General features: G+C 62.7%; 100 protein-coding genes and 2 pseudogenes (2 of these 102 only partly in view). 62 read left to right on the top strand and 40 right to left on the bottom strand.

Going from position 1 to position 114656, the window contains the following annotated elements; all coding sequences use genetic code 11:
• Positions 1 to 323, bottom strand: partial view of an FAD/NAD(P)-binding protein gene (locus LNV28_RS22330; protein WP_263520353.1) — the beginning only. The gene continues 1051 nt to the left of window position 1, outside the view; the window shows 323 of its 1374 coding nt (coding positions 1-323); the start codon lies at positions 321 to 323; its stop codon lies off the left edge, out of view.
• 468 nt (positions 324 to 791) lie between these two features.
• On the opposite strand from LNV28_RS22330, the gene LNV28_RS22325 reads away from it, so the two are divergent.
• From LNV28_RS22325 to LNV28_RS22280, 12 genes and pseudogenes are all read left to right on the top strand, one after another.
• Entirely contained in the window at positions 792 to 2219 is a 1428-nt protein-coding gene (locus LNV28_RS22325) for a hypothetical protein (protein ID WP_263520352.1), read from the top strand.
• 146 nt (positions 2220 to 2365) lie between these two features.
• A complete protein-coding gene (gene gspG, locus LNV28_RS22320; RefSeq protein ID WP_263520351.1) occupies positions 2366 to 2821 on the top strand; it encodes a type II secretion system major pseudopilin GspG in 456 nt (151 codons plus the stop codon).
• Positions 2821 to 3219: a prepilin-type N-terminal cleavage/methylation domain-containing protein gene (locus tag LNV28_RS25245; protein ID WP_411970013.1), complete on the top strand. Its 399-nt coding sequence runs from the start codon at positions 2821 to 2823 to the stop codon at positions 3217 to 3219. The genes gspG and LNV28_RS25245 overlap by 1 nt, the downstream gene beginning before the upstream one ends.
• 342 nt (positions 3220 to 3561) lie before the next feature.
• Positions 3562 to 4371, top strand: a complete 810-nt coding sequence (locus LNV28_RS22315) for a PulJ/GspJ family protein (RefSeq protein WP_318013891.1) — start codon at positions 3562 to 3564, stop codon at positions 4369 to 4371.
• Between the two features lie 65 nt (positions 4372 to 4436).
• A complete protein-coding gene (locus LNV28_RS22310; RefSeq protein WP_263520350.1) occupies positions 4437 to 5402 on the top strand; it encodes a general secretion pathway protein GspK in 966 nt (321 codons plus the stop codon).
• 112 nt (positions 5403 to 5514) lie between these two features.
• Positions 5515 to 6501: a hypothetical protein gene (locus tag LNV28_RS22305; RefSeq protein WP_263520349.1), complete on the top strand. Its 987-nt coding sequence runs from the start codon at positions 5515 to 5517 to the stop codon at positions 6499 to 6501.
• Positions 6498 to 7148, top strand: coding sequence for a hypothetical protein (locus tag LNV28_RS22300; protein ID WP_263520348.1), 651 nt, complete (start codon positions 6498 to 6500; stop codon positions 7146 to 7148). Before LNV28_RS22305 ends, LNV28_RS22300 begins: the two co-directional genes overlap by 4 nt.
• Entirely contained in the window at positions 7145 to 7588 is a 444-nt protein-coding gene (locus LNV28_RS22295) for a hypothetical protein (protein WP_263520347.1), read from the top strand. The genes LNV28_RS22300 and LNV28_RS22295 overlap by 4 nt, the downstream gene beginning before the upstream one ends.
• Before the next feature lie 115 nt (positions 7589 to 7703).
• Positions 7704 to 9788, top strand: a complete 2085-nt coding sequence (locus LNV28_RS22290) for a secretin GspD/PilQ domain-containing protein (protein WP_263520346.1) — start codon at positions 7704 to 7706, stop codon at positions 9786 to 9788.
• Positions 9789 to 9838: 50 nt separating this feature from the next.
• Positions 9839 to 11506 (top strand): GspE/PulE family protein, encoded by a 1668-nt coding sequence (locus tag LNV28_RS22285; protein ID WP_263520345.1) that lies wholly within the window; start codon positions 9839 to 9841, stop codon positions 11504 to 11506.
• 8 nt (positions 11507 to 11514) lie between these two features.
• A pseudogene (locus LNV28_RS25265) lies at positions 11515 to 11625 on the top strand (hypothetical protein); the annotation flags it as partial.
• Positions 11626 to 11628: 3 nt separating this feature from the next.
• Complete coding sequence (locus tag LNV28_RS22280; RefSeq protein ID WP_263520344.1) at positions 11629 to 12720, top strand: type II secretion system F family protein; 1092 nt, start codon at positions 11629 to 11631, stop codon at positions 12718 to 12720.
• A 33-nt stretch (positions 12721 to 12753) separates the two neighbouring features.
• On the opposite strand, the gene LNV28_RS22275 is transcribed toward LNV28_RS22280, so the two are convergent.
• Positions 12754 to 13815 (bottom strand): alginate O-acetyltransferase AlgX-related protein, encoded by a 1062-nt coding sequence (locus LNV28_RS22275; protein WP_263520343.1) that lies wholly within the window; start codon positions 13813 to 13815, stop codon positions 12754 to 12756.
• Positions 13816 to 13877: 62 nt separating this feature from the next.
• On the bottom strand, positions 13878 to 15008 hold the full coding sequence (locus LNV28_RS22270; RefSeq protein WP_263520342.1) for a class I SAM-dependent methyltransferase: 1131 nt from the start codon (positions 15006 to 15008) through the stop codon (positions 13878 to 13880).
• A 1-nt stretch (position 15009) separates the two neighbouring features.
• Between LNV28_RS22270 and LNV28_RS22265 the strand changes: the two genes are divergently transcribed.
• The 3 genes from LNV28_RS22265 to LNV28_RS22255 are packed head-to-tail and all read left to right on the top strand — an operon-like array spanning position 15010 to position 17439.
• Complete coding sequence (locus LNV28_RS22265; RefSeq protein WP_263520341.1) at positions 15010 to 15429, top strand: SxtJ family membrane protein; 420 nt, start codon at positions 15010 to 15012, stop codon at positions 15427 to 15429.
• Positions 15430 to 15438: 9 nt separating this feature from the next.
• A complete protein-coding gene (locus LNV28_RS22260) occupies positions 15439 to 15588 on the top strand; it encodes a DUF5989 family protein (RefSeq protein WP_263520340.1) in 150 nt (49 codons plus the stop codon).
• A 12-nt stretch (positions 15589 to 15600) separates the two neighbouring features.
• On the top strand, positions 15601 to 17439 hold the full coding sequence (locus LNV28_RS22255; protein ID WP_263520339.1) for a carbamoyltransferase family protein: 1839 nt from the start codon (positions 15601 to 15603) through the stop codon (positions 17437 to 17439).
• 34 nt (positions 17440 to 17473) lie between these two features.
• Here the strand turns inward: LNV28_RS22255 and LNV28_RS22250 are convergent, their stop codons facing one another.
• From LNV28_RS22250 to LNV28_RS22185, 14 genes and pseudogenes are all read right to left on the bottom strand, one after another.
• Positions 17474 to 18556 (bottom strand): sulfotransferase family protein, encoded by a 1083-nt coding sequence (locus LNV28_RS22250; protein WP_263520338.1) that lies wholly within the window; start codon positions 18554 to 18556, stop codon positions 17474 to 17476.
• Positions 18553 to 20604 carry a sulfatase family protein gene (locus tag LNV28_RS22245; RefSeq protein ID WP_263520337.1) on the bottom strand — a complete coding sequence of 684 codons (2052 nt, stop codon included), beginning with the start codon at positions 20602 to 20604 and terminating at the stop codon, positions 18553 to 18555. Before LNV28_RS22245 ends, LNV28_RS22250 begins: the two co-directional genes overlap by 4 nt.
• Positions 20605 to 20771: 167 nt before the next feature.
• The gene (gene wecB / locus LNV28_RS22240) at positions 20772 to 21899 is read right to left on the bottom strand and encodes a non-hydrolyzing UDP-N-acetylglucosamine 2-epimerase (protein ID WP_263520335.1); all 1128 of its coding nucleotides are present in this window, start codon (positions 21897 to 21899) and stop codon (positions 20772 to 20774) included.
• A complete protein-coding gene (locus LNV28_RS22235) occupies positions 21892 to 22902 on the bottom strand; it encodes a polysaccharide biosynthesis protein (RefSeq protein WP_263520334.1) in 1011 nt (336 codons plus the stop codon). The genes wecB and LNV28_RS22235 overlap by 8 nt, the downstream gene beginning before the upstream one ends.
• Positions 22903 to 22936: 34 nt before the next feature.
• Positions 22937 to 23812, bottom strand: a complete 876-nt coding sequence (locus LNV28_RS22230) for a dTDP-4-dehydrorhamnose reductase family protein (protein ID WP_263520333.1) — start codon at positions 23810 to 23812, stop codon at positions 22937 to 22939.
• Between the two features lie 26 nt (positions 23813 to 23838).
• On the bottom strand, positions 23839 to 25140 hold the full coding sequence (locus tag LNV28_RS22225; protein ID WP_263520332.1) for a glycosyltransferase family 4 protein: 1302 nt from the start codon (positions 25138 to 25140) through the stop codon (positions 23839 to 23841).
• Positions 25127 to 26215, bottom strand: coding sequence for a glycosyltransferase (locus LNV28_RS22220; protein WP_263520331.1), 1089 nt, complete (start codon positions 26213 to 26215; stop codon positions 25127 to 25129). The genes LNV28_RS22225 and LNV28_RS22220 overlap by 14 nt, the downstream gene beginning before the upstream one ends.
• Before the next feature lie 165 nt (positions 26216 to 26380).
• Positions 26381 to 27451, bottom strand: a complete 1071-nt coding sequence (locus LNV28_RS22215; RefSeq protein WP_263520330.1) for an acyltransferase — start codon at positions 27449 to 27451, stop codon at positions 26381 to 26383.
• Between the two features lie 42 nt (positions 27452 to 27493).
• Positions 27494 to 28816 (bottom strand): hypothetical protein, encoded by a 1323-nt coding sequence (locus tag LNV28_RS22210; protein ID WP_263520329.1) that lies wholly within the window; start codon positions 28814 to 28816, stop codon positions 27494 to 27496.
• 7 nt (positions 28817 to 28823) lie between these two features.
• A complete protein-coding gene (locus LNV28_RS22205; protein ID WP_263520328.1) occupies positions 28824 to 29753 on the bottom strand; it encodes a glycosyltransferase family 2 protein in 930 nt (309 codons plus the stop codon).
• Positions 29750 to 31216, bottom strand: a complete 1467-nt coding sequence (locus LNV28_RS22200) for a flippase (protein WP_263520327.1) — start codon at positions 31214 to 31216, stop codon at positions 29750 to 29752. The genes LNV28_RS22205 and LNV28_RS22200 overlap by 4 nt, the downstream gene beginning before the upstream one ends.
• Positions 31217 to 31305: 89 nt before the next feature.
• On the bottom strand, positions 31306 to 32514 hold the full coding sequence (locus LNV28_RS22195) for a GNVR domain-containing protein (RefSeq protein ID WP_263520326.1): 1209 nt from the start codon (positions 32512 to 32514) through the stop codon (positions 31306 to 31308).
• A complete protein-coding gene (locus LNV28_RS22190) occupies positions 32451 to 34424 on the bottom strand; it encodes an SLBB domain-containing protein (RefSeq protein ID WP_263520325.1) in 1974 nt (657 codons plus the stop codon). Before LNV28_RS22190 ends, LNV28_RS22195 begins: the two co-directional genes overlap by 64 nt.
• Before the next feature lie 287 nt (positions 34425 to 34711).
• Positions 34712 to 34856: pseudogene (locus LNV28_RS22185) on the bottom strand (IS5/IS1182 family transposase); the annotation flags it as partial.
• Between the two features lie 81 nt (positions 34857 to 34937).
• On the opposite strand from LNV28_RS22185, the gene LNV28_RS22180 reads away from it, so the two are divergent.
• Positions 34938 to 35252: a transposase gene (locus LNV28_RS22180; RefSeq protein WP_263520324.1), complete on the top strand. Its 315-nt coding sequence runs from the start codon at positions 34938 to 34940 to the stop codon at positions 35250 to 35252.
• Here LNV28_RS22180 and LNV28_RS22175 read toward each other — a convergent pair.
• A protein-coding gene (locus LNV28_RS22175; RefSeq protein ID WP_263520323.1) for an IS3 family transposase occupies positions 35249 to 36351 on the bottom strand; the annotation gives its coding sequence in 2 pieces (ribosomal slippage) (positions 35249 to 36135 and positions 36135 to 36351; 1104 coding nt in all). The genes LNV28_RS22180 and LNV28_RS22175 overlap by 4 nt on opposite strands.
• A 256-nt stretch (positions 36352 to 36607) precedes the next feature.
• On the opposite strand from LNV28_RS22175, the gene LNV28_RS22170 reads away from it, so the two are divergent.
• Both LNV28_RS22170 and LNV28_RS22165 read left to right on the top strand, forming a co-directional pair.
• Positions 36608 to 37747 carry an MraY family glycosyltransferase gene (locus LNV28_RS22170; RefSeq protein WP_263520322.1) on the top strand — a complete coding sequence of 380 codons (1140 nt, stop codon included), beginning with the start codon at positions 36608 to 36610 and terminating at the stop codon, positions 37745 to 37747.
• A 27-nt stretch (positions 37748 to 37774) separates the two neighbouring features.
• Entirely contained in the window at positions 37775 to 39277 is a 1503-nt protein-coding gene (locus LNV28_RS22165) for a DEAD/DEAH box helicase (RefSeq protein ID WP_263520321.1), read from the top strand.
• A 64-nt stretch (positions 39278 to 39341) separates the two neighbouring features.
• On the opposite strand, the gene LNV28_RS22160 is transcribed toward LNV28_RS22165, so the two are convergent.
• Complete coding sequence (locus tag LNV28_RS22160) at positions 39342 to 40109, bottom strand: SAM-dependent methyltransferase (RefSeq protein ID WP_263520320.1); 768 nt, start codon at positions 40107 to 40109, stop codon at positions 39342 to 39344.
• Entirely contained in the window at positions 40106 to 40744 is a 639-nt protein-coding gene (locus tag LNV28_RS22155; protein ID WP_263520319.1) for a Maf family nucleotide pyrophosphatase, read from the bottom strand. Before LNV28_RS22155 ends, LNV28_RS22160 begins: the two co-directional genes overlap by 4 nt.
• A gap of 79 nt (positions 40745 to 40823) precedes the next feature.
• On the opposite strand from LNV28_RS22155, the gene LNV28_RS22150 reads away from it, so the two are divergent.
• From LNV28_RS22150 to fabF, 8 genes are all read left to right on the top strand, one after another.
• On the top strand, positions 40824 to 41384 hold the full coding sequence (locus LNV28_RS22150; RefSeq protein ID WP_263520318.1) for a YceD family protein: 561 nt from the start codon (positions 40824 to 40826) through the stop codon (positions 41382 to 41384).
• A gap of 297 nt (positions 41385 to 41681) precedes the next feature.
• Positions 41682 to 41864, top strand: a complete 183-nt coding sequence (gene rpmF / locus LNV28_RS22145) for a 50S ribosomal protein L32 (RefSeq protein ID WP_009552540.1) — start codon at positions 41682 to 41684, stop codon at positions 41862 to 41864.
• A 330-nt stretch (positions 41865 to 42194) separates the two neighbouring features.
• Positions 42195 to 43295: a phosphate acyltransferase PlsX gene (gene plsX / locus LNV28_RS22140; RefSeq protein ID WP_411970014.1), complete on the top strand. Its 1101-nt coding sequence runs from the start codon at positions 42195 to 42197 to the stop codon at positions 43293 to 43295.
• Positions 43292 to 44329, top strand: coding sequence for a beta-ketoacyl-ACP synthase III (locus LNV28_RS22135; protein ID WP_263520316.1), 1038 nt, complete (start codon positions 43292 to 43294; stop codon positions 44327 to 44329). The genes plsX and LNV28_RS22135 overlap by 4 nt, the downstream gene beginning before the upstream one ends.
• A gap of 71 nt (positions 44330 to 44400) precedes the next feature.
• Positions 44401 to 45342, top strand: a complete 942-nt coding sequence (fabD, locus tag LNV28_RS22130) for an ACP S-malonyltransferase (protein ID WP_263520315.1) — start codon at positions 44401 to 44403, stop codon at positions 45340 to 45342.
• Between the two features lie 43 nt (positions 45343 to 45385).
• Positions 45386 to 46138 carry a 3-oxoacyl-ACP reductase FabG gene (fabG, locus tag LNV28_RS22125; RefSeq protein WP_263520314.1) on the top strand — a complete coding sequence of 251 codons (753 nt, stop codon included), beginning with the start codon at positions 45386 to 45388 and terminating at the stop codon, positions 46136 to 46138.
• A 153-nt stretch (positions 46139 to 46291) separates the two neighbouring features.
• Entirely contained in the window at positions 46292 to 46531 is a 240-nt protein-coding gene (gene acpP / locus LNV28_RS22120) for an acyl carrier protein (protein ID WP_102767677.1), read from the top strand.
• Positions 46532 to 46574: 43 nt separating this feature from the next.
• Entirely contained in the window at positions 46575 to 47819 is a 1245-nt protein-coding gene (fabF, locus tag LNV28_RS22115; RefSeq protein WP_263520313.1) for a beta-ketoacyl-ACP synthase II, read from the top strand.
• Between the two features lie 20 nt (positions 47820 to 47839).
• Here the strand turns inward: fabF and LNV28_RS22110 are convergent, their stop codons facing one another.
• A complete protein-coding gene (locus LNV28_RS22110) occupies positions 47840 to 48175 on the bottom strand; it encodes a hypothetical protein (RefSeq protein ID WP_263520312.1) in 336 nt (111 codons plus the stop codon).
• Between LNV28_RS22110 and LNV28_RS22105 the strand changes: the two genes are divergently transcribed.
• From LNV28_RS22105 to LNV28_RS22045, 13 genes are all read left to right on the top strand, one after another.
• Positions 48176 to 48376, top strand: coding sequence for a hypothetical protein (locus LNV28_RS22105; RefSeq protein WP_263520311.1), 201 nt, complete (start codon positions 48176 to 48178; stop codon positions 48374 to 48376).
• Between the two features lie 274 nt (positions 48377 to 48650).
• Complete coding sequence (locus tag LNV28_RS22100) at positions 48651 to 50132, top strand: DegQ family serine endoprotease (RefSeq protein WP_263520310.1); 1482 nt, start codon at positions 48651 to 48653, stop codon at positions 50130 to 50132.
• Between the two features lie 514 nt (positions 50133 to 50646).
• Positions 50647 to 52455, top strand: a complete 1809-nt coding sequence (lepA, locus tag LNV28_RS22095; protein ID WP_263520309.1) for a translation elongation factor 4 — start codon at positions 50647 to 50649, stop codon at positions 52453 to 52455.
• Positions 52456 to 52483: 28 nt separating this feature from the next.
• Positions 52484 to 53458 carry a signal peptidase I gene (gene lepB, locus LNV28_RS22090; protein ID WP_263520308.1) on the top strand — a complete coding sequence of 325 codons (975 nt, stop codon included), beginning with the start codon at positions 52484 to 52486 and terminating at the stop codon, positions 53456 to 53458.
• Positions 53459 to 53526: 68 nt separating this feature from the next.
• Positions 53527 to 53928, top strand: a complete 402-nt coding sequence (locus LNV28_RS22085) for a DUF4845 domain-containing protein (protein WP_263520307.1) — start codon at positions 53527 to 53529, stop codon at positions 53926 to 53928.
• A gap of 67 nt (positions 53929 to 53995) precedes the next feature.
• The gene (rnc, locus tag LNV28_RS22080; protein WP_263520306.1) at positions 53996 to 54727 is read left to right on the top strand and encodes a ribonuclease III; all 732 of its coding nucleotides are present in this window, start codon (positions 53996 to 53998) and stop codon (positions 54725 to 54727) included.
• Positions 54724 to 55803 carry a GTPase Era gene (gene era / locus LNV28_RS22075; protein ID WP_411970012.1) on the top strand — a complete coding sequence of 360 codons (1080 nt, stop codon included), beginning with the start codon at positions 54724 to 54726 and terminating at the stop codon, positions 55801 to 55803. The genes rnc and era overlap by 4 nt, the downstream gene beginning before the upstream one ends.
• 25 nt (positions 55804 to 55828) lie before the next feature.
• Positions 55829 to 56608, top strand: a complete 780-nt coding sequence (gene recO, locus LNV28_RS22070; RefSeq protein ID WP_263520305.1) for a DNA repair protein RecO — start codon at positions 55829 to 55831, stop codon at positions 56606 to 56608.
• Between the two features lie 45 nt (positions 56609 to 56653).
• Positions 56654 to 57448 carry a pyridoxine 5'-phosphate synthase gene (locus LNV28_RS22065; protein ID WP_263520304.1) on the top strand — a complete coding sequence of 265 codons (795 nt, stop codon included), beginning with the start codon at positions 56654 to 56656 and terminating at the stop codon, positions 57446 to 57448.
• Positions 57449 to 57470: 22 nt separating this feature from the next.
• On the top strand, positions 57471 to 58004 hold the full coding sequence (locus tag LNV28_RS22060; protein ID WP_263520303.1) for a GNAT family N-acetyltransferase: 534 nt from the start codon (positions 57471 to 57473) through the stop codon (positions 58002 to 58004).
• Complete coding sequence (gene acpS, locus LNV28_RS22055; RefSeq protein ID WP_263520302.1) at positions 58001 to 58396, top strand: holo-ACP synthase; 396 nt, start codon at positions 58001 to 58003, stop codon at positions 58394 to 58396. Before LNV28_RS22060 ends, acpS begins: the two co-directional genes overlap by 4 nt.
• A gap of 26 nt (positions 58397 to 58422) precedes the next feature.
• Positions 58423 to 59490, top strand: coding sequence for a beta-N-acetylhexosaminidase (gene nagZ, locus LNV28_RS22050; RefSeq protein ID WP_263520301.1), 1068 nt, complete (start codon positions 58423 to 58425; stop codon positions 59488 to 59490).
• A gap of 21 nt (positions 59491 to 59511) precedes the next feature.
• Positions 59512 to 59685, top strand: a complete 174-nt coding sequence (locus tag LNV28_RS22045; protein ID WP_263520300.1) for an oxidoreductase-like domain-containing protein — start codon at positions 59512 to 59514, stop codon at positions 59683 to 59685.
• Positions 59686 to 59715: 30 nt separating this feature from the next.
• Here the strand turns inward: LNV28_RS22045 and LNV28_RS22040 are convergent, their stop codons facing one another.
• Both LNV28_RS22040 and LNV28_RS22035 read right to left on the bottom strand, forming a co-directional pair.
• Positions 59716 to 60780, bottom strand: coding sequence for a hypothetical protein (locus tag LNV28_RS22040; RefSeq protein ID WP_263520299.1), 1065 nt, complete (start codon positions 60778 to 60780; stop codon positions 59716 to 59718).
• 224 nt (positions 60781 to 61004) lie between these two features.
• Positions 61005 to 64100: an Rne/Rng family ribonuclease gene (locus LNV28_RS22035; protein ID WP_263520298.1), complete on the bottom strand. Its 3096-nt coding sequence runs from the start codon at positions 64098 to 64100 to the stop codon at positions 61005 to 61007.
• 976 nt (positions 64101 to 65076) lie between these two features.
• Between LNV28_RS22035 and LNV28_RS22030 the strand changes: the two genes are divergently transcribed.
• Genes LNV28_RS22030 through LNV28_RS22015 form a run of 4 tightly spaced genes read left to right on the top strand, consistent with a single transcriptional unit; the run spans position 65077 to position 68305 of the window.
• Positions 65077 to 66102, top strand: coding sequence for an RluA family pseudouridine synthase (locus LNV28_RS22030; RefSeq protein WP_411970011.1), 1026 nt, complete (start codon positions 65077 to 65079; stop codon positions 66100 to 66102).
• Positions 66099 to 66761 carry an HAD family hydrolase gene (locus tag LNV28_RS22025; protein ID WP_263520297.1) on the top strand — a complete coding sequence of 221 codons (663 nt, stop codon included), beginning with the start codon at positions 66099 to 66101 and terminating at the stop codon, positions 66759 to 66761. The genes LNV28_RS22030 and LNV28_RS22025 overlap by 4 nt, the downstream gene beginning before the upstream one ends.
• 20 nt (positions 66762 to 66781) lie before the next feature.
• Positions 66782 to 67183: a Rieske (2Fe-2S) protein gene (locus tag LNV28_RS22020; RefSeq protein WP_263520296.1), complete on the top strand. Its 402-nt coding sequence runs from the start codon at positions 66782 to 66784 to the stop codon at positions 67181 to 67183.
• 57 nt (positions 67184 to 67240) lie between these two features.
• Positions 67241 to 68305, top strand: coding sequence for a S49 family peptidase (locus tag LNV28_RS22015; protein ID WP_411970010.1), 1065 nt, complete (start codon positions 67241 to 67243; stop codon positions 68303 to 68305).
• 164 nt (positions 68306 to 68469) lie between these two features.
• Here the strand turns inward: LNV28_RS22015 and rbp are convergent, their stop codons facing one another.
• Both rbp and LNV28_RS22005 read right to left on the bottom strand, forming a co-directional pair.
• A complete protein-coding gene (gene rbp, locus LNV28_RS22010) occupies positions 68470 to 68820 on the bottom strand; it encodes an RNA-binding regulator (RefSeq protein WP_263520295.1) in 351 nt (116 codons plus the stop codon).
• Positions 68821 to 68929: 109 nt separating this feature from the next.
• The gene (locus LNV28_RS22005; RefSeq protein ID WP_263520294.1) at positions 68930 to 69139 is read right to left on the bottom strand and encodes a hypothetical protein; all 210 of its coding nucleotides are present in this window, start codon (positions 69137 to 69139) and stop codon (positions 68930 to 68932) included.
• Positions 69140 to 69729: 590 nt separating this feature from the next.
• Between LNV28_RS22005 and kdpF the strand changes: the two genes are divergently transcribed.
• The 6 genes from kdpF (at position 69730) to kdpE (ending at position 77978) form a co-directional block, all read left to right on the top strand.
• Positions 69730 to 69819: a K(+)-transporting ATPase subunit F gene (gene kdpF / locus LNV28_RS22000; protein WP_263520293.1), complete on the top strand. Its 90-nt coding sequence runs from the start codon at positions 69730 to 69732 to the stop codon at positions 69817 to 69819.
• A gap of 1 nt (position 69820) precedes the next feature.
• Positions 69821 to 71617 carry a potassium-transporting ATPase subunit KdpA gene (gene kdpA / locus LNV28_RS21995; RefSeq protein ID WP_263520292.1) on the top strand — a complete coding sequence of 599 codons (1797 nt, stop codon included), beginning with the start codon at positions 69821 to 69823 and terminating at the stop codon, positions 71615 to 71617.
• A gap of 10 nt (positions 71618 to 71627) precedes the next feature.
• Complete coding sequence (kdpB, locus tag LNV28_RS21990; protein WP_263520291.1) at positions 71628 to 73805, top strand: potassium-transporting ATPase subunit KdpB; 2178 nt, start codon at positions 71628 to 71630, stop codon at positions 73803 to 73805.
• Positions 73806 to 73832: 27 nt separating this feature from the next.
• The gene (gene kdpC / locus LNV28_RS21985) at positions 73833 to 74414 is read left to right on the top strand and encodes a potassium-transporting ATPase subunit KdpC (protein ID WP_411970009.1); all 582 of its coding nucleotides are present in this window, start codon (positions 73833 to 73835) and stop codon (positions 74412 to 74414) included.
• Between the two features lie 72 nt (positions 74415 to 74486).
• Positions 74487 to 77222, top strand: coding sequence for a DUF4118 domain-containing protein (locus LNV28_RS21980; RefSeq protein WP_263520290.1), 2736 nt, complete (start codon positions 74487 to 74489; stop codon positions 77220 to 77222).
• Between the two features lie 48 nt (positions 77223 to 77270).
• Positions 77271 to 77978: a two-component system response regulator KdpE gene (kdpE, locus tag LNV28_RS21975; RefSeq protein WP_263520289.1), complete on the top strand. Its 708-nt coding sequence runs from the start codon at positions 77271 to 77273 to the stop codon at positions 77976 to 77978.
• 233 nt (positions 77979 to 78211) lie between these two features.
• Here kdpE and LNV28_RS21970 read toward each other — a convergent pair whose 3' ends face one another.
• On the bottom strand, positions 78212 to 78952 hold the full coding sequence (locus LNV28_RS21970; RefSeq protein ID WP_263520288.1) for a type 1 glutamine amidotransferase: 741 nt from the start codon (positions 78950 to 78952) through the stop codon (positions 78212 to 78214).
• Between the two features lie 170 nt (positions 78953 to 79122).
• On the opposite strand from LNV28_RS21970, the gene argJ reads away from it, so the two are divergent.
• On the top strand, positions 79123 to 80361 hold the full coding sequence (gene argJ, locus LNV28_RS21965) for a bifunctional glutamate N-acetyltransferase/amino-acid acetyltransferase ArgJ (RefSeq protein ID WP_263520287.1): 1239 nt from the start codon (positions 79123 to 79125) through the stop codon (positions 80359 to 80361).
• A gap of 212 nt (positions 80362 to 80573) precedes the next feature.
• Here argJ and LNV28_RS21960 read toward each other — a convergent pair whose 3' ends face one another.
• A complete protein-coding gene (locus tag LNV28_RS21960) occupies positions 80574 to 81011 on the bottom strand; it encodes an urease accessory protein UreE (RefSeq protein ID WP_263520286.1) in 438 nt (145 codons plus the stop codon).
• A 130-nt stretch (positions 81012 to 81141) separates the two neighbouring features.
• On the opposite strand from LNV28_RS21960, the gene LNV28_RS21955 reads away from it, so the two are divergent.
• Complete coding sequence (locus tag LNV28_RS21955) at positions 81142 to 81606, top strand: GNAT family N-acetyltransferase (protein ID WP_263520285.1); 465 nt, start codon at positions 81142 to 81144, stop codon at positions 81604 to 81606.
• 22 nt (positions 81607 to 81628) lie between these two features.
• Here LNV28_RS21955 and LNV28_RS21950 read toward each other — a convergent pair whose 3' ends face one another.
• From LNV28_RS21950 to LNV28_RS21940, 3 genes are all read right to left on the bottom strand, one after another.
• Entirely contained in the window at positions 81629 to 83392 is a 1764-nt protein-coding gene (locus LNV28_RS21950; RefSeq protein WP_263520284.1) for a hypothetical protein, read from the bottom strand.
• A 199-nt stretch (positions 83393 to 83591) separates the two neighbouring features.
• The gene (locus LNV28_RS21945) at positions 83592 to 84254 is read right to left on the bottom strand and encodes an alpha/beta hydrolase (RefSeq protein ID WP_263520283.1); all 663 of its coding nucleotides are present in this window, start codon (positions 84252 to 84254) and stop codon (positions 83592 to 83594) included.
• Between the two features lie 58 nt (positions 84255 to 84312).
• The gene (locus tag LNV28_RS21940) at positions 84313 to 85317 is read right to left on the bottom strand and encodes a formylglycine-generating enzyme family protein (protein ID WP_263520282.1); all 1005 of its coding nucleotides are present in this window, start codon (positions 85315 to 85317) and stop codon (positions 84313 to 84315) included.
• Between the two features lie 59 nt (positions 85318 to 85376).
• On the opposite strand from LNV28_RS21940, the gene LNV28_RS21935 reads away from it, so the two are divergent.
• Complete coding sequence (locus tag LNV28_RS21935; protein ID WP_263520281.1) at positions 85377 to 86612, top strand: class I SAM-dependent methyltransferase; 1236 nt, start codon at positions 85377 to 85379, stop codon at positions 86610 to 86612.
• Positions 86613 to 87011: 399 nt separating this feature from the next.
• On the opposite strand, the gene LNV28_RS21930 is transcribed toward LNV28_RS21935, so the two are convergent.
• From LNV28_RS21930 to LNV28_RS21885, 10 genes are all read right to left on the bottom strand, one after another.
• On the bottom strand, positions 87012 to 88769 hold the full coding sequence (locus LNV28_RS21930; protein WP_318013890.1) for a methyl-accepting chemotaxis protein: 1758 nt from the start codon (positions 88767 to 88769) through the stop codon (positions 87012 to 87014).
• Between the two features lie 167 nt (positions 88770 to 88936).
• The gene (locus LNV28_RS21925) at positions 88937 to 89503 is read right to left on the bottom strand and encodes a YcnI family copper-binding membrane protein (RefSeq protein WP_263520280.1); all 567 of its coding nucleotides are present in this window, start codon (positions 89501 to 89503) and stop codon (positions 88937 to 88939) included.
• Positions 89504 to 89529: 26 nt separating this feature from the next.
• Positions 89530 to 91959: a TonB-dependent receptor gene (locus LNV28_RS21920; RefSeq protein WP_263520279.1), complete on the bottom strand. Its 2430-nt coding sequence runs from the start codon at positions 91957 to 91959 to the stop codon at positions 89530 to 89532.
• 179 nt (positions 91960 to 92138) lie between these two features.
• Positions 92139 to 92558: a DUF2946 family protein gene (locus tag LNV28_RS21915; protein ID WP_263520278.1), complete on the bottom strand. Its 420-nt coding sequence runs from the start codon at positions 92556 to 92558 to the stop codon at positions 92139 to 92141.
• 52 nt (positions 92559 to 92610) lie between these two features.
• Positions 92611 to 93090, bottom strand: a complete 480-nt coding sequence (locus LNV28_RS21910; protein ID WP_263520277.1) for a copper chaperone PCu(A)C — start codon at positions 93088 to 93090, stop codon at positions 92611 to 92613.
• An 80-nt stretch (positions 93091 to 93170) separates the two neighbouring features.
• The gene (locus tag LNV28_RS21905; protein ID WP_263520276.1) at positions 93171 to 94013 is read right to left on the bottom strand and encodes a substrate-binding periplasmic protein; all 843 of its coding nucleotides are present in this window, start codon (positions 94011 to 94013) and stop codon (positions 93171 to 93173) included.
• Between the two features lie 65 nt (positions 94014 to 94078).
• On the bottom strand, positions 94079 to 95344 hold the full coding sequence (locus LNV28_RS21900) for a M20/M25/M40 family metallo-hydrolase (RefSeq protein ID WP_263520275.1): 1266 nt from the start codon (positions 95342 to 95344) through the stop codon (positions 94079 to 94081).
• Positions 95341 to 97137: a 2-oxo-4-hydroxy-4-carboxy-5-ureidoimidazoline decarboxylase gene (uraD, locus tag LNV28_RS21895; protein ID WP_263520274.1), complete on the bottom strand. Its 1797-nt coding sequence runs from the start codon at positions 97135 to 97137 to the stop codon at positions 95341 to 95343. The genes LNV28_RS21900 and uraD overlap by 4 nt, the downstream gene beginning before the upstream one ends.
• A gap of 3 nt (positions 97138 to 97140) precedes the next feature.
• On the bottom strand, positions 97141 to 98082 hold the full coding sequence (puuE, locus tag LNV28_RS21890) for an allantoinase PuuE (protein WP_263520273.1): 942 nt from the start codon (positions 98080 to 98082) through the stop codon (positions 97141 to 97143).
• A 286-nt stretch (positions 98083 to 98368) separates the two neighbouring features.
• Positions 98369 to 99094: a GntR family transcriptional regulator gene (locus LNV28_RS21885; RefSeq protein WP_411970008.1), complete on the bottom strand. Its 726-nt coding sequence runs from the start codon at positions 99092 to 99094 to the stop codon at positions 98369 to 98371.
• A 62-nt stretch (positions 99095 to 99156) separates the two neighbouring features.
• Between LNV28_RS21885 and uraH the strand changes: the two genes are divergently transcribed.
• The 10 genes from uraH to LNV28_RS21835 all read left to right on the top strand — a co-directional run.
• Positions 99157 to 99513: a hydroxyisourate hydrolase gene (gene uraH, locus LNV28_RS21880; protein ID WP_263520271.1), complete on the top strand. Its 357-nt coding sequence runs from the start codon at positions 99157 to 99159 to the stop codon at positions 99511 to 99513.
• Between the two features lie 21 nt (positions 99514 to 99534).
• On the top strand, positions 99535 to 100371 hold the full coding sequence (gene xdhC, locus LNV28_RS21875; RefSeq protein WP_263520270.1) for a xanthine dehydrogenase accessory protein XdhC: 837 nt from the start codon (positions 99535 to 99537) through the stop codon (positions 100369 to 100371).
• Positions 100372 to 100676: 305 nt separating this feature from the next.
• Positions 100677 to 101909 (top strand): glycerophosphodiester phosphodiesterase, encoded by a 1233-nt coding sequence (locus LNV28_RS21870; RefSeq protein ID WP_263520269.1) that lies wholly within the window; start codon positions 100677 to 100679, stop codon positions 101907 to 101909.
• Between the two features lie 217 nt (positions 101910 to 102126).
• Complete coding sequence (locus tag LNV28_RS21865; RefSeq protein ID WP_263520268.1) at positions 102127 to 103068, top strand: caspase family protein; 942 nt, start codon at positions 102127 to 102129, stop codon at positions 103066 to 103068.
• Between the two features lie 18 nt (positions 103069 to 103086).
• A complete protein-coding gene (locus tag LNV28_RS21860) occupies positions 103087 to 109176 on the top strand; it encodes a DUF7379 domain-containing protein (protein ID WP_263520267.1) in 6090 nt (2029 codons plus the stop codon).
• Positions 109177 to 109381: 205 nt separating this feature from the next.
• Positions 109382 to 110593, top strand: a complete 1212-nt coding sequence (locus tag LNV28_RS21855; RefSeq protein WP_263520266.1) for a urate hydroxylase PuuD — start codon at positions 109382 to 109384, stop codon at positions 110591 to 110593.
• A 13-nt stretch (positions 110594 to 110606) separates the two neighbouring features.
• Complete coding sequence (locus LNV28_RS21850; RefSeq protein ID WP_263520265.1) at positions 110607 to 111935, top strand: glycerate kinase type-2 family protein; 1329 nt, start codon at positions 110607 to 110609, stop codon at positions 111933 to 111935.
• A 90-nt stretch (positions 111936 to 112025) separates the two neighbouring features.
• Positions 112026 to 112769, top strand: a complete 744-nt coding sequence (locus LNV28_RS21845; protein ID WP_263520264.1) for a Crp/Fnr family transcriptional regulator — start codon at positions 112026 to 112028, stop codon at positions 112767 to 112769.
• 146 nt (positions 112770 to 112915) lie between these two features.
• Entirely contained in the window at positions 112916 to 113758 is an 843-nt protein-coding gene (locus tag LNV28_RS21840; protein ID WP_263520263.1) for an HDOD domain-containing protein, read from the top strand.
• Between the two features lie 412 nt (positions 113759 to 114170).
• On the top strand, positions 114171 to 114656 hold the 5' portion of the coding sequence (locus LNV28_RS21835) for a DUF47 domain-containing protein (protein WP_263520262.1). 153 nt of this gene lie beyond the right edge of the window; only the first 486 of its 639 coding nucleotides appear in the window; its start codon is at positions 114171 to 114173; the stop codon falls past the right edge of the window.

Below are 114656 nucleotides of genomic sequence, written 5' to 3'. Positions count from 1 at the left end.
GAGCGATGCTGCAGATGCGCGTTGAGCGTGTCATTGAGGTAGTCGCCGTAGTAGCTGCGCCGCACGAAGTCATGGCCGTGGAAAGTCTGGCCTTGGTTTTGTAACCAGTTGAAAAAGTCGTTAGGTTGCTCGGCAGTCCAGCTCATCCGCGCAACTGGAACATTCAGTAGATGGTTTGGTGAGCGTGTGCCATAGGCAAGGCCGCGAGCGATCGCACCTCCTGAGTTCAGCATTGTCAATTCAGTGCCGCTCTCCGCATTGCGAAGTAAATGGCAGGCGACCGCAGTCCCCACAAACCCGCCGCCGACGATCACGATTCGCATTCTTAATTTGGCGTTTCCGTAGTGCGCCTTCCTCCATTGGCTATTTTCTATGCTGGGTGCAGACGGGCAATGTCGAAGGCTGATAAAAAGTCGAGCATGCTTGCGTGCGGCCCATTACAGGGCGTTCGTCTAGGGGAAAACCTCCGCTTTCAACTTTTTTTGGGCTTTTGGCAAGCTGTTGCGTTCCTTTTTTGCAACAGCCATCTTGAATGCGTGCAATTTCAGGTTCAGCTCTTGCAAAAGGCCGTATTTGCCTCTGCTATGCTCCAGTCCAACCTATTTAGACATGCGCCGGGAAAGGGAGCATGGCGAAGTGGGGATAGCGCAAGGAACAAGTGTTTCCAATGGGCTTGGGTGAAGCGAGACTGGCGACTGACTCGGCAACCTCGGTTACATTGACGCCCTGAAATGCAGTTGCATAGAATGGGTGAGCGCTGATCGTGCGCTGATTCGCAAATCAATGCGTTCATGTTCCAACAATTTGTGGAGAATCCTTTAATGAAAAAGTTCACTGTCAAGGCAATCGCCGTAGCGCTGGCATCGGTTTGCGGATCGGCTGCTTTCGCTGGTGCAATCACTTCTCCGGCTGCTTCTTCGGAAACGAAGTACGCTGTTGAAAGCCTGATCAACACGACGGACATCACGGCTCCCGCCATCGTTTACACGATGGGCGTTTCCCGTACGACTGCTCAAGACTTCACTGTCATCCTGACACCGTCGGCTGGTGCTACGTTCACTTCTGGTAGCTGCGCAACGGCACTGCCGGTTATCGGCGGTGCAGGTGCTGCTACCGTGTCCCAGAAGCGCTCGAGCTCCACTGAGTGCGCCTATGAAGTGGACGTGACGACTGCTTTCACGACCGCGACAACCCTGACCTTCACTGGTCTGGTGTATGACACTCACACCCTGGCCACTGCTGGCAACACTGCTGGCGTGACGATCGCTTTGAAGGATCTGGGTGAGACCGCCTTCATCGACAACACCGGTTCGCTGTCGCGCAATGTGGCAATCTCCGGCAACGCCCTTCGCTTGGTTGCTACCGCTGACACAGCCACCAAGGCTGACGTCAATGACGAAAACGGCCCGTTGTTCGGTTTCGTGACCGTTGGTGACGACGTTAATGCCGTCGCCAAGGCCTCTTTTAGCATCCTCAACAACGTGACCAGTGGCCCGTGGTTGAAGCCGGATGGCACGACGTCGTGGGACTTCGTCAATGATGGCACCGACATCGATGTGACGGTTGCCGGTAACTTCCAGGGCCTGTTGGCCAATGGCTTCTTGGCAACGACCGGCAACGGTACTGACCCGGTTGTTACCGCGACTGCGGCTGGCACTACTGCCACTTTCACGATCGTTCCGTCGAACGTGACAGGTGTTAACACAACGACGACCGTTACTACAACGTTCACAAGCGCACGCAACGCGTCGCTGGGTACTTCGCGTACCTTTGGCGTGTCTGCTGTTGGTGATGTGGTGACTGGCGCTGACGTGGCTCTGTCGGGCAGCTCGGGCTGGTGGGTGTGGGGCGCTAACGCATCGCAGCTGATGACGCCGTACTTCACGACGAACAATCTGTATCTGTCGCGCTTCTTCTTCCTGAACACCAGCGGCGCCGCAGTGAGCTACAGCGCTGCTTGCTACGGTGAGACCGGCAATGTCGTGACGATCAATTCGAATGCTCTGCCGAACGGTGGTCTGCTGAGCAACGGCCAGACTGCACTGAATGCAGGCGACATCTGCTCCTTCTCTGGTAACACCCGCGGCGCGATCATCTTCACGGTGAACGCTCCGATCAACACCGTGAAGGGCACTTACCAGGCTGTGAACCCGGGCACCGGCGACAACATCGTCACCCCGCTGACCCGTCCGTACAACCAAGCCAACACGACCGAGTAATCGGAAGTCAGGCTGGTATGAAAGGGCGCCTTCGGGCGCCCTTTTTTCGTTTGCGCATCTTGCGGGTGTGCCGGGTGTGTAGCATGGCTCGCAGCTCATGGATAATGTGAGTTGTTGCTGGTGCCTCGATCTCATTGTGTTTTGTCATGACGAATAGAAAACTCTGCTCCCCCGTCGCTCGTCCCCGTGGCTTTACGCTGCTGGAAATGTTGGTGGTTCTGGTCATCATTGGCTTGCTTGCTGGTTTGGTAGGCCCCCGGCTTTTCAGCAAGGTGGATCAGTCCAAGATCACAACGGCGACGACTCAAATAAAGCTGCTGCGCGGAGCGATTGAGAACATCCGAATGGATATTGGTCGATATCCCACGGTTGAGGAGGGGTTGAGCTTGCTCACCAAGGCTCCGAGCGACGCGGCTTTGGCTGCGCGTTGGCGCGGCCCGTATTTGGACGATGTCGTGCCGCTGGATCCCTGGGCGAAGCCGTATCAGTACGGCATCCCTGGGCGTGACAACCAGGGTTTTGCCCTGTATTCATTTGGTGCGGATGGGCAGTTGGGCGGTGAGGGCGACGCCAAGGAGATTGGCGTGTTGCCTGCTCAGTGATGGCGGCTGTTGCGCGCTCGAAGGGCTTCACGCTATTGGAGCTATTGGTCGTGCTTGTACTGGTGGCTGCAGTAACAGGGCTTGTGGCGCCTCGTGCCAGCAACTGGTTGGATGCGACTCAAGCTCGAGGCTGGCGTTCCGACCTCAGGGCTCATATCGCCGCTTTGCCTGTCAAGGCTTTTTTGGCCGGTGAATCTTTGCGTGTGGACGCTGCCGAACTACAAGCGAGGCTGCCTGCGCCGGTGGAATGGGGGGTGCTCCATTTGGATGCCCCCCTTCAGTACAGTGCCATGGGTGTCGCAACGGGTGGGCGTGTGGAGTTGCGAAGAGGATCTACCCGAGAGGTTTGGGTGGTTCAGCCTGTCACGGGTGAGTTGGTGGATGTGGATGGCCAGTAGCCTTGATGTGCGGGGGGCAGTCTTTGCTCGACGCTCGCCTCGAGTGGCCGCCATTCGGGGCTTTGGTCTCCTGGAGGCCATTGTCGCCGTGGTCATTCTTGGGACATCGGGTTTGATGCTTTTCTCCTGGCTTGGTCAGAATCTGGCTACAGCGTCGCGTGTCAAGGACGCTGAGGATCGAGCTCGGTTGCAGCTGGAGGCAGTCGCTTGGCTCTCTAGCCTAAATCCTGCGATGGAGTCCGATGGTGAGCGACTTGTCGGTGGGATTCGCGTGCGCTGGCGCAGCACACTGGTGGAGCCGATGCGCAATGAAGCTGGTTTTGGTGGGGAGTTCTTGCCCCAATGGCAGCTCGGGCTATACCGTGTCGATGTTCAGGCGGGCCGTTCGGAAGGGGTGGCAGAAGTTTCATGGCAGCAAACGATTGTCGGATGGAGGCAGCTTGGTGCAGCTGCAAGCGCAACCGAAGCGTCCCTGCTCCGACAATGAGTCGGCGGCGGCCTGCCGTGGCTCTTGGTTCGGTGTGTGGCAGGCGTGGCGGTGGCTTCACCCTGATCGAAATGCTGGTCACCCTGTTGATCGTCTCGATGATCTCGACCCTGCTTTGGCAAGCCATGCAGCAAGTATTTCGGGTCGAGCGGATTCTTCAGAGCTCAGGTGCCGAGGCGCAGGTGAAAATTGTGCACCGCGAATGGCTGCGCAGCCTTATTGAGTCGACTTTGCCGGGCCCGTTGAATGCTCCATCATTTCGTGGGAACGCTTCCGAGGTGTGGTTGATCAGTGCTGAATCACCTGAAATTCCTGGTCTCGGCTCAGGGCAGTTGCATCTGACCATGCGTCAGGATCCGCGTACCCAAATTCAAAGTCTAGTTGTGCAAGTCGCTGAGGATTCGTCTGCGCGAAGCGACGCCTTCCAATCCCGCGGGCAGAAGATCACGTTGATGAGTTGGGTGGGGCCGGCAGCTAGCTTCAAGTATCTCAATGAGAAGCGCCAATGGCTTGATGAGTGGCGACCGTCCGAGGCGGGGTTGCCCAATCGCCTGCCGAGGGCTGTGCGAATCGACTTTGGCTCGGATGTTGGTGGCCCCTTGATTGCTGCGATTGCGAATACCGAACTGCCTCGCTTGAGGCGCGCCGACTGGGAGAGGCAATGAATTTGCGGAGGGCGGGGCGTAGCTGCAAAGTGTCGCCAGGAGGCGAGCAAGGCTATGTCCTCCTGATGGTGATCGCCTCGTTGGCTGTTATAGCCTTTGTGGCGCTTCGATTTGCAGAGCGAATAGACCAGTTGCGGAGCAATGCGGTGGCATTCACCAGCTACGCAACAGCCAAGTCTCAGGCTGCGAGTGCGCAAGCAGCAGCTTTGTATTGGCTGGCAACGCGGCCTGTGTTGCCCTCGGGTAGGGGTGAAGGCGCGGCTTACTTGCGCGCAGACGGTCGCTGGTATGCCATGCCGACAGGGGCGCGTATCAGTGTTCAAGATCAGCGTGGATTGTTGTCGCTGAACGCGCCCAATCGCCAGGTACTGCTTTCACTGTTGATCCAGGATGGGCTGGATGTTGAGCTTGCGCAGGCTCATTTGGATGTGCTTGAGGACTACATCGATACCGATGATCTTCGGCGCCTGAATGGGGCTGAACAGAGCGACTATGCCGCCAAGGGTTTGAATCCTCCGCGAAATGACTGGATGTTGTCGGTGCATGAACTTGAAAGCATGCCTTTGTGGCGGGACGATAGAGATCGCTTGCGGCGGTTAGTTCCAGTTTTTACCGTCGCGGTTTCGAAGATTTTCAATCCGAATACAGCCTCACCTGAAGCGTTGAGGGCGGTTTTTGGCGGCAACTCACAGCAGCAACTTGAGTTGCTGCTCGAACTGCGAAAAGCTGATTTGCTGCGAAACGGAGCGGAGGCCGCTCGTGCCACAGGCCTTCCGCTGGACCGCGACGACAATCTGTTGTTCTTCCCAGGGCGGGATTTCCGCTTGACCACATGGGCGCCAGGTATGCCGAGATCGCTTGAGTACAATGTCCGGCTGAGTCCCAGTGCAGCGTCTGGGCCCTGGATCATCACCGAGCAGCACTCAGCAAGCAGACCCAGTCAACACAATGAACCTTTCGCTGCGCCTCCTTTTCCTCTTTCCCTGGCTGCAGGCGAATCACCATTCTCGCCGAGCCCATTTGCTCCGTGATCAATTCCGGCCGGCAGCGACTCGCTCGTTGGGATCACAGTCGGTGGTTTTGGCACGAAGTCGTTGCCGCTTGAAGTGGTTCAGGTTAAGCGGGGTCCCAGAGAGCGAGCGCTTGGCCGCGTTGCGCATGCAAGCGCAGGGGTGGCAGCCGTTTGAATCGACTTCCTATTGGTGCTGCCTTGAGGGTGAATCGGGCTTGGTTCTGGCTTGGGATCGAGATCAGGCGTACAGGGATGTTTCGCCTTTCATGGAGGATCCCGCCCGGGTTCGGTTCTTGCCTGAGCCCATGTTGCGTTCACCTGGGCAGGATGGCATTCGTCTGCTGCGCTGTCTCGAAGGGGTTGAGGCGCAGGTTTGGCACAAGGGTTGGCTGGTGGCCAGTCGTTGGTGGGTTGAGCTGCCGACGGATCAAGAGTGGCGCTTGTTTCTGCATGCAGGGGGAGGGGGGCTGCTTACTGAGGCTGACACGCACTCACCGCAGCTCGGGGATGTTGAATGGGTCGACCGGCCTTGGTCCACACTTCGAAGTCCGGACAGAGAGTCGCATCAGAATTTAGGTTTAGAGCGACGAGTCGTTTCGATTGCAGCTTTGGCGCTTACTGTAGGAATTGCAGCGGTCGGCCGGCAGCTTTGGGATTTAAACCAATCCATTGTCCAGCGAGAGGAATCGTTGGCTTCGTTGCGCGACTCGGCGGCAGAAGTGCTTTCGAGTCGCGATCGTGCACTCAAGAGTGCATCCCAGGCTCAGCAACTCGCAACTTGGCTGGGTGAGCCCCTTCCCATCGAGGTCATCGGGCATTTGCATGACACTCTGAGCAAGTCTGGTGTTCAGATCAAAGAAATGGACCTGACTGGCAGTAAGTTGCGCATAGGGCTCCAACTGTCTTCTCAGGCAACACGGGCAGCAGTTGTTCGCGACCTTCAGGCTGGTGGATGGTTCAAGGGGGTTTCGGAGACCACTGGCAATAGCGGCGGTACCGGGTTGATGGTGCTTGACATGACCATTGATGGACTGCGGCCACCGCCGCAGGGCCCTAAGGCCATGACAGTTGCTGCGGACTCGCCATCCCCGGCGCGGGTTTCGGGAAGCACAAAATGACTCAAGGGTCTGGGGTGTCAATGGTTTTGCGGGAGCTGAAAAGCCAATGGCAAGCGTCAGTGCGTTTGCGGATTGGCGGGTGGCTGGTCCTTCTGATTCTTGCTCTTTACGGCATGCAGGAGGGCCTTGATCTCATCGAAAGAAGGCGCGACCAGCTTAGCGCCTTGGATGCAGAAGTGAGCCGACTTCGCTCCTTGACCAAGGAGCGTGAATGGCCGGAGCGCGCTGGCGAAGCTGCCAAGCGGCAAGTCGCGATGGCCAGTATGGCTTGGTCGGAGTCCGACCTCAGTTTGTCCGAGGCGGCCTTTCAAGATTGGTTGCGCACCGTGCCAGCAAAGTTGGGGTTGATTACCCGGAGCTTGGTCATGGCGCGAATGGACGGCAGTAAAGCGGGGTCCGACATCCCGCAGTTGGCTGCCAATGCCAACTTGGCATCTGGGACGAATCCGCCTCCAGGGTTTGTTGTTCTGAAGGCCAGGGTGAATTTCGAGCTTCAGCGCGCGCCATTGATGGTTTTTTTGGCTGAGTGCGCGCGCAGTGAGCGATCGGTTGTGGTGGAAAGAATGGCTGTTCGAACCCAGAGTCAGCCGCCCACAGTGGAGCTGGATTTGAGAGTTCTGGCGCGGAAGAGCGAGGTCAAGCCGTGAGCCGAACGAAGCTGAAAACAGGCGCTGCACTTCTAGCCGCCGCTTCGCTGGGTTGGTTCTTGGCGCCTGGCGGGGATCAGGCAAGCGCTCTTGTTCAAGCTAGGCGTGACCCATGGGTTTTGGCTGAACTCCCCCGAAAGCCTGACCTGGTGGGTGTTGGCTTGGCGATGGTAACCTCGCCGATTTTTGGCCAGGAACTGCAGGCCACTGGTGCTGTTTCGGCACCAGAAAATTTGCGTTGGCGGATTTCGGGGGTCTTCCAGCGCGGGACAGAAAAAAGTGTACTGGTCAGTTTTCTTGCGCCCGGAAAGCAAGACATAAAGCTTCGCGTGGGCGAGTCCCTCCCCAGTGGTCACAAGATTGTCAAGATTGAAGACAGCGAGGTCTGTGTGCAGATAGGCAAGAAGGCTTACCGTTTGGGAGTTGAGTACCGTGAGTAAGTGCGAGAGAAGAAGGGGCTTTCTAGGCGCCGCACATGAGTTTTGGCGCTTCAGCCCTCGTGTGCGACCGATAGCACTTGTTTCTAGTGTGTGGATGCTAAGTGCCTGCGCAGCCGTGAGTCCGAAGATTCCGGCTCCATTGTTGCCGCCACCGGTTCTCGGTGTGGCTTCCGTGGAAGATGCTGCAGATCGCGTTCCGCGAGAAATAAAGGTGACGACGGCGCCGTCCGCGCCTTCCGCTCTGGCTCCCAAATCAACAGAAGCGTTGGTACCCACGAGCAAGCCGGGTGAGGATGTAGTTGCAGCGGTCAATCTGCAGCAAGTGGCGCTCCCTGCGTTTATTCAAATTCTTTATGCGGAAGTATTGAAAAAAACGGTGAATTTGCACCCTGCCGTGACTTCAAGGCAAGATTTGGTGACATTTCGCACGGGCGGCGGGCAGTCAGCGGAGCAACTGGAACTTGCTGTTCGGCTGCTTCTAAAAAGCTATGGATTGTCGGCAATTGAGGTCGGCGGCTTGGTCCGAGTGCTTCCAGACAACGCGGCGCTAGGCGACCTCCCGAGCATTCGTTACGGCGCTGCGCGGCCTGATACTCCTTTGCCATTGCGCCCGGTGTTCCACCTTGTTCAGTTGGAATCAGTGCGTCAGACCGATGTCACCAATTGGTTGCGGACCATGTTTGGCGAGCGGGTCAAAGTGCAGGAAGACGCTGGCCGCAATGCCGTCCTGATCAGTGGCAATCCAGACAATGTGAAGGCAGCTCTGGAAGCAATCAATGCCTTAGACCAACCGGCCATGAAGGGCCGGGCTAGCATGGCCTTGGCCCCTGCCTATTGGTCGTCGGATGAGCTTGCTCGGAGGCTTGCTGATTTGCTGGGGGCAGAGGGATATGCAGTGCAGCCGGTGGGGCAGCCCATCACACCGGGTGCGTCACGATTTCCTGTGATCTTGCTGCCAATCTCGGCCTTGAACTCTGTTTACGTTTTCGCCTCCAGTGATGCAGTGCTCGAACATGTGGCGAACTGGGCGAGGACTTTGGATAAGCCCAATGAGCGAGGCATCGGGAAGAACTTTTTTTCGTATACCGTCAAGCACAAAGATGCTGAATTGCTTGCGCAAACACTGGACCGAGTTTTGTCTGGCACCCGCGGCACGGCGAATTCCGGCACAGTTCAAACGCCTGCGAGCGGGCAAGCACAGACTCCAGCTACGACCAAGTTGGCTTCCGTTGTGGTCGATAAGTCGACCAATATGTTGATATTCCAGGCGAATCCGGATGAGTATGGGCAAATCATTTCCTTGCTGCAGACTCTTGACCGACCCACCAAAGCCGCTTTGATTGAAGTGACAGTTGCTGAATTGGCTTTGAACGACAGCAGTCAACTCGGCGTTGAGTGGTTGGCGACACACGCCATGAACAGCGGTGCTCAAATCATTGGAGGTACCAGCGGAGGCTTGGCTATCGGCTCGGCAGGAGCGACTTTTCGTGTGTTGGATACCGTTGGCGGTGTGCGAGCTGTGCTGAACGCATTGGCTTCAAACAACCGGGCTACTATTTTGTCCAGCCCGCGTGTCATGGCTCGTAACGGAGAGACTGCCACGATTCAGGTTGGGCAGGAGGTACCAATCATCACCAGTCAGCAGTCGACCGGAGTTGCACCTGGTACCAACAATTCTGGCTTGTTGCAGACTGTGCAGTACAGAAGCACGGGTGTTATTTTGAAGGTTAAGCCGGTAATACATTCCGGCGACCAGGTCGATCTCGATGTCACGCAAGAGGTGAGTCAGGCGCTCGCAACTGAGACTGGCGTTTCGAGCTCGCCTACCTTTACGACGCGCAAGGTGGATACCAAGTTGACACTCAAGAACGGCACCACGGTGTTGCTGGGCGGACTGATTTCCGAGGACTCCTCACAGGGGTCAGCTGGCATTCCTTTCCTCAAAGATATTCCAGTCATTGGCGGCTTGTTCAGTAAGCAAACTGGCAGTGGTGGGCGTCGTGAGTTGATCGTCCTGATCACGCCGTACATCGCCAATGATTCACACGATGCCGAGAGCATTACCGAGGCCTTCCGCAAGTCCTTGGGTTCCTGGGCAGGCAAAGCTGCCCCGGGTGAGAAGATCGGCAGCCCGTATAGCAGCACAGTTATGCCTGCGCCGCCTGCATCGGCGCCGGGCAACGAAGGGGTTGCTCGCTGATGCAGGGGCAAGCGCAATCTCCAGCGAGCAGTATCCAGTTGCTCGGGCAAATGCTGCTCGAGCGCAATTTGCTTCGTCCCGCCGATTTGCAAGCCGGCCTTAGCTATCAAACGGTGCATGGTGGCCTGCTGGGTGCGGTGTTGATGCGCATGGGGGCGATCACATCAGACAGCCTTTATCCAGTGCTCGCGGAGCAGCTGGGCTTGAGTTTGGTGCGAACAGGTGATTTGGATGAGTTGGCACTTCGTGCTGCGTTGCTTGCGCTAGGCCCCATCGCTCACCGCATCTTGGACCAAGCGGTTTTGCCTTGGCAGGATGAGGCGGGACATTGGCATTTGGCCAGTGCAGATCCGTTGCAGGCGGATCTTTGTGAGAGCATGGCCGAACTGGACATTGGCCGAGAAGTGTTCTGGCACCTGATACCGGAGGCAGATTTCGCACAGTGGCAGCAACGCCTCATGCATGCCGAACTCGTGTCGCAGGCGCTGGATGTGCGAGCCCTGCGCGAGTTGGCAGAAGATGCGCCGGTAATCGCGTTGGTCAACAATCTCGTCGCGCAGGCGGTGGAGGCACGGGCGTCTGACATTCATTTGGAGCCAGGTGAACGAGAGTTTGAGGTTCGCTTGCGTATCGACGGTGTGCTGCATCTGCGCCAGACCCTGGGCATGGATCGCTACCCGGCTGTGGCTTCGCGCATCAAACTGATTGCCGGCATCGACATTGCTGAGCGCCGACTGCCGCAAGACGGTCGAATTTCGATGCGCGCTGCCGGTACCGAAATCGATGTGCGGGTCTCCTCCATTCCGGCCGTGTTTGGTGAATCTATCGTGATGCGCCTGCTGCCCAAGCGCCGGAGTGACCTGTCGCTTGACCGACTGGGCATGCGCCCGGTGCAACTGGCCACCTTTAAGCGATGGCTTGGAATGCCAAACGGCCTGGTGTTGGTGACGGGCCCTACCGGTTCCGGCAAAAGCACAACGCTCTATTCCGCGCTGGCGGCGACCAACGATTTCACTCGCAAGATCGTGACCGTAGAGGATCCGGTCGAGTTCCGCCTGCCGCATGTGATCCAGGTGCAGACCCAGGCTGACATCGGCTACACCTTTGCAAAGGCGCTGCGGGCCTTTCTGCGCCATGATCCCGACGTCATCATGATCGGTGAAATCCGTGATCGTGAAACGGCTGAAATTGCCATTCAGTCCGCATTGACTGGCCATTTGGTGCTGGCTACTTTGCACACCAACGATGCGTTGTCGGCCATCACCCGCCTTGTGGACATGGGTGTCGAGCCGTTTTTGGTGGCGGCTGCCTTGCGTGCTGTGATAGCTCAGCGCCTGGTCCGCCGCCTGTGTGAGAGCTGTTCCGAGGCAAGTGACGCGCCGGCCGCCCTTACCGAGGCTGCCCTGCAATTAGCACTTGACGACGCGGCCTCCGACGGCATTCGCAGCGACGACCTGCCACGCTGGCGGCGCCCGATCGGCTGCTCGGCCTGCGAGCAGACCGGCTTCCGCGGGCGCGTTGGAATCTATGAAATGCTCACCCTCGGACCTGAATTGCAGCACGCGGTTGCCCAGGGCGAATCAATGGAGACGATTGGAGTCTTGGCCCATCAGCAGGGACGACGTAGCCTTGAGCAAGAGGGTGTGCTGAAGACAGCGACAGGTGTCAGCACCCTCGATGAAGTGCTGCGCGCAACCGGCGGGACGATCGGCGACTGAGCGACCAGATGCAATTCGAGTATGTATCCCGAGATATAGCCGGCCAAGAGCGCAGAGGGGTGGTCGTTGCTGATGATGAAGGTGCGGCTGTTCGGCAGCTGGGCAGCGAAGGACTGACCCCGGTGAAACTGACACTCGTAGGCGCGCAACAGCAGCGTTCTGCTTCAGTTGCTCGAAAGCGCGTCAATGCTGGCGACCAGACCTTGTTGCTGCGTGAGCTTGCCACGCTACTCGGCGCTGGCGTGTCGCTGGGCGACGCCTTGCCCAGCTTGGCACAGGCCTATGTGGGCCAGTCACTCGGACCGGTGCTAGAAGATTTGCATGCCCATGTGCGCGGTGGCGGGCGGCTCTCTGAAGCGCTTGGTGATCCGCGTTTGCGCTTGCCAGCGTTTGCTGTAGCACTGGCGCTGGCCGGAGAGGCCAGCGGACAACTGGCGCGAGCCTTGTCCGAAGCGGCCGACCAGCTGGAGTTGGACCGCAAAGTGGCAGAGGATCTGCGCAGCGCCTTGATTTACCCGAGCGTGCTGGTTACTGCAGGCTCCTTGGCCGTTTTCATTATCTTTGTCGGCGTGGTGCCGCGCTTTGCATCACTGATCCGAGGTTCGCGGGCCAATGTGCCGGAGTTGTCGCGGTGGGTCATCGAGTCTGGTCTCTACGTGAGGGGGCATTTGCTGGAGTTTGGTATCGGCTTTGCGGCACTTTCCGCGCTGATCGCCTATGGACTCAGCCAGGATGCTTTGCGCCACCGGTTGCTGCAATTGCTGATGAAGACGCCTGGCATTGGCCCTTGGTTGGTGCAGAGTGAGATCGGTCGCTGGGCGACGGTGTTGGGTACTTTGCTGTCCAACCGTGTACCTATCATTGATGCACTCGGGATTTCGGCCGGTGTACTGAAGTTGGATCAGCTCCGCTCCGGGTTGGAGCGTGCATCGCGGGGGCTCCAGCAGGGCCTGACCTTGACTGCGGCGCTAGAGTCGCAAGCTTGGTTTCCTCCATCGCGTTTGAATTTGATCCGGGTGGGCGAACGCTCAGGTGAATTGCCTAAGATGCTGCTTGCGTTGGGACACAGTCAGACCGATACCGCACGGTTGATGCAGCGCCGCCTACTGACTTTGATTGAACCCGTGGCGATCCTGCTGATTGGCGCTGTCATCGGTGTGGTGATGGTGGCTGTGATGATGGCGATCACCAGCTTGAATACGGTGGCGGTCTAGAACCCTTGGTACGAGGGGTTGCCCGACAACGCCTTAGTTCAGTAAAGCTGCGATGCTTTGCGCGGCAATGTCGTTCCCTCGCGGAGAGACATGCGCGAAATCGATGTAGAGCAAATCGCTGCCGTCGAACGCCATTGTTAGGTCCGTGTAGGCGATGCCCGCCTGCTGAAGTTGGCGCTTGATTTCCGGGTAGACAGCGTCGTATTGCGCGCGTAGGGCCTTGTTTGCCAGCACGTCGGGCATGTGATCAAGCTTTGGCGAGCCGGTAAAGGCGATCGGCTGGAGGACGGCAACAAAGTGCCCTCCGCGACTTTCGACAAGATGGCGTGCGAGCATCCAGTCCATCACCAGCGATGAAGCAATAAGCTTGCGTTTGGCCTCGTTGTTAACACAGTCATAGCCGCTGTCTTGTTGGTCACTCGCTGACAGCGATCGATAGCCGCGACCAAGTATTTCCTGAATAGGCTCAATGAGTTGCGCGCTCAAGCGGGTGCTGCGCATACGCTCGCGGATGGTCGCTTCATGAAAGGTGGAATAAAAATTCAATTCGGTGCGGCACTTGATCACCACCTCATTGGCACCGTCATAGAAAACAACATGCTTTGGGCGGCCGCCGAGCAGATAACTCTTTGCTAACAAGTTGTAGCTTTGGTGCGCGGTGTAGGCAGATTCACCAAAATTGAATACTGAGCGCTGGGTGTGCGCTTGAAGACGCGCAGGGATTGTGTGCGCATCGCTAGCTCCCGGCCCCCAAATCGTTGAACCTCCAAATACCCAGATATCCGCCAACTGACGTTTGGGTGCGCCGGGGTGCTGTCGATACCCCTCGCTGTCGATATTGATCGTCTCGCCAGCAAATGGCGCCCGCCGCCAGCCAATATAGTCCTGATACAGGCTCGACAAACCGCTGAACTCGCGGAAATGTTGGGCCGCCCAATCGATTCCCTGGTAATTGGGCAACTCGGCGCGTCGGTCCCGCACCAAGCCAAGCGCGCGACTGGTGAGCTGGTAGCCATCAAACACCAACGGGGGAATCAGCACCAAGGCCACCAGCAGCAGCACAAGAACCCAAAGATTGATGAGAAACGTTCGCATGGGAGATTTGTTTTGTGAGCGAAGCCCAGCGTCGGTGCCCGTACATTTCGACGGCGGCAGCATCAACGCTTGCGCCCGATCATGATGAACAGGCCGCCATCGGCCCCACCGCTGGCCAGCATGTTGAATTCGGTCATGAATCGACTCAACTTTGATCCTGCCGAGCGCTTGGCAAATAGGCCTTCATTGGTGGAAAAATTGGAGCCATCCAGGTGCGGAATGCCGTTCACGAAGTCGACACCGTAGCGCTCAAACCAGCCCAGTACCTCGTCCATCGAGTGCTTCGTTTCATGGGGGTGCCGGTATTGATCCATGAACCAGGCTTTGACCCGCTCTGGCTGGCTGCCCCAATCTCTCAGGCGTGGGTCAAGAAAATAGAGCTTGGGGCCGAGCGCGCGAAACAAGGCTCGCTTCCAGAGTGTCGGCAATCGACCCTGTGAGTTGTACAGCCCAATGATGATGTGCCCACCGGGTTTTAGCTTGGCCAGGATAGACCTGAACCCGCCTTCGCAATCTCCGGTGTGGTGAAGTACGCCATTGGAAATGACGAGATCGAAGCTGTTGTCTTGAAACGGCGGCCTGAACAGATTGAACTGCAGGAAGGCCACGTTGCGGATTTCGTGTTGATCAGCGAATCCTTTGGCCAGTCGCAGAGAGTTCAGGCACATGTCGCCGGCAATAACCCGACGGCGCCAGGACATTCCGAGAAAGTTGCTCAGCTGCCCTGTGCCGCAACCCGCCTCCAGAACCAGCGAGCCCTCCGGAAGTTGTTCATCAAGCAGGGCGGCAAACACGCCACGTCTGGCCTTGTTTGACAGGCTTGTGCGCGAATCAAAGCCGTCGTAATTGGGGAATGGCGTCTCTTCGTAGAATGACTTCACCAGCTCCGTTACGTCACCCTGGAATGAGGCATCATTGGGTGCAAAAAGGCTGGGAATGCCATCAGTCATTGGCACCGCTCGTCCTGAATCGGCAAGTACGAAGCCGCCCTCGTGCGCCAGCACACGCTCTCCTGACACGGGGTCACGGAGCAGCGCGGCCAACTCTTCAAGCAAGGCCCCAGCTTGAGGTCGAGGCTCCCTCATGGCCACGGCGAGTGCAGCATTTTCAACTTGCAAGGCAAAATCCTTTATTTTTTCATGTCCAATCACACCTTCGTCGGCAACGTTGCGGACAAGGTTAGGAGCAATCATAGTGACCCACGAACAGACCCGTGATGAAGACGGCAGCGCCAGTGCGTCTGATCGCGCTTTTGGACTGGTGATGGCAGCCGTTTTCCTGATCATTGCTTCCGCCCCGCTGTGGTTTGGGGGGGCTTGGCGCATCTGGGCACTGTTCGTGGTCGCGATCTTGGTGGGCGCTGCAGCAGTCGCTCCGTCCTTGCTGGCGCCGTTGAACCGGCTTTGGTCAGCGTTCGGTGAGGTACTGCGCAAACTGACGACGCCGCTGATCTTGGCATTTATCTTTTTTGTGGTGCTCACGCCGATCGGCCTGTTGATGCGCCTCTTGGGCAAAGACCTGTTGCGGCTGCGCTTCGATCGGGCTGCACCAAGTTATTGGCTTAGCCGCACACCACCTGGCCCGCCGCCCGAATCTTTCAAAGACCAGTTCTAAGTTCTCAGCATGAACCTTTTGATCCAGTTGTGGCGCTATATGCGTGCCCGTCGTAAGTATTGGCTGCTCCCGGTATTCATCGTGATGCTGTTGCTCGGCGCCTTATTGGTGCTGGCCAAGGGTTCGGCGGTTGCGCCGTTCATTTACACCATTTTCTGAATTGAGTACCCTTTGAAGATACTTGGTCTGTCGGCCTTTTACCATGACAGCGCCGCCGCCCTGATTATTGATGGCGAGATAGTTGCTGCGGCCCAGGAAGAACGTTTCACGCGACGTAAGCATGACGCGGCCTTTCCGTCTCACGCCATTAAATATTGCCTCGAGACGGCCGGCATCGGGCTCGATGACGTCGACCATATTGCCTTCTATGACAAGCCGCTGCTCAAGTTTGAGCGCTTGCTGGAAACCTATCTTGCGTTTGCTCCGCGGGGCTTCAAATCCTTTAGCCAAGCTATTCCGATATGGCTGCGCGAGAAACTGTTTCTTGGCGATTTGCTGCGCAAGGAACTGCAGCCGCTTGGTACCCGTAAGATCAGCGCCGACAGGGTCTTGTTCATCGAGCATCATCTCAGCCATGCGGCTAGTGCGTTCTATGCCTCTCCGTTCGAGGAGGCTGCTGTCTTGACCATAGATGGCGTCGGTGAATGGGCGACCACCACCCTGGCCCATGGCCGCGGCCGTGATTTGCAAGTGATTCGCGAGATTCACTTTCCGCATTCGGTGGGCCTGCTCTATGCTGCATTCACCTACTACCTCGGATTCAAGGTGAATTCAGGGGAGTACAAACTCATGGGGCTGGCGCCGTATGGCGAGCCGAAGTTCGCTGCGCTGATCCGCCAGCACCTGATCGACATCAAAGCGGACGGCACCTTTCGGCTCGACATGCAGTACTTCGACTACTGCACCGGCCTGACCATGACCAACAATCGCTTCGATGCGTTGTTTGGTGGCCCGCCAAGGGCCGCAGAGTCGCCGTTGACACAGCATCACATGGACTTGGCGGCGTCCATCCAACAAGTGATCGAAGAAGTGGTCGTGAAGCTGGCGCGTTCGGTGGCCGAAACCACGGGGCTGAAGAATCTGTGCCTTGCCGGCGGCGTGGCCCTGAACTGCGTGGCCAACGGCAAGATCCTTCGGGATGGTGCTTTTGATGGCTTGTGGGTCCAGCCTGCTGCTGGCGACGCTGGTGGTTCACTCGGTGCGGCCCTGGCGGGTTACCACTTCTACAAGGGGCAACCGCGCTTGCAGCCGGCCGATGGCGTCGACCACATGAAGGGGGCGTTACTCGGTCCTAGCTATAGCCTGCACGAGTGCGAAGAGCGCCTCAGGGCTGCCGGTGCTAGGTTCACGGTGCTGGACGATGACGCGATCCTTGATGCCTGCGCCCAGGCGCTGGCCGAGGGGAAGGCTGTCGGTTGGTTCCAGGGGCGCATGGAGTTTGGGCCTCGTGCGCTCGGTGGCCGCTCCATCTTGGGTGACCCGCGTTCACCAGCCATGCAGTCGGCGCTCAACCTGAAGATCAAGTATCGGGAGTCGTTCCGCCCGTTCGCGCCCTCCGTGCTGTGCGAGCGCGCTAAAGACTGGTTCGAGCTCGAGCACGAGAGCCCTTACATGCTTCTTGTCGCGGACGTTGCACCGAGCCGGCTCCGCGATCTTGCGAGCACCGAAGCCGGTTTGACTGGACTCGACAAGCTGCAGGCCAACCGCTCGCAGATCCCTGCCGTCACTCATGTCGACAACTCGGCGCGTGTGCAGACGGTGGATGCCGGCACGAGTCCGCGCTATCACGCGCTGATCAGCCGGTTCGAGGCCCTGACGGGCTGCCCGGTGCTGGTCAACACGAGTTTCAATGTGCGCGGCGAACCCCTGGTCTGCACGCCGGAGGACGCTTTCAGGTGCTTTATGGGCACTGAACTGGACGTGTTATTTGTGGAGAACTGCGTGTTGATGCGTGACGACCAGAGCCCGGCGCTGCGCGTCAGGTATTCCGGCGATCTCGCGCCCGATTGACGGTAGACGGGCGTTGACGCTATCTGGACAGGGCTCAAGCTTTGAGCTGGAACTGGTCCATGATGGCGCGTTGGGCTGACTCGAGCCGTGCAACGGCCGCCTGTGCCGCCGCAGGGAGGTGCCCCGCATAGCGATCAACGCGGCCCTCGCGTGTGCGTGCGATGGCCTGATCCAGCGCTGGTGTTTGAATCGCAGTCGTAAACCTCAGTCTTGCCCACAGCGCAGTGATCGTTTCTGCGGGCGAGTCCAGCAACTGCTGGCTATCAACCACCGCCCATTGCTGTGCCGGCAGCGTCTCTGAGCACCAGTCCAGGGCTTGTGCGGCCTGGTCAAAGGCCGCGGCCAGGAAGTGATCCAGATCCCCCATAGCCATTTGGCTGAGCCCGTAGCTGGCGCACATCTGCGACCACATTTTGCGATTGGAGTGAAACACGTCCTGCGGCTTGCGCGCCATCCAGATGACACGTGCCCCGGGAAAGTGTCTGAGCAAGGCGGGCAAACGGAAGCTGTGGTTAGGCGATTTCAGGATGAGGGGTAGGCCGGCCCGGTTGCCGTTGGCTGCAGTGGCGCGCAGAAAGTCCTCCCAATCGGCCATCCAGGCGTAGTTACTCAGCCAGTAAGCCGGATCGAGCGTGTGCGCCAGTGCCGGAAAGCGGTGAGGCATCCAGAACGCGCGGTAGGCGGAGTCGTGCCCCATGCCGAGCAGGGCGAACTCGTCCTCCTGTGGCGAGTCGCGGTGGATGGGGAGGCCGTCCATCGGACGGCTCAAGGCCGCGTTCTTCTTCCCGGACATGCCGGTCAGTCGAAATGCGCAGGGGTCCATGCATTGCCAGGTCCGTGGAGTGGGGTACGCTGAGGCGGCGGTCAGCAACTCATGCATCACCGTGGTACCACTGCGCCAGGGACCGACGATAAAGATGGGGTCGGGCAGTGGTACCTGACCGGAAGCATCAACCACTTCAAGGTGCCTGCTCAGTCGATGGTTGACGCCACCCCAGTGAGCTTGCCAGGATAATTTGGCCCGGGTGGTCAGCGGCAGGGTTTGCCAGCTTGGGTCCTCACGCAGCCAGTGCAGCAGAGCTGGCGAAATCGTCAGCTTGCCAGAGCTTCCGTTCATGGTCTGGTCACCATGCCGGGCCTGCGCGCTTCTGCTGCTTTGACGCGCTCTTGCAGCAGGCTTTTCATCTGGGCAGCAAGTTCGGGCTGCTGGGCCGCGAGATTGGTCTTCTCGCCGGGGTCCACATCCAGGTCGAAAAGCTGCAGTTCACCCGATGCAAGGTTCCAAATTAGCTTGCTGCTGCCTTTGATCACGGCATAGTGTCCGTTGGTGATAGCCTGGAATCGGCTTTGCCGTTCCATCGTCATTGAGAACACGGCTTGATCCGAAATCGCCTCGCCGTTGAGCATGGGGCGCAATGATCGCCCTTCGGCATGCGGTAGGGCTGGTGCGCCTACGATATCGAGGATGGTGGGCGCCAGATCAGCCATGCTTACTGGCTGAGCAATATGTCGTGTGGTGTTCTGGCCAGGCAGCTTGAACACCAGCGGAACTTTGATCAACGCGTTGTGCAGCAGTGGGCCCGCATGACCAAGGAACCCATGCTCGAAAGACTCACCGTGATCCGAGCTCACGATGATCACGGCATTGTCCAAACGACCGCGAGCCTCGAGGTCCCGTAGAAAGAGGCCTAGCTCGGCGTCCGCTGCCATGATGGCTTCCCGGTAGCGCAGGCGGTGCTTGTCCACAAGCGGTTGCAGCGGCGCCGGGTAGGCAATATTGTCGGGTAACAGGTCCTGCCAGCGTTCAAGCTCGCCTTTCGGCAGCAGTCGGTACTTGGTGCTAGCGGGTGGCAAATATGGGGAGTGGGGTGGCAAGGTGTGCACCCAGACAAACAAGGGCTGCCCGGCTTTTGCCTCATCAATCAGGTTCAGCGCTGCGGCATAACTGCGGTGTGATTCGTAGGGACTTTGTTGTCCGTGAGTCTGTACATCCAGCGCCCCCAAAAAAGACGCCGTTGCAGCCACTAGTTTGGGTAAGGCCGTGTCCGGAAACATGGTCACAGCATCACGAACCACGTTGCCCACCAATGTGGTGTGCACCAGCACGTTACTGTCGTAAGCCGTGTGAGTGCCGCGATGCAGCGGGCTGGCGAGCAGGTTGTCCGTCACCATGTGGGTGCCATAGCCGGCTTGCTGCAGGATCTTCGCCATTGACTGCGAGCGCAAGCCATGCGCCATCTTTGCATCTGGTTGTGTTGCAAAATGTGACCAGGGAAGGGCGGCAGTTTCTATCGTCGAGATGGTGGGGGTGGTGAAGTTGGAGCTGGCGTAAAGGTTGCCAAAGCAGCTGCCGCGTTTTGCGAAACGACGCAGCTCCGGCATGTAGGTGGGCCCATCGCCACAAACGTTGGCATCACTGGCGGCGAGGGTGTCAAGGGTGATGAGGAAAATGTCGGGGCGGTCCCGCTGCTGGCTTGGACCCGCGCCTCCTGCCTGCTCGCCCCGCCAATACACCACCGGCGGGAATGCAGTAGTCAGTAGTATGGCTGTCAACACCAGTAGCGCCGTGGCATGTCGCAGCGCCCAGAGTCGATCGGCTGCGGCGTTCAGCAGGCGTACAGCGCCGACCCGGCGCATCAGTAGACTCACACCCAAGGCCAGCAATCCGACCGCAAGTAAACGCAATTCGGGCGTGACTACATAGGTGATTTGAGTGATGGCGCGGATCCACAGCCACACCGTGCGCCCGAATTGCCAAGCGCACATCCAGCCCACAGTCAGCAGCAAAACACCCCAGGTCGTTGTCGACTGATGGCGCTTGGGCAGCACGCATGCGACCAAGCGGCCGACCAGTAGCGCGAAGGACGTTAGCGCTGCGGCAGGTAGGATCGCGAGCAGACAGAGCAGAGCCAGATCTTGCGCGACCTCAAGCCCGCTTGCAACAAACACCAGTCCATCGATCAGTTGGATCACTGACAAAGGCAGCGCCAGGGTAGCGATGGCGGTGAGCGCGCAAACGAAAAGAGCCCATGCAGTGGGCTCCCTGAGTACAGGCGTTCCTGCTTGCGCTCGATATCTGTCTCTCATCATTCGAACGGGCGACCGGTTAACCGGCACCAAAAGCGCCGAACCTGGTGACCAATCCAGCGACGAAGAAACATCCATGCGCCAATCGCAGCGGCAAAGACGGGTGCCAGCAGCTGAAACAACATACCACCGGCGTTCGGGTCAATATAGGCCCATGCGACTGCGGGTTGCAGCAGAACCAGCAGTAGGCAGGACTTGGCGACGGAAAGAAAAGAATGCTTCGTCATGATGTTGGTGCCGGTGCCTCAGCGCCGCCAGACCTTGCGATTCACGAAATCGGTGTAGCTCATGATGATGCGCAGTACTTTGTCGGCGACATTGGCCGGCGCGTAGTCATTTACCAGTCGCAGCAGTCTCGCGTCACCGCGCGGCTGCGCCTCGACAATAGGTATGGCCTGTTTGATTCGTTCTAGGCTAAGGCCAACAAACATCACAGCACCCTCTTCAAATCCCTCGGGACGCTCATGGACCTCGCGGAGATTGAGTGCCGGAAAATTGAGTATGGACGATTCTTCGGTAATGGTTCCGCTGTCAGAAAGCACGACTTTGGCGCCTAGTTGCAGCTTTACATAGTCTAGAAAACCGAAGGGCTTGTGGAACTGCACCAACGGTGACACCTCAGCGCCGAGGGCGTCCATGCGCTTGCGAGTGCGCGGGTGGGTGGACATGATGACGGGCAAACCATATTGCGCGGCAAGACCGTTGAGGACGTCTATCAGCAACTGCAGGCGTGCCGGGTCATCGACGTTCTCCTCCCGGTGCGAGCTGACGACGAAATACTGGCGATCTTGCAAGCCCAGATTCTGCAATACCGATGAGGCTTCGATCCCGATTCGGTAGTGCTCAAGGACCTCCCGCATAGGGCTGCCGGTGCAGATGATCTGATCGGCAGGCAAACCCTCGCGAAGCAGGTACTCTCGTGCGATCTGGCTGTAGGTGAGATTGATGTCGGCAGTGTGATCGACGATGCGTCGATTGATTTCTTCCGGCACGCGGAAATCGAAGCAGCGGTTGCCGGCTTCCATGTGGAAGATGGGCACCTTCCGCCGCTTTGCCGAGATGGCTGCCAGGCAACTGTTGGTGTCGCCGAGGATCAATAACGCTTCAGGGCAATGCTGCTCAAGCGCTTGATCGGCGGACATGATGACTTTACCGATAGTTTCGGCCGCATTGGCGCCGGCTGCCTCCAGGAACTGGTCGGGCTTGCGGATACCTAGATCACTGAAGAAGACTTCATTGAGTTCGTAGTCATAGTTCTGACCTGTGTGCACCAGCACATGCTCGCAATGTCTATCCAGCAAGTCGATGACGCGCGAGAGTCGGATGATTTCCGGACGCGTGCCAACGATTGTCATGACCTTCAGCTTAGCCATTTGCAGCCTCACGCACGATGTCCAATTGCATCAGAACTTCCTTGACCTCGGGTACGGTCAATCTATGAGTGCTGTGTGAGGTGTAGTCTTCAATCTTGGAGATCTCAGTCTCACCTTCGACGAAAAACTTGTCGTAATTCAGGTCGCGCGAGTCAGCAGGGATGCGGTAGTAGCCACCAAGGTCCTCTGAGCGAGCCATTTCTTCTCTCGACACCAGCGATTCGTACAGCTTCTCTCCGTGGCGTGTGCCGATGATCTTGACGTCGCGAATATGCCCGGTGATCTCCATCAATGCCTGCGCCAAATCTCCAACCGTAGATGCAGGGGCCTTTTGAACGAAGATATCCCCGGGACGGGCGTTTTCAAACGCATAGAGAACCAAGTCCACCGACTCTTCAAGCGACATCAAGAAGCGAGTCATGTTGGGATCGGTCACGGTGAGGGCCTTGCCAGTCGCCAATTGGCCGAGGAACAGCGGGATGACCGACCCTCGTGACGCCATGACGTTGCCGTAGCGTGTGGCCGAAAGCACTGTCTTGGCAGGGTCGCAAAGTCGACTCTTTGCCACCATCAGCTTTTCCATCATGGCTTTGCTGAGGCCCATGGCATTGATTGGGTAGACAGCCTTATCCGTGCTCAACACGACGCAGCGGCTGACGCCCTGAGCAATGGCGGCGCGCATGACGTTCTCTGCTCCCAACACATTCGTGCGGACAGCTTCCATCGGATAAAACTCGCACGACGGCACTTGCTTCAGCGCAGCAGCATGGAACACATAGTCAACGCCGCTCAGTGCGTCGTGGATGCTGTCGTAGTTGCGCACATCGCCGATGTAAAACTTAACCTTGTCGTTGTTCAATGCGATGCGCATGTCCTCCTGTTTCTTCTCGTCGCGGCTAAACACGCGAATCTCTGCGAAGTCTGAGTTCAGGAAGCGGTTGAGCACGGCATTACCGAATGAGCCGGTGCCGCCTGTGATGAGTAGTACTTTGTCTTTAAACATTGCAAATGAAGATTGAAGTAGAGGGAGCGCGGCGTCAACCGAAGGCATGCATGCGGCGAACCAATTCCGACCACGCCGGCGGCTGGTACCCCGTTGCCATTCGGAAGGGGGTCGAGAGCAGAGACCGGTCAATAACGACGCTATCATCTGGGGCGATGTCGATCGTGTGCCTGTACTCGCTTGCCACCAACCTAAGCAACTCAAGCTTGCTGATCGGATCTGCAGAGACTTGATAGAGACCAGTTAGTTCTGGCCGTGGCAAAACACAGTCACGCACTATGCGAGCCAATTCAACAGTCGGGAAGCCGGAAAACACCGCTCTACTAAAACCGCGCACACTACCCTGCTGAGAAAGAAACCATCCGACCAAACCATGTGCGCTTGCAAGCTCGTGACCAATGATTGAAGTGCGCAGCGTCACGGCATGTGCTTCATCGACGACTTCACCAAGCAACTTGGACCTGCCGTATAAGTCTTGCGCGTCTGGTGCATCCGTTTCCGCGTAGAGACCGACCCGACCGGAAAAGACGCAATCCGTGCTGATGTGAACGAGTCGGGCGCCGACCAACCTACAGAGCCTAGCAAGGCGGTGAGGCAACATCGCATTGATTGGCAAAGCCATCAGCGGGTCGTCGGCATCGGCCAACTGCTTTACGAGGCCTATGCAGTTAATCACCACGTCAGGCCGCACGTCGCCGAAGAGCTTTGCCAGGGAATCTGGATTCTCGACGTCAACCCCAACGTGCACGCGTGGGCGTAGATCTTCGCGAAGCAGACGTACGCCCGCCGGGCTGCGAGCCGAACCGGTGACATGGTACCCGGGGCTGTCTGCGAACAGCCGGAGCATGGCGTTACCCAGCATTCCCGTGGCACCCAAGACCAGCACACTGCATGCGTTTGTGTCATTCATCAAAATTCAACTCCTTGAGCTTCGCATTATTGCAGCTGTGCCATACGAGCATCGATTGCCAGCTGGAGATGTGCGATCAGGGATTGGGTTAGGCGTTGCGGCGCAAAGTGCTGTTGGTAGTAGGCGCGTCCTGCAAAGCCCATTGCATTCCGGACAGCTTGCGTGCGAGCTTGCAGTTCACGGAGTGCCACTGCGAGGGCTGCCCCATCGCCTGCAGCGCAACTTACGCCGGCACCAGCCTCAAGGACGATGCGAGCACCCTCTCCATTGAGCGCAGCTACGATGGGGCGGCCGGCGGCCAGATAACTTTGAAGCTTGCTAGGAATGGTCAAGTTCATGGCGGAGTCGTTAACCAAACTCACCAATAGCGCTGAAGCTTGGGCAAATATTGCCGGCATTTGTGAGGATTCAAACCGCCCTGGGAGCCTAACGTTTGTGAGGCCTCGGCGTTCAACCTCCTCTTCCAGCCATTTGCTACGTTGACCACTTCCAATCAGCCAAACACGGATGTCTGGTAAGTCTCGCAAATGCTCCGCTGCGTCCAGGACAGAATCGAGTGACTGTGCGGTGCCCAAGTTTCCGGCGAACACTAAGTTGAAAGCGCCATCTAGAAGCAATGCCGGTGGAGTGGGCGAATCGCCAACGCAGTTCAGGGCATTGCCCGCTTCCCCGGGATTCGGGTGGTAGCGGATGGGCGTTTCAGCGCTCAATTGCCGGACAGAAGCTTCGAACGCTTTGGACTGGACCAACAATAGATCGCATCGAGCGTAAATCCAGGAGACTACTTTGGCCACGGCAGCCAAGGCTCGAGGGCTCTTGACGTAGCCAGTCGCCTCAAGGCTTTGCGGCCAGAGATCTTGTATCCAAGTAACAAGAGCGCAACGCTTAAGCTTTGCCAGCCAAACAGCAGCGATTGCCTGCAGGATGGGCGACGTACCATAAACCAGAATGGCGTCGAATTTTTGATGTCGAAGGCGCCACACGCCAATTGTTGACGCGCTAACTATGAATGATAGGTAGTTTGAAACCAGACGTAGCGCCCCGCCACGCCCACGCGGCACTAGTGGTACTCGAAAAACTCGCAGGTCTTGGTAATGTTCGACAGTTGTAGCATAAGAGCGATATCCTTCGAATATGAGGCCGCCCGGATAATTTGGCTGACCAGTAAGAATGGATACTTCGCAGCCGGCTTCACTTAAGTCGCGGGCAACATCATTGATTCGAAAACTCTCTGGCCAGAAATGCTGACTCAATATTAAAACGCGCAGCCCAGAATTGGTCGCCGAATTGTCGCTGATCGCAGCGATTGGGCTACTAGGGCTGGCCATGTGGTTCACCAGTATGCAAAGGTGCAACGGAATTCCATAGATCCAAGGGCGTGCTGAGTTGGATTGGTGGGTCGGTTTTCAAAAGAAAACGCTTCACGGCGCGCATGATGGATACTTCAGACATAGGGTCAAAAGTCTGCACAGGTTCACAAACGTCACGAACATAGTCGGACTCTGGCGCAAGTATTGGAAGCCCGTATTGGCTCGCTTCGATAAGCGGCAATCCAAATGATTCCGTAATGGAGGGGAAAATTAGAGCGTGTGTATGACGATATAAGCTCAAAATCTGATCGCGTGGCATTTGTCCAAGGTTGTGAATCTCTACGCTGCTTTCGCTACTAAGTTTATCGAGTTCGGCAATCAATAAATGATCGCGCTCGCCAAGTGTGACTGCAAGGCGTGGCTTCAAACCTTGGCTTGCGAGTAGCTTCCACGCCGCAAAAAGCCTCCTATGGTTCTTGTGCGCTACGCCATCTGACACATAAACAAAGTCCCAGAATTGACTTTTAGAAGTCTCATTTGGCGTGTCCGCCCGGGGCTGAATATCAAACTGGTCAATGAAAGGGCATACATGGATCAATTTGTCCGAGCAGCCACGCGTATGACTGTCGAGCCAAGTGGAAAGGTCACGAGCCATGCTCGGAGTTTGCACGATGTATTGATGAACCCGATGGCTGAAGGTTCGGCTTATCCAGCGCTCAATGCCTATTCTTAGTGCCACCCGTGAGCTTAATTGCGGTAGGGACCTTGAATCTATGTAGATTCTGTTCTGCTGGAAAACCACAATCCGAGCTGCATTCGAAAGGATTGGGGGTAGGCCATGGAAACACAACACTGTATCTCCTGCACGACTGATAGATTGGAGCAGACGCTCTGCTTGGGCGCGCGAAAAAAACTTAGGCTTTACCCAATAAACCCGAACATGTGACGGTAGCGAAAAGCTACCCTTGGCGCGCTCATCAAGAAATGCAATATGGCCCTTGCCGGCTGGCCAAACTTCGACCAACGCGCGAAGGAGTACATGTCCGCCACCAGTATGAATGTTCGGTGCATAGAGTATTAGGGATTTGTTCATCCCCGCTCACCTCGGCAATCAAGATTGGCAGCCCTGGAAAAGGCCCAACAAGCCTCGATGCAGTGCCAGCAAAAAACATTCATTTCACTGAATTTCCGTTAAAAATCTCTGATGCGAAAAATAAGGCTTTGCGGTCGTCAAATTGAAAGCGTTGCTGAAGAAAACTTACCTGCCGGAAAGTATGCCTTCGAGCCCTTTTGCATGAGATTTAAGAAAAGTGTGGGCCGACAGACAAACAAGAAGAGTAACGAGTACCGACAAAAAATAGACCAACAGTACTCCCATTGAGTGACCTGTAACCAATGGCGTACAGAGTTTGCGAACGAGGGTCAGTAGCGGTTCGTGCATGGCAAAAACAAAAAAGCTGCTTGAGCCCAGTGCAATAAAGACGCGCTCGAGCAAAGTATGACTGCTTGCAAATCGAGAGAAGCGCATGATGCAAACAACTCCGATAAGTATGCCTATTTTGTGAGCCGGGGACTCAAGATCAGCGTTCTGTATGAAAGCTAGGGCCGAGCAAAGCAGTAGGTACGCTATGCCGACAATCGGGCCGCCGAAACGATCTAGCACAAAGAAGTCTCGGCCGGCCGCGGCAATGAACGCGCCGGCGGAAAAAAAGAACAAGCCTCCAATGGAAACTGGCAGCGCACTGTCTGGCAAGACTATCCACGCAAGCAGTAGTACTGTCAAATAAGCGACACCACCATTCTTCAAAAGTAGTCGAATGATCGGAGTCAATACAACAATAAAAATTAAGTCACGTACAAACCAAAATTGATACGCGGCCGGCGGACGACCTATTCCGAGCAATGCACTGAAAAACTCCCGCACACCATAGTCGGAAATGGGCTTATTGCCGCCGGAAAAGAATCGAGCTGTGTACGGAAGAAGCTCGGCCCCCCAAAACAGGCCAAGCGTAAGCAAATTCCAAATCAAGAATGGGATAAGCAGACTTCGCGATCTCGCCTTTAGCTTGCTCAGGTATTGGATTGTAGTTCCACTAAAGTTCAAGAAAAAAAGGTAGCCGGATATTGCAAAAAACAGCGGGACAGCAGTCCTGGCAAACTCGTGCGAAAGTAGGTGAATAATAAACTTCGCTAACTCAAACGCCCACAGGGGTTTGTCACCTGCCGGGGGTAAAGCGGTAGTTGCACCGCTTGCATGAATGAGCACAACGCCAACGATGAGCGGAAAGCGCAGGGCGTCAATGCGCTTGGAACTCAGCTGCGAGAGCATATGGTCTGATGCCTGTTATTTGTGTGGGCACTTGATAGTAGTTCAGCGCTTCATGCCTTTGCGCTCAATCATTTGCTTTGAGATAAAGAAAAGAATGATGAAGAATGCCAGGCAAGTTTCGCCGGACTGAAAAACTTGATTGTTGGCCGGTATGTAATAAAAAAGCACGAGCAATAGATAGAAGAAGGTGATCCATTGTGGTGCGGCCGTTCGCATCGCCATTCCCCAGCTGAGGGCAAAGAGGTAGGCAAGTAAAGCCATCACCACTAGAGTACCCAAAACACCGAAGTCAGATGCCAGCCAGGGGTAAATGGAATGCCACAGCAGAAACATTGGCCAAGAATGGTCTCGCTCCAAAATTCCGGGCAATGACGAGTTTACAAAAAAATCACCGCCCATAAGCGCATCTGCATTCCGAGCCAGAAACATTGAATGACCAAATCCCATGGTTGACGGTGAATCGATCTCAAGAGCCAGTGACAATGCAAAATAACCTTGCACTACGTAGCGGCTCAATGATTCAAAAATTATCCTGCCGCTCTCCGGGAGTAGGTTTGAAATAAAGTGATCACCAGAGGCCTGTAATACTGCCAGCCCAGTAAAGAAGCTTGAATATTCGGTGCCGCTACCTTCCCGCTGCTGCTGTCCTTCACCGAAGAAAAAGAGAAATCCCGTAAACATCGCGATAAATGCTATAGGTGCTACAAATTTAATTCTGGGTATTCTTAATGTGCCACAAGAGAAGGCGAGGGCTATGAGCCAGGGCAGCGTTACTACAAAGTCTGCGATTCCCTTGTTGGTACCTGTTGAGATATAGAGGCTCAGATTGAAGGCAATCGCTAGGGAGCTAATAGTCCTTTCAGCAATCGTCATTTTTCCCCAATACACCACTGCGAGTGGGAATACAGCCGTCAGGAAGTATGACAATAGCATTCTTAGGTATTCGACAACAACGAAGGCGTTTCCTGTGTCTAGTCGTTCGAAGTTCTCGTTGTATGCGACCCCGGCACTTTCTACGCCACGGAAAATATCTGGGTACCAGTTGCCGGTTCTGGATAGCGACGATGGTATGGCCATAACAATGGTTATGATCGTGGCTACCTTCAGAAAACTGATTCCAGACTTTACTCCGGCCGCGATGTCCTGAGGCGACTGCGTCGCGCGGTCAACTGTGTTCCATGCAAGCATATAGCCTGCGGCAATTGCGATTTGTGCCGTGGCTAAGAATGTCCAGAGCTTGGCTGGGTGTTCAACCTCCCAAGGCCATGGTCCGTAGAAAAACAGAAAGACTGTCAGGCTCAAATAGAGCTGAAAGAAAATAAGGGGGGCAAGCCAGCGCCGCCGAAATTGCTGTGCAGACAACATACCTATGTTAGCTCACCAAGCTCTTTGCTTTTGCGGCAAAGGCATGCAGAGGTTTGCTGACTATGTTGCGAAGCAGTAGTGCTTTTGTGCTCAGCTTCGAAAGCGGCGGGTGTAGTTCGCACGCCAACCGGTATCGGCTCAGTCCTTTTCGAATTTTTCCTGCCCGCAGTAAGTTTCGGGTGATTAGAAGGTTTGCGTAGGCGTATGCTTCGGATTTTCTGCTCAGCAGACCGCTGGGAAGGTTGTCGGCAGAGTAGTAACCATCAAGCACTGTGATGTATTCTTCGCTGACCCTTTCAGAGATCTCCTTGTAAGAAATAGAGGCGCTGTGCAGTCGATACTCGGCTAGAGCTTCATTGATGAATTCAAATTTCCCCGTGCTAGCGAGCCTCATCCAGAATTCTCGATCGGGAGCAAGGCGCAACTCCGATTTCCATCCGCCTATCTTTCTGAATGCTTCGGTTCGAAAAATGGCGCCGGGTCCAATATGGCATTCTTGTTGAATTACCAGCTTCTCCAAATCAAAAGGCAGGCATACATTCTTCTTGATGGTCTCCGAATTTTCATTGATTAAATTCGAATTTGGATAGACGCAGGCTATGCTGGGGTCTCGCTCGAGAACCGCGATCAATCTGGAAAAGGCTTGCGGATGTAGTTTGTCATCTGAGCTTAGATAGCTCAAGTATTCACCGTTGGCGGCACCCCAGCCGCGATTGAGTGTGGTTGCCTGGCCCGCATTTTTTTGATTAATTACCGTGATTCGATGGGCGTACTTTTCGAGTAATTTCTCTGTGCCGTCAGTTGAGCCATCGTTGATTACGATATATTCTACGGATGTGTAGTCTTGGCTCAGGACGCTTTCTATTGTTTCCTCAAGATAGTTGGCCTGATTGTAGGTGGGGGTGACTATCGTGAGTAGAGGGTTTGTCTTGTTCATTTAAAACTCTGATGTTTTGTGGTTTCGGAGTTTTTGGTGCTTGCCAGGTGGGCTTGGGCTAGTGTTGCTATGCCGATCGTTACAAGCACAGTGGCTAATGCATATTTGTTGAAGACCATGTCGGTTGCGAGCAGCGAAAACCCAATGGCTTCAATCGCTAACACTGCGATTGTTTGTCGTGTGAAGAAGAGTTCTGGGCCGAAGTCTAATTTTTGTTGGCAGAAATAGAACATTAATGCGGTGTCCACTGTCGCTCTCACCAGCCATGCGGCAGCTGCACCATAAATCCCAAAGTAATGTGTCAAAACAGCCAGTAGTATCAGGAATGGGAGAACTTCTGCAACGTGTATGAGGGCTGTTGTCCGTGCTTGGCCTCGCCCTTGAAGCACTGTGTGTGGAATGTGAGCCAGGGCATTGATGAAAACGCCAAGGCAAAACAACTGCATTAGGCCTGCGCTAGCCTTCGCAAAGTCCGTGCTTATCCATGCTTGAAGTATTTCAAATGAAAAGTAGGCGATTGATAGCGTCGGAACCAGCATGGCTACGCTCAGTAGATGGAGTGTCTTGCTGAGTAGTACGAGCTCGCTGCTTGTGTCTTTTGAAGACTTGCTAGCAAAGATTGGGAACAGGGTCGCTGTCAGGGCACCCGGGATAATCCAGAGCTTCGTTACAAGTTCGTGTGGCGTGACATAGTAGGTTAGTGCTGCGGCAGAAATCATTGCGCCGACTGTGAATCGGTCGGCATACCCCATTAGCGGGCTGACGATATTACTGACGGTCATCCAGCCGCCAGTCGTGCACAGTGGCCGGAGTAGCTTTCTGTCCCATTCCATAGTCCCCCGCGCGCCGTCGAAAATGGCGCGAGCGTACACAGCGTGTACAGCGCATGCCAAAATCCTACCTAGGCATAGAAAGGCACAAATTGCGTCAAGACGTGGGCCAAACCAAGAAAGTGACAACAGCGGGCCGACAAAGGTAAATACGCCCATAGGCACGCGTATCAGGTTGATTACGCCGAATCTATGATTGGCCTCTAATGCGCCGCGAAACCCCGAGGTTAGGGTGATTGCTGGCATGCATAAGGCTAGAATTAACAACGAACGTTGAACGTCCGCCTGCAAGTCTGCTGTGCCCGTAAATGTCTTGGCCCATGGTGCCAATGAAGCCAGCAATACTGCTGCGATGCCGCCAAGTGACAGCAGCAGATAAGATGCGGTCACGGTCATGCGCCATCCTTCCTGGCGACGACCGTCAACCATTAATGGGGCCAGTTGCTGCGTCAATGCGCGCCCCAAGCCTAGGTCGAATAGTCCGAAGTAGCTTACAACTGCCCAAACTAAGGTGAGCAATCCGAAGCGCGTATCACCAAGCCCAGAAATAAGTGCGGGAATTGATATTGCAGCGACTGCAAGTGGCGCTCCTAAACCGATGAGGTTGTATATGGTTGATCGGCCTAGCCTCATGGTTGTTTCGGGGTCATCGATTCAATTTCAATGGGGGCTGCTGCGCCAGTTGCGCAGCAGCGTGTAGGTTTGGCTTGTTTGAATTTCTATCAGTTTTGCTCAACTTGAGGGGCGTCTTCTGTTTGCCCATTTTGTTGGTTTGACAAAGGTGCTGGCCTTCTCCCGCGAAGAAGCAACCAGAGAATGGCGGCTGCCAAACCGATGAAATATGCTGCAATCATGACCCTGGATCTTTTTGGCGCGCTCTTCTTTTCAGGGGGCTGTGCAACGTCAATGACTTGCAAAAGTCCGCCTTCGCGAGCTTCGTCGACCCGTGCGGTTTCGTATTGGCGGGCAAACAGCTCAAATAGTGTTTCTTGATATTTGAATTCTCTATACTTGGTGATGTAGTCGGTTTGCGAAGTAGAACTATGGCTACTTTCGTTGATATTGAGCTCTTTACGGAGTGTTGCGACCAAAGCTGCCTGCCGCATGACTTCAGGAGCGGAGCTAGAGAGTGACTGTTGTGCGGCGGTCAATCGAGCTTCTGCTGAGGTAATTTCAGCTTTGAGCTTTGCGTATATTTCTGCGGCTGCTTTCGGCTCCGCTCGTAGTGCGCTGGCGTTGTATCCGCTTGCCTGTAGCGCTTCCTGCGCAGCGCTGAGTTTCGCCTGGGTGGTTTTTAGAAGATTGTCAAAAAACACGCGACGCTGTTGCGCTTCGGTGATGGCTAGTGTTGCAATGAACTTAGCGAGTTCCTCCACATGTCCATTGGCCAAGGCCGCAGCTCGTTCTGGTGATCGATCGTCAACTTCGACTGCGATGATGCCGTCACGCTTGCTTAACGAAGCGCGTACGTTTTGCTGAAGCTCTCGCCTCGCATCGATTTTTAACTTTACGTCGTAGGCTTCTAGCAGCTTGAAACGTTCAATCAATCGTTCCTGTACCGTGGCACTCTGCATAAGTGCAACATATTGGTCTGCGGGCGTTTTCATGCCGCCGCCGCCAGCCAGATTTGCCAGGGCGCCGAGGGAGGCAACTGCTGCGTTGGTTCCGCCGGGCGTTTGAGGCGGGAGGAATGAGGTCCTCGCAGTAAACGTTGGCGGAATTAAGTAGGACACGGGCAAAGCAAGTAGTGCTATGCCGATGGGGGCAATTGCGATCACGCGCCAATGTTTTTGAACCAGGCTCGACAGTGGTGATGCGCTCGCGGTGGCACTTGTTGAAGGTGCCGTACTTGGGGTAGTAGGATTTGTCACTTTGTCAGTGTTCTGATTGCGGCGATGCCTAATCCAAATTGGGCAAAAATCTGTGTCCATTCTTTTGCCTCTTGAATGAAGGTGGTCTTATTCAATTCCTCGGGGACAAAGACTGTGTCGCCGGGCTCAGCGCTTACGCCGTCAAGTCCTCCTCCACCCATCAGCCATCCTGTTCGTTGCCTCGCACTCACGACACTGCCATTTGCTCTGAGCACGAACAAACTGTTTGTGTCCGCTCCGCGGGTTGTACCGCCCGCTAGTTTCAGGAAATCAGTAATCGTGCCTCCGTTGATGTGGAGATAGCTGCCCGCGTTGAATACGCTGCCAAATACGCCGACTGTTGTTGGTCTGGATGGAATACTTAGACGGTCTCCGTCTTCCAGTTGTAGGTCAGGTAGGTTGGCGGCACCTGGGGCTAGTTGGAGAACGACGCGACCATTTGGTCGGAGACTTCTTAGCCGTTCAAGGAGCTTGGTTGAGTTTTGCGCCCTTGCCGCTTGGGCGATTGATTCATCGGCTGAAATTGCCTTTTGAGTTGACGAGCTTCGGGAGAGTTCAGTCTCGAGGTCGCGCAAGACGCGATCATAGTTTTCCTGCTGAAGGGTGCGAACGCTTTCCCGATTAAACTCCGTACCGTATAGAAAGGCTCCCGTTGTTAGGCCGCCAGCGGCCTTTAAGGCATCGGAAACGGTGCTATTCGCCGGCAGAATATACTCTCCAGGACGATGTACTTCGCCCTCGACCTTGATGCGTCTGCTCTGCCGGTGTTGAGGCAGGGATGTATCGACTGCGCTAAATGCACGCAGCAGATCACCATTCCGTGGTTGCTGTTGCTTTTGTTGGGGCAGTGCCAATTCACTTATTCGGACGTCGTTGCGCGTGTCTAGGTGCTCAATAGCTAGTCTGCTGCGATCGGCCACTGCAGTGAATCCTCCAGCCATGGATAGCAGGCTATCAATATTCTCACCTGGCTTAATCTCGAAAACTGCTGGTTTGTTAACGCTGCCAATCAGCGCGACTTGCACTCCTACGGGACCGATGTGAATTACATCTTCGGCCTGAAGAAGGCGATCTGCTGATTTATTTCCATTGATCAGAAGTTCGTAAAAGTCAAACGTGGTAATGGATTTTCCGCCCCGGCGAAGTTCAATTTGGCGAAAGCTCCCGGCTGAAGATGGGCCGCCAGCATGCATCAAGGCATTTACTAGGGTTGATAGGCTATTGACCGTGTAGGCTCCAGGGCGCTGAGTGAAGCCGGTGACATAGATTCGAATGCTGCGCAACCGCCCGAGCGATACGCTAAGCTTGTAATTTCGGAATACTTGGGCTACACGCTTGTCAATGGCTGCTTCAAGATCGGCATAGCGTAGGCCTGCAACCATGATTGGGCCAACTCGTGGGAGCGTGATGCGGCCGCTTCGATCGACGGTTAAGCGTAGGTCGGCGTCTACTGAGCCCCACAAGCTGACCTGGAGTTCGTCTCCGCTGTTAATCAAATAGTCCAGTGGAATTTGGCTGCTGGCTTCCTGCGCAAAATTGCTACGCTCATTTGGACTCATCAGCTCGGAGCCAAATCGCCGTATCTCAACTGTTCCTCCGGCACTCCGTTGAACATACCGCTCAAATTCTCCTGGTTGATAGGGCGGAGGCAGCGGTGTAGATTTCTGCTGGTCGCTTCGGGCGGAGGCGTTGGTTTGAATGCTTTCTTCGCGTGCATCAACTCCGCGATTGGGCGATTGCAGTCGGATCGGTCCGGATTCGACTGCAACCTCGGCCGCATGGGTGGGTGACGCAACAACAACTAGCGCCAAGATTTGACCAGCGATCAGTATTCGCGATCGTGTTCCTCGTTTCAGGAAGCTAGTGCACTGGGTCGTAAAACCCAAAACCGCGCCGTCGCAACTTCTCGACGGCGACGATTTCCAAGAATCGTAGTACTTCATAAGATTTCGCTTGCTGTAGCTTTGCATGCTGTTTTCACCAATAGACCACCTGTGCACCCTTCGGGATTCTAGCGTTGCCTGGCATTCCGCTGTGGTGACTGGGCTCGTTTCGATTTTGTTGACCTTGATGCAAGGAACTGCTGCATAGAGCCTCCTATCCGTGCAGGCCTCGTTCTGGTGTGCTGTGTTGAACCCGCTGCGCTATCGGCAATTGGTTTTGTCGCGTTTCGCGGCGCGTTTGCCGCCTCCTCGGCGGCTTTCACGTTTTGCGGGCGTACTTTCGCCTTCGTCGATCTCAATTGGCGCCGCACCCATCACTGGTTGGAAAGCGCACACTGAGTCGGCAGCTGCGTTGTGTTCATTGGCAAGCCGCGATAGCGCAACCTCACATGGCCTATCTGGGACTTGATCACCCTGAACGGGTGGTCCCGATTTGGCCTAGATGCTCGTCTTCAGGCGGTCCAACTCATCAATCTGGCGACTCGACTCGGAGCTTGAATCGGTTTCGTTGACACTTCCACCTAACGAAGGAAGTGTTCAATGGGAACAGCAGGACCAAGAAAAGTTCACCGTTACGTGCTGAGTTTCAAGCTCAAGGCGGTGCTGATGAGCGAGCAGCCAGGGGTGCTGATCAAGGGCGTGGCGGAGTCCTTGTGCATTCATCCCTTCATGCTGTCCAAGTGGCGCAAGCAAGTGCGTGATGGCGAGCTGTCCGGCCCCATCGAGCCGGTTGAGCCCGCAGCAGTGGCGGAGCTGCGCCGGCTGCGCGAAGTCAAGCAGCAGTTCAAGCGTTTGCAGACGGAGCACGATCTGCTAAAAAATGGGATGCTGCCGATTCCATGGACACCGACCTAAGCTCGATTAGCTTGCTCGAACTGTACCGGGCTGACATAGCCGATAGTTGAATGACGCCGAGTCGGGTTGTAGAACCGCTCGATGTAGTAGAGCACTTCAGCCCTTGTCTCGTCTCGCGTTCTGTAGACCTTGCGTGCAATACGTTCGGTCTTCATTGAGCTGAAGAAGCTCTCCATCGCTGAGTTGTCCCATACCTCGCCTGCGCGACTCATGCTGCAGGTGATGCCATGGTCCTTGAGCAGTTGCTGGAAGTGGCCGCTGGTGTATTGACTGCCCTGATCCGAATGATGCAAAAGTGTCAGCGGTTTGCCGCGACGCCAAACAGCCATCATCAGCGCATCCGCCACCAGCTGTGATGTCATGCTGGCCAGCATCGACCAGCCCACTGCGCGGCGTGAGAACAGGTCCAGCACCACCGCCACGTACAGCCAGCCTTCGGCCGTCCAGATGTAGGTGAAGTCCGCCACCCACTTCTGATTCGGCCCCTCGGCCTTGAATTGTCGATCCAACACATTGCTCGCGGCATCGCTTCGTTGGCTGTCATCCTTGGGTAGGCCGCGCCGCCTGGGCCTTGCACGCAGCGCTTGCTGCTGCATGAGCTTCTCGATCAGGTGCAGCCCACAGTCCACGCCACTGGCCAGCACGTCGCGCCAGACCCGGCGAGCGCCGTAGGTGCGGTCACTGTCCAGAAAGCTCTGCTTGACCTGCTTGCCGATGCTCTCATGGGTCAGGCTGCGTTGGCTTCGCGGCCTGTTCAGCCAGGCATAAAAGCCGCTGCGCGAGACACCGAGCGCCCCGCAAATCACCACCGCCGGCCAGACCCCTCGGTGCTTCGCCACGAACTCGAACTTCACAGTGAGTCCTTGGCAAAGTAGGCCGCGGCTTTTTTCAGGATGTCGCGCTCCATCTTGAGCTTGGCCACTTCCTTCTTCAGCCGCTCAATCTCGGCCTGCTCAGGCTTCATCACGCCTTTACCTGGGAATGCCTGCTGCGGATCGGCCGCCACCTCGCGTATCCAAGTCCGCAGCATCGTCGGGTGAATGTCCAAGTCCCGCGCTGCCTGCGTGATCGACACGCCGCGCTCTTTGACCAGCTTCACCGCCTCAACTTTGAACTCCCGGCTGAATTGCCTTCATGTCCCCATAACCAACCTCCGATTTCACTTCACACCTTAACAAGGTGTCCATGAAACCGGCAGCAGCCCACTATCCTCACAGTTCGCTCACGCGCCTCAGTTGAGAGCTTGTTCGATTTGTTCATGGCTCTGTCTTCTCAAGAGTTGGCGCCGCCTCAAAAACCTTGGCGATTCAATCCCTGGCGCTGAGCCCCTTGTGGCACTGGCTACACTCCTGCGCATGGCTCATCTTTTCGTCCCATTTTTCATCTCCTGCCTGATTACGCTCTTGGTCATTCGATCGGCCCGTACGCATGGGCACTTCTCAGCCGATACGGACTTGAGTGGCCCCCAGAAATTTCACGCAAGACCGGTGCCGCGTATTGGTGGTGTTGGCATCTTTTTGGGCATGGCTGTCCTGGCACTGTTGACCTGGAAGGTGGGCAGTGAATCGGATGCGCGCCTGGGGCTTCTCTTGCTGCTTTGTGGCTTGCCCGCTTTCGCGGCGGGTTTGATTGAAGACATCACCAAGAGTGTGTCGCCGGCCAAGCGTTTGCTCGCGACGGCTGTGTCTGCGGGCTTGGCCTTTTGGCTTTTGGAAGCCCGCATCAGCCATACCGATGTGCCGGGCCTTGACTGGATCGTCAGCAGCACCCTCGGCGCGCTGGTGGCTACGGTTTTCACCGTGGCCGGCGTGGCCAATGCCATCAACATCATCGATGGTTTCAATGGGCTGTCGTCGATGTGCGTCAGCTTGATGCTGTTGACATTTGCCTATGTGGCTTACCAAGTTGGAGACCCTGAGTTGGCTTTGTGGGCCTTGGCGGGCATCGGGGCTGTTCTGGGCTTCTTTGTTTGGAATTTTCCGGCGGGCCTGATTTTTCTCGGGGATGGTGGCGCTTATTTCATGGGCTTTTTGCTGGCCGAGGTGGGCATACTGCTGATTGCACGGCACAGCCAGGTTTCCCCTTTGTTTCCTTTGATGGTCTGCGTCTACCCGGTCTTTGAGACGGTGTTCTCCATTTACCGACGCCGCTTCATCCGGGCCACGCCGCCGGGACTGCCAGACGGCATCCATTTGCATTCGCTGATCTATCGCCGCCTGATGCGCTGGGCCGTTGGAGCCCGGGATGCGCGCGCGATGACGCGCCGCAATTCCATGACGGCGCCTTATCTGTGGATGTTGTGCGTTTCGTCCTTGGTGCCGGCGCTGTTGTTCTGGGATTCCACCTTGATGCTGGCTGCATGCATGCTGGTTTTCGGCGTGACCTATGTGGCTCTTTACTGGCGCATCGTCCGTTTCCGTACGCCCAAGTGGCTGGTGTTCAAAGGGGACGTGATGGGACGCTCGCCGCAGCGAACGGGCGGTAAATCCGAGTAATGCGCTCGGATGTCGGATAATCGGGGAATGACCGAACCCCAAATCATCGAAACCGCCATCCCTGATCCCACGCCTGCTCGCTTCGACACGCTGCCGCTCGACGCCAAGCTCTTGCGTGCTGTGGCGGATTCAGGCTATGCCTTGATGACGCCCATTCAGGCCAAAGCGATCCCGATCGTGCTGGATGGTCGCGATGTGATGGGGGCCGCCCAGACGGGTACAGGCAAGACCGCTGCTTTTTCCATCCCTCTGCTGCAGCGCATGCTCAAGCACGAGAACGCGAGCGCTTCGCCGGCTCGACACCCGGTACGTGCGCTGGTGCTGGCGCCCACGCGAGAGCTGGCCGACCAGGTCGCCAACAACATCAAGGCCTATGCCAAACACACCAATCTGCGTGTGACCTGCGTGTTCGGCGGCATCGACATGAAGCCGCAGACCCTGGTGCTCAAGGGCGGCGTGGAAGTGTTGATTGCCACGCCCGGGCGCTTGCTCGATCACATCGAAGCCAAGAATTGCGTCTTGAACCAGGTTGAGTACGTGGTTCTCGATGAGGCCGACCGCATGCTGGACATTGGCTTTCTGCCCGATCTGCAGCGCATTCTCAGCTACCTGCCCAAGACCCGTCAGACCTTGTTGTTCTCCGCCACGTTCTCTCCGGAGATCAAGCGCCTGTCGCAAAGCTACTTGCAAGAGCCCGTGCTGGTCGAGGTTGCGCGCCCCAATGCCACGGCCACCAATGTGGAGCAGCTGTTCTACAGCGTGACCGATGACGACAAGCGTGCCGTGGTGCGGCAGGTGCTCAAGCAGCGCGAGATCGGCCAAGCCATTGTGTTCGTCAACTCCAAGCTCGGCGCGGCGCGTCTGGCGCGTTCTTTCGAGCGTGATGGCCTTCGCACGGCGGCGCTGCATGGCGACAAATCGCAGGATGAACGTCTGAAGTCGCTCGAAGCCTTCAAGCGTGGTGAAGTGGATCTGCTGGTGGCCACCGATGTGGCTGCGCGCGGCTTGGACATCGCCGATTTGCCGGCCGTATTCAATTTTGACGTGCCCTTTAATGCCGAGGACTATGTTCACCGCATCGGCCGTACCGGTCGGGCGGGTGCTTCGGGTGTCGCCGTGACCCTGGTGACCCGGTCAGATGCGCGTCTGGTGGGTGATATCGAGAAGCTGCTCAAGCGCACCTTGGACCTGCAAGCCTTCGAGCTTCAAGATGAGCGTGGTCCGCGTTCGGATCGTCAAGGTGAACGTGGGGAGCGTGCTGAGCGCCCGGCTCGCCCGCGCCGCGAGTTCGAGCCGCAAGCCGAGGCCGCTGCGTCTGTGGCCGCGCCGCGGCCGGCCTATCGTCCGCCGGCGCCGGCACGCGATGCATTTTTTGACAAGCCTTATGAGGCCAGCAGCCGAGATGAGCCGCCGGCCTGGGATAAGGGCACACCGGCAATGCCGCGTGCCTTGTCCAGCAATATCAAGCCCAAGAAGCGGGTGGCGGCTTTGTTCGGCGCCAAGGCTCCGGCCGAATCGATCGAATCCTGATCGGCACTAGGACTGCGCCGCCGAAGCATGTAGGCATGCTTCGGCGGCGTTTTTCATGGGCGGTTCAGGCGAGCAGGGCAAATACGGCAGGCACCTTGTCGGGCATGCTTTCGCCCGAGCTGCGCCAGTCTGCGACTGTGGCGCTGCGCGTCCATCCTTGTGCCAGGCTCAGCCCGCAGCTGATGGACAAGCGTGTTTGCGGGCGCAGATTGAGCAGCAGGGCCTGCAGCAGCGCAGTGTTGCGATACGGCGTCTCGATCATCAGCTGGGTTTGCTGTTGACGCGCGGAAAGGCTCTCCAGTTCCTTGATGCGGATGGCGCGGGCGGGGGCTTCCACGGGCAGGTAGCCGACAAAGGCAAAACTCTGACCGTTTAGGCCGCTGGCCGACAAAGCCATCAGCAAGGCGCTGGGGCCGCTCAGTGGCAGCACCTCGATATCGGCATCGTGGGCTGCGGCGACAAGCAAGGCGCCCGGGTCGGCCACGGCCGGCAGGCCAGCCTCGGAAATCAAGCCCATATCGTGGCCGGCCAGGGCCGGGGCCAACAAGGCTTGCCAGGCCTGGTTCTGGTTGACCAGGTCGCCGCCACGGCCCTTGGGTGGGCGCGGTAGCTCCTTGATCTCCAGGCTTTGCAGTGCTTGGGCGAGCGGCACCACTTCATCAACTCGCTTTAGAAAGGCTCGGGTGGTCTTGGCGCTTTCTGCGGCCCAGAAACCCAGGCGAGCGGCAGTTTCGATCACATGCTGCGGCAAGACTTCCTGCAGTGCCACGGCTGCACCCTCGACGCCGAAGTCCAAGGTGTTGGGGACCAGATAGAGGCGACCTTTTTTCATGCCTTCACTCCCGCGGCGGCCAGAGCTTGCAAAGGGTCCAGGCCGGCCGCGCGCAGCAGCTGGCTGGTGCGAATCAGGGGTAGGCCGATCAGGGCAGTGGGGTCATCCGATTCGATGGCGGCAAGCAGGCTGATGCCCAGGCCTTCCGATTTGGCGCTGCCTGCGCAGTCATAGGGTTGCTCGGCGCGCAGGTAACTTTCGATCTCGGTTTCATTGAGATCGCGAAACACCACATGCACGGGGGCCAGGTCTTGCTGGCTGAATCCGGTGGCTTCGCAGACGACCGCCACGCCGGTTTGAAACACGATGCGGTGCCCGCTCATGCGTCGCAGCTGTTCACAAGCGCGCTCATGGGTACCGGGCTTGCCGATCGACTCGCCGTTCAGGTCGGCCACTTGGTCCGAGCCGATCACGATCGCTTGCGGGTGCAGGCTCGCCACCGCCTGGGCCTTGGCCAGGGACAGGCGGGTTGCTAAGGCCGCCGGGGCTTCGCCGGGCAGGGGGGTTTCATCGACCTCGGGCGACTGCTGCTCGAAGGGCAGGCGCAAGCGCTCCAGCAGTTCGCGACGGTAGCGCGACGTGGAAGCCAGAATCAGTTGGCGGGGTGGTGTGAGGGCGGGGGGGCTTGTGTGCATGGTTGGATTTTCGCACCCTGCGTGTCACTGGCGGGGCTAGGGTCGGTCGGTGTGCAGCTCGGCTCGTACACTTGCGGGCATGAAAGCGCATGAATTTGATTCTCGAAAACTGGACGTCCCGGCCTTTGCTCGCGACGCGGGCCTTCTGCAAGGGGAGTGGCCGGCTGCGCAGCTGAGCCGCTTGGCCGAGTCGGCGGCCCCGGAAACGCCGGTCGGCAGCTGGCCGGCTGTGCAATGGTCGCTTCAGGGTGAGCGGCGTGAAGAGAGTGGGTCGACACCTCAAACCTGGCTTCACCTCGAAGCCTCCGCCGAGATCAGTCTGACTTGCCAACGTTGCCTGCAGCCGGTGCGCGAGGCCATGAGCTTGGCGCGTTCTTATCGCTTTGTGCGCGACGAAAAGGAAGCCGCCGAGCTCGATATCGACAGCGAGGAAGAGGTCTTGGCCTTGACGCGCAGCCTCGATGTGCAGGAATTGGTCGAGGACGAGTTGCTCTTGTCTCTGCCCTTGGTGCCGCGGCATGAGCAATGCCCGCAGCCCTTGCATGTGCCTGCCGATGTGGCCGAACTGAGCGATGAGGAGGCCGCTGCATCCGAGCGTCCCAACCCCTTCGCGGCGCTGGCGGCACTCAAGAAGAAGTGATTTGGGGCCTCGCTTGCTGAAAGCGGATTGAGTGTCTTCTTCATCGGTGCTACAATCGCGGGCTTTCCCCGGTCCGAGAATCAAAGTAGCGTGCCGTGAGTGCGAGCCAGTCCATAGTGCTGGTCAACGTGCTTGCAAACCGCTCGCGCATGGTGCGCTTGATGCTCGCGACGCTTGTGTACACAGCAATCGCGGCGCCCGGGGTGTGCAGGTCGCAGGTCTGCGTGGGTTGATCGCTTCGGTTCAACTCGTTTCCAGGCCACAGCGCCTCAATCACCGGAGCCTTAGGAGAATTTCATGGCCGTTCAGCAAAACAAGAAGTCGCCTTCCAAGCGTGGCATGCACCGTTCGCACAATGCCCTGGTTACCCCGGGTACTGCCATTGAGCCGACCACCGGCGAAGTGCATCTGCGTCACCACATCAGCCCCACCGGTTTCTACCGCGGCCGCAAGGTCCTGAAGACCAAGGCTGACGCCTGATCGACCCCGACTGGCGCGCCAGCCTTTGGGTGGCGCGTTGATCCAACGATCTGCTGTGATCACGAATTCCCGGCCTGTGCTTTGTTGCAGTGCCGGGTTTTTGTGTTTTCTGCGTGCCTTGTTGTTTGGCGTGTTTGTCGACCGCTCGGTGCCGCATGGCCTGACATATTGGCTTGATCCACTCGGCTGGGCGGGCGCGTGCGCGCCGCCGGGCCTGAGTTTTCCTGTCAGGCTGAGTTCGCTTGTCCGGCCTTCACCTGGGTTGCTGTGATGTCTTCTGTCGATTCCCGTCTGCCCACTCAGCCTTCGCCGCCAGCCCAGCCTCTGGCTGTGGTGCGCCTGGCCATCGATTGCATGGGTGGCGATCATGGCCCCTCGATCACCTTGCCGGCCTGCCAGTCTTTTCTCGCCAAGCATCCGCAGGCCGAGCTGCTGCTAGTCGGTTTGCCCGAAGCGCTGGCGGAAGCTGCGCAGTGGCCGCGTTGCCGCATCGTGCCAGCCAGTGAGGTGGTGGCCATGGATGACCCCGTCGAAGTGGCACTGCGCCGCAAGAAGGACTCGTCCATGCGTGTGGCCATCAATCAGCTGAAGTCAGCCGATGGCGGCCTGCCGCAGGCCGACGTCTGTGTCTCGGCCGGCAATACCGGCGCGCTGATGGCGGTGTCTCGCTATTTGCTGAAGACCCTGGACGGCATTGATCGCCCGGCCATCGCCTCGGTCATGCCCAATCAGCTGGGCGGCTACACCACCATGCTGGACCTCGGTGCCAATGTCGATTGCTCGGCCGAGCACCTGCTGCAGTTCGCCCTGATGGGCAGCGCCCTGGTGGCTGCGGTGGACGGCAAGCCTGAGCCCCGTGTTGGCCTGCTCAATATCGGCGAAGAAGTCATCAAGGGCAGCGAGACCATCAAGCGAGCCGGTGAGTTGCTGCGCGCATCGGCGGCAGCCGGTCAGCTGAACTTCTACGGCAATGTGGAAGGCAATGACATTTTCAAGGGCACAGTCGACCTGGTGGTTTGCGACGGTTTCGTCGGCAATGTGGCCCTCAAGACGGCCGAAGGCCTGGCCACCATGATCATCACCATCATCCGCGAGGAGTTCGGTCGCAGCTGGCTCAGCAAGGCCGCCGCGGCCCTGGCCATGCCCGTCCTCAAGCGCTTCAAGGGCCGGGTGGACCACCGCCGTTTCAATGGCGCAGCCCTGCTGGGTTTGCGTGGGCTGGTCTTCAAGAGCCACGGCTCAGCCGACGCCTTCGCCTTCGAGACCGCTTTGAACCGGGCGTATGATGCCGCCCGCAACCGGCTGCTCGACCGGGTTCACGACCGAATCATTGCCACCCTGCAAGCCGCGCCCGGCCCTGACGCCGGCGTTGTGGGCAGCGGAGCTGGCGACTCAGGAGACAAGGCGGCCTCGGTCGCCCAAGCTGCATGACCATCAACCTCAGCGCCACGAATACCCCTGTTTCTGCTTCTTTGCCTGCGGCATCGGCCGCACGCTTCGCCCGCATCATCGGCACCGGCAGCTATTTGCCGCCCCGACGTTTGAGCAATGCAGAGCTGGCTGCCCAGCTGGCAGCCGATGGCATCGAAACTTCGGATGAATGGATCGTCGAGCGCACCGGCATCCATGCCCGTCATTTCGCGGACGATGGTGTGACGGCCAGCGATTTGGCTTTGCCGGCAGCCCAGGCGGCCATCGCTGCGGCGGGCATTGCCGCTGCTGAGATCGATCTGATCATCGTCGCCACGTCCACGCCGGACATGGTGTTCCCGTCCACGGCCTGCTTGCTGCAGCACAAATTGGGCATTGCCGGCGGCGCGGCCTTCGACGTCCAGGCCGTCTGCTCTGGATTCGTTTATGCGCTGACGGTGGCCGACTCGATGATCCGCACCGGCGCGGCCAGCAAGGCCTTGGTCGTGGGCGCGGAAGTGTTTTCGCGCATTCTTGATTTCAAGGACCGAACCACCTGCGTTCTGTTTGGTGACGGCGCCGGCGCGGTGGTGCTGAGCGCCAGCGACATGCCTGGCATCCTCGCCACCGAGCTGCATGCCGACGGCAAGCACTCGGGCATTCTCTGCGTGCCCGGCCATGTCTCGGGCGGCAAGGTCAGTGGCGACCCGCTGCTGAAGATGGACGGTCAAGCCGTGTTCAAGCTGGCCGTGGGCGTGCTGGAAAAGGTGGCGCGCTCGGTGCTGGAAAAAGCCGGCCGCAGCGAAGAAGACATTGATTGGCTGATTCCCCACCAAGCCAATATCCGCATCATGCAAGGCACGGCCAAGAAGCTGAAGCTGCCGCTGGACAAGGTGGTGGTCACGGTGGATCAGCATGGCAACACCTCGGCCGCCTCCATCCCGCTGGCGCTGGATGTGGCGGTGCGCGACGGCCGCGTCAAGGCCGGTGACACTGTGATGCTGGAAGGCGTGGGTGGCGGTTTCACCTGGGGTGCCGTGCTGCTGGACTTCTGATTCGGCAGGTCTCGCATCGCCGTCTTGCCTCCGCTCCATTCCCGAGTTATTTCTTCTCTCTACATACGATCATGAGCGCAAAGTTCGCATTCGTTTTTCCGGGCCAGGGCTCGCAAACCGTGGGCATGCTGGACGCCTGGGGTGATCACCCGGAAGTCGTCCGCACCCTGGTCGAGGCTTCCGAAGCCTTAGGCGAAGACATCGGCGCCCTGATCAAGGTCGGCCCGAAAGAGCAGTTGGACCTGACCACCAACACCCAGCCCGTCATGCTGACGGCGGGTATCGCCTGCTACCGTGCCTGGATGGCCGAAACAGGCTTGGTGCCCGCGGCTGCGGCCGGTCACTCGCTCGGCGAGTACACCGCCCTGGTGGCTGCCGGCGCCCTGAGTTTGGCCGAAGCCCTGCCTCTGGTGCGTTTCCGGGCGCAGTCCATGCAGCAGGCGGTGCCTGTGGGTGTGGGCGCCATGGCGGCCATCCTGGGTCTGGACAGCGCGGCTGTGATCGAGGGTTGCGCTGCCGCTGCCGCTGCCACCGGTGAAGCCGTGGAGGCCGCCAATTTCAATGATCCCAAGCAGACCGTGATCGCCGGCACCAAGGCCGGTGTCGACAAGGCCTGCGAGTTGCTCAAGGCGGCCGGTGCCAAGCGGGCGCTGTTGCTGCCGGTGTCGGCGCCGTTCCATTCCAGCCTGATGAAACCTGCAGCCCTGGCCTTGCAAGCTCGTCTGGCGACAACCGAGTTCGCTGCGCTCCAGTTTCCGGTCATCAACAACATCGATGTGGCCGCCGTCGGCGACGCCGCAGGCCTGCGTGATGCCTTGTTCCGCCAGGCCTTCGGCCCGGTGCGTTGGGTGGAGGTCGTGCAAGCACTCAAGGCCCAGGGCATTCAGCATGTGCTGGAATGCGGCCCGGGCAAGGTCTTGGCTGGCCTGGCCAAGCGTGTCGATGCCGAGCTGATCAGCGCCACCGTGCTGGATCCGGCCAGCCTGACCGAAGCACGCGCCCTGCTGGGCTGAGCGCTGCCCCGCCTGCCTTCTCCACAGAACCCGCAAGAAGATCATGACTGACACGACAAGCAGCAGCACCCCACAAGTCGCCCTGGTCACCGGTGCCAGCCGCGGCATCGGCCGCTCCATTGCCATGACCCTGGCCGAGCAAGGCTACAAGGTCATCGGCACCGCCACCAGCGAGGCCGGTGCCGCCGCCATCGGCGAAGCCCTGGCGCCTCTGGGTGGATCGGGGCTGGTGCTCAACGTCAATGATGCGGCCGCGGTGGATGCAGCCGTCGATGGCATCGTCAAGGCCCATGGCGGCCTGCATGTGCTGGTCAACAACGCCGGTATCACCCGCGACACCCTGGCCATGCGCATGAAGGATGACGATTGGGATGCCGTGCTGGACACCAATCTGAAGGCCGTGTTCCGCATGAGCCGCGCGGTCATGCGTACCATGATGAAGCAGCGTTATGGCCGCATCATTAGCATCACCTCGGTGGTGGGCGCCTCGGGCAACCCAGGCCAGGCCAACTATGCAGCGGCCAAGGCCGGTGTGGCCGGCATGACCCGTTCGCTGGCGCGCGAGCTGGGCAGCCGTGGCATCACGGTCAACTGTGTGGCGCCGGGTTTCATCGCCACCGACATGACCGAAGTGCTGCCCGAAGCCCAGAAAGCGGCGCTGCTGGCGCAGATTCCCGTGGGGCGCCTCGGCGAGCCGCGGGAAATTGCGGAGGCAGTTGCCTTCCTGGCGTCACCGAAGGCCGCCTACATTACCGGCAGTGAACTGCACGTCAACGGCGGCATGTTCATGAACTGATTGATTTGCGATGGCGGCAGTTCCGCCGCCATCCACCGGATTTGCCCGGCCGGTGAAGGTCCTCTGATCTGTCGCAACACCTAGTTTTAGGCGCGACTCCCTAGAGGCCTTAGAATCCCGGGCTGTTCCTAGCAAACCCCTCCTGGAGGAGTCATGAGCGATATCGAAGCACGTGTCAAGAAAATCATCGCCGAGCAACTCGGCGTGCCTGAGTCCGATGTGACCAACGAAAAGGCCTTCGTGGCCGACCTGGGCGCCGACTCGCTCGACACCGTGGAATTGGTGATGGCACTCGAAGACGAGTTCGGCATCGAAATCCCCGATGAAGAAGCCGAGAAGATCACCAGCGTTCAGCTGGCGATTGACTACGCCGTCAAGCACCAGAAGGCCTGAGCGCTGCGCGCTTGAGCCTTTGTTCAACTGAATTCCGTACCGCATGAGCCGTCGTCGCGTCGTAGTTACTGGACTTGGTCTGATCAGCCCCGTGGGAAACACGGTCGCTGAAGGCTGGGCCAACATCCTGGCCGGTCAGTCCGGCATTGATCGCATCACCCGTTTCGATCCGACAGCATTTGCCTGTCAGTTCGCCGGCGAGGTGAAGGGCTTCGATGTCGCCGACTACATGTCCAGCAAAGAGGCGCGGACCATGGACACCTTCATCCATTACGGATTGGCGGCGTCCATTCAAGCGGTGCGTGATGCCGGTCTGCCGACCGGCGATCAGTTGACGGAAGAACAGGCCGAGCGCATCGGCGTTCTCGTGGGTTCCGGCATCGGCGGCTTGCCGCTGATCGAAGAAACCCACGGTGAGTACGTTGCGCGCGGCCCGCGTCGGATTTCGCCGTTCTTTGTGCCGGCCTCGATCATCAACATGATCTCGGGCCATGTCTCGATCAAGTTCGGCTTTCAAGGCCCGAACTTGGCCATCGTGACGGCCTGCACCACGGGCTTGCATGCCATTGGTCAGGCCGGTCGCTTGATTGAATACGGCGATGCCGATGTGATGATTGCCGGCGGCGCGGAATCGACCGTGTCGCCCTTGGGTATCGGAGGCTTTGCCTCGGCGCGGGCGCTGTCCACGCGCAACGACGATCCCAAGACTGCTTCCCGACCCTGGGACAAGGACCGTGACGGCTTTGTGCTGGGTGAGGGCGGTGGTGTGCTGGTGCTCGAGGAGTACGAGCATGCCAAGAAGCGTGGCGCCAAGATCTACGCAGAGCTCTCGGGCTTTGGCATGGGTGCCGACGCGTATCACATGACCGCGCCCAATGTGGACGGTCCCAAACGGTCGATGCGAGCAGCGCTGCGCAACGCAGGCCTGAACGCCGATCAAGTGCAATACATGAACGCCCACGGCACTTCGACGCCGCTGGGTGATGTGAACGAAACGAACGCCATCAAGCTGGCCTTCGGTGACCACGCCAAGAAGCTGGTGGTCAGCTCGACCAAGTCCATGACCGGCCACCTGCTTGGTGGGGCGGGTGGCATCGAGTCGGTGTTCACGGTGCTGGCGGTGCACCACCAGGTGGCGCCGCCAACCATCAATATCTTCAACCAGGACCCCGAGTGTGACCTGGACTACTGCGCCAATGAGGCGCGGCAGATGAACATTGAGTACGCCGCCAAGAATAACTTTGGTTTCGGCGGCACCAATGGCACGCTGATCTTCAAGCGGATCTGAGTGGCCGGCGCCCGTTGACCTTACGGGCCTGAGCTGAACCAGCCGCCGCCGAGCTCAATATGAGCGCAGCCCAGCGACATGCGCCAGCCTTGCGGGTCGAGGTGGTTCCACAGCCAGCTTTGCAGCTGGCTGTGCTGTTTCTGGCAGAGCTTGCTGTTGCAGCCTTGCTCGCGGCCCTGTCCGCCCATCAAGCCGACCTCCATGGATTTGGCTTGGCTGCTGTGCCGCTTGCCGCGCTGCTGGCTTGGCGTGGCGCCCGCGTGCGCCCCCGACTCCTGTTGTGGGATGGGCAGTGTTGGCAATTGCAGTCGCTTGACGCGGCAGGCACCCTGCACGGTGCCGCGCAGGAAATTCAATTGCGTCCGGTATTCGATCTCGACCACTGGCTACTGCTGCGCGCCCGTCTCAAGGAACCCGCTGCACCCTGGTGGCGGCGCCTGCATCACTGGGCTCTGCCGGTTTACCTGCCTCTGAGTCGCCGGCGCCAGGCCAGTGTCTGGCCGGCCCTGCGGGCCACCTTGTTTGCTGGGCGAGCAGCTCACGGCGCGCCGCCCTGAGGCGCGGCAAACAGCACTTCCGCTGACAGCCTGCCGCTGCCGGGCTGTGACTTTCGCTAGGCCACCCGGGCGCCTGCCATCATCATGACGCGAGACCGATGCCGCCTTGTCGGCTGGGCGGAGACCTCATCGGCCGTATTCGCTTCGTCGTTCTTTGCATTCGCCCGCTCTTGAAATCACCACAGGCGGTCCCAAAATCGCGTGCTGTTGTTTCAGGTTCAACGCCTTGTTCGCGTTGGTCGGTTTTTCTCCAGTGAACACTACGAGTCCAACCATGCCCTCTCTGTCCTCCCTGTCTGCTGCACGTCCACTTCTGTCGCGCTGGTCGCGCGCTCTCTTGTCGGCCGGTGCCCTTTCCTTGAGTCTCAGCCTCTTGCCCGATGTCGGGCACGCGCAAGCGCGTGAGCTGCCTGATTTCACCGAGTTGGTCGAGAAGGTCGGCCCAGCAGTGGTGAACATCCGCACCTCTGAGCGTCTCAAGGCCAATGCCCAGGGCATGCCGGAGATGGACGAGCAGATGCTGGAATTCCTGCGTCGTTTCGGCATGCCGGCGCCGAACCAGCGCCGCGGTGCGCCGCGCGGAGGTGATAACAACGACGATGCGCCGCAGCGCCGCGGTGTCGGCTCGGGCTTTGTGCTCAGCGCCGATGGCTTTGTGATGACCAATGCCCATGTGGTGCAGGATGCCGACGAGGTCTACGTCACCCTGACGGACAAGCGCGAGTTCAAGGCCAAGCTGGTCGGCGCCGACCGCCGCACCGATGTGGCGGTGCTCAAGATTGAGGCCACCGGCTTGCCCGCGGTCAAAATCGGCGATGTCAGCCGCCTCAAGGTCGGCGAATGGGTCATGGCCATCGGCTCGCCCTTTGGCTTTGACAACAGCGTGACCGCCGGCATTGTCAGCGCCAAGGCGCGCGACACCGGTGATTTCCTGCCCTTCATTCAGACCGATGTGGCCATCAATCCGGGCAACTCGGGTGGCCCGCTGCTCAATATGCGCGGCGAGGTGGTCGGCATCAACTCGCAGATCTACAGCCAGTCGGGCGGCTTCATGGGCATCTCCTTCTCGATCCCGATCGATGAGGCCATCCGCGTGTCCGAGCAACTGCGCAGCCAGGGCAAGGTGGTGCGCGGCTTCATCGGCGTGACCTTGGAGGATGTGAGCAAGGATGTGGCCGAAGCCATCGGCCTAGGTAAACCGCACGGCGCCGTAATCCGCAGCGTGGTCGCGGGCGGCGCAGCCGACAAGGCCGGCATCGAGGGCGGTGATGTGATCACCAAGTTCGACGGCAAGACCATCGAGAAGGTCAGCGATCTGCGCCGTGTGGTGGCCGGGCTGAAGCCGAACAGCAAGGCCGTGGTCCAGGTCTTCCGCCGTGGCGCCTACAAGGACCTCAACATCACCGTCGCCGAGATGCCCAATGAAGAGGCGCGTGGCGTCGCCGGTGCCGATGGGGAAGGCAAGCCATCGGCTGGCCCCGCCAGCGCCCTGGGCTTGCAGTTGGGTGAGCTGAGCGAGGCGCAAAAGCGCGATCTCAAGCTCAAGACGGGCGTTCGTGTCGAGGCAGCCATTGGTGTGGCGGCGCGTGCAGGTCTGCGCGAGGGCGATGTCATCCTCTCGGTGGACAACAACGATGTCAGCAGCGTCAAGCAGGTTCAGGCGATATTGACCAAGCTCGAAAAGGCCAAGGTCATCAATTTGTTGGTTCGCCGCGGTGACTTGACCAGTTTCGTCTTGCTGCGCCCGGCGCGTTGAAGCCCGGCTGCTGAAGCCAGCATGGACCCGGTATGCCATAGCTGGCGGCCGGGTCTTTTCACATCATGGAAGGTTGCTGATCGCGGCGGGACAGGGCGGCCGTCGCCTGAAAATCGATTCCTTGCCCTGTCGGCTAGAATGGCGACCGCACAAGGGCAGTTTGTATTGGGCGATGAGCTCAATGTGGGGCTGCTGCAGGCAGTTGGCCGGCTTGTTCTGGTTTTTCAAATCCCCGAATAAGCCTGTGAATAAGTTGTGGATAAAATCCATGTTGGCGGGCCGCAACGACGGGCAGTCCGGTCGCGCCGCGGTTTCCAGTGAAGGCCTTTTGGCTACAATGGAAGCCCAACAAGCAGTTGCCATACCTTTTGTTGGAAGGCGCGTCACCGTTTCGACGTGCCTTTTTTTTAGCTTCAGCACGGCGCTTCGCGCCCCGATATCGCTACGCGATTGAGAGCTTGCGCTGCAACGGCCTCGCCGTTGTGCCCTAGGGCACGGCGCATTTAAGAACAGCATGAATCACATCCGCAATTTCTCCATCATCGCCCACATCGACCACGGCAAAAGCACCTTGGCAGACCGCATCATCCAGCGCTGTGGTGGCCTGTCGGATCGCGAAATGGAAGCGCAGGTGCTGGACTCGATGGACATCGAGCGCGAGCGCGGCATCACCATCAAGGCGCAGACGGCATCCCTGCAATACACGGCCAAGGACGGCAAGACCTACAACCTCAACCTGATCGACACGCCAGGGCATGTGGACTTCTCTTATGAAGTCAGCCGCTCGCTGTCGGCCTGCGAGGGTGCGCTGCTGGTGGTGGACGCCAGCCAGGGTGTGGAAGCACAGACCGTGGCCAACTGCTACACCGCGCTGGACCTGGGCGTGGAAGTGGTGCCGGTGCTGAACAAGATGGACCTGCCCAGCGCTGACCCGGACAACGCCAAGGCCGAGATCGAAGACGTGATCGGCATCGACGCCACCGACGCGATTCCCTGCAGTGCCAAGACCGGCATGGGCATCGACGAAATCATCGAGGCTGTGATCGCCCGCATGCCGCCGCCAAAGGGCGTGGTCGAGGCGCCGCTGCGCGCCATGATCATCGACAGCTGGTACGACGCCTATGTGGGCGTGGTCATGTTGGTGCGCGTGGTCGACGGCACTTTGAAGCGCGGCGAACGCATCCGCATGATGGCCTCCAACGCCATCTACCCGGCCGAGCATCTGGGCGTGTTTGCGCCCAAGTCCGAGAAGCGTGAGCAGCTCAATGCCGGCGAAGTGGGTTTCGTCATTGCCGGCATCAAGGAGCTGCAAGCGGCCAAGGTCGGCGACACCATCACCCTGGAAAAAAAGCTGCCCAACAACCTGGGCCCGGCCGAAGAGGCGCTGCCCGGCTTCAAGGAAATTCAGCCCCAGGTGTTTGCGGGCCTGTACCCGACCGAGGCCAGCGAATATGACCAGCTGCGCGATGCACTCGAGAAGCTCAAGCTCAACGACTCCTCGCTGCGCTATGAGCCGGAAGTCTCGCAGGCGTTGGGCTTCGGCTTCCGCTGCGGCTTCCTGGGCTTGCTGCACATGGAGATCGTGCAGGAGCGCCTGGAGCGCGAGTTCGATCAGGATCTGATCACCACGGCGCCCAGCGTGGTCTACGAGGTGCTGCTCAACGACGGCAAGGTGATCGAGGTCGAGAACCCGTCCAAGATGCCGGAGCTGGGCTTGCTGCAGGAGATCCGGGAGCCCATCGTCACGGTCCACCTCTACATGCCGCAGGACTATGTCGGCCCGGTGATGACGCTGGCCAACCAGAAGCGCGGCAACCAGATCAATATGGCCTACCACGGCCGCCAGGTCATGCTGACCTATGAGATGCCTCTGGCCGAGATCGTGCTGGACTTCTTCGACAAGCTGAAATCCGTCTCGCGCGGCTACGCGTCCATGGACTATGAGTTCAAGGAGTACCGCGCCTCCGATGTGGTCAAGGTCGACATCCTGATCAACGGCGACAAGGTCGATGCCTTGTCCATCATCGTCCACCGCGTGCAGAGCCAGTTCCGCGGCCGCGGTGTGGCGGCCAAGATGCGCGAGCACATCCCGCGTCAGATGTATGACGTGGTGATCCAGGCTGCCATCGGCTCCAACATCATCGCCCGCGAGAACATCAAGGCGATGCGCAAAAACGTGCTGGCAAAATGCTACGGCGGCGACATTTCCCGCAAGCGCAAGCTGCTCGAAAAGCAGAAGGCCGGCAAGAAGCGCATGAAGCAGATCGGCTCGGTTGAAGTGCCTCAGGAAGCCTTCCTGGCGATTCTGCAAGTTGACGACTAACCCCTCTCCAAACCCAAGTGATCGATTGATGAGTGCACTGACCGGAATTCTCTATGCGGCTCTCGTCGCTTACCTGGGTGGCTGGTACACCGGCTATTGGACTGGCAATTTTTCGCTGCTGCTGTTTGTCCTGACCTTGTTCACGCTGGCCTACTGGCTGGCCGAGCGCTTCCATTTCCAGCCCGCCCGTGCCCGCGCGGCGCAGGCCTTGCTGGAAGCCGACGCTCAGCGCCGTCAGGCCTTGGCCGCACAGGGCATCAGCCGCGTTGACGGGGATGTCGAGTCTGCGCGTCAGCAGATCCTGCAGCAGCCCTGGTGGCTCGATTGGACCGCCGGGCTGTTCCCGGTCATCCTGGCCGTGTTCGTGTTGCGCTCCTTCCTGTTCGAGCCGTTCAAGATCCCCTCGGGTTCGATGGTGCCGACCCTGCTCGTAGGCGACCTGATCCTGGTGAACAAGTTCCACTACGGCGTGCGCCTGCCGGTCATCAACAAGAAGATCATTTCCAACAACGAGGTCAAGCGTGGCGACGTGATGGTGTTCCGCTGGCCGGTGGACACCAGCATCGACTTCATCAAGCGTGTGGCGGCCGTGCCCGGTGATGAGGTCGCCTATCTGAACCAGAAGCTCTACGTCAACGGCAAGCCGACTGAAGTCCAGCCCCAGGGTGATTTCTACGACGAAAGCTCGATGACCTACCGTCCCCGCTTCCTGGAAAAGCTCGGCGAAAAGCAGCATCAGATGCTGGTCAATCCGCAGGCTCAGCCGGTGTTCCAGCCCAACCGTCCGGACGGCCCGTTCCCGTATCAGGATCAGTGCAAGTACACCATCGAAGGTGTGCGCTGCACCGTGCCGGCGGGCTACTACTACATGATCGGCGACAACCGCGACAACTCGGGCGACTCGCGTTTCTGGGGCTTTGTGCCCGATGAAAACATCGTCGGCCGGGCCTTCTTTGTTTGGATGAATTTCGGTAATCTCAAGCGCATCGGCCCCTTCAATTGAGGTCGATTCGGCCTGCGGGCACCGCCATCTTGGCTCAGCGTTTTGAAAATCAGGGAGAGGGTTTCTCGATGCGTCGTTCTCAGTCAAATCGTGGCCTGGCCCATGGGCGAGATCAGCGCCTGCAGCGCGGCCAACGTGGGGTCAGTCTGTTCGGCCTGTTGTTCTGGGCCGTTGTGCTGGCCTTCGGCGGCGTGGTGGTCGCGCGGGTGATTCCTACCGTGCTGGAGTTTTACACCATCCAGCGCGTCGTCGACCGGATCGCCGCCTCCAACCCGAGCACGGTGCCCGCCGTGCGCGCGGCATTCGAAACCGCGCAGCAGGTCGAGTACTCCATGGTCAGCATCCGCAGCCAGGACCTGGTGGTCAGCAAAGAGAACGACAAGCTGCAGATCAGTTTTGCCTACGACAAGCAGGTCGACCTGGCCGGCCCGGTTTACTTGCTGATCAAGTACGAAGGCAAGTCGCGTTGAAGTCGGCCTTGGCCCGGCTGATATCTGCGACCCAAGCCTTTCCAACACGCACCGGCCACAGCTTCGCATGAACGCGCCACTACAAGCCCTGCAGCAGCGCCTGGGGCATCGCTTTGCTCGCCCCGAGTTGCTGAGCCGCGCCATCACACATCGCAGCTTCAGCAGCGATCATTACGAGCGCCTGGAGTTCCTCGGCGACGCGGTGCTCAGCTTGGCCGTGTCCAGCCTCTTGTACGAGCGCTATGCCGGCTCGGACGAGGGTGACCTGACCCGCATCCGCGCCCATCTGGTGCGCGAGGACAGCCTGCACCGCTTGGCCCTGGACCTGGGCTTGCCTGCCGTGCTGCGTCTATCCGACGGTGAGGCCAAGGGCGGCGGCGCACAGCGCCCGTCCATCCTGGCCGATGCGCTCGAAGCCATCATCGGCGCGACCTTTGTCGACGCGGGCTATCCGGCCGCGCTCGAGGTGGTGCGCAAGATGCTCGGCGATTTGCTGGCCGGCGCAGCCACCGACCGCTGGGCCAAGGACGCCAAGACGGCGCTGCAGGAAATGCTGCAGGCGCGCCGTTTGCCGGTGCCCAATTACCGCATCACCGACACGCGCGGCCAGGCCCATGCCCAGACCTTCGAGGTCGAGTGCGCCGTGCCTGCGCTGAGTCTGGCCACGCGCGGCGAGGGTCGTTCCCGCCGCATCGCCGAACAAGAAGCCGCCCGTCGCCTGCTCGACGAACTGATTGCCCTCGACAAGCCAAGTTCTGGCTTGCGCGAAAAGGAGCGGCCGCGCGCCGACACCCCATGACCCACACCCCCACCACGCCGGACGACGCTTCGCCCGAAGGCTCCGCTGCTGCTTCTGGCTCTGCTTCTGCTCCCGTGCCGGCCCCTGTCGTGACCTATGCGCTGCCGCCCATTCCCGCGGCAGGCTCGGGCGCGACCTCCTTGTCGCCCGAGGCCGCTGCTGCCAGTGCCAACAACGGCAAGATGGCCGATGGCACGCCGCAGCGCTGCGGCCTGATCGCCATCGTCGGCCGGCCCAATGTCGGCAAATCCACCCTGCTCAACGCCCTGGTCGGCCAGAAGGTCAGCATCACCTCGGACAAGGCGCAGACCACGCGCCACCGCATCACCGGCATGCGCACCGTGGACGAGGCGCAGTTCGTGTTCGTGGACACGCCCGGCTTCCAGATGAAGTACAACGCGGCGCTCAACCGCAACCTGAATCGCACCGTGCACGGCGTGCTCGGTGACGTGGATCTGGTGCTTTATGTGCTGGAAGCGGGCCGTTTCGGCCTGGACGATGCCAAGGTGCTGTCCCTGCTGCCGCAGGACAAGCCTGTGGTGATGATCGCCAACAAGCTCGATGCCGTGCAGCGCCGTGCCGACTTGGCCCCCTGGCTCAAGAGCATGCAGGAGCGTCGCAACTTCAGCGAGTTTGTGCCCCTCTCGGCCAAGAAGGACGCCGATGTCCAGCGCCTCTTCAAGATCCTCAAGCCCTACCTGCCCGAGCAGGGCTGGTTCTACGACGGCGACGCGCTGACCGACCGCAGCGAGAAGTTCCTGGCCAGCGAAATCATCCGCGAGAAGCTGTTCCGCCTGACCGGCGACGAGCTGCCCTACACCTCGACCGTGATCATCGACAAATGGGAAGACGAGGGCGAGTTGCGCCGCATCTCGGCCTCCATCGTCGTCGAGCGCGATGCCCACAAGGGCATGATCATCGGCCAGGGTGGCGAGCGCCTCAAGCGCATCGGCTCCGAGGCACGCCAGGAGCTGGAGCATCTGATGGATGGCCGCGTCTTCCTGGAACTCTGGGTCAAGGTGCGTTCGGGCTGGGCCGACAGCGAAGAACATTTGCGCACCTACGGCTACGAGTGAATGCGCGCTGCCGTCGCCTTCGCTGATGGCTCGTAGCACTCGCACGCCTGCGGTTCAGCAGGCCTTTGTCCTGCACCAGTACGACTGGAGCGAGTCCAGCCTCATCCTGGACCTCTTCACCCGCGAGCAAGGGCGCCTCGCTGTCGTGGCCAAGGGCGCCAAGCGGCCGTACTCGCAGCTGCGCGCGGTGCTGCTGCCGTTTCAGCGCATCCAGGTGACCCTGTCCAAACCGGCCAAGTCCACGGATGGCCACCCGGCCGAGGTCGTCACCCTGCGTGCGGCCGAATGGGCCGGAGGCAGTACCTTGCCCGCCGGTGCCGCACTGTTTTCGGGTTACTACCTCAACGAGCTGCTGCTCAAGCTGCTGGCCCGCCAGGATGCGCACCCCCAGCTTTTTGATGCTTATGCCCAGACCCTGCCGCAGCTGCATGCCAACGAGGATGCGCAGTCGCAGGCGGCGCTGCGGGCATTCGAGCTGCGTCTGCTGGTGGAAACAGGCCTGCTGCCCGACCTCAGCGTCGTGACGTTGACGCAGGCTGCGCTCCAGCTGGAGCGCAGCTATGGTCTGACTGCCGAAGCCGGCGTGCAGCCTGCGCCGACCGAGGCGGGCGGCCTCGAGGGCGCTACCCTGATCCATTTGCAGGCCGCGCTGTTGCACGGCAGCATGGCCGCGCTGCAGCAGGCCTGCGCCCCGGTCTTGCCGCAGCTCAAGTCAACGCTGCGCGGCCTGCTTCACTATCATCTGGGCGGCAAGCCCTTGCGCACCCGCCAGGTGATGCTGGATGTGCAGAAATTGCTGGACTGACCCGCACACCGTCTGCCTTGCCGGACTGTAGAAAAGAAGAACGCCATGAACCCATTGCTCGCGCCCGAAGCCTCTGCCGCCTACTCACACGGGCAGCGTTGCGTCCTCTCGGTCAATGTCAACAAGGTGGCCTTGTTGCGCAACACCCGCCATCTGGGCATCCCCAGCGTGCTGCGCGCGGCCGAGGCTTGCCTGCTGGCCGGCGCCCAGGGCATCACCGTGCATCCGCGCCCCGACGAGCGCCACGTCCGCCCGGCCGATGTGCGCGAGCTGGCCGCGCTGATGAAGCAATGGCCGCATGCCGAGTACAACATCGAGGGCAACCCGACCCAGAACCTGATGGACTATGTGCGTGAGCTGCGCCCGCACCAGGTGACCTTTGTGCCCGACAGCGAGGACCAGTTCACTTCCGACCACGGCTGGAACCTGCCGGCCGATCATGATCGCTTGGCGCCGCTGATTGCGGAATGCCAGAGCCTGGGCGTGCGCGTCAGCCTCTTCATGGACCCGCTGCCTGAGGCCATGGCCCAGGTGGCCGCGCTGGGCGCCGAGCGCATCGAGCTCTACACCGAGACTTTCGCCAGCGCCTTTGGCACCGCCCGCGAGGTCGAGGTGCTGGCCGGCTTCACCCGCACGGCCGAGGCCGCTTTGGCCGTCGGCCTGGGCATCAACGCCGGCCATGACCTCAACCGCGACAACCTGAGCGTGTTCTTGCGCGCCGTGCCCGGCGTGCAGGAGGTGTCCATCGGCCACGCCTTGATTGCCGACGCCTTGGAGCTGGGTTACACCGAAACTGTTCGCGAGTACCAGCGCTGCATCCAGCGCGCTTACTCGCCCTGATTTACGCGCCCTGAACACCGATATGAGCACGAAGCCCGCTTTTCTCGATCTGCGCCCGGCCCAGCCCGACGACGCCTTGCGCATCGCAGCCCTGGCGCGCTGGGTCTGGCTGGACCGTTATGCCGCCGAGGGCGGCGTCAACAGCACGGTGGCCGAGTACCTGAAGCGCGATTTCGATGAACAACTGCTGCGCCAGTCCGTCGATCTGAACCGTCACTGGGTGATTGAGCGCGGCGACACCTTGCTGGCCTGGGCCCACCTCGACGACAGCGCGGTCTGCCCGGTGGCCGTGGCGGGCCCCGCGGTGGAGCTCAAGCGCCTCTACGTGGCGCCACACAGCCAGAGCCAAGGCCTGGGCTTGAAGCTGCTGCACCAGGCGCGCCAGTCCTGGCCCGAGCGTTCGCTCTGGCTCAGCGCCTGGGTCGGCAACGAAGGCGCTTTGCGCTTTTACCGCCGCGAGGGCGCCAGCCTCTGGGGCGAGGCCTGGTTTGAGCTGGGCGGCCAGCAGCACCGCAACGAGTTGCTGGGCTGGGCACCGCTGGAGCCCGAGGCGTGATTTACGGCATCGGCACCGATGTCTGCGACATCCGCCGCATGCGCGAGACCCTGGCGCGGCGCGGCGAGCGCTTCGCGGAAAAAGTGCTGGGTCCGCGAGAGCTGGAGGTCTTTCGCGCACGCCGTGCCCGCGCCGAGAGCCGGGGCCTGAGTTTTCTGGCCACCCGATTTTCTGCCAAGGAGGCCTTCTCCAAAGCGATCGGTCTGGGCATGCGCATGCCCATGAACTGGCGCGATTGCGAGATCCTCAACGCGCCCAGCGGCAAGCCCGAGATCCGCTTGCATGGCGAGCTGGCCCGCTGGTTTGAAGCTCAGGGCCTGCGCGCCCAGGTCAGCGTCAGCGACGAAACCGATTACGCGACCAGCTTTGTGGTGGTCGAAACCCTGGCCTGAAAGCCCTAGAGAGACAGAAAAAGACGATGGAAGACCTGCAACACGCCCCCGTGGTGCTTGATGTCGCCGGCCTGAGCCTGAGCGATGCCGAGCGTGCGCGCCTGCGCCACCCCTTGGTTGGCGGCCTGATCCTGTTTGCTCGTAACTTTGAGAGCCGCGCCCAGTTGCTGGCGCTGACGGCCGAGATCAAGTCGATTCGGCCCGATCTCTTGATCTGCGTGGACCACGAGGGCGGCCGCGTGCAACGTTTCCAGACCGATGGGTTTACGCATCTGCCTGCCATGCGTAGTCTCGGCGAGTTATGGATGGCGGATGCGCTCCAGGCCACCGCGGCGGCCACGGCTGCAGGTTTTGTGTTGGCCGCCGAGCTGCGCGCCTGTGGTGTGGATTTCAGCTTTGCCCCGGTGCTGGATCTTGATCATGGCGAGAGCTCCGTCATCGGCACCCGCAGCTTCCACCGCGACCCACGCGTGGTGGCCTTGCTGGCCAAGAGCTTGCAGCATGGTTTACTGCTGGCCGGCATGGCCAGTTGCGCCAAGCATTTCCCCGGCCATGGCTACGTCAAGGCCGACTCGCACGCCGAGGTGCCGGTGGACCGGCGCAGCCTCAAGGCTATCCTGGCCGAGGATGCGAAACCGTTTGAATGGCTGGTCATGAGCACCGGCGCGGTGATGCCGGCCCATGTGATCTACCCCAAGGTGGATGCCCGCCCGGCCGGATTCAGTGCGCGCTGGTTGCAGGAGATTCTGCGTGAGCGTCTGGGCTTTGGCGGCGCCATCTTCAGCGATGACCTGGGCATGGCCGGCGCCCGCGTGCTGGAAGGCCGCGCCATCGGCTATGTCGAGGCCGCGCTGGCGGCCCTGCAAGCCGGTTGCGATCTGGTGCTCTTGTGCAATCAGTCGAACGTCGACGGCGGCCGTGCGCTGGACGAGTTCCTCGATGGCCTGCTCGCCGCCCAGGCCCGCGGCGACTGGCAGGCCAGCGCGGAGAGCGAGGCCCGCCGCGCCGGCCTGCTGCCGCAGTCAGCGCCGCTGACCTGGGACGAGCTGATGCACGACCCGGCCTACCACCAGGCTTTGCAAAGCCTGCCGTGAATGTCAGAGGCCTGCTTCGCCATGACAGAGCCTGTCTCACCCGACCCCAGGCCTGAGCCGCCCCTGGCGCCTGATCTGGATGCCTGCTGCGGCAATGGCTGTGATCCCTGCATCTTCGATCTGCATGACCTGGCCATGGACCAGTACCGCCACGCTTTGCGCGCCTGGGAGGCGCGACAGCCCCAGGCACTCTGACCCGCGGCTGCCAGAAGCATCCGTTCGAACTCAGCGCTTGAGGTTCTTGCCGCTGGCTTCCATCTGCATGTCCATGCTCATATTCATGGCGGGCTTGCCGGCAGCCTCGATGCGCATGTTCACGGTCATTTCCATTTGCTGCGTCAGCATCAGGCGGTCGGCCAGGCGCAGGCTCATGCGGCCCTTGCCCTGGCCGGAGGCTTTCATGGAGGGCATGGGCTGGTTCTTGGCATCCGCGGCGGCCGGCGCGCTGCTGGCGGTGTCGGCTGCCGAGGCGGCGGCTGGGCTCGATGACGCCGGTTCTGCACTCGACGCCGTATCGGGTTTGCTGCCATCCATGTCCATGCTGATGCGAACGCCGACGTCAAAGTCGGCCACGCCATTTTCCAGCTTGACCAGGGTGTAACGACCCACCATGTTCACGCCCATGCCGCGGCCATTGGGGACGGGCAGTGCCATGTCCAGCGGCATCTCGGCCGATTCGCCGACCTTGAGACGGCGCCCTTCCAGGCCGGTCATGCTGGTCAGCAACTGTTTCAGCAGGCCCTCCGACAGACCGTTGCTTGCCGAATCGGTCCCCGCCAATTGCATGGACTGGAACCTGCTCGTCTTCTGGTTCAGCTTGGCGTCAATCTTGATGTCGATCGTGGACTTGGCGGGCCCCACGCGCTCACCGGCGGCGTTGCTCATTTCCATGGGCAGACTCTTGCCGCGCAGTTGCAGCTGGAAGTTGCCTTCCTTGTCGGCGGCCGTGGTCGTCATCCGCTGATCGAACTCGCTGCGCATGGTCATGGGCATCTTGGCGGCCTGCATGGCCTGCTCCATCTTGGCGCGCTCGTCCTCGCTCATGCCCTCGCGCGGCTCCATGCGCATGTCCATCTTCATGGTCATCACGGAACGGATCTGGTGGCGTTGCTGCGGCAGGGGGAAGAAGCGCAGTTCGACTTCATCCGTGGCCGCCGCCGCGGCGGCGACCTTGGCCTTGGGCGTTGCCGCCTGGCTGGCAGGCAGCAGGCCGGCGCTGAGCAGAAGCAGGGCGGCCAGGCCGCGGGTCAGGCCGCAGGTTAGGCCTGTGGATTTGAGGTGCTGGGACATGATGAACTAGGACTCCCTCGAGTGCGTGTGATGTGCGTGTGATTGGGACGGTGGCTCGCTGGTCGCTAACGCCCTGAATGAGCAGCGAGCTGGGCGTGCAGACGAAAAAATGCCGCCTGGCTGGCGGTGCAGCGAGGCGGCATTGTCGGTGGGGCTGGGGCGTCTGCCCAGCCCTCCAAAGGGCGAGAGCGCCCGACCGGGGCCGGCGGCCCCAAGTCGGCTTCTTACTGCTCGAAAGGCAGCTTGAACTGCGAGAGGTCCTTGCGGGTCTCGACCAGCACCAGCGGGCCTTCGTCGATGCTGACCACGGGCGCGCGTTCACGCGGCACATGGACCGGCTTCGGCTCGGCGGCGATGGCTTCCTGGACGGCACGGATCTTGTCGGCATCCGAGTTCACCCATTGCAGACCGCTGGAGGCGGCAAGCGCCTGCAGGTCGTCCATGGGCAGCTCGAAGGCGGGCAAAGCGGCTGCCGGTGCGGCAACCGCAGTAGCAGCTGCTGCGGCGGGTGCTGCTGCCGGAACCGGCGCGCTGGTAACAGCCTCGGCGGCCAGATCCAGCTGCACAGGCGCTGCCGGAGCTTCGGACGCCACGGCGGTGGGCGCGGCTGTGGCCTCGCTCACGCCTTCAGTTGCGGCGCCTTCGGCACTGGCTTCGTTGCTAATGCTGCTTCCTGCCTCGCCGGCGTCATCGCGGCGTTCACGGCGGACGCGGTCACGGCCGCCACGGCGACGGCGGCCTTCGCCACCTTCATTGGGCTCGGCACCTTCGGCCGGTGCAGTGCCAGTGGCCTCGGCTGCGTTGTCGCTGGCGCTGTCCTTGGCTTCGCTGCTGCCTTCGGCGGCGCCGGCGTTGTCACCGGCTTCGACGCTGCGACCGTCTTCACGGTCACGACCACCACGGCGGCGGCGACGGCCGCGACCTTGGCGCTCTTCGCTACCCTGGCCTTGCTCGCCATCGGCCGAAGCCTCGCCTTGCACCTGGCCGATCGCTGCCACGCCTTCCGGCTGGGTGTCGACGAAGTCTTGTTGCTGCTGCTCGTTCAGGCTGGTGGGCAGGGCGGCTGCGGCTTGTTCGCCGTTGCGCTCACTGCGTTCGTTGCGATCGCCACGATCGGCACGTGGCTCACCACGTTCACCGCGCGGGCGACGGCCACCTTCGGGGCGCTCGCTGCGCTCCGGACGATCGGCACTACGCTCAGGGCGCTCGGCGCGTTCCGGACGCTCGCTGCGGGCTTCGCCACCTTCGGCGCGTTCCGGGCGACGGGCGCGTTCCGGGCGCTCGGCACGCTCTGGGCGACCTTCGGTGCGGGCTTCGTTCCGGCCCTCGCCACGTGCTTCTCCACGTGCTTCCCCGCGGCCGGCGCCTTCGCGCTTGCCGTTGCGATCGCCACGTTCGCCACCACGTTCACCACTGCGCTCGGCGCGGCTGCCACGGCCACCGCGGGCGCCGTCACGGCCACCTTCACGACCACCTTCGCGGCCGCCCTCACGCTTGCGCTCACCGCCTGCTCCAGCAGCGGAACCCGCGGCCGGCTTGGCGGCGGCAGGGGCCGCTGCCGGGGCTTCCGCCGGGCCACCGAACAGGCTCTTGATCCAGCCGAAGAAGCCACCGCCAGCGGCCGGGGCTGCGGCCACCGGTGCTGCGGCCGGCGATGCGGCGCGTGCTGCCGGCTCGGCCTTGGGGGCCGGTGCCGTGGGCATGGGCGCGGGTTGCTCGGGCAGGATGCCCTTGATCACCGGCTCTTGCTTGCTGCGGCCCTTGTCGCTGTCTCCACGACGGGTGATGCCCACCTCGTCGGTCGGCTCCTCGATCATGGTGTAGCTGGCTTGCAGGTTCTCCAGACGCGGGTCGTCGTGGCGCAGGCGTTCCAGCTTGTAGTTGGGCGTGTCGAGGTGCTTGTTGGGCACCAGCAGCACGGTGACGCGCTGCTTCAGTTCGATCTTGGTGATCTCGGTGCGCTTCTCGTTCAGCAGGAAGGAGGTCACTTCCACCGGCACTTGCACGTGCACGGCGGCGGTGTTGTCCTTCATCGCCTCTTCCTGGACCATGCGCAGGATCTGCAGCGCCGAGGACTCGGTGTCACGGATGTGGCCGGTGCCATTGCAGCGCGGGCAGGTGATGTGGTTGCCTTCGCTGAGTGCCGGGCGCAGGCGCTGGCGGCTCATTTCCAGCAGGCCGAACTTGCTGATGGAGGCGAACTGCACGCGGGCGCGGTCATTGCGCAGGGCGTCACGCAGGCGCTGCTCGACTTCGCGGCGGTTCTTCGACTCTTCCATGTCGATGAAGTCGACCACGATCAGGCCGCCCAGGTCGCGCAGACGCATCTGGCGCGCGATTTCATCGGCGGCTTCGAGGTTGGTGCGGGTGGCGGTCTCTTCGATGTCGCCGCCGCGGGTCGAGCGGGCCGAGTTGACGTCCACCGACACCAGCGCTTCGGTGTGGTCGATCACGATGGCGCCGCCCGAGGGCAGATTGACCGTGCGGCTGTGGGCGGTTTCGATCTGGTGTTCGATCTGGAAACGGCTGAACAGCGGCGCGTCGTCACGGTAGCGCTTCACGCGATGGCCCTGGTCGGGCATCACGTGGTTCATGAACTGGTGGGCCTGTTCGAACAGGTCGTCGGTGTCGATCAGGATTTCACCGACATCGGCGGTGAAGTAGTCGCGGATCGCGCGGATCACCAGGCTGGATTCCTGGTAGATCAGGTAGGCGCCCTTGCCACCCTTGGCCGCATCGTCGATGGCGGTCCAGAGCTTGAGCATGTAGTTCAGGTCCCACTGCAGCTCGGCGGCGGAGCGGCCGATGCCGGCGGTGCGGGCGATCAGGCTCATGCCCTTGGGGTACTCGAGCTGGTCGAGGTTTTCCTTCAGCTCTTCGCGGTCTTCGCCCTCGATGCGGCGGCTCACGCCACCACCGCGCGGGTTGTTGGGCATCAGCACCAGGTAGCGGCCGGCCAGCGAGACGAAGGTGGTCAGGGCAGCGCCCTTGTTGCCGCGCTCTTCCTTTTCGACCTGGACCAGCAGTTCCTGGCCTTCCTTGATGCAGTCCTGGATGCGCGCCGAGCGCACGTCCACGCCTTCACGGAAATACTGGCGGGCGATTTCCTTGAAGGGCAGGAAACCGTGGCGGTCTTCGCCGTAGTCGACAAAGCAAGCCTCGAGCGAAGGCTCGACGCGGGTCACGACCGCTTTGTAGATATTGCCCTTGCGCTGTTCGCGGCCTTCGATCTCGGTCTCGAAGTCGAGCAGCTTTTGGCCGTCGACGATGGCGAGGCGCCGTTCTTCCGGCTGCGTCGCATTGATCAGCATGCGTTTCATTGACATCACTCCTCGCGCGCGGTCGTCGGGTTTCTGGCCCGAACGGCCCGTGCGCACACACATCACGTCGCTGCGACAGCCGGGGTCTTGAAGACCCTGGCCGGGCGGCGACTCATCGATGCACGGGCAATGCGGAGGAACCGAGGAAGGAATCGCCCTGGACTGTCAGTGTTTGCGCCACCTGGAGGGGTGGGCGCTCAGCTGGCCAGCGTTGGCGCGTGCGGCGCAACAGGCGGCGCGGAGGCCCGCTCCCATGAACGCGCAGCGCGGGCGGCAAAGGCCCGAGGGTGCTGCGCGGCCCGGCCACGGCGGCGCGCCAGCCTCACCGGCGCGGGGCCGGGGCTGCATGCAAAGCGGTGGGGGGTGGGGGGAGTGAGGGAAATCATCCGCGAGGACTGTTGGACGCGGGCAGCAGGCGGTCAGACCATGGGTCGACCGGCCTACCGCCGTGGAATACCTTGTCTGCTACCCAATGCAGCTCCTTGCACAAGGCATGGATGGCGCGCATTCGGCGTGGTTCGTTCTACATCGCTCTGCCACACACACACAGTGGCCGCCGTGTCACTTGGGGACAGGGCCCGCCGCCGGGCGTTTGTGTTGCATCACCGGTTGTTTGATGGGGTTCAAGGCTTCGTGCTTGACGGGCATCAAGCCCCATCGCCACCTTGCTGCCGCCGGCATGACCTTTGTCTGGCCTTGATTCCTGACCGATCCTGCGTGGGCCTGAGCCCAGGTAAAATCAGAAAAATCAAATACTTACGGCAGTAACGTGGTGAGCAACATTATAAGGGCTAAAGCCAGAGCACCGGCCGCCACAGAAACCCGGAAGTCAGGCCCCAAATCGGGCGCCCGTTCGCCTGCGAAGGCGGCGGGGCGGCCTGGGGCCAAGGCCAGCGGCCAGCCGGCCCGGCCCGGGCGCCACAAAGGGCCTTTGCTGGGCGAGCGGGTGCCTGTTGCGCCGGCCAAGAGTCGCCCGGTGGCGCGAACCGCCGCGGTGCCAGCTGCGCCTTCGGCCCCCGCAGAGGCAGCCACAGCCCAGGTTCGTCGCGTCCTGGTGGACGAGGGCTCCGAAGGGCAGCGCTTGGACAACTTCTTGCTGCGCGAACTCAAAGGCGTGCCCAAGACCCATGTCTACCGCGTCATTCGCGCCGGCGAGGTGCGGGTCAACAAGGGTAGGGCGCAGGCTGACACGCGCCTGGAACTGGGCGACGAGGTGCGCATTCCGCCGGTTCGTTTGCCCGAGCGAGCCCAAAGCAGCAGCGAATTTGTGCCCGCGCGCGAGTTCCCCGTCGTCTACGAGGACGATCACCTCCTGGCCATCAACAAGCCGGCCGGTGTGGCCGTGCACGGCGGCTCCGGCGTCAGCTTCGGTGTCATCGAGCAGTTGCGCCAAGCTCGGCCGCAGGCGAAGTTCCTGGAGCTGGTGCATCGCCTGGACCGGGAAACCTCGGGACTGCTGCTGATCGCCAAGAAGCGCAGCGCCCTGGTTGCGCTGCAGGACCAGTTCCGCGAACGCGAAACCGGCAAGACCTACGCCGCCCTGGTGGCTGGGGTCTGGCCGGCCAATTTGAAGGTGATCGATGTGCCGCTGCTCAAGTTCGTCGGCAGCGACGGCGAGCGCTGGGTGAGGGCGGTGACGAATTCGCATGATCCTCAGGCCGAGCAGGCCAAACGTTCGATCAGCCTGGTCAAGGTGGCGCAGGCCTTGAATGGCTACAGCCTGTTGGACGTGACCATCAAGACCGGGCGCACGCACCAGATCCGTGTGCACTTGGCTCATGGCGGCCACGCCATCGTGGGCGACCCCAAGTACGGCGATTTCGAAGCCAACCGTGCCCTGGCGCGCGGCGAGCACCGCTTCGAGCGCATGTTCCTTCATGCCCAGCGCCTGCGCTTTGTGCACCCGGCGCGCGAGGGCGAGGAGATCGAACTGCTGGCGCCGCTGCCCGAGGAATGCCAGCGTCTGGTCGCGGCCCTGCAGCCGAGCAAGGGCACAAAATGAGCCGTCCTCAGCGTTTCGATTTGATCGCTTTTGACTGGGACGGCACCTTGTTCGATTCCACAGCGCTGATCACGCGAAGCATCCAGAGCGCAGCAGTGGACTTGGGCCTGCCGCGGCCCAGCGATGCGCAGGCCAGCTATGTGATCGGCATGGGCTTGCAAGCCGCCATGGCCCACGCCGTGCCGGCGTTGCCCGAGGCTCGCTTTGCCGAGATGGGCGAGCGCTTTCGTCACCATTACCTGGCAGCCCAGCATGAGGTGATTCTGTTTGCTGGCGTGGTCGAGATGCTGGCTGCCCTCAAGGCCCGCCATCACTGGCTGACGGTCGCCACCGGCAAGAGCCGGCGTGGCTTGGACGAAGCCTTGCAAGCCGTAGGCTTGGACCGGGTGTTTGACGGCAGCCGCACGGCCGACCAGACCCAAGGCAAGCCGCACCCGCAAATGCTGCTGGAGTTGATGCGTGAATTTGGGGCTGAGCCCGAGCGCACCTTGATGGTCGGCGACACCAGCCACGATCTGCAGCTGGCGTTGAACGCCGGCTGTGCCAGTGTGGGCGTCAGCTACGGCGCGCATGATCACCACAGTTTTGCCGAGTTCAAGCCCCTGCATATCGCTCACGACGTGGCCGATTTGCAGCAGTGGCTGCTTGCAAACGCCTGAATTGAAAGCATGGGCCTGATATGAACGACCCGAAGACCCCGATGCCTGCGCAAGCGCTGTGCAGCTCCGACGAGCTGCAGGAGCGCGGCCGCGCTCACACCTTTGATGTGCTGCAGTACCGGCAGCCGGCGCGCGCCTTTGCCCTGCGTTTCGAGGGCCAGGTGGTGGCGTACCTGAACCGTTGTGCCCATGTGCCCACCGAGATGGACTGGCAGGAGGGCGAGTTTCTGGACGGCGACAAGCAATACATCATGTGCTCCATCCATGGCGCGGTCTATGACCCCTTGAGCGGCCGTTGCGTGACCGGCATGTGCGGTCGCAGCGGCCTGACCAAGATTGAGGTCAAGGAGCTCGAGGGTCAGGTGTATTGGTATCCTTCCCGCGATACCCGACCCGTGTTTGATGACACCCAGCCCGACTGAACACGAGCGGCCCGGCCCCCGAGCTTTGAGAACGAACGACCCTGTTTGCGAGATCCCATGAGTAGCCACGATGAACTGCCGCAGCCGATTGCGGACCCGCTGATCGAAGGCGTGCAGCCTGTGTCTGCAGCGCCCTCGTCGGCACCTGGTGCCGCTGCAAACTCGGCCACGGCAGGCACTGCCGCCATGCCTGGGGCCTCTGCCTACGAGCCCGTGTTGCTTGAATTCGCTCGCGAGTACCTGCGTGACCGCCGCAGCGAGCGCCGCTGGCGCTTGTTCTTCCGCATGTTCTGGCTGCTTCTGCTGGCATTCGCGGCCTGGCTGTTCTTTTACCCGCCGCATCTGCACCGGCCCAGCAACAACGCACCGCACACCGCCCTGGTCGAGGTGCGCGGCGAGATCGCAGCCGATACCGAGGCCAGCGCGGAATTGATTCTTTCGGCCCTGAAAGAAGCCTTCGAGGATCCGGGTTCGCAAGCCGTGGTGCTGCGCATCAACTCGCCCGGTGGCAGCCCGGTTCAGGCCGGCATCATCTATGACGAGATCCAGCGCCTGAAGGTCCTGCACGACAAGAAGGTGTTTGCCGTGGTCGAGGAAATGTGCGCTTCGGGCGCCTACTACATTGCTGCGGCGGCCGATGAAATCTATGTCGACAAGGCCTCGGTCGTGGGCTCTATTGGCGTGCTGATGGACGGCTTCGGCTTCACCGGTCTGATGGGCAAGCTCGGCGTGGAGCGCCGCTTGCTGACCGCGGGCGAGAACAAGGGCATGCTGGACCCCTACAGCCCGGTCTCGCCCAAGCAGCAGGCCTACGCCCAGACCATGCTGAACCAGATTCACCAGCAGTTCATTGCCGTGGTGCGCGAAGGCCGGGGCAAACGTCTGAAGGAAACCCCGGAGATGTTCTCGGGCTTGTTCTGGAACGGCGAGCAGGCGGTCAAGATGGGCCTGGCCGATGAATTCGGCAATCTCGACTATGTCGCCCGCGAGGTGGTCAAGGCCGAGGAAGTGATCGACTACACGCCACGCGAGAACGTGGCCGAACGCTTGGCCAAGCGCTTCGGAGCAGCCATGGGTGAGGGCGTGGTCAAGGCGGCCCGCGGCGGCTTGAGCATGCGCTGATTCGCGGCAGTAGCTCTGGGTTTATGAAAAGGGGAGCCGGTCCGGGAAGATCGGCTCCCTTTTTCTTGCTGAACCCGTCCTGGACTTTGCTTTCGCAAGCCGGGCGAACACGCAAAGAAAAGCCGGCTCCAAGGGAGCCGGCTTTTCTTGGGCTTGCGCTTGAATCAGTAGCGACCGCCGCCAAAACCACCGGTGCCATAGCCGACATCGGCGCGTTTGCTTGCTTTGTACCCGGCCGCGCTGTAGTCGCCGGCCTTGTCCTTGTCTTCGCGCGGGCGCGCCAGAGTCACCACAATCGAGCGGCCATCGACGCTCATGCCGTGCAAGGCCGAAATCGCGGCCTGGGCCAGCTCTGGAGAGGCCATCTCCACGAAGCCGAAGCCTTTGGAGGTGCCCGTGTCCCGGTCCATCATGACTCGGGCGGAGGACACGGTTCCGAACTCGGAAAAGTTGCTTTTCAGGCTCGAGTCGGTGACGGAATAGGGCAAGTTGCCGACGTAGATTTTGCTGCTCATGGTGGAGTCTTTCTGAATGGATCGTGACGCGATGTCAGGATGTGCTGGCTGGGAACAAGTGGCGTCCACAGCGGCTGTGGCTTGTGGATAGATCTGTGGGGGACAGATCTCAGCAATCAGGTGGGTGACTCATGCTGGCCTGCAGCCAGCCCTGGGTGACCGCAAAAAGCCGTGCGCCTGCGCGCGAGGCAAAGGTCTTGTCGACTCGATACACAGGGCTGGATTTGCCCTGGTCTTGAGTGCGCTGAACCGAAAAAGAGGCTCGGAATCGGCCGCAGTCGGTTCGGTGTGTCGTGGGCGAGACGACGAACTGGCCCATGGGTATGGCGTGATTTGTAATCTGGTTCAATCAAAAACTGCAGGCTGGAGTGGCCCGCGTGACCATCGTGTCACTCACAGGAATGCGCTGTCATCGCTATCCCCGCAAGCGTGTCAAGGTCGCTTCACGCGACCGCTGTGGGTGTTTCCCGGCGTCTGAGACAGGCGTCAGGACGAATGTCCCACATCGCTTTATACCATTCGAATACAGAATTACTGATCTTTATTATTTTTGGTATTAAAAGTGAGCTGCCATGCGAGCTGAGGCGAATGAGACCTCAGACACCCTCGCGAACGACCTGATCTGCTCTTGCGCTTGCCGCCTGGCGCATCGAGCGCAAAGCACCGCCTCCATCAGGGGCCCGTGCTGCCGCCAGCCTCCCCACGGTGAGCGGCGATCTTTACACCTTCTTGATACCCATCCCCCCAGCTTCTACGCCGGCCTGAGGCGCCCGTTTTTAAGCTTGCTGCATCGCAACATTCCAGTGAGTTGAATGCAATGGACGGGTTTTTTCTGGGTTTGAGTCTGGCGCTGTTCGGCCTGGCCGTGGGTCTGGCCTTGGCCAGCCACAAGCTGGCAGGTGACAAGTCATGAGCGCCTTGTACTGGCTCAGTGGTCTGGCTGCGGCCGGCCTGTTCGCCTACCTGCTGTACGCCTTGCTGCGTGCCGAGGAGTTCTGACATGGATGCCTTGGCTTGGATCAATCTGGCCCTGTTCATGGGCTTGCTGCTGCTCGCGGCCTGGCCGCTGTCGCGCTGGCTGACGGCGGTGGCCGGCGGCCAACTGCCGCGCTGGATGCAGTTCTGCGAGCGCCCCTTCTACCGCCTGGCCGGTGTCGACGCGCAAAGCGGCATGCACTGGAAGCAGTACGCGCTGGCCTTGCTGCTGTTCAACTTCATCGGTGTGCTGGCCGTCTATGGCCTGCAGCGTTTCCAGGACCTGCTGCCGCTGAACCCGCAAGCCTTCGGCGCCATCACGCCGGACTCGGCCTTCAACACCGCCATCAGCTTCGTCACCAACACCAACTGGCAGGGCTATGGCGGCGAGTCCACCATGAGCTATCTGACCCAGATGCTGGCGCTGACGGTGCAGAACTTCGTCTCGGCCGCCACCGGCATTGCCGTGGTGTTCGCGCTGATCCGCGGTTTCTCAGGCAAGCTCGCCGGCACGGTGGGCAATTTCTGGGCCGACCTGACCCGTATCACCTTGTGGGTGCTGCTGCCGCTGTCCCTGCTGCTGGCCGTCTTCATGGTCGGCCAGGGCGTGATCCAGAACTTTGACGCCTACCGGGACGCCAAGACCGTGGAAGTGCAGAGTTACTCGGTGCCCAAGCTGGGCACTGATGGCCAGCCCCTGCTCGACGCCGAAGGCAAGCCGCTGAGCGAGACCGTCAGCAGCCAGAGTCAGACCCTGGCCATGGGCCCGGTCGCCTCTCAGCTGGCCATCAAGATGCTGGGTACCAATGGTGGTGGTTTCTTCAACGCTAACTCGGCCCACCCCTTCGAGAACCCGACGCCGCTGTCCAATCTGTTGCAGATGCTGGCGATCTTCCTGATTCCGGCCGCTCTGTGCTTCAGCTTTGGTCGCATGGTCGGCGATTCGCGCCAAGGTGTCGCGATCCTGGCGGCCATGAGCGTGCTCTTCATCGCCGGCGTCATCGTTGCCACCGGCGCTGAACAGTCCGGCAACCCGGCGCTGACTTCCCTGGGCGTGGACCAGAGCGCCAGCGCCCTGCAGTCTGGCGGCAATATGGAAGGCAAGGAGGCTCGCTTCGGCATCAATGCCAGCAGCCTGTTTGCCGTCATCACCACAGCGGCCTCCTGCGGCGCCGTCAACAGCATGCACGACTCGATGACGCCGATCGGCGGCCTCGTGCCTCTGGTGATGATGCAGCTGGGCGAGGTGGTGTTCGGCGGCGTGGGCACGGGCCTGTACGGCATGCTGGTGTTTGCCATTCTGGCCGTCTTCATCGCCGGCCTGATGATCGGCCGCACGCCCGAGTACCTGGGCAAGAAGATCGAGGCCTATGAGATGAAGATGGTGTCCATTGCCATCCTCGTCACACCCATGGTGGTGCTGGTCGGTACGGCGGTGGCCGTGCTGGCCGATGCCGGCCGGGCCGGCATTGCCAACCCGGGCGCTCATGGCTTCTCCGAAATCCTGTATGCGCTGACCTCGGCCGGCAACAACAACGGCAGCGCCTTCGCCGGCCTGTCCGCCAACACGCCCTTCTACAACACCTTGCTCGGTGTCGTGATGTGGCTGGGCCGCTTTGGCGTGATCGTGCCCGTGCTGGCCCTGGCCGGCAGCCTGGCCGCCAAAAAGCGCATCCCCGTCAGCGGCGGCACCCTGGTCACCCATGGCCCACTGTTTGTCGGCCTGCTGATCGGCACCGTGCTCCTGGTGGGCTTGCTCAACTACGTTCCATCCCTGGCCCTCGGCCCCATCGTCGAGCACCTGGTGCTCTGGAAGCTGTGAGGGACATGCAATGACTACCCAAAGCAATCAACAAGGCAGTTCGTTTTCGCTGCTCGATTCCAAGCTGGTCAAGCCGGCCCTCGCGCAGTCCTTCGTCAAGCTGGACCCGCGCGTGCAATGGCGCAATCCGGTCATGTTCGTGGTCTACATCGGCTCGCTGCTGACCACGGCGCTGTGGCTGATGAGCCTCGGCGATGCCACGATAGCCGGCACGGAAGGCTCGGGCTTCATCCTGGCCGTTTCGCTGTGGCTGTGGTTCACCGTCATCTTCGCCAACTTCGCCGAAGCCATGGCCGAGGGCCGCTCCAAGGCACAAGCAGCCTCGCTGCGCGGGCTCAAGAGCAAGACCTGGGCGAAGAAACTGACCCAGCCTGTTCACGGCTCCAGCTGGCATCCGGTGCAAAGCGATGAGCTGCGCCGCGATCATGTGGTGTTGGTCGAGGCCGGCGATCTGATCCCGCTGGACGGCGAGGTGATCGAAGGCGTGGCCTCGGTGGACGAGAGCGCCATCACCGGCGAGTCGGCACCAGTGATCCGTGAGTCGGGCGGCGACTTCTCCTCCGTCACCGGCGGCACCCGCGTGCTCTCGGACTGGCTGGTGGTGCGCATCTCGGTCAACCCGGGCGAGTCCTTCCTGGACCGCATGATCTCCATGGTCGAAGGCGCGCGCCGCCAGAAGACGCCCAATGAGATCGCGCTGACGATTCTGCTGGTGGCACTGACCCTGGTCTTTCTGGTGGTCACCGTGACCCTGCTGCCCTTCTCGATGTTCAGCGTCTCTGCCGCCGGCGCTGGAACGGTCGTGTCCATCACCGCCCTGGTGGCTCTGCTGGTCTGCCTGATCCCGACCACCATTGGCGGCCTGCTCTCCGCCATTGGCGTGGCCGGCATGAGCCGCATGATGCAGGCCAATGTGATCGCCACCTCGGGCCGTGCGGTCGAAGCCGCCGGTGACGTCGACGTGCTGATGCTGGACAAGACCGGCACCATCACCTTAGGCAACCGCCAGGCCAGCGCCTTTGTGCCGGCGCCCGGTGTCAGCGAGCAGCAGCTGGCCGACGCCGCCCAGCTGTCCTCGCTGGCCGATGAGACGCCCGAAGGCCGCAGCATCGTCGTGCTGGCCAAGACCCGCTTCAATCTGCGTGAGCGCGAGATGAGCACGCTGGACGCCCAGTTCGTGCCCTTCACGGCCCAGACCCGCATGAGCGGTGTCGACCTGGCCGGAGGCCGGCAGATCCGCAAGGGCGCCGGCGATGCGATTCGCCGTTATGTCGAGAGCCTGGGCGGCAGCTTCCCCAAGGAGCTGAGCGCTGCGATCGACGACATCGCCCGCCGCGGCAGCACGCCGCTGGTGGTGGCGGAATGGAGCCCCCCGGCGCCGGGTACGGCGCCGACCCCCCACGGGGATGCGTCATCGGCTTGGGGCGGCCCGGCGCCGATGACAGGCGCTCGCGCCCTGGGTGCTGTCGAGCTCAAGGACATCGTCAAGGGTGGCATCAAGGAACGCTTCGCCGAGCTGCGCCGCATGGGCATCAAGACGGTGATGATCACCGGCGACAACAAGCTGACGGCGGCTGCCATCGCGGCCGAGGCCGGTGTGGATGACTTCCTGGCCGAGGCCACGCCCGAGGCCAAGCTGCAGCTGATTCGCGACTACCAGGGTGAGGGCCGCCTGGTGGCCATGACCGGTGACGGCACCAACGATGCGCCCGCTCTGGCCCAAGCCGATGTGGCCGTGGCCATGAACACCGGCACGCAGGCGGCCAAGGAAGCCGGCAATATGGTGGACCTGGATTCCAACCCCACCAAGCTGCTGGAGATCGTCGAGACCGGTAAGCAGCTCTTGATGACGCGTGGCTCGCTGACGACCTTCTCCATCGCCAACGATGTGGCCAAGTACTTCGCCATCATCCCGGCCATGTTTGTGGGCGTCTATCCGCAGCTGACGGCGCTCAATGTGATGGGCTTGCACAGCCCGTCCTCGGCCATCTTGTCGGCGGTGATCTTCAACGCGCTGATCATCATCGCGCTGATTCCTCTGGCGCTGCGCGGTGTGCCCTACCGCGCCATCGGTGCGGCCGCGCTGCTGCGCCGCAATCTCGCGATCTACGGCCTTGGCGGCCTGATCGTGCCCTTCATCGGCATCAAGGCCATCGACCTGATCCTGGTCGGCCTGCGCCTGGTCTGATTCGAAGAAACGCGAAGGACTCCCATCATGATGCTCAAGCAACTTCGTCCCGCCCTGGTCAGCTTTGTGCTGCTCAGCGCCGTCACCGGTCTGATCTACCCCTTGGTCGTCACCGCCCTCAGCAAGCCGCTGTTCCCGGCCGAGGCGAGCGGTTCGCTGCTCCGCAACAAGGACGGTGACATCATCGGCTCCGAACTGATCGGCCAGAACTTCAGCTCGCCCCAGTATTTCTGGGGCCGGCCCTCGGCCACCGCGCCCATGGCCAACAATGCCGGAAGTTCCTCGGGTTCCAACCAGGGCCCGCTGAACCCGGTCCTGACGGATGCCGTGGCCGCTCGCGTGGCTGCCCTGCGTTCGGCCGACCCGGGCAACAACCAGGCCGTGCCGGCCGATCTCGTCACCGCCTCGGCCAGCGGCCTGGATCCGCACATCAGCATGGCTGCCGCCCGCTACCAGGCGCCGCGTGTCGCCCGTGAGCGCCAACTGCCTATGAAAGAGGTGCTGCGCCTGATCGAGGCCAACACTGCGTCGCGCGACCTGCAGGTGCTCGGCGAGCCGCGCGTTCATGTGCTCAAGCTCAATCTGGCGCTGGATGAGCATGGAGTCTGAGCTGATGTTCATGAGCGCCCGCACTGCAGCTCTCGTCCTGCGTTTGTTCGGCCTGGCCTGAGAATCTCGACCATGAGCATTGAAAAGCGCCCCGACCCCGATGAGTTGCTGGCTCAGATCCGCGAGCAGGAGAGCGCGGAGCAGCGGGGCCGGCTGCGCATCTACTTCGGCTCCTCGGCCGGCGTCGGCAAGACCTTTGCCATGCTGCAGGCGGCGCGCAAGCTGCAGGCGGATGGCCTCGATGTGCTGGCCGGCGTCGTCGTCACCCATGGCCGCAGCGAGACCCAGGCCTTGCTCGACGGCCTGCCCGTGCTGCCGCTGCGCGAGCTCGAGTACCGCGGCCGCAAGCTGCCGGAGTTCGACCTCGACGGCGTGCTGGAACGCCGCCCGGCCTTGGTGCTGGTCGATGAGCTGGCCCATGCCAATGCGCCTGGCTCGCGCCACCCCAAGCGCTGGCAGGATGTGGAAGAGCTGCTGTCGCGCGGCATCAATGTCTACTCGACACTGAATGTCCAGCACCTGGAGAGCCTCAACGATGTGGTCGGCGGCATCACCGGCGTGCGGGTGCAGGAGACCTTGCCCGACACCTTCTTCGACCGCGCCGATGAAGTGGTGATGGTGGACACCCCGGCCGATGAACTGCTCGCGCGGCTCGCAGCGGGAAAAGTCTATATGGGCCCGCAAGCCCAGCGCGCCGCTCAGAACTTCTTCCGCAAGGGCAACTTGATGGCCTTGCGCGAGCTGGCCCTGCGCCGCACCGCCGACCGGGTGGAGGACGATGTGCAGGCTTGGCGCAGCAACCAGCGCGTCGCCCAAGTCTGGAAGACCGAGGCCGCCATCCTCTGCGCCATTGGCCCCAGCCCGGCGGCCGAAAGCGTGCTGCGCAGCGCGGCGCAGCTGGCCCAGCAGCTCAATGTCTCCTGGCATGCGGTCTATGTGGAAACGCCGGCGCTGCGCCGCCTGCCCGATGCGCAGCGCGATCGCATCCTGCGTGTGGTGCGCCTGGCCCATGAGTTGGGCGCGCAGACCGCAGTGCTTAACGCGCAAGATCTGACCCCGGCTTTGCTGGCCTATGCGCGCGAACACAATCTGTCCAAGCTGGTGCTGGGCCGCAGCCAGCCTGCACCCGCTTGGCGCCGCTGGCTGGGTTCTCTGCCCTGGCAACAGCGCCTGGCCGAAGAGGGCCCTGAGCTGGACCTGATCACCGTCGCCGCAGCGCCGCTGCAGCCGGCACGCCGGACCCAGGCGTCCGAGCAACTGGCTCAGGAACACGAGGAACGCGAGCTGCAGTGGCAGCGTCTGGCCGGCCGCTATGGGCTGGCGGCACTGGCCTGTGCCGCAACCGCCTTGCTCAGCTGGCCGCTGCAGCTGGCGTTTGACCAGTCCAATATCGTCATGCTGTTCTTGCTGACGGTGGTCGGGGTGGCCCTGCGCCTAGGTCGCGGTCCGGCGGTGCTGGCCAGCTTTGTGAGCGTTGGCCTGTTCGACTTCTTCTTTGTCCAGCCCCGGCTCAGCTTTGCCGTCTCCGATGTGCAGTACCTGCTCACCTTTGCCGTCATGTTGGCCGTGGGCCTCATCATCGGCCAGTTGACCGCCGGTCTGCGCTACCAGGCCCAGCTGTCGACGGAGCGCGAGGCGCGCTCGCGTTCGCTGTTCGAGTTGACCAGCGATCTGGCCGGTGCACTGCAGACCGAAGCAGTGCTGCAGGTGGCCGAGACTGCCTTGGCCGAAGAGGTTCATGGCGAGGCCTTGCTCTATGTGCTGGACCTCAAGGACGCGCTGCGGCCCTCGCCCCGTCAGGACAGCTTGGCCGCCGGTGAGCAGCCCGACGCCGGCACCGCCCGCTGGGCCTTGGACCATGGCCAGGCCGCCGGTCTGAGCACCGACACCCTGGCCGGCAGCGCCTGGTTTTACTTGCCCCTGCAGGCGCCCATGCGCACCCGTGGCGTGCTGGCCCTCAAGCCCAAAAGCAGCCGCAGTCTGATGTTGCCCGAGCTGCGCGCCCAGCTGGAGACCTATGCCCGCATCATTGGCCAGGCCCTGGAGCGTGTGCATTATGTGGAGGTGGCGCAGGAGGCCTTGGTGCACATCGAGGGCGAGCGTCTGCGCAACTCCCTGCTCTCGGCCTTATCACATGATCTGCGCACGCCGCTGGCCGGTCTCTACGGCCTGGCCCAGACCCTGGACCGCACGCCCGAGCTGCCGCCCCAGGCGCGCGAGCTCAGCGCCGCCCTGCAGCAGCAGGCCCAGCGCATCAGCGCCATGGTCAACAACCTGCTCGATATGGCACGCCTACAAAGCGGTGCGGTGCGCCTGAACCGGCAATGGCAGCCGATCGAGGAAGTGGTCGGCACGGCGCTGCAATCCTTGCAGCCGGCCCTGTCCAGCCATCAGCTGCAGCTGCAGATTCCGCCGGGCCTGCCCCTGCTGCATCTGGATGCCGCGCTGATGGAGCGGGTGCTGGGCAATTTGCTCGAGAACGCGCTCAAGTACACGCCCAGCGGCAGCACCTTGAGCATTTCGGCCGAACTGGCGCCGGCGGCGGGCCAGTTGAAGCTGCGTGTCTCGGACAACGGCCCGGGTTTGCCGCCCGGTCGCGAGGAGCAGTTGTTCGCCAAGTTCAGCCGTGGCGAGCGCGAGAGCAGCACGCCCGGTGTGGGCCTGGGCCTGGCGATCTGCCGGGCCATCGTGCAAGCCCATGGCGGCGAGATCCACGCAGAGAATCGGCCCGAGGGCGGTGCCTGCTTTGTGATCAGCTTGCCTTTGGGCGAACCGCCGGAACTGCCCCTCGATGAAGCACTGGAATGAATGCCCCGACGATGACCGCGTCCCGATCTGTCTGTCCCACTGAACGCCATGAGTGATCCCAATCCCGTCGCCCTGATCGTCGAAGACGAGGCCAGCATCCGGCGCTTTGTGCGCCTGGCCCTTGAGTCCGAGGGTTGGCAGGTGCATGAGACCAGCACGGTGCGCCAAGGTCTGGTCGATGCCGGCACGCGCCGGCCCGATCTGGTCATCCTTGATCTGGGCCTGCCCGATGACGACGGGCTCAACTACCTGCGTGATCTGCGTGCCTGGTCGGGCGTGCCGGTGATCGTGCTCTCGGCCCGCACGGCCGAGGCCGACAAGATTGCGGCGCTCGATGCTGGAGCGGACGACTATCTGAGCAAGCCCTTTGGCGTCGGCGAGCTGATGGCACGCGTGCGGGTGGCCCAGCGGCGCAGCCAGGTGGCCGCACGCGGCAACGCCGGCGAACCGGCCCAGACCGTGTTTCGATTCGGCGAGGTCGAGGTGGACCTGGCACAGCGCCGCGTGCTGCGCGCCGGCGTGGCCGTACATCTGACTCCGCTCGAATACCGCCTGCTGACCCATTTGATTGCGCACGCCGGCAAGGTGCTCACGCACCGCCAGATGCTCAAAGCGGTCTGGGGCCCCAGCCATGTCGAAGACAATCACTACCTGCGCGTTTACATGGGCAATTTGCGCCAGAAGCTGGAGGCCGTGCCGGCGGCGCCGCAGTACCTGCTGACTGAAACCGCCGTGGGTTACAGGCTGGTCGCCTGAGGGTTTGCATTTGGCTTGGCCAAGCCCGGCGTTCGCGAATGCATCTGGAACGCAGAGGCCGCTGAGGGACGCAGAGGGCGCAGAATTCACTGCTGCAGCCTTGGCTCTCTCCGCGTCCTCTGCGTAACTTTGCGGCCTCTGCGTGCCTGTTCTTTCGTATGCGATGGGCGCCGACAGGAGCCTGGGCTGGGCTGCGGACGTTTCGATTCAGCCGATTCGAAGCCAGCCCAGCCTTACCAACCGCCGTGCAGATGCACTTGCTGCGGCCGGCGCAGGCCTTGCACCCAGTGGCGGTAGACGCCCTGCGCCAAGCGGTGCAGCTCCGCCGTGCGAGCCGGCAGTTCGCGCAGCATCTCGTCCTCGCTCTGCACGGTGCGGCCGTGGCCCAGGGCCAGGCTGTGAGTGATCTCGTCACGTGACTCGCGGCACCAGGCGCGCACGCTGTCCTCGGTCACTTCCAGATGCGATTGCAGGCCCAGGTGCTTGCCCAGGGCGAAGCGCTTGTTCAGGCAGTGGCTGCCGAACAGGATGCGCTGCGCGCCGCTGGGTATTTCGAAGGTGTCGTGGTGCCAGTTGAACATCGTCGCCTGGCGCTGGCCGGCAAAGAGGTCGCGACCAGCGGGCGTCACCGATAGCCGGCTCCAGCCGATATTCGGCCAGGCATTGCGGTGCACCCGGGCGCCCAGGGCGCGGGCCAGCAGCTGGCCGCCGAAGCAGTGGCCCAGCACCGGCACGTCCAGCGCCACGGCCTGACGCAGCAGCTCCAGCTCGGCCGCGATCCAGGGCAGCTCCTCGTTGACGCTGTGGTTGCTGCCCAGCACCACCAAACCGCTGTAGTCGCTGATCCAGCGGGGCAGGGTCTGGCCCCGTGCAGCCTGGACGACTTCGCAGGCGATGCCCTGGCTGTGCAGATAACTGAGCAGATAGCCGGGGCCTTGGCTGGCTTCGTGCTGAAGGATGGCGACCGTGTCCATGGTCCGGGTCGGCAGCGGGCTGAGCTTTGCTTGCGAGACCTTCAATTTAGAAGGGCTGCCATCAAGAACATGCCCAGTTGGCGGGTGGCTCTGTCAAGAAGCCGTCAAGTTCATGCACGGGGCTGCGCCCTACAATTCGCGCACATTTCCAGCCACTGCCCGTGCCCGCCATGCCCGTCAATCTCACCGCCCCCGATCCCGCCAGCCTGCACCCCGTTCCCGGCGTCCGCCTGGGCGTGACCATGGCCGGCATCCGCAAGGCCGATCGGCGCGACCTCAGCGTCATCGCCCTCGACGAAGGTGCCAGCGTGGCCGGCGTGTTCACCAAGAACCGCTTCTGCGCCGCGCCGGTGCAGGTCTGCCGCGAGCATCTGGCCGGGCAGGTGGAGGGCGCCGGCATCCGTGCCATCCTGGTCAACACCGGCAATGCCAATGCCGGCACCGGCGAGGACGGCCTGGCCCGGGCACGCCAGAGCTGCACGGCCCTGGCCGAGCTGATGGGCGTGCAAGCCAGCCAGATCCTGCCGTTCTCGACCGGCGTGATCATGGAAGTGCTGCCGGTGGACCGCATCATCGCCGGCCTGCCCAAGGCCATCGCCGCCCTGCGCGACGACGCCTGGGGTGAGGCGGCACTTGGCATCATGACCACCGACACCTTGCCCAAGGCCGCCTCGCGCCAGATTCAGATCCAGGGCCAGACCGTCACCATCACCGGCATCAGCAAGGGCGCCGGCATGATCCGCCCCAATATGGCCACCATGCTCGGCTATGTCGCCACCGACGCGCACATCAACCCGGGCCTGCTGCAGACCCTGGTGACCGAGGCGGCCGATGCCTCTTTCAACCGCATCACCATCGATGGTGACACCTCGACCAACGATTCCTTTGTGCTGATCGCCACGCATAAGGCGCAGCACGAGCGCATCGAATCGCTGCACAGCGCCGAGGGTCAGGCCTTGCGGGATGCTGTGATTGCAGTGTCGCAGCAGCTGGCGCAGGCCATCGTGCGTGACGGCGAGGGCGCGACCAAGTTCATCAGCGTGCAGATCGAAGGCGGCCGTGACGAAGCCGAGTGCAAGCTGGCGGCCTATGCCATTGCCCACTCACCCTTGGTCAAGACGGCCTTCTTCGCCAGCGACCCGAACCTGGGCCGCATCCTGGCGGCCGTGGGCTATGCCGGCATTGCCGACCTGGATCAGACCCTGATCGAGATGCATCTGGACGACGTGCATGTGGTCACCAAGGGTGGCCGTCACCCCGACTACCGCGAGGAAGATGGCCAGCGCGTGATGAAGCAAAGCGAAATCACGGTGCGCGTCAATCTGCACCGCGGTGCCGCCCACAGCACCGTCTGGACCTGCGACCTCAGCCACGACTACGTGACCATCAACGCCGATTACCGCTCCTGAGAGGGGCGGCTGACAGCACTGAACTGTCGTTCGCGAAGATGTTTCAGCACGCAGAGTGCGCGGAGGACCGCAGAGGACGCTGAGACTAGAAATCCTGCTCTCTTCTCCGCGACCTCTGTGGTCCTCCGCGCACTCTGCGTTCGTATTCAAATTTCAGCGAACGACGGCTCCGTGGCGAATCCGGTCGACCGAGACTGCGTGCTCAGCTCAGCTCAGTGCTTGCAGCCCGGGCCGTGGACATGGGGCTGGTGCGCATGCGCCGTCGGCGCGGCGCTGACGGGAATACCGATGGGCTTGCCGTGGGAAGCATGGCTACAGCTGCTGCTGTGAACATGGCCGTGTTCGTGCGGATGATCGTGATGGTCGTGCCCGGCATGAGAAGGAGCATCGACGCGGCGCAGTGAGCCGTCCTCGGCGACCAGCACGTCGCCGGCATGCAGATGTGTTCCCGCAGGCAGCTGAATCTTGAGTGCCTGGCCATGCTCGTCGCTGACTTCCAGCTCATGTTGATGGCTCTGCGCTTCGTCGAGCTTGACGATGGCTGCGCGCTTGAGCAAAGCCGGTGCCAGACCCTGGCCACCGGGCAGGAGCTTGGTGATGAGCAGGGCGGGTGCGGCGGACGATGCGGGGGAGGTCGTGGGCTGGTTCATGGTGATGCGAGGAAGTGTGGGTGGCGGCGCCGGAAGGCGTCACTGTAGCGAAATCTGTCAAGCAAGCGCGCGGCAGGGCGGCGGCAGGTCTGGAAGAATGCTGGCGCTTTCTCCGTTCAGACCCACCACGATGTCCCTGTTCATCCGCCCAGCCCAGGCCGCCGACCATGCCCCGCTCGAAGCCTTGCAGCGCCGTGCCTCCCTCGGCAATGCTGGCGACCGAGGCTTTTTGCTTGAGCATCCGGAACTGATCTCGCTGCCGCTTGAGCACATCGCCGATGGGCGGGTGTTTCTGGCGGAGCAGTGCTCTGGCGGCACGCTGCTCGGCTTTGCCACCTTGCTGCCCTGTGATGACGACGCGCTGGCGCTGGAGTTGGACGCCTTGTTCGTGGAGCCTTCAGCCTGGCGGCTTGGCGTGGGTCGCGCCTTGCTTGACCATGGCTGTCGTCTGGCGCGCGGAGCCGGCGCTCGCTCCTTGCGGGTCCTGGGCAATGGGCATGCCGAGGGCTTTTACCGCCGCTGCGGCTTCGAGCTTTTGGGTCACCAGGCCATGCGCTTCGGCACGGCCTTGCAGATGCGCCTCAACTTGGTTTGAGCCGCCGCGAGCCCGACCAGGCTCAGAAGTCCACGGCCCGCGTGCGCAGGCCGCGCGCGATCAGGGTGGCATTGATCAGCTGGGCTTCTTCACGGCTGGCAAAGGGCCAAATGGCCGGGCGCCAGCCCTCGGGGGTCTGGAAGACCTGGGCCTGCATGGCGCCGGGCCGTCCCTGGCTGGGCGCCATGGCCACTTTCATGCGTTCCAGCATGGCTTGGGCATCGGCCTTGCTGGCACTGACCGGGCCGACCAGGGCCACCACCGGCTTGTTGCCGGGGGCGGCAGCGCGCGTGTTTCTGCCGGGCGCTGTCGGTGTTGTGGCAGCGGATTCCTCGCGGGCACCGGCTTCGCTGCTGCTGCCTCGCTTGCTGCCAGTCTCGACCGGGCCATGCAGGGACGGGCGGTCGCTGTCGCGGCTCGTGATGCGGCCGGCCGTGATCGGGGCCGCCTTGGGGCCGGTGGGCACCGGCTCATCGGCTTTGCTCTCATCGGCCTTGGGCGCCGTCGACTCGGGCTTGCCGGCTGTGCTTTCGGCGCTGCCCACATCGGCCAGCATGGGACGTGCGTTCTTGCGAGGGATCGGTTTGACCAGCTGCGGGCGGATGTCGGGCTGGGCTTCGTTGGCTGCGGGTTCCTCGGGCAGCGGCGCTGAACTCTTGCGTTCGAGGGCGGCCTTCTGCGCTGCTGCAATGCTGGCGGCGGTGGCTGCGGCAGCTTCGCGCAGGTCCAGCGGCGTGGGCAGCTTGACTTGGCTGGCGGCCGGTTCGGCCTGCGCAGCGGGCGGAGTCGAATCCTTGCTGGCAGCGCTGGCGGTTGTTTCGGCCGCGCTGGGGCTTGTCACTTCTGTGGCGGCTGCTGGCGCGGCTGAGGCCGCTGTTTCTGGTGGCGGCGCTTCGGGTGCGCTGGCTGGCGCTGCCTCCGGCGCAGGCTGGGCAAGCGCTGCGCTGGCCGCACTGGCGGCGCTTGCCGCGGCCAACTCCGCTTCTTTGAGCGACTTGCGACTCGGCAGCATCAGCAGGGCCACGCACATCACCAGCACGCCCAGCGGCAGCAAGGCAGCCAGACCGACCTTGATCGGGCTCAGGCAGCGCCGGCCGATGATCTCCGGCTTGGGGTGGCCTTGGCCGATCAACACGCGGCTGCGCGAGCGTCCGGCGTCGATGGCCGCGCTGACGACATAGAGCTCAAACGGCCAGGCGCCACCGGCCGGGCTTTGACCCATCATCTGCTCGTCGATGGGCACCACGCGTTGCGGCCAGCTGCCGTCGCCGGGCTGCTCGGAGTAGCCGAAGCGCTGGGCAAAGCGGGCGATGCGCTCGGGCGTCAGGCCGGCGATGAAGCGTTCGGTGAAGGCGGGCCAGGTGTCGGCGCCCGGCGGCGGGCCGCTGCGGGACTTGCGCTTGCCGGGGGCGCGCATGCCCCGCAAACCGCGCTTGATGCGCTCGGGCCAGGTGCTGCGGTGCCAGAGCTCCTGATCAGCCAGAGCGTCGAGCTCGGCGGCATTGCTGTTGGCGGCGATGGTCGATTCCTCGCCCCAGGCCGCCAGGCTTTCGGGCGAGATCTCGTCGGTCAAGACCGGTTCGATCGGCTCCTGCGGGCGCCCGCGCGCGTTCTTGCGTGCCGAGCCCTGGCCTGGCGAGCCAGCCGGCGCGGGCGCGGCTGCGCTGCCGCTGCGCATGAAGGGCAGGGCGACGACGCCGATGGTGTGGACGTCGTAGATATTGATGCGTTTCGCGAGCGGGTGGCTGTTGTGCCAGGCCACCAGTTGCTCGACCAATCGATCCATGGCGTGTCGGTCGGGTATGTGCGGGATGAACGGCTATGCGGGCTGCGTGGGGTCAGGTCTTGCGGCGCTCACGCTGCTCCCCGGGGAAGGCGGAGCATGCGAAGCGCAGGGTCTCAAACTGGACTGTGCCCCAGTGGCTGTCACCTGTGGCGCATTGAAAGCCCGGAAAAGCCCCGTAAACGACGCTCGCAGCCGCCGCTCAGCCCAGTGTCTTCAGCAGCCAGGCGTTCAGGTCCCGCAGTTCCTCGGTGCTGACCGAGTGTTCCATGCGGTAGTCGCGCCATTCGACCGCCTGCCCCAGGGCGCGCAGCTGATCGCGTGCCGCTTCGCCGCGGGCCGGCACCACCACCGGATCCAGGCGCCCATGGGCCATGAAGACGGGCGCCAGGCGGTTGGCGTCCGAGCGCTCGGACTCCAAGCTGTCGGCCAGGGGCTGGTAGCCGGACAGGGCGACGATGCCGCCCAGGCGCTCGGGGTAGCGCAGGCCGGTGAACAGCGCCATGGCGCAGCCCTGCGAGAAACCCATCAGCACGATGCGCCCAGCCGGCAAGCCGCGGGCGCGCTCGGCATCGATCAAGGCGGCGATGGCCGCGCCCGAGGCGCGCACGCCGGCGGCGTCTTCCTGACGCTGGAGATCGACCTGGCGGATGTCGTACCAGGCGCGCATCACATAGCCGCCATTGATGGTGACCGGCTGTTCGGGCGCATGGGGCAAGATGAAGCGCACGGCGCCCAGAGCACGCAGGTCCAGCTCCTGGCAAACGGGTTCGAAATCATGGCCGTCGGCGCCCAGACCGTGCAGAACGATCACGGTGGTCTGCGGATCGGGGCCGGTGTCATGTTGCAGGGCGGGCAGGCTCATGGTGAGAGTAAGAGTCGCAAAGGCCTGCATTGTGGCGCCTGGAGGCTCCCGTCTTGTTTCAGTCGGCCTCGCGCAGCAGGCGGAAGCCGAGCAGGACATAGCGTGTGTCGGGCGCGTTCCAGTTGCGAAAAGCACTGCGGGCGTAGAGCGGCCAGGTGTGCCAGGAACCGCCCCGACGTACCCGCACATCGCCGGTGGCCGGGCCTTGCGGGTCCACGCTCGGCGAGTTCGCGTAGTAGTCCTCACCATGCCAGTCGGCCACCCATTCCCAGGCATTGCCGTGCATATCGTGCAGGCCCCAGGCATTCGGGGCGAAGCTGCCCACCGGGGCCGTGAAGGTATGGCCGTCACGGCCGCGCAGGGCCTGCGCCTGCCACTGCGGCCACAGCGGCGCGCAATCGGCGTCAAAGACGTTGGCGACCTTGAGCAGGGACTCGGGCGCGTCTCCCGAGTGGTAGCGGCTGTTGCTGCCGGCGCGCGCCGCATATTCCCACTCGGCTTCGCTGGGCAGGCGGTAGCGCCGCCCCTCGGTCTTGCTGAGCCAGGCGGCCATGGCGACGGCGTCAAACCAAGTGACATTGACCACGGGGTGCTCGTCACTCTGCTTGAAGCCGGGGTTCTGCCAGGAGTAGCGCGGCAGCCGGCCTTCGAAAGCGTCGCCACGCGCGCTGCTGGCCGGGTCATAGTCTGGGTTATAGCCATAGGCGCCGGTGCCGTCGGCCAGCGACTCCGGCACATGGCCGGAGGCCTGCAAAAAACGCCGGAATTCGCCCACCGTCACCTCATGCTGGCCCAGCCAAAAAGCCTTGCTGATGCGCACGCGGTGCGCCGGCGTTTCATCTTGTAGCTTGTCAAAGCGCCCGCGCTCGAGCGTGGGGTAAGCCTCGGCCAAGGCCTCGGCGCTTTCCTGGCGGCCCATGACGAACTCGCCGGCGGGGATCAGGACGTAGGGCTGGCCCAGGCTGTTGCGCAAGACGGGCGCCGTGTCTGCGGCGAACGCGGGTGCTCCGACCAGCAGGGTCAAAGCAGCCAGAAAGCGGGGCAATGTCAGCGGGAGTCTCATGGGCGGATCTTAGTGAGGCTCGCGATGGGGGAAAATCGGCATTTGCCCAGAGCTGCTCCATGTTCACCCACTTGATTCCCGATGCCGCGCCGCCGGCCGCCCAGGCCGATGCCAGCGTCCGTTTCCAGCGCCTGCTGGCGACGGCTTTGGCCAATGGCAGCTTCGTCAAGCTGCTGCTGAGCAAGTATGTCGGCGAGGAGGCGCAGTTGGAGCGACTGATGGTGCGCGAGGTGCTGCTTCGTGGCGAGCGTCAGCTCAGCCTCTTGTGGCGCTACCAGACCCGCGACATCACCAAGAACCTGCCCCTGGCCGAGGGCCTGGACCTGCTGGCCACGCTGATGGGTGCGCAGTTCCACAGCGCCCATCTGCAGACCCAGGGCGAGGAGGTGCAGCTGGTGTTCAGCCGCAAAGGGCGGCCCAGCTTGCGCATGGGGCGGGCCACGCCGGCGGCGGTGCCGGTGGTGGCCGAAGCTGGCCATGACAAGGAAAAGCAGCGTTATCTCGAGCTGGGCCGACCGTTTTGGCTGGACCTGGGCCTGAGCCACCTGGTGCGAGGCGAGGCGCAGCTGGTACCGGCCATGTCGCGCAAATGGAAGCAGATCAACAAATTCATCGAAATCTTCGCTGCCGCGCTGAAGAACTCCGGCCTGGCCGAGAGCGCCGATGTCCATGTCGCCGATTTCGGCTCGGGCAAGGGCTATCTGACTTTCGCCATGCACGACTGGCTGCACAGCCAGGGCAAGCAAGCTCATGTCACCGGCGTCGAGCTGCGCGAGGACATGGTGCGTTTGTGCAATGAAGCCGCGCAGCGCCATGCCATGGCCGGCCTGCGTTTCGACCATGGCGATGTGCGCAGCTACACACCGCTGCGTCTGGACGTCATGATCGCCCTGCATGCCTGTGACATCGCCACCGACCACGCCATCCATTTCGGCCTGCGCACCGGTGCCCGCGTCATCATGTGCTCGCCTTGCTGCCACAAGCAGATCCGCCCGCAGATGCAGATGCCGGCTCAGCTGCGCCCGCTGCTGCAGCACGGCATCCATCTGGGCCAGGAAGCCGAGATGGTCACCGATGGTCTGCGTGCGCTCTTGCTGGAGGCCGAGGGCTACGACACCCAGGTCTTCGAGTTCGTGGCTCTGGAGCACACCAGCAAGAACAAGATGATCCTGGCTGTCAAACGCAGCCAGCCCCTGAGTGCCGCCCGCCGCGCCGAGCTGCAGGCCCAGATCGCCGAGATCAAGCGCTTCTACGGCCTGCGCGAGCAGTGTCTGGAGACCTTGCTGGCGGCTTGAGATCGGTGGCTGCGAGGGACAGGCTTCGGCACTGAACCGTCATTCGCTGAGATTTGAATACGAACGCAGAGTGCGCGGAGGTTCGCAGAGGTCGCACAGAGAGAGAAGAAGAGCGAGGATTGTGTTCTCAGCGTCCTCTGCGGGCCTCTGCGAACTCTGCGTGCTGAAACTTCTCCGCGAACGACGGCTCTGTGCCGAAAGTAGCCCAGCAAAAAAGGCCCTGGCGTTGCCGCCGGGGCCTGTCAAAAGCGCAAGTCACCGCCCGGGACAGCGCCTTCGGAGGAAGGCGGCGTGGGGCTGCGATGACCGGGATTGCGCGCGCAGCGCGGCCTTGGTGCGAGCGCGGGCGCTGGAGCGAACTCCAGCGGGGCGCACGCGGCCAGCTCGCTGTATGAACGACTAGAAGGTGTCCCAGCCGCCGTCGTCGGCCGGCGCGGGGGCTGCAGCCGGCGGCCGGGTGGCTGCCGGTGAGGGGGATGAGGCGGTCGCCTTGCGTGCGGCCGGCGCTGGCTTGGCGGCCTGCTGTTTGTGCGTGCTGGCCGGCTTGTGCTGGTGGGTCGATTTGACCGGGCTGCGCTGGGGCGCCAACGCCGCCTTGTGCGTGCCATGGAGTGCGAGCTTGAAGCTCGCCACAGCAGAGAGCAGGCCCTGGGCCTGGTTGCGCAGGCTTTCGCTGGCCGCCGCGCTTTCTTCCACCAGGGCCGCGTTTTGCTGGGTGGCGCGGTCCAACTGGGTGACAGCCTCGCCGACTTGGCTGATGCCCGAACTCTGTTCGCGGCTGGCGCTGCTGATCTCGCCGACGATGTCGGCCAGGCGCTGCACCGAACCGACGATGTCCTGGATGGTCTGGCCGGCGCGGTCGACCAGCTGGGTGCCGGTCTGCACACGCTCGACCGAGTCATTGATCAGGCTCTTGATTTCCTTGGCCGCATCGGCGCTGCGTTGGGCCAGATTGCGCACCTCGCTGGCGACGACCGCAAAACCACGGCCCTGCTCGCCGGCGCGCGCTGCTTCCACGGCCGCGTTCAAGGCCAGGATGTTGGTCTGGAAGGCAATGCCGTCGATGACGCTGATGATGTCCGAGATGCGCTTGGAACTGCCCTCGATGCCGCGCATGGTCTCCACCACCTCGCCCACCACCTGGCCGCCATCGCGCGCCACTTGGGCGGCGCTTTGCGCCAGCTGATTGGCTTGGGCGGCGTTGTCGGCGTTCTGGCGCACGGTGGCGTTCAGCTCTTCCATGGTGGCCGAGGTCTCTTCCAGCGAGGAAGCCTGTTCTTCGGTGCGCGAGGACAGATCGGCATTGCCCTGGGCGATCTCGGCGCTGGCCGTGGCCACCGATTCGGCGCCGTCGCGGACATTGCTGACAGTGCCGACCAGGCTGGTCTGCATGCGCGCCAGGGCGCTGAGCAGTTGGCCGGTTTCGTCTTGTGAATTGCTGTGGATGGCCTGGCTCAAATCACCGCCGGCCACGCGGTCGGCGGCCTGCACGGCCAGGCTCAGCGGGACGGTGATGCCGCGGATCAGGGCGGTGGACATCACGGCAGCAGCCACCAGGGCCAGCACCGAGACGACCAGCAGGCCGGTCAGGGCCGATTTGTAGACCTCGTCGCTGTTGGCGGCGGCTTTGTCGGAGCCCCGGACATTGAGGTCCACGATCTTGGTGACCGTGTCATGGGCCGAGGTGAAGGCCTGGCGGGCATTGCCGGCGGTCAGTTGGCGGGCTTCATCCTGTTTGCCCGCCGCCGCGGCGCTTAGGGCCTCCTTGACCAAGGTCTGGTAATTGGTCCAGTTCGCGCGGAAGTCCTCGTAGAGCTTGCGCTCCTCCGGGCTGGTGATGAATTTCTCGTATTGGCTCGAGTCGTGCTTGAGTTCATCAAGGGCCTTGCTGATGGCGCTGTCGGACGAGCTTGCTTGCTCGGGCGTGCTGGCGTTCACGCGCAGCAGCACGCCGATGCGATATTCGTTGAGGTCGCCGCTCATGGCGCTGGCATAGCGAACCGAGGGCATCCAGCTGCCGCTGATCTCGGCCGACTCCAGTTGGACCAAATGCACTTGGCGATAGCCGAACAAGGCCAAGAGCACGAGCAAGCCGGCCAGCAGACCGAAGGCGGCGCGGAGCTTGCCGGCGATCGTCATATTCTTCAGAAACTGCATGGAGTGGTCCCCCTGTCGGCGCATCGCCGCTGAGTTGCAATGGTGCGAGCCCGTCGGGGCTCAGCACGCATCATCGGGGGAAGCCCCGGCCAAGAAAGGTGAATCAGACCGGCCGAAGGGCGGCTGTTTCCACCGCTCGGGCGGGGATTTCCAGTGCGTTCGCTCGCTCAGTGCTTGTGCTCGGCGGCAGCGGCTGGGCTGGGGGCGCGCAGCATCAGGCGCACGGCGGGCGCCTTCAAGCCCTGGGTCGAGTCACCGCTGGCGGGCAGCTCGGCCCAGTTCCACTCGCCCTTGACGCAGCTCTGGCGCACCTTGAACCAGATCGCGCCGAGCGTGTCGGGCAGGCTGCCGCGCAGCACGAACTCGTCGTACCACTCGTCTTGCAAATAGGCGGCTTCGTTCTGCGCGGTCCAGCTCAGCTCCACCACGTCCTCGGTGACGGTGCGGCCATGGCTCTCGTAGGGCTTGGCCAGCTTTTCGCGCTTGACGGCCAGGGTCCAGCCGGCCTTGGGCATGGGCTTGGCACCGCGCAAGCCGGCCGGCAGGCTGACGGTGACCCGCGTCGTGGCCGAGCCCTCGCAGCCATGGCCCACGCGCAGCACGGCCTTGTAGGGCGTGCCGGCGATGGCCTCGGGCTGTTCCAGGGTCACATGGGCCAGGGCGCTGCTGCCAGCGCCGAGCATGGCGAGGGTGGTCAGCAGCAGGGGCAAGATGGTTTGAGTTTGAAGTTTCATGTGCGGGTTCTTTCTCGATCAATCAATCAAAGGTCGAACTTGAGCTCGGCGTGATAGCTGCGGTTCGGGTAGGGGTGGAAGGCCCAGTACTTGTCGTTGTTCAGGTTGTCGATGCCGGCAGCCAGGGTCCACTGCTTGTCCAGCTTCCATTGCAGGCGCAGGTCACCGGTCAGGAACTTGGAGAAGCCTTGATACGTGTGGCCGTTCGGGTCGCTGTTGTTGAGCGTGCCGTACTGCGGGCCGGAGTAGCGCAGGCCGTAGCTCAGATGCAGGTTCGGCTGGATGGCATAACTGGCCAGCACCGTGGCGCGCCAGCGCGGCACGCGCGGCTGTTGGCGGCCGATGGTGTCGCCGGGCGTGCTGACAAAGCCGCTGTTCTCCAGGATCTTGGAGTCGGCATAGGTCAGGCTGCTTTGCAGCTCCAGGCCCTTCAGGCCTAGGCTTTCGCCCAGATCCTGGGCCGAGTAGGCCAGCTCCAGGCCCAGGGTGCGGATGCGGCCGATGTTCTGCACGCTGCTGATGGTCTTGCTCGGGTCGGCCGGCTTGCTGCTCAGCTGCGAGTACAGCGCGTCGCGTGTGTTCTCGTGGAACAGGGTGCTGCGCAGCTGCTGCTTGCCCTGGCTCCAGCTGGCGCTGAACTCGCTGGTCCAGCCGCGCTCGGGCTTGAGATCCGGGTTGGTCGCTGGGTCGTTGGGCAGGTACACACCAGTGGCGCTGACGCCGCCTTGGTAGAGCTCGCCCACGGTGGGCATGCGCACCGCCCGGCCGGTGGAAACGCGCAGCGTCCAGTCCTCGTTCAGCTCATAGCCCAGGGCCGCCTTGGGCGATAGAAAGCGCTGCTTGCGCGCGGCAAAGGCCACGGGCGTGCCGTTGGCGGCCGTCTTGCGGCCGTCCATGGCCTGCCATTCCTCGGCGCGCAGGCCCAGCACGGTCTTCAGCGTCGGGCTCAGGGTCCAGCTGTCCTGGGCATAGGCGCTGCGCAGCTGGGTCTTGCCGCTGAAGGCGGTGAACAGGGCGCTGGGTGCGCCGTGGATCCAGTCCTCGGTGTCCGAGGTGGTCTGTTGCCAGACATAACGCTCTTGCTGCAGGCCCAGGTCCAGCACATGGTCGCTGCCGCTGGGGCGCCAGATGGCCTTGGCGGCCAGGGCGGTCCAGCCGGTGCCGCCCAGATCGGTCAGGCGGCCGGCACCGCCCTGGTCGGCCGCGGGGCGGGCCAGGCTTTTCGGGCTGCTGGGCGAACGGGCGGTGTCACTGCGGTAGTCGTACTGGCTGGCGCTGAGCTCGAAGTCGAAGGGGCCGCGTGTGTAGCTCTTCAGCGTGAGGCCATGCATCAGGTGGCTGAGCCGGTCACGGCTCTGGCCGAAATCGGTGTTGGCAACGCTGTACTGCTTGCCGTCGATCGCGATATTGGCGCCGCTGTAGACGGTGTTGCCGCCGGCATCACGCAGATAGCTTTCGCTCACGCCCTCGCTCTGGTTGTGCCACCAGGCCAGGCTGTAGCTGGCGCGCAGCTGGCTGTCGAAGTCGTAGGCCAGCTTCAGCTTGGCGTGGTCCTGCACCGTGTGGTACTGGGTGCCGGTGCCGAGGATTTGCCAGGGCGCATTGCTCTTGTCGGCGTCCAGCACCGCGCCGCTGACCGGCAGCGAGGCCGCATTGACCGGCTTGCCGCTGGACACCAGCTTGGTCACAAAGGTCAGGGGCTGGCCTTCGCTGTCCAGCCGCTTGACATGGATCCACCACGACAGGGCGCCGGCCCGGTCGCCCAGCGAGGCGCTGGCCTGGTGGCCGCTGTAGCTGCGATGACTGTTGTAGAGATCAAAAGGCTGCTGGAACAGGCCCAGCTTGGCATGGGCTTCGAAGGCCTTGGGCATGCGGGTTTGGTAGTCCACCACCGCGCCGACCGAGTTGCCCGAGTAGGCGGCCGAGAAGGGGCCGTAGAGCACGTCCACGCGCTCGATCTCTTCGGGCGTCACCAGGCCCCAGCGCGGCGTGAAGCCCGCACCATTGCCCAGCAGGTTGGAGAGCTGGATGCCATCAGCAAACACCAGCGAACGGGCGCTGTTGCCCGTGCCCGAGGCGCGGGTGGACAGCACGGCGTGGTTGTAATCGCCGATATAGCGCTTGCGCACCAGCAGGCTGGGCAGGTATTTCAGCGCGTCTTCCGCGTCGGTCGCGTTGATGGTGCGCGCGATCTCGACCGCGCTGACGCCTTCCATGGTGGTCGGGATCTGGCTCGGCAGCGAGCTCAGGGCCTGGCCGCTGATGCTGACCAGGCCGAGCTTGTGCGTCGGGCTGGCGCCGGAGGGTTCGCTGTCAGCGGATATTTTTTGAGACGTCTGATTGGCCGCGACAGGGCTGGCGCCCTCGTCGCAGTCGTCACAGGCCAGGGCGGTCAGAGGCAGGTAAGCGGCGGCCAGCGCCAAGACCAGGGCGGTCGGTCGGGGGATTTGATGCATGGGCGGAAAGATTCGCACTCGATCGATTCAGCCTCGCGCCGGGCGTCACACAGCGGTGGCGGCCGAGCGCGAGGCTCAGAAAGGAACACAGGGGGAGAACAAGGCCCTGGAACACCGCAGCGGCTGGCACGCCAAAACACGCGTGCGGCAAGGCTGCGGGCCGGGGCCCGGCTGGTGAATCAGGCCAGCGAGAGGAGGGGCGGTGCGCGCGACTGCGGCGGCGCCCAGGCATGCATGCTTTGCGGCGCGCTGAGGAAGCGCACCGGCATGGCCTGGCGGAGTTGATTGAGCAGGGGCAGGGCCTGCAAGCTGGGCGGCGGGGCAGCCGCCTGCTGGGCCTGCAGATCGCAGGCCGGGCAATGGTGGAACAGGCCGTGCAGCGAGTCCTTGTCCGCCGCCTGGCGCGCGGCCAGCACCGATTGCTGGGCGCGTGGCGAGACCACGCTGCTGCGGCAGATCTGGCTCCAGCTGCTGGGCTCGCCGCGCAGGGCGCCCAGCATCTGGCTCAAGGCCGGCGCCAAGGCCATCAGCAGCACGCAGCAGGCCACCCAGCCGCTGAAGAAGCGGGCGTGGCGGCGGAGCTGGGTCAGGTGAAGCACGGCTGCGATCATAGGCAAGCGACCTGGGCCGGACGCTTGCGCTGGGTCATCATCAATGCTTGTGGGCGTGCTCGGCCGCGGCGGGTTTGCCCATGGGGCGGGCCTCGGCCTTGATTTCTTGTTCCACGCGTTTCTTGTCGCGACCTTCGAACACCAGGGTCAGATCCACGGCTTCGCCGGCGGCCAGCGGCTTCTTCAGGTCCATCAGCATGATGTGGAAGCTGCCCGGCTTGAGTTCCACCAGTTGGCCGGCCGGCAGGTCCAGGCCGTCGACCGCACGCATCTTCATGGTGCTGCCTTCCATCTTCATCTCGTGGATCTCGGCCACGCCGGCCACCGAGGAGCGCACCTCGATCAGGCGGCTGTCGCTCTTGGCCTTGAGCTGCACGAACGCACCGGTGGCTTTTTGCGGGGCCACGGTCGCGCGCACCCAGGCCTGGCTGATGTCCACCTGGGCCCAGCTGCTGGCGCTGGCAAGCAGACCGAGGGTGGTGGCGAGGGCAAGGGCAAGAGGGCGCAGAGAGGTGCTCATGAGGTGTCGGTGTCGCTGGCTGAAGTCAGGGCGCGATTCTATGAGCCTGGCGAATGCCGGCCTTGATGGCGCGCAAGAACTCAGAGCTGGGCGCTGTTCTGCAACTCAGCCGATTGGCCCAGCAGGCCGTAACGCCGCATCACCTCGCGCCACTGGCTGTCGGCGCCCATGGTCTGGGCCAGCTGCAGCAGGCGCTCGCGCAGAGGCTCTTGCAGGTCACGTGACAGCATCAGGTGGCGCTGGTAGCGCATGCGCGGCTGGGCTGCCACATGGATGTGCTCGTCGAACTGGGGCAGGCGCTGGCGCCACCAGGCCAGGCCGCTGCGCGACAGGAACAGCAGATCCACACGGCCCAACATCAGCATGCGCAAATTTGCCTCCTGGGTGAAGGAATCCAGGCGTTGCAGCTCGCCACGGGCGACCAGCGGGTCGGCATCGCTATAGACATGACCATAGATGCCGCCCAGCTTCTGGCCGCGCAGCGAGGCCGGGCCCTCGTACTCGAAGGGCTTGCGTTTCAAGGACAGCACCAGGTCCTCGTCATTCATCACGGGCGCCGACCAGATCAAGGCCTGCGCCAGCTCGGGCGAGGGGAACCAGGCGGGCGAAACCCAGGGGACCAGCCCGGCCCATTGCGGCTGGCGCACCTGGACATCGACACGCCGGCGCGGCAGCAGCTCCAGCTCCACCGTGTCCAGCACATCTTCGGCTCGCTGCTTCAGCCACGTCGCCAGCTCGAAGCTCAGGCCCTGCTGCGGGCCCGTCACGAAGGGCGGGTAGTCGTAGTAGCTGAGCAGCTTGAGCGGAACGGGCCGGCCAGCCTCAGCCAGTGATTTGCCCAGCGCCAATGCCGTGGCCGAGGGCCAGAGGCCGGCGGCCAAGCCCAAAGAAGGAAGCAGCAAACGGGCGCGTCTTGTGTCCACGGCGTCGGTCGGATCCATCGGTTGCGAGTGAGCAGTGTGGCATGAACCGAGGCTGTTCCGAGCTTTCAGGCGCCGAGCAGGTCGAGCAGGCTGCGGGCGATCACCTGGGTGGCGCGGCGCAGGTCTTCCAGCTGCAGGTGCTCGTCGGCCCGCTTGGCATTGCTCTCCAGCACCGTGCGCGGCCCGGCGCCGTAGATGGCGGCCGGAATGCCATGTTCGCCGTAGAGCCGCACATCGGTGTAGAGCGGCGTGCCCGAGGTCGGGATGGGCTCGCCGAACACGGCTTCGCCATGTTTCTGCAGGGCCTCGACCAGAGGCTTGTTGCCGGCCTGGGGCTTGAGCGAGCGGGCCAGCAGCAGGCGTTTGATGTCCACCGTCACGCCGGCGGCGTTGCCGCCGCAGCGGGCCGCGGCGCCGCGGATCAGCTCACGCAGATTCGCTTCCACCGCCACCGGGTCTTCCTCGGGAATCATGCGTCGGTCGAGCTTGAACACCACACGGCCGGGCACGACATTGGTGTTGCTGCCGCCCTCGATGCGGCCGACGTTGAGGTAGGGATGGTTGATGCCAGGCACCTCGGAGCTGATCTTCTGGTACAGATCGTTCTGGGCGTAAAGCACTTGCAGAATCGCCACCGCGCCTTGCAGCGCGTCAATGCCGGTGCTGGGGTAGGCCGCGTGCGAGGCCCGGCCGTGCACCGTCACTTCGAGCTGCAGGCAGCCGTTGTGTGCTGTCACCACCTGGTAGCTGAAGCCGGCGGCCAGCAGCAGGTCGGGCTTGCTGAGGCCTTGCTTGAGCAGCCAGCCCGGGCCCAACTCGCCGCCGAATTCTTCGTCGTAGGTGAAATGCAGCTCCAGACCGCCGCGCAGGGCCACGGCGCCCTCGGCCTGCAGGGCCTCCAGCGCGCGCAGGGCGAAGGTGTAGCTGGCGAAATCGCTCTTGCTCACGGCGGCGGCGCGGCCATACAGGCGGCCATCGACGATCTCGCCGCTGTAGGGCCCATGGCTCCAGCCCTCGCCGGGCGGCACGACATCGCCGTGGGCATTGAGTGCCACCACCGGCCCGCCCTCCGCATAGCGCCGGCGCACGATCAGGTTGGTGATGCTCTCCATGCCCTGGGCCTGCACCAGTTCGGCGGGCACGGCGTGCTTCTCGGCGCTCAGGCCCATGGCCGCCAGCAGCTCGGCGGTGCGCTCGGCATGGGGCGCGTTGTTGCCCGGCGGTGTGTCGGTGGGCACCTGCACCAGGGCTTGCAGATAGCGCACTTCCTCGTCGAAATGGGCGTCGACCCAAGCGTCGAGCTTGGCGTAGTTCAGGGCGGCGTTTGTCATGGCGTTTGGCCCTCCGCGGCCAGTTGATCCAGCAAATGAGTAAAAGCCTGGGCGGCCAGTTCGATGTCGTCGTTGTTGGTCGACTCCAGCGGGTTGTGGCTGATGCCCTCGTTCTGGCCGCGCACAAAGAGCATGGCCTGGGGCATGCGCTCGTGCAGCTTCATCGCGTCATGGCCGGCGCCCGAGGGCAGGTGGAAGACCTGGCAGCCGGTGGCGGCCACGGCGCGTTCCCAGCGGACTTGCCAGCTGGGGGCACTGGGCGCGGCATTGGCGGCCAGGGTGGGCTGCAGCGTCCAGCTCAGGCCGCGCCGCTCGCAGATGCGGATCAGCGCCTCGCGCACCTCGGCGTCCAGCGCGTCGCGGGCGGCGTCGCTGGGCGCACGCAGGTCCAGGCTGAACTGGCAGCGGCCGGGGATCACATTGATGGAGCCGGCCGGTACTTGCAGCTGACCCACGGTGCCAACAGTCTCGGCGCCAGCGGCCGCCAGCTGCTCAACAGATAGCAGCAGCTCGGCCACCGCGGCTGCCGCATCGCGCCGCTGGCCCATGGGCGTGGTGCCGGCATGTGCCGCCTGACCGATCACCTCGCCCAGGTAGCGCCGGCTGCCGTTGATGGAGGTGACCACGCCCAGGGCCAGGTCTTGCCCGTGCAGCACCGGGCCTTGTTCGATGTGAACCTCGACAAAGCCGAGGTAGCGGGCGGGGTCGCGCGCCAGCGCCGCGATGGCCTCCATCGTGCCGGGCAGGCCGGCGGCCTGCATGGCCGCGCGCATGGAGATGCCCTCGCGGTCTTGCAGCTCCAGCCAGGCCGGATCGAACTGGCCGGTCAGGGCGCTGGAGCCCAGGAAGGTGGCCGGGTAGCGCTGGCCTTCCTCTTCCGAGAAAGCCACCACCTCGATGGCAAAAGGCAGGCGGCGCCCGCTGGCATGGAGCTCGCGCACGCAGGCCATGGGCAGCAGCACGCCGAGGCGGCCGTCGTGCGGGCCGGCATTGCGCACGGTGTCGTAGTGGCTGCCGGTCAGCAGGCGTGGTGCATCAGGGCGGGCGCCGTGATAAGTGCCAACGACATTGCCAACGGCGTCGATGTTCACTTCGTCGAAGCCGCATTCACGCATCCAGGTCGCCAACTGCGCGGCCACGGCCCGGTGGGCCTCGGTCAGGTAGGTGACGGTCAGCTGGCCGGCTTCGAGAAAGCCGGGCTCGGAATGCCGGGCCAGCGCCTGCGCCCAATCCCAGATGCGGTTGCCGAGGATGGGTTCGACCCCGAACTTGTCATTCAAGCGGATCTCGGCGATGCGGTGGATCTGGCGCAGGCACTCGGCCCGCTCCACCTCCGCCGGCTGGGCCAGGCGGCGCGCAAACGTGGCAATGATCTCGTCCCGGCTCAGGCCCTGTCCACGCGGCCCGCGCACGGCCAGGATGAAGGGCCAGCCGAAGCGTGCGTTGTAGTCGGTGTTGAGCTGCTGGATGCGCGCGAACTCCTCGGGGCTGCAGTCGCTCAGGCCCGCGCGGCTTTGCTCGCCCGTGGATTCAGCCGTCAGGCTGCGCGCCAGCATGGCCTTGCCGGCCAGCTCGGGGTGGGCGCGGATCAGGCCCAGCTGCTCGGCCTCGCTGGCCTCGCGCACCAGCTGGGCCAGGGCTTGCTTCAGAGCCGTCAAGGTTTTGAGAGGCCGTGAATGCCGCAATGCGGCAGCCCGCCGGGCGATCCAGGGCGAGTGCTCGTAGACGCCGTCCAGCAGGGCGACGAAGTCCTCGACGCTGGCCGCGTTCAGGGTGTTCAGGTTCAGACTCATGGCTCAGCGTTCCCAGACAAAGGCGGTGTTGGCGTCGAAGGGGTGGGTGGCGCGCCAGTGGCGGGCGAGGTCGATGCGGCGGCAGATCCAGACGTGCTCGTGCTGCTGCACATGGTCAAGAAAGCGCTGCAGCGCTCGCATGCGGCCGGGCCGGCCCAGCAGGCGGCAGTGCATGCCCACGCTCATCATGCGAGGCGTCTCTGCGCCTTCGGCGTAGAGCACATCGAAGCTGTCGCGCAGGTATTCGAAGAACTCGTCGCCATGGCTGAAACCCTGGGGCAGGGCGAAGCGCATGTCGTTGCAGTCGAGCGTGTAGGGCAGCAGCAGCTGCGGCGCCAGGCTGCCGTCGCTCTTGCGCACGTTCAGCCAGAAGGGCAGGTCGTCGCCGTAGTAATCGCTGTCGTACTCGAAGCCGCCGTAGTCGGCCACCAGGCGGCGGGTGTTCGGGCTGTCGCGGCCGGTGTACCAGCCCAGCGGGCGCTCGCCCAGCAGGCGGGTGAGGATGTCCATGCCGCGCTGCAGGTGCTCGCGCTCGGTGGCCTCGTCCACGTTTTGATAGCTGATCCAGCGCCAACCGTGGCAGGCCACTTCATGGCCCAGGCTTTGCAAGGCACTGCAAAGCTCGGGGTGGCGCTCCAAGGCCATGGACACGCCGAACACGGTCAGCGGCAGGCCGCGCCGCTCGAACTCGCGCAGCAATCGCCAGACGCCGACGCGCGAGCCGTACTCGTAAATGCCTTCCATGCTCAGATGCCGCGCCGGAAAGGCCGGCGGGTTGAACATCTCGGACAAAAACTGCTCGCTGCCGGCATCGCCGTGCAGCACCGAGTTCTCGCCACCTTCTTCGTAGTTCAGCACGAACTGCAGGGCGATGCGGGCCTGGCCGGGCCACTGGGCCTGCGGCGGCTGGGCGCCGTAGCCGATCAGGTCGCGGGGGTAGTTCATCGTGAGCTCCGAAAGATGTGGCGAAGAAGCAAAGAACTCAAAGGCAAGCACAGAGGCACAGAGGTTTTGTTCATATCTTTTCTGGCCTGTCTCTGTGTCTCCGAGCCTCTCAAGAAACAGAATCCAAAGCACGAACGCAGAGCCAACAGCCGAGGGACGCAGAGCGCGCAGAGCTCATTGCTGCAGCCTTTGCTCTCTCTGCGTGCTCCGCGTTTCTTTGCGGCCTCTGCGTACGTGTTTCTTCATTTGCGCCGGGCGCCGACAGTAGCCTTGGGTGCTCTGTGGTCTATCTTGCATTTCGGCCATCCAGTACTTCCGCAAGACTCGCCACGCGCGGCTGCAGGCGCAGGCTGGTTTCTACATGGCCCAGGTGATCGCGCAGCAGCTTTTGTACCGCGCGCTTGTCGCGCGCCTCCAGCGCGTCGACCAGGGCCACATGCTCGGCATGCGACTCGGCCGCCGAGTGGTCGCTTTGGTACATCAGCGAGATCAGGGAGCTGCGCGAGAGCAAGTCGCCCAGCAGCTGGGCCAGCACCTCATTGCCCTGCATGCGCGCCAGCAGGCGGTGAAAGTCAGCCAGAAGGCGGGTGCGGCCCGGCACATCGGTGCGGGCGATGGCCTGGGCCTCGGCCTTGAGGTGCTGGCGCAGCTCGGCCAGCTGGGCCGGCGTGATGCGCTCGACCAGCTGAGCCAGCAGGCTGGATTCCAGCATGCGCCGCACCTCGAAGACCTGGCGCGCTTCTTCGACGCTGGGTTCGGCCACAAAGGCACCGCGCGCCGGCGTCAGCGTCACCAGGCGGTCGCGGCTGAGTTGGTTCAGGGCCTGGCGCACCAGGGTGCGCGAGACGGAAAAAATGTCGGCCAGCTTCTGTTCGGCCAGCTTGGTGCCCGGCATCAAGCGGCGCTCGACGATGGCCGCGGTGATGGCTGTGGCGATGCGCTCGGTGCTCGAAGCCGGTTCCACATCGGCTGCTGGGCTTGAAAGGGCAGGGGGCGGGGCTTTGGCTCGCATTGTGTGCTGAAGTGTATACACTTTGGGTTTGTTGCGGCCATGCCTGGCCGACGGAGATTTCGATGGGCAAGCTCACCACCCATGTGCTCGACACCATGCACGGCAGCCCGGCTGCCGGCATGGCCGTGCGCCTCTACCGCATGGACGCCAGCGGCAACCCGCAGCTGCTGCAAAGCCTGACATTGAATGCCGATGGCCGCGCCCCAGCGCCGCTGCTGGAAGGTGAGGCCTTTCAGCCCGGCCGCTACCGCCTGGTGTTCGCGGCGGCGGCATACTTCAAGTCGCGCGCCGTGGCCTTGCCGGAGCCGGCCTTTCTGGATGAAGTGCCGCTGGATTTCGGTATTGCCGATGCAGGCTCGCACTACCACGTGCCGCTGCTGCTCAGCCCTTGGAGCTATTCCACCTACCGTGGCAGCTGAGCGGCTCGGGATTCCATCGACATGGGTGCATTGAGCCGCGAGATCGCCGCGCTGGAATTGCTGTTGACGCGGGAGCCCGCGGTGCTGGTGCGAGTGGCCGGCGTGCAGGGCAGCGGGCCTCGCGAGCTGGGCGCCTGGATGGCACTCAGCGCCGGTGGGCAGGTCGGCAGCATTGGCGGTGGTCGGCTGGAGTTCGACGCCAGTGCTGAAGCGCGGGCTTTGCTGGCTGCGAATGGACCTGAACCGGGCGGCGTTTTGCGCCGCTATGCCTTGGGCCCCAGCCTGGGTCAATGCTGCGGCGGCGTGGTGCAGCTGCGCTTCGAGCGCCTGGGGCCGGCGGACATTGCCGGCCTGCGCGCCCGGCTGTTGGCGCCCGAGGCGCGCCAGCCGGTGGCCTTGTTTGGCGGCGGCCATGTCGGCCGGGCCATCGTCAAGCTCCTGATCGATCTGCCGTTTGAGCTGCAATGGCTGGACAGCCGGGACGAGGTCTTTCCGCCCGAGCTGGCGGCGCAGGTCCATCTGGCCGAGCACTCGCAGCCGGTGCAGGCCGCGGTGCCAGGTCTTGCCTCGGGCTCGCAGGTGCTGATCATGAGCTTCAGCCACGCCGAAGACCTGGACATCGTCGCCGCCTGCCTGGCGCGCCAGCGCGAGCGCGGTGATCTGCCCTTCATCGGCCTGATCGGCAGTGCCAGCAAATGGGCGAGCTTTCGCCAGCGCCTGCTGGCGCGGGGTTGTAGCGAGGCCGAACTGGCCCAGGTGCGCTGCCCGATCGGCCTAGCCGGCATCCAGGGCAAGCAGCCGGAAGTGATCGCGGTGGCGGTCGTGGCGCAGTTGCTGTTGCAGCTGAGCGGCGGCTGACGGCACTGAGCCGTCGTTCGCGGAGAAATTTCAGCACGCAGAGTTCGCGGAGGACCGCAGAGGACGCTGAGACTAGAAATCCAGCTCTCTTCTCCGCGACCTCTGCGGTCCTCCGCGCACTCTGCGTTCGTATTCAAATCTCCGCGAACGACGGCTCAGTGCCGGATCCTGCCGCGAACGATCTCGTGCTTGGGTCATCGAGGCTAGTCCGAACGGCTCATGCGACTTGGCCGCTGCGGTGAGGAATTTCACGCGATTTGGGGACTATGGCGTCCGTCTTGATGCTGTTGACCGGAGAGATCCCCATGCGTACGAAATTCAATCAAACCGCCCTGGCTGCTCTGGCTGCCTTGGCCGGCCTGGCCGCTGCACCGGCCCAGGCCTGGAACACCTTGGACGGCAATGCCCCCTTGGTGATTGCCCACCGTGGCGCCTCGGGCTATCTGCCTGAGCACACGCTGGAAGGCTATGCCAAGGCGATCCAGCTGGGTGCCAACTACATCGAGCCCGATCTGGTGATGACCCGCGACGGCATCCTGGTCGCCCGTCATGAGCCGGTGATCGGCGATTCGACCAATGTGCGCTCGCTGGCCCAGTTCGCCGACCGCATGACCACCAAGACCATCGACGGCGTTAAGTACGAGAACCAGTACTTCGTCGAGGACTTCACCTTGGCCGAGCTCAAGACCCTGGGCGCCATGCAAACCCGCGCCGGCCGCCCGACCGAGTTCGATGGCCAGTTCAAGGTCCCGACTCTGGACGAGGTGATCGCCCTGGCCAAGGCCAAGAGCATCGAGACCGGCCGCACCATCGGCATCTATCCCGAACTCAAGCACTCGACGTATATGCAAGGCGTGTCGCAGAGCCTGGGTTTCGGCAAGACTTACTTCGAAGACAAGCTGGTCTCGACCCTGCATGCCGCCTACGGCAACACGGGCTCGGCTCCGGTCTTCATCCAAAGCTTTGAAGTCAGCAATCTGCAGTACCTGAACACCAAGACGGACATCAAGTTGGTGCAGCTGGTCGATGCCGACGACGTCAATGCCGACGGTTCGATGTCTCTGGTGGCACCTTACGACCGCCCCTTCGATGTGGCCGTGCGCAATGGCAAGCTGACCTTTGCCGATCTGGTCAGCAATGTCGGCCTGTCCTTCGTCGCGACCTACGCCGACGGCGTCGGCCCCTGGAAACCCTATCTGCTCAAGACCGTGGACGATGGTATCGACCGCAACGGCGATGGTGTGGTCAATGGCAAAGACCGCCGTGTCGACGGCAGCACCGGCGTGATCGAAGCGGCCCATGCCAATGGCCTGTTCGTGCACACCTGGACCTTCCGCAACGACGCCTCCATGCTGGGCTTTGACAACCCCCAGAAGGAAATGGAAGCCTATCTGAAGCTGGGCGTGGACGGCATCTTCACCGACTTCACCGACACCGGCGTCGCTGCAGTCGCTTCCGTCCCCGAGCCGCAAACTTATGCGCTGCTGCTCAGCGGCCTTGGTGTGATCGGCTGGCTGGGTCGCCGCCGCAAGGTCTGACCCCCGGCGCTGCAGCCGCAGCACCCGCCGACGAAACCGCCCCGCTGATCCCGGGGCGGTTTTTTTATGCCGGCAGGGTGCCGCTTCGCTTCACCATCCTGAACCTAGGGGTTTCGTCCGCTCCGCATGTCGCCCAAGATGGCCGCCGGCTCCGCGTCGCCCACCTGGGCGGGACTGCTGGCCACCCCTCAGCAACATTGTTCAGGAGACAACAACCATGGCCAGCAAAACCCGCGCCGCGTCCAAGACTCCGGCCGCCGCCGCCAAGCCCTTTCCCATGCCCAAGCCCAAGGCGGCGTCCTTGCACATCGGCCTCAATGCCGTCAGCCCGACGGCTTATGGCGGTTGGAGTGGCCCTCTGGCGGCTTGCGAATTCGATGCCAATGACATGGCGGCGATCGCCAAATCCAAAGGCATCGCCAAGCCATCGGTGCTGCTGACCAAGAAGGCCACCCGCGCCGCCGTGCTGGCGCAGATGCGTGCAGCCGCCAAGACGCTGAAGTCGGGTGATTTTTACCTGCTCAGCTACTCAGGCCATGGCGGCCAGGTCGGCGATGCCAATGGCGACGAGCCTGACAAGAAGGACGAGACCTGGTGTCTCTTTGACGGCCAGCTGATCGACGACGAGCTGTATTTCGAGCTCAGCCGCTTCGCCGCCGGCGTGCGCATCCTGGTGCTGTCCGACAGCTGCCACAGTGGCAGCGTCACCCGAGCCTTCCCCGCGCCGCCGCCGCCGGCCGACCAGCGCCCCAAGCTCATGCCCGAAGAAGTGGCCAACCGCGTCTACCGCGAGCACAAAGCCTTCTACGACAAGCTGCAGAACGAGGTGCTGGCGGCTGCGACCAAGGTCGCGGTGGACCCCGATGCCGCCCTGGCCCTGGTGGGTGCCGCCGCGCACGCCACCGCCTTGGTCGGAGCTTTCGGCCCGTCCGTGGTCTTGATCTCGGGCTGCCAGGACAACCAGACCTCCATGGACGGCCCTCACAACGGCGCCTTCACCGGCCAGCTGCTCAAGGTCTGGAACAACGGCGCCTTCACTGGCAACTACTCGAGTTTCCATGCCCGCATCCGCGCCGGCTTGCCGCCCAGCCAATCGCCCAATCTCTTTGTGCTCGGTGCCGCCGCCAGCTTCCTGGCGCAGAAGCCTTTCACTGTTTGAGCCGAGTCGGAGCCCGCCATGCCTGCTGCCAAGATCTCCCTCCACCTCAGTGCGCGCGCTGCCGCCCAGGCGCAGCTGCCGCAGCTGCTGAACCCGGCTACGCGCGCGGCCGGCACCGCCCAGGAGCAGGCCGATGTGTTCTTGCCCGAGGGTTATCTGCAGCCTCTGGCCAGCTACGAGCTGAGCCCGGCGGCGCGCAGCAGTGCGGCCGCTGCAGCGCCGCAGCGCAGCGATCTGGCGCCCGAGACCTTGCTTCTGATCGAGCTGGCCGATGGCAGCAGCTTGATCACCAGCGTCGCGCGTCTGCAGCAGAGCCTGCAGCTCAGCCACCCCGAGTTGCTGGACCCCGAGACCGGGGCCATCTTGCTGGAGCAGCTGCGCCAGCAAGGCGCTGCACCCAGCCGCGGCCTGGGCGAGGCGGCCGGTGGCCTGATCAGCAAGGTCTTCAGCATTGTGGCCGGCGACAAGCCTGACGCCATCATCCAGCTGGCCCTGAGCAAGCTGGCAGACAAGGCCGAGCTGGGTGTCAGTTGGGCCGGCACACGCGCCCTGATGTGGGCGATCGAGAGCCAGCTGGACCAGGAGCCCGGCCTCTACCGCTGGGTCTCCGCCACGGGCAAGGCGCAAGACCTGGCCCCCAGCGGGCTCGATCTGAAAAAGCCGGTCGATCCGGCCACCGCCAAGCCCCTGCTGGTCTTCGTTCACGGCACAGGCTCCAGCACCTTGGGCAGCTTTGGCGAACTGCGCAGCGGTGACCGCGACCTCTGGGGGGCACTTGAGGCGCGCTTCCCCGGCGGTATCTTCGGCTTCGAGCACCGCACGCTGTCCGAGAGTCCGATCGAGAACGCCATTGCTCTGGCGAGCTCTTTGCCCATCGGTGCCCATGTCAACCTGGTGTCGCATTCACGCGGCGGCTTGGTGGCCGACCTGCTCTGTCTGGGTGATTTCGACCGCCTGATCGAGCATTACGCCTATGCTTTCGAGGGCATGGGTGTGGCCGATGAAGAGGAGAACCGTCGCATCCGCGGCGAGCTCGACACGGCCCATGCCGAGCAGCGCGAGCAGCTGCGCACCCTGGCCACCGTGCTGCGCAAGCGCCGCCTGGTGGTGCAGCGTTATGTGCGCGCCGCCTCGCCGGCCAGCGGCACCAAGCTGGCCAGTGGCAACTTCGATGTTTTCCTGTCCGGCCTCTTGAGTCTGATCGGCCGCGTGCCGGTGTTTTTCGGCAGCCCCTTGTACTCGGCCTTCAAGCGCGTGGTGATCGAGATCGCCAAGAACCGCACCGATGCCCACTTGGTGCCCGGCATCGAAGCCATGCTGCCCGACTCGCCGTTGGCGCGGTTGCTGCGTGAATCGCCGGTGCGGCCGGGCACGCAGATGGCGGTGATTGCCGGCGACATCGAGGGCGGCAGCCTGCTGCGCCGGCTCGGCGTGATGCTGACCGACTACCTGCTATTCGACATGGACGACAACGACCTGGTCGTCAATACCAGCGCCATGCTGGCTGGCGTCGCGCCCAAGTTCGATGCCCGCGTGCTGTTCGACCGCGGCGCCGATGTCTCGCATTTCCGCTACTTCGTCAATGCCGACACGCGCGGCGCTTTGCGTGACTGGCTGACCCATGCCGAGCCTGCCAAGCTGCCAGCCTTCCATGCGCTGCCGGATCAGGCAGGCTTTGCCGCGGCCATGGCCGCCGCCCTGGAGGCGAGTGCCAGCCGTGCGGTCGGCGCTGACCTTCGGCCCATCGTCGTGGTGCTGCCTGGCGTGATGGGCTCGCATCTGCGTGCCGGGCCCAAGGACCGAGTCTGGTTCGACCCGCTGGACATCGCCGCTGGCGGCCTCACGAAGCTGGCCTGGCAGGACAGCGGAGCCGGCGTCGAGGCCGACGAACTGTTCGCCATGTTCTACGGCAAGCTTTGCGAGCAACTGGCTTCCAGCCACCGGGTTGAGCCTTTCCCCTACGACTGGCGCCAGCCGCTCGATGTGCTGGCCGAGCGCCTGGGCGAGTTCCTCGACCGGCTGTTGAAAGAGAGCGATCAGCCCATCCGCCTGCTGGCCCACAGCATGGGCGGCCTGGTGGTGCGTGCCTGCATCCACAAGCGCCGCGCCGTCATGGACGCGCTGATGGCCCGCGAGGGCGCCCGCCTGCTGATGCTGGGCACGCCGCACCAGGGCGCGCATTCCATGGTCGAGAACCTGATCGGCAAGGGCGACACCTTGCGTACCTTGGTGCGCCTGGACATGGCGCACAACATGCAGGATGTGCTGGACATCATTGCCGGTTTCCGCGGCGCGCTGCAGCTGCTGCCCAAGCCCGGCTTTGTCGACACCTTCCAGGGCCTGCCCGAGGGCGGCGCCAGCTTGGCTTACCAAAAGGCCGAAACCTGGACCGAGCTGAAAGGCCTGGTGCGCGATTTCTGGTTCGGCAAGGGCCGCGCCGGCACGCCGCCGCAGCCCGTGCTGGACGCCGCCAGCTGGCTCTGGCAGCAGGATGGCCTGGCCCAGCCCAGCCTCCCCGCGGCCTACACCGCCAAGAGCATCTACATCTTCGGCCAGGCGCCCAACACCCCTTGCGGCATCCGCATCGAAGGCGCGGGCGAGTCGCGCCGCCTGAAGATGGTGGGGACGACACGCGGGGATGGCACGGTCAGCTGGGATTCCGGCCGCATCGGCGGCATCGGCCGCTTTTTCTACATGCCGGTGGCCCATGGCGACTTGACCGCCAGCGCCGCCCACTTTGGTGCCTTGGTCGAGCTGCTGACCTCGGGCCACACGGCCCGTCTGGCCGTCAACCCGCCGGCGCAGCGCGCCATCGAGCTGGCCACGCCCATCCACTACGACGCCGGCCCGCCGAGCGCCGAAGACCCTGACGCCTTGCTGCGCGGCTTGCTCGGGGCCTCCTCGCGCGACCGCGTGCCGGCCCGCACCAAGCGCCGCCTGGAGGTGCAGGTGCGTGCCATGGACCTGCGCTTTGTCACCGACCCCATTTTGGTGGGCCATTACGAGCGCGACCCGATTGCCGGCGCCGAAAGCCTGATCGACCGCGAGCTGCTCAATGGCGAGCTCAGCGAGCGCCACAGCCTGGGCCTGTACGCGGGCGGCCGTGGCACGGCCACGGTGGTGCTGCGCGTGCCCGGCGACGCCGAGCGCCGGCGCGGTCATCTCAGCGGCGCGGTGGTGACCGGCCTGGGTTCCTACGACCGGCCGCTCAACCCGGCCGATCTGACCGAGGCGGTGCGCACCGGGGCGCTGCGCTACCTGCTGCAGGTCATCGATGTGCTGGGCAAGGGCGAGCGTGAACTGCCCCTGGCCAGCCTGCTGCTGGGCTATAACTCCTCGGCCAATCTGACCGTGGCCGCATCGGTCGAGGCCCTGGTGCGTGGCGTGATGGAGGCCAACGCGCGCTTCTTCGCCACCACCGGCCTGAACATCCGCATCGGCCGCCTGGACCTGATCGAGCTCTACCTCGACACCGCCATCAGCGCCACCTATGCCTTGCGCCAGCTGAGCGCGCCACTGAGCGCCCAGGCCGAGCGACAGGGAACGGCCCTGCTGTGCCGCCCCGAGCTGGCCCAGGGTGAGGGCTGGCGCTCACGCCTTTTCGATGCCGGCAGTGCCAGCTACTGGCCACGCCTGATCATTGCCGATGCTGACCGCAACCCCGATGCGCCGGCGCCGCAGGGCTCTGGGGCGGCGCCCCTGGCCCGGCGCCTGCGCTACACCTATGTCGGCCAGCGTGCGCGGGCTGAATCGGTGGCGCTGCAGCGCCAGCCGGGCCTGGTCGAACAACTGGTCAGCCAGCAGATCGGCAACCCGAGCTGGAACGAGGACTTCGGGCGCCTGCTGTTCCAGCTGATGGTGCCGCATGATTTCAAGGACGCGGCGCGGCAGTTGGACCGGGTGGTGCTGGTGGTTGATGCCTACACCGCCAATCTGCCCTGGGAGCTGCTGCTGGCCGACGACCCCGAGCGGCCGGCCGAAGAAAAGCTGCCCCTGGCCCTGCGCACGGCGGTGGTGCGCCAGCTGGTCGCGCCGCGCTTCCGCAATGTGGTGCGCCAGGGCAGCGGCCGCCGCGCCCTGGTGATTGCCAACCCCAGCAGCGAAGGCTTTGCCAAGGGCTTCCCGCGGATCGGCGGCCAGCCCAGCGGCACGCCGCCCGACCTGCCCGGTGCCGAAGCCGAAGGCAATCAGACGGCGGCCTTGTTGAGCCGCATCGGCTACGAGGTCGAGCCCCTGGTGGGCAACTGGCTGCGCGCCAGCGATGTGCTGGCCAAGCTCTACAGCCGGCCCTGGCGCCTGCTGCACATCTCGGCTCACGGTGTCTTCAATCTCGTTCATGCCGACGGCCGGGCTCGCAGCGGCGTGCTGCTGTCCGACGGCCTGCTCATCACCGCGGCCGAAATCGACGCGATGGAGACCGTGCCCGAGTTGGTGTTCCTGAACTGCTGCCACCTCGGCCAGGTGGACCCGGCGGCCAAGGGCCAGGGCAGTAACAAGCTGGCTGCCAGCGTGGCGCGTGAGTTGATCGAGATCGGCGTGCGCTGCGTCATCGTCGCAGGCTGGGCCGTCAACGACGAGTCGGCGCGGCGCTTCGGCGAGGTCTTCTACGAACAGCTGCTCTTGCGCCGCCAGAGTTTCGGCGACGCCGTCTTTCGCGCCCGACGCGCGGTCTGGGACAGCCGCCCCGAGGACATCACCTGGGGCGCCTTCCAAGCCTATGGCGACCCGGGCTGGGTGGCTGAGCCTGCCGGTCAGGCGCAGGGCTATGGTGGCGGTGATGGCGAGCCCGGCAGCGATGGCCCGCCGGCCTATGTCTCGCCCGAGGAGCTGCTTGACGAGCTGGCGCGGCTGCGCGCCGAGTTGTCGCGCCGTCGCGAGCCCCTGAGCGAGGGCGAGCTGGCCGCTTTGGGTCAGCAGGTGCGCACGTCTCTGGCGCAGCGCTGCTCGCCCGCTTGGCTGCAATTGCCGCAGTTGCAGTCGGCCCTGGGCAAGACCTGGATGGAGCTGGGCCAGCTGGGCCTGGCCCGCGAGGCCTTGCTGCTGGCCGTGCAATCGGTGGATCGCGCCGGCGCCGTGCCGATCTCGGATCTGGAAAAGCTGGTCGATGTGGAAACCCGGCTCGGCGAGGCCGAGGCGGTGGCCGCGTGGTCGGCCGGCAAGCCGCTGGACGGTCCTGGCAGCGCGCTGATCGAGCTGGCCCTGCAGCGCCTGGATGGCCTGGATGCTTTGCTGGCTGGGCCGCAAGTCGAGGCCCAGCCCCCGGCCAGCCACAGCGAACGCACGGCCTTGCGCGGCAGCGCTTGGCAGCGCCTGGCGGGCCTGCAGGCCCGCCGCCTGCTCAGCGCGCGCCTGGACCCGGCCCAGAGTGATGAGGCGGCTCGCCTGATGAACCTAGCCTTGCAGCGCAGCGTGGCGGCTTACCATGCCGGTGAGGGCCAGCCGGGGAGCGAGAGCTTCAGCCCCTGCCATGCGCTCTACCGCCTGGCGCTGGATGCGCTGACCGATTGGCAAAGCCCGGCCCAGCGCGAAGCGGCCATCGCTCTGGCCCAGCAATGCCGCAGCAACGCCGCGCAGAGGTTCGCCATCGAGCCCAGCCCCTGGGACTTGCTGATCCAGCCCGAGGCTTTGTTGGTCGAGCGCCTGCTGGACGGCAGCCTGGGCCGGGACGGCGAGGACGGGCGGCGCGCCTATGAGGACCTGGCCGCCACATATCTGGAGGCTTTGCAAGGTGTGACGGCCCGGCCGGCGCAGCTGGAGGCCATGGTCAAGCGCCTGGAGCGCCTGGCCCGCTTCCATGAGGCCCTGGCCTTGGTGCAATTCCATGATGGCGCGCTCGAACGCACGGCCGCGCATCTGGCTGAGCTGGCCGCACGCCTGCTGCCAGGTCGGGCCATGGCCAGCGAGCGAGCCCCGACGGCCACTCCGGACGATGCCGTGCTCAAGCCGGCCGGCGGTGCGGTGAAACGGGCGGCCAAGGCGGGGGGGGAAGCGGGCGGGAAGGCCACTGTGAAGGCGCCCGGCAAGGCCTCCGGGAAGGCGAGCGTGACAGCCACTCCAAGGGCCACTCCAAGGGTCGCGGCCAAGACCGTCAAGTCGCGCCGCCGCTGAAAACCCGCCTTATCGAGGCGGGCGGAACTGTATACACTTTGCCCACTCGTCGCAGCGGAGCGCTGCCGTCCCAGCGTGCAGCCTCGGCTGCACGAGGCGCCGGCAGAGGAGTCGGGCCAGGCATTGCGCTGGCCCCACGCGACAGGGATTGCAGCTCACAGCGCCCGCCTGTGGTGAGCCGCCTTGTGGACTCGGAATCGCTCGCATGGACTTTCTTTCGCCCGCCTATCTGCTGGATTGGGCCGCTTTGCTGCTGCGCTGGTTGCATGTCATCGTCGGCATCGCCTGGATAGGCGCCTCCTTCTACTTCGTCTGGCTGGACAACCATTTGCGCAAGCCCAGCTCGCCCGAGCTGCTGGCGCGCGGTGTGGACGGCGAACTCTGGGCCGTCCACGGTGGCGGCTTCTACAACCCGCAGAAGTACATGGTAGCGCCGCCCAATCTGCCGCAGCAGCTGCACTGGTTCTACTGGGAAAGCTACTGGACCTGGATCAGCGGCTTTGCGCTCTTTGTTCTGCTCTATCTATTCAATGCCAACACCTATCTGATCGATGCCCGCGTGCATGACTGGACCGCGCCGGCCGCTGTGGCCGCGGCCCTGGGTTTCCTGGTCTCGGGCTGGCTGGTCTATGACCAGATCTGCCGCCGTTTCGGCCACAAGGCCGACGGCAGCATCGGCAACGACGCGCGGGTGCTGGGCTTGATCGCCATCTTCATTGCTGCGGCGACCTGGGCGGCCTGCCAGCTCTTTGCCGGCCGGGCGGCTTTTCTGATCATCGGCGCCATGATGGCCACCATGATGAGTGCCAATGTGCTGGTCTGGATCATCCCGGGGCAGAAGCGGGTGATCGCCGAGATGCGCGCCGGCCAGGCAGTGAACCCGGTGTTCGGCCAGCGCGGCAAGCAGCGCAGCGTGCACAACACCTACTTCACGCTGCCGGTGCTGATTGCCATGCTGTCCAACCACTACGGCATGCTCTACAGCCACGCGCACAACTGGCTGGTGCTGATCGCGCTGATGGTGGTCGGTGTGCTGGTGCGGGTGTTCTTCGTCAAGCGCCACAAGGGCGAACAAGCCTGGGGCCTGGTGGCCGGCGCCCTGGCGGTGCTGGCGGCGCTGATCGTCTGGATGGCACCGGCCAAGCCAGCCGCTTCACCGCTTGCCGCTGCCGCTGCCGCGCCCAGCATGGCTGAGGTGCAGGCCGTCATCACCCAGCGCTGTGTGCTCTGCCATAACGCCGAACTCGCACAGAAAGGCATTCAGCTGCACAGCCCCGAGCTGATCCGACAGAATGCCCAGGCCATTTACCAGCAGGCCGTGGTGCAACAGCTCATGCCCATGAACAACGCGACCCAGATCAGTGCCGAAGAGCGTGCCTTGCTGGGCCGTTGGTTCGAGGCGGGCGCTCAGCCCTGAGGCCGCCGCTCTGATGTTTGCCGACCCCAAGGCCTTGCTGCGCCAGCTCTACGACGCTGCCGTGGCGCGTGCCTTGCCGGCGCAGCATCTGGCGGCGTTTTTGCCGACCGCGCCGCCGCGCGGCCGTACTTTGGTGCTGGGCGCCGGCAAGGCCGCCGCTGCCATGGCCCAGGCGCTCGAGGCGGCCATTCAGGCGCAGTGGCCGGCCGAGGCTCCGGTCTCGGGTCTGGTGATCACGGCCTATGGCCACCGCCCGCCCGGCTATCGGCCGCGCCGGCTGGAGCTGTTGGAGGCGGCGCATCCGGTGCCCGATACCGCTGGCGAGGCCGCTGCCGGGCGCATGCTGGCCCTGGCCCGGGGCTTGAGCGCCGACGATCTGGTGATCTGCCTGATCTCGGGCGGCGGCTCCTCCCTGCTCAGCCTGCCGGCGCCGGGGCTGAGCCTGGCCGACAAGCAGGCGCTGAACCGGGCCCTGCTGCAGAGCGGCGCCTCCATCAGCGAGATGAATTGCGTGCGCAAGCACCTGTCGGCCATCAAAGGGGGGCGGCTGGCTGTGGCTTGCGCACCTGCGCAAGTCCTGACCCTCTTGATCAGCGATGTGCCCGGCGACGACCCGGCCGTGATCGCCTCGGGCCCGACCGTGGCCGACGCCAGCCGCTGCCAGGATGCGCTGGCCATCTGCGCACGCTACGGCTTGCACCTGCCGGCCGCCGCGCGCGCTGGCCTGGAGTCGGGGGCCTTCGAAACGGTCAAGGCCTCGGAGCCCTTCTGGGCGCAGCATTCCTTGCACATGCTGGCCACGCCTCAGCACAGCCTGGAAGCGGCAGCCGAGGCCGCGGCCGCCCTGGGTCTGCGCGCCCACATCCTCAGCGATGCCATGGAGGGCGAGGCGCGCGAGGTGGGTCGGGTTCATGCGGCGCTGGCGCTCGCCGTGGCCCGGCGCGGCCAGCCCTTTGCCAAGCCCTGTGTGCTGCTGTCAGGCGGCGAGACCACGGTCAGCTTGGCCGCGTCGCCGCCTGGGTCGGCCGTTGCCTTGAACAGACAGAGCGGGCAGGGCGGTCGCGCCACCGAGTTCCTGCTCGGCTGTGCTATCGCCCTGGACGGCGAGCCCGGCGTGTTCGCGCTCTCGGCCGACACCGATGGCATCGACGGTGTCGGCGACAACGCCGGTGCCTTCCTGACGCCCAGCAGCCTGGCACGAGCCCGCGCCCTGGGCCTGAACGCCCAGGCCGAGCTCGACGCCCACAACGCACGCGGCTTCTTCGCGCCCTTGGGTGACCTGCTGGTGACCGGGCCCAGCCACACCAATGTCAATGACTTCCGGGCCTTGTTGATTTTCTGAGGCAGCGGGCGGCGAGGGCGGCATCTGTTGACCTTGCTCAAAGACAAGAACGAGCATCTGGCCGACATTGGCAGCCAACCCCTGCTGCTCATGACAACGCTCATCTTGGACAAGGTCCTCACCCCCGCTGCCCATCCGCCTGCCGCCGCACCCCTGGTGCCGGCTTCGGTCTGGTCCACGCTGTTCGGCCCGCCGCGTCTGGCGGCCGATGAGCTGCGCGGCTTGCAGGAGCTGGCCCAGGTGCGCAGCCTGTGCAGTGGCGCTTGCGTCTTCAAACGCGGCGAATCCGCCGACACTTTGTTGGCCGTGCTTGAGGGTGCGGTGGGCCTGGGTGCCCATGCGCCCGGTGCACCGGGGTCGGCCACGCAATTCCATCTGGAGCGTGCGGTCCATGGCCCGCAGTGGCTGGACAACAGCAGTGCCTGGCTGGAAAAAGGCCGCAGCCAGGATGCCCAGGCCTTGATGTCGGCGCGTCTGCTGGAACTGCCCGTCAGCGGCGTGCGGGTGCTGCTGACACGGCACCCGGTGATGAGCGAGCGCCTCTTGCAGTGTCTGGCCCAGTCGGTGCAGAACCTGACCGGCGCTGCCCATGATCTGATGGCCAAGGACGCACAGAAGCGCTTGGCCACCTGGCTGCTGCAACGCAGCCCGGCCAGCGGCGAAGAAGTGGCCTTGCGCGAACGCAAGCGCGAGCTGGCCGCCCAACTGGCCATCACGCCCGAGACCTTGTCGCGGCTCTTGCGCCAGCTGATGAGCGCGGGCCTGATCGAGGTGCGCGGCTACACCATCAAGCTGCTCAATCTGGCCGCTTTGCAGACCCTGGCCCAGGGTTGACGGGCGCCACCCCGCTGCGCTCGCAGCGAGTGTTGGCTGCAAGTTGAAAGCACCGGCTTCGCGGTGCATTTGCTGGCTTTGATCCCTGCTGCGGCTCCCTTAGACTGCAAGCGTGCCCAGGCCCCAGAACACGCTAGGAGACCAATGTGACCGCAGCAGCCATGGCAGCCGCCGAAAAGTTTTTCGAGAAGAACAACGCCCTGCCCACCATGCCCGAGGTGGCCAGCCGATTGATACGCAGCTTTGACGACGAGAACATCAGCTTGGCGGCCATCGCCGACCTGATCGGCAAGGATGCCGCGCTCGCCGCCAAGGTGCTGCGCCTGGCCAACTCGGCCCGCTACAGCCCCTCGCATCAGATCTCCAACCTCAGCGACGCCGCCGCGGCCCTGGGCATGGAAACGCTGCGCAATCTGTCGTTGGCAGCCTGTCTGTCCAATGCCTTCCCGGTGGTCAAGGGTCTGGACCGCACCGCGTTCTGGCGCCACAGCATCGCCACGGCCGCCTATTCCCGCATCCTCAGCCGCATGTTGCAGCTGGACGCCGACACTGCCTACCTGGCCGGCCTGATGCTGCGCACCGGCCAGATGCTGATGGCGCTGCGTGACCCGGAGCTGGTCGCCGATGTCGAGGCCCATGCGGCCGAGCCGGGCAGCCGCTTTTCGCTGGAGATGCATCGCTTCGGTTGCACCCATGCCGACGTGACCGCCTGCCTGGCCCTGCATTGGCACTTCCCTGCGCCCATGATCGAGGCCTTCAAGGACGCCGACACGCCGATGGAGATCCGGCCCTTCTCGCTGATGGCTGCGGTGCTGCATCTGGCCGAAGTGCTGGCAGACGCGGCCGAGCACCATGACAACCCCAGCCAGGCGCTGCTGGTGGCGGTGCCGGAATTGGTCGAGCACCTGCATCTGGACCTGGCCTTCCTGGAAGCCAAGATCACGGCCGCCGGCGATGTGACCAGCGATGTGGAGCAATTGCTCAACTAGCAAGACCTGACCCTTCCCGCTGCAAAACAGGCCGCGATCGCCACGATCGTGGCCTGTTTTTCTTGATCCGGCCGATCCTCATGGGGCCACTTGCGGCAGGGTGCGGTCGTTTGCTGAGACTTGAATACGAACGCAGAGTGCGCGGAGGACCGCAGAGGTCGCGGAGAAGAGAGCAGGATTTCTAGTCTCAGCGTCCTCTGCGGTCCTCTGCGGTCCTCAGCGAGCTCTGCGTGCTGAAACTTCTTCGCGAACCACCGCTCGGTGCCGATTCCTGCCACGCAGGCCGCAGCGCTGATGCGAAAATCTGTGGTTTGCTGTCATCAAATTGTCATAAATCAGCACAAGTCCTTGTTGACACGGGCAAAATCCCGCCGCACCGCAGGTCCCCATTTTCAGTTCCCAGGAGTCATCGATGTTCAGTAGCCTGATGCCACAACGCAGGGAGTTCTATGAGCTTCTTGCCGCGCACTCAGACCGTGTGGTCGCCGGAGCCAATGCCATGTTGCGCCTGGTCAACTGCCTCGGCGAGCGCAACCAGGATGTGGCGGCGCTGGCCCAAGAGGTTGATCAGAACGAGAAGAGCGCCGACAAGATCAAGGCAGCCTTGATCCAGCTCTTGCACAAGTCCTTCACGACGCCGATCAACCGCGACCAGATCCACACCCTGACCATCGAGATCGACCAGGTCATCAACGCCCTGCGTCGCGTGGCCCAGGCCGTCGAGATGTACAACATCAAGGACTCCACGGTCGAAGGCCGTGAAATGGCCTCCCTCGGTGCCGATGCCTGCCTGCGCCTCAATCAGGCCGTCAGCCTGCTCGGCGACAAGAAGCGCACCGGCGACATCATCGAGCTGTGCAAGCAGATCGAGGTCATCGAATCCAAGGGAGACCGCATC

Origin of the sequence: Paucibacter sp. DJ2R-2 (assembly GCF_025717675.1) — a bacterium.
GTDB lineage: Bacteria > Pseudomonadota > Gammaproteobacteria > Burkholderiales > Burkholderiaceae_C > Paucibacter_A.
This window is presented reverse-complemented; position numbering and strand designations above follow the sequence as displayed.

What these genes read in the sequence shown, in the direction of transcription:
- acpP (WP_102767677.1), top strand. Translation starts at nt 46,292, where the DNA reads ATGAGCGATATCGAAGCACGTGTCAAGAAAATCATCGCCGAGCAACTC.
- rnc (WP_263520306.1), top strand. Translation starts at nt 53,996, where the DNA reads ATGAACGCGCCACTACAAGCCCTGCAGCAGCGCCTGGGGCATCGCTTT.
- rbp (WP_263520295.1), bottom strand. Translation starts at nt 68,820, where the DNA reads ATGAGCAGCAAAATCTACGTCGGCAACTTGCCCTATTCCGTCACCGAC.
- LNV28_RS22250 (WP_263520338.1), bottom strand. Translation starts at nt 18,556, where the DNA reads ATGAACGGAAGCTCTGGCAAGCTGACGATTTCGCCAGCTCTGCTGCAC.
- LNV28_RS21855 (WP_263520266.1), top strand. Translation starts at nt 109,382, where the DNA reads ATGGACTTTCTTTCGCCCGCCTATCTGCTGGATTGGGCCGCTTTGCTG.
- LNV28_RS21945 (WP_263520283.1), bottom strand. Translation starts at nt 84,254, where the DNA reads ATGAGCCTGCCCGCCCTGCAACATGACACCGGCCCCGATCCGCAGACC.
- LNV28_RS22165 (WP_263520321.1), top strand. Translation starts at nt 37,775, where the DNA reads ATGACCGAACCCCAAATCATCGAAACCGCCATCCCTGATCCCACGCCT.
- LNV28_RS21935 (WP_263520281.1), top strand. Translation starts at nt 85,377, where the DNA reads ATGTTCACCCACTTGATTCCCGATGCCGCGCCGCCGGCCGCCCAGGCC.
- argJ (WP_263520287.1), top strand. Translation starts at nt 79,123, where the DNA reads ATGCCCGTCAATCTCACCGCCCCCGATCCCGCCAGCCTGCACCCCGTT.
- fabF (WP_263520313.1), top strand. Translation starts at nt 46,575, where the DNA reads ATGAGCCGTCGTCGCGTCGTAGTTACTGGACTTGGTCTGATCAGCCCC.
- LNV28_RS22325 (WP_263520352.1), top strand. Translation starts at nt 792, where the DNA reads ATGTTCCAACAATTTGTGGAGAATCCTTTAATGAAAAAGTTCACTGTC.
- LNV28_RS22170 (WP_263520322.1), top strand. Translation starts at nt 36,608, where the DNA reads ATGGCTCATCTTTTCGTCCCATTTTTCATCTCCTGCCTGATTACGCTC.
- LNV28_RS22225 (WP_263520332.1), bottom strand. Translation starts at nt 25,140, where the DNA reads ATGGCCAGCCCTAGTAGCCCAATCGCTGCGATCAGCGACAATTCGGCG.
- LNV28_RS21870 (WP_263520269.1), top strand. Translation starts at nt 100,677, where the DNA reads ATGCGTACGAAATTCAATCAAACCGCCCTGGCTGCTCTGGCTGCCTTG.
- LNV28_RS21920 (WP_263520279.1), bottom strand. Translation starts at nt 91,959, where the DNA reads ATGCATCAAATCCCCCGACCGACCGCCCTGGTCTTGGCGCTGGCCGCC.
- recO (WP_263520305.1), top strand. Translation starts at nt 55,829, where the DNA reads ATGGCTCGTAGCACTCGCACGCCTGCGGTTCAGCAGGCCTTTGTCCTG.
- puuE (WP_263520273.1), bottom strand. Translation starts at nt 98,082, where the DNA reads ATGAACTACCCCCGCGACCTGATCGGCTACGGCGCCCAGCCGCCGCAG.
- LNV28_RS21860 (WP_263520267.1), top strand. Translation starts at nt 103,087, where the DNA reads ATGCCTGCTGCCAAGATCTCCCTCCACCTCAGTGCGCGCGCTGCCGCC.
- gspG (WP_263520351.1), top strand. Translation starts at nt 2,366, where the DNA reads ATGACGAATAGAAAACTCTGCTCCCCCGTCGCTCGTCCCCGTGGCTTT.
- fabD (WP_263520315.1), top strand. Translation starts at nt 44,401, where the DNA reads ATGAGCGCAAAGTTCGCATTCGTTTTTCCGGGCCAGGGCTCGCAAACC.
- LNV28_RS22285 (WP_263520345.1), top strand. Translation starts at nt 9,839, where the DNA reads ATGCTGCTCGAGCGCAATTTGCTTCGTCCCGCCGATTTGCAAGCCGGC.
- LNV28_RS22190 (WP_263520325.1), bottom strand. Translation starts at nt 34,424, where the DNA reads ATGCAAAGCTACAGCAAGCGAAATCTTATGAAGTACTACGATTCTTGG.
- LNV28_RS22005 (WP_263520294.1), bottom strand. Translation starts at nt 69,139, where the DNA reads ATGGGCCAGTTCGTCGTCTCGCCCACGACACACCGAACCGACTGCGGC.
- LNV28_RS22160 (WP_263520320.1), bottom strand. Translation starts at nt 40,109, where the DNA reads ATGAAAAAAGGTCGCCTCTATCTGGTCCCCAACACCTTGGACTTCGGC.
- nagZ (WP_263520301.1), top strand. Translation starts at nt 58,423, where the DNA reads ATGGAAGACCTGCAACACGCCCCCGTGGTGCTTGATGTCGCCGGCCTG.
- LNV28_RS22235 (WP_263520334.1), bottom strand. Translation starts at nt 22,902, where the DNA reads ATGTTTAAAGACAAAGTACTACTCATCACAGGCGGCACCGGCTCATTC.
- rpmF (WP_009552540.1), top strand. Translation starts at nt 41,682, where the DNA reads ATGGCCGTTCAGCAAAACAAGAAGTCGCCTTCCAAGCGTGGCATGCAC.
- LNV28_RS22230 (WP_263520333.1), bottom strand. Translation starts at nt 23,812, where the DNA reads ATGAATGACACAAACGCATGCAGTGTGCTGGTCTTGGGTGCCACGGGA.
- lepB (WP_263520308.1), top strand. Translation starts at nt 52,484, where the DNA reads ATGAGTGCACTGACCGGAATTCTCTATGCGGCTCTCGTCGCTTACCTG.
- kdpB (WP_263520291.1), top strand. Translation starts at nt 71,628, where the DNA reads ATGACTACCCAAAGCAATCAACAAGGCAGTTCGTTTTCGCTGCTCGAT.
- LNV28_RS22315 (WP_318013891.1), top strand. Translation starts at nt 3,562, where the DNA reads ATGGCAGCTCGGGCTATACCGTGTCGATGTTCAGGCGGGCCGTTCGGA.
- lepA (WP_263520309.1), top strand. Translation starts at nt 50,647, where the DNA reads ATGAATCACATCCGCAATTTCTCCATCATCGCCCACATCGACCACGGC.
- LNV28_RS22310 (WP_263520350.1), top strand. Translation starts at nt 4,437, where the DNA reads ATGGTGATCGCCTCGTTGGCTGTTATAGCCTTTGTGGCGCTTCGATTT.
- uraD (WP_263520274.1), bottom strand. Translation starts at nt 97,137, where the DNA reads ATGAGTCTGAACCTGAACACCCTGAACGCGGCCAGCGTCGAGGACTTC.
- LNV28_RS25245 (WP_411970013.1), top strand. Translation starts at nt 2,821, where the DNA reads ATGGCGGCTGTTGCGCGCTCGAAGGGCTTCACGCTATTGGAGCTATTG.
- LNV28_RS21955 (WP_263520285.1), top strand. Translation starts at nt 81,142, where the DNA reads ATGTCCCTGTTCATCCGCCCAGCCCAGGCCGCCGACCATGCCCCGCTC.
- LNV28_RS21925 (WP_263520280.1), bottom strand. Translation starts at nt 89,503, where the DNA reads ATGAAACTTCAAACTCAAACCATCTTGCCCCTGCTGCTGACCACCCTC.
- kdpA (WP_263520292.1), top strand. Translation starts at nt 69,821, where the DNA reads ATGGATGCCTTGGCTTGGATCAATCTGGCCCTGTTCATGGGCTTGCTG.
- LNV28_RS22020 (WP_263520296.1), top strand. Translation starts at nt 66,782, where the DNA reads ATGAACGACCCGAAGACCCCGATGCCTGCGCAAGCGCTGTGCAGCTCC.
- LNV28_RS22155 (WP_263520319.1), bottom strand. Translation starts at nt 40,744, where the DNA reads ATGCACACAAGCCCCCCCGCCCTCACACCACCCCGCCAACTGATTCTG.
- LNV28_RS21885 (WP_411970008.1), bottom strand. Translation starts at nt 99,094, where the DNA reads ATGCGAGCCAAAGCCCCGCCCCCTGCCCTTTCAAGCCCAGCAGCCGAT.
- xdhC (WP_263520270.1), top strand. Translation starts at nt 99,535, where the DNA reads ATGGGTGCATTGAGCCGCGAGATCGCCGCGCTGGAATTGCTGTTGACG.
- kdpE (WP_263520289.1), top strand. Translation starts at nt 77,271, where the DNA reads ATGAGTGATCCCAATCCCGTCGCCCTGATCGTCGAAGACGAGGCCAGC.
- LNV28_RS22300 (WP_263520348.1), top strand. Translation starts at nt 6,498, where the DNA reads ATGACTCAAGGGTCTGGGGTGTCAATGGTTTTGCGGGAGCTGAAAAGC.
- LNV28_RS22150 (WP_263520318.1), top strand. Translation starts at nt 40,824, where the DNA reads ATGAAAGCGCATGAATTTGATTCTCGAAAACTGGACGTCCCGGCCTTT.
- LNV28_RS21970 (WP_263520288.1), bottom strand. Translation starts at nt 78,952, where the DNA reads ATGGACACGGTCGCCATCCTTCAGCACGAAGCCAGCCAAGGCCCCGGC.
- LNV28_RS21850 (WP_263520265.1), top strand. Translation starts at nt 110,607, where the DNA reads ATGTTTGCCGACCCCAAGGCCTTGCTGCGCCAGCTCTACGACGCTGCC.
- LNV28_RS22100 (WP_263520310.1), top strand. Translation starts at nt 48,651, where the DNA reads ATGCCCTCTCTGTCCTCCCTGTCTGCTGCACGTCCACTTCTGTCGCGC.
- LNV28_RS22210 (WP_263520329.1), bottom strand. Translation starts at nt 28,816, where the DNA reads ATGTTGTCTGCACAGCAATTTCGGCGGCGCTGGCTTGCCCCCCTTATT.
- LNV28_RS22195 (WP_263520326.1), bottom strand. Translation starts at nt 32,514, where the DNA reads ATGGACACAGATTTTTGCCCAATTTGGATTAGGCATCGCCGCAATCAG.
- uraH (WP_263520271.1), top strand. Translation starts at nt 99,157, where the DNA reads ATGGGCAAGCTCACCACCCATGTGCTCGACACCATGCACGGCAGCCCG.
- LNV28_RS22085 (WP_263520307.1), top strand. Translation starts at nt 53,527, where the DNA reads ATGCGTCGTTCTCAGTCAAATCGTGGCCTGGCCCATGGGCGAGATCAG.
- kdpF (WP_263520293.1), top strand. Translation starts at nt 69,730, where the DNA reads ATGAGCGCCTTGTACTGGCTCAGTGGTCTGGCTGCGGCCGGCCTGTTC.
- LNV28_RS22025 (WP_263520297.1), top strand. Translation starts at nt 66,099, where the DNA reads ATGAGCCGTCCTCAGCGTTTCGATTTGATCGCTTTTGACTGGGACGGC.
- LNV28_RS22270 (WP_263520342.1), bottom strand. Translation starts at nt 15,008, where the DNA reads ATGATTGCTCCTAACCTTGTCCGCAACGTTGCCGACGAAGGTGTGATT.
- LNV28_RS22205 (WP_263520328.1), bottom strand. Translation starts at nt 29,753, where the DNA reads ATGAACAAGACAAACCCTCTACTCACGATAGTCACCCCCACCTACAAT.
- LNV28_RS21940 (WP_263520282.1), bottom strand. Translation starts at nt 85,317, where the DNA reads ATGAGACTCCCGCTGACATTGCCCCGCTTTCTGGCTGCTTTGACCCTG.
- wecB (WP_263520335.1), bottom strand. Translation starts at nt 21,899, where the DNA reads ATGGCTAAGCTGAAGGTCATGACAATCGTTGGCACGCGTCCGGAAATC.
- LNV28_RS22065 (WP_263520304.1), top strand. Translation starts at nt 56,654, where the DNA reads ATGAACCCATTGCTCGCGCCCGAAGCCTCTGCCGCCTACTCACACGGG.
- LNV28_RS22200 (WP_263520327.1), bottom strand. Translation starts at nt 31,216, where the DNA reads ATGAGGCTAGGCCGATCAACCATATACAACCTCATCGGTTTAGGAGCG.
- fabG (WP_263520314.1), top strand. Translation starts at nt 45,386, where the DNA reads ATGACTGACACGACAAGCAGCAGCACCCCACAAGTCGCCCTGGTCACC.
- kdpC (WP_411970009.1), top strand. Translation starts at nt 73,833, where the DNA reads ATGATGCTCAAGCAACTTCGTCCCGCCCTGGTCAGCTTTGTGCTGCTC.
- LNV28_RS22260 (WP_263520340.1), top strand. Translation starts at nt 15,439, where the DNA reads ATGAACCTTTTGATCCAGTTGTGGCGCTATATGCGTGCCCGTCGTAAG.
- LNV28_RS22180 (WP_263520324.1), top strand. Translation starts at nt 34,938, where the DNA reads ATGGGAACAGCAGGACCAAGAAAAGTTCACCGTTACGTGCTGAGTTTC.
- LNV28_RS21960 (WP_263520286.1), bottom strand. Translation starts at nt 81,011, where the DNA reads ATGAACCAGCCCACGACCTCCCCCGCATCGTCCGCCGCACCCGCCCTG.
- LNV28_RS22015 (WP_411970010.1), top strand. Translation starts at nt 67,241, where the DNA reads ATGAGTAGCCACGATGAACTGCCGCAGCCGATTGCGGACCCGCTGATC.
- LNV28_RS22040 (WP_263520299.1), bottom strand. Translation starts at nt 60,780, where the DNA reads ATGTCCCAGCACCTCAAATCCACAGGCCTAACCTGCGGCCTGACCCGC.
- LNV28_RS22060 (WP_263520303.1), top strand. Translation starts at nt 57,471, where the DNA reads ATGAGCACGAAGCCCGCTTTTCTCGATCTGCGCCCGGCCCAGCCCGAC.
- LNV28_RS22275 (WP_263520343.1), bottom strand. Translation starts at nt 13,815, where the DNA reads ATGCGAACGTTTCTCATCAATCTTTGGGTTCTTGTGCTGCTGCTGGTG.
- LNV28_RS21865 (WP_263520268.1), top strand. Translation starts at nt 102,127, where the DNA reads ATGGCCAGCAAAACCCGCGCCGCGTCCAAGACTCCGGCCGCCGCCGCC.
- LNV28_RS22220 (WP_263520331.1), bottom strand. Translation starts at nt 26,215, where the DNA reads ATGAACAAATCCCTAATACTCTATGCACCGAACATTCATACTGGTGGC.
- LNV28_RS21845 (WP_263520264.1), top strand. Translation starts at nt 112,026, where the DNA reads ATGACAACGCTCATCTTGGACAAGGTCCTCACCCCCGCTGCCCATCCG.
- LNV28_RS21900 (WP_263520275.1), bottom strand. Translation starts at nt 95,344, where the DNA reads ATGACAAACGCCGCCCTGAACTACGCCAAGCTCGACGCTTGGGTCGAC.
- LNV28_RS22245 (WP_263520337.1), bottom strand. Translation starts at nt 20,604, where the DNA reads ATGGATGTTTCTTCGTCGCTGGATTGGTCACCAGGTTCGGCGCTTTTG.
- LNV28_RS22045 (WP_263520300.1), top strand. Translation starts at nt 59,512, where the DNA reads ATGACAGAGCCTGTCTCACCCGACCCCAGGCCTGAGCCGCCCCTGGCG.
- LNV28_RS21930 (WP_318013890.1), bottom strand. Translation starts at nt 88,769, where the DNA reads ATGCAGTTTCTGAAGAATATGACGATCGCCGGCAAGCTCCGCGCCGCC.
- LNV28_RS21980 (WP_263520290.1), top strand. Translation starts at nt 74,487, where the DNA reads ATGAGCATTGAAAAGCGCCCCGACCCCGATGAGTTGCTGGCTCAGATC.
- era (WP_411970012.1), top strand. Translation starts at nt 54,724, where the DNA reads ATGACCCACACCCCCACCACGCCGGACGACGCTTCGCCCGAAGGCTCC.
- LNV28_RS21910 (WP_263520277.1), bottom strand. Translation starts at nt 93,090, where the DNA reads ATGAGCACCTCTCTGCGCCCTCTTGCCCTTGCCCTCGCCACCACCCTC.
- LNV28_RS22135 (WP_263520316.1), top strand. Translation starts at nt 43,292, where the DNA reads ATGACCATCAACCTCAGCGCCACGAATACCCCTGTTTCTGCTTCTTTG.
- LNV28_RS22035 (WP_263520298.1), bottom strand. Translation starts at nt 64,100, where the DNA reads ATGAAACGCATGCTGATCAATGCGACGCAGCCGGAAGAACGGCGCCTC.
- LNV28_RS22215 (WP_263520330.1), bottom strand. Translation starts at nt 27,451, where the DNA reads ATGCTCTCGCAGCTGAGTTCCAAGCGCATTGACGCCCTGCGCTTTCCG.
- LNV28_RS21950 (WP_263520284.1), bottom strand. Translation starts at nt 83,392, where the DNA reads ATGGATCGATTGGTCGAGCAACTGGTGGCCTGGCACAACAGCCACCCG.